This is a genomic window from Streptomyces sp. BBFR51 (assembly GCF_044591655.1).
GTDB lineage: Bacteria > Actinomycetota > Actinomycetes > Streptomycetales > Streptomycetaceae > Streptomyces.
Window position 1 is genome coordinate 5213119 of sequence record NZ_CP172448.1, and the last position, 112423, is coordinate 5325541.

The 112423-nt window shown below is 72.3% G+C and carries 107 protein-coding genes and 1 riboswitch (2 of these 108 running past the window's edge); of the genes, 60 read left to right on the top strand and 47 right to left on the bottom strand.

The annotated features are described in order from the left end of the window. From ACGH7X_RS23955 to sucD, 5 genes are all read left to right on the top strand, one after another. Positions 1 to 98 carry the 3' portion of a DUF5682 family protein gene (locus ACGH7X_RS23955; RefSeq protein ID WP_399887754.1) on the top strand. The gene continues 2362 nt to the left of window position 1, outside the view, so only the last 98 of its 2460 coding nucleotides appear in the window; the start codon falls outside the window, past its left edge; the stop codon is at positions 96 to 98. Further along, complete coding sequence (locus tag ACGH7X_RS23960; RefSeq protein WP_399887755.1) at positions 95 to 1264, top strand: VWA domain-containing protein; 1170 nt, start codon at positions 95 to 97, stop codon at positions 1262 to 1264. The genes ACGH7X_RS23955 and ACGH7X_RS23960 overlap by 4 nt, the downstream gene beginning before the upstream one ends. Before the next feature lie 170 nt (positions 1265 to 1434). Beyond that, positions 1435 to 2367 carry a hypothetical protein gene (locus tag ACGH7X_RS23965; RefSeq protein ID WP_399887757.1) on the top strand — a complete coding sequence of 311 codons (933 nt, stop codon included), beginning with the start codon at positions 1435 to 1437 and terminating at the stop codon, positions 2365 to 2367. A 707-nt stretch (positions 2368 to 3074) separates the two neighbouring features. Continuing rightward, positions 3075 to 4259: an ADP-forming succinate--CoA ligase subunit beta gene (sucC, locus tag ACGH7X_RS23970; protein ID WP_399887758.1), complete on the top strand. Its 1185-nt coding sequence runs from the start codon at positions 3075 to 3077 to the stop codon at positions 4257 to 4259. Positions 4260 to 4287: 28 nt separating this feature from the next. After that, the gene (gene sucD / locus ACGH7X_RS23975) at positions 4288 to 5172 is read left to right on the top strand and encodes a succinate--CoA ligase subunit alpha (RefSeq protein WP_399887760.1); all 885 of its coding nucleotides are present in this window, start codon (positions 4288 to 4290) and stop codon (positions 5170 to 5172) included. 106 nt (positions 5173 to 5278) lie between these two features. On the opposite strand, the gene ACGH7X_RS23980 is transcribed toward sucD, so the two are convergent. Further along, positions 5279 to 6394, bottom strand: a complete 1116-nt coding sequence (locus tag ACGH7X_RS23980; RefSeq protein ID WP_399887762.1) for a helix-turn-helix domain-containing protein — start codon at positions 6392 to 6394, stop codon at positions 5279 to 5281. A 96-nt stretch (positions 6395 to 6490) separates the two neighbouring features. Here ACGH7X_RS23980 and ACGH7X_RS23985 point away from each other — a divergent pair, with 96 nt between their 5' ends. Further along, positions 6491 to 8215, top strand: a complete 1725-nt coding sequence (locus ACGH7X_RS23985; protein WP_399887764.1) for a DUF6350 family protein — start codon at positions 6491 to 6493, stop codon at positions 8213 to 8215. 178 nt (positions 8216 to 8393) lie between these two features. Here ACGH7X_RS23985 and ACGH7X_RS23990 read toward each other — a convergent pair whose 3' ends face one another. Beyond that, complete coding sequence (locus ACGH7X_RS23990; protein ID WP_399887766.1) at positions 8394 to 9194, bottom strand: hypothetical protein; 801 nt, start codon at positions 9192 to 9194, stop codon at positions 8394 to 8396. Between the two features lie 341 nt (positions 9195 to 9535). Between ACGH7X_RS23990 and purN the strand changes: the two genes are divergently transcribed. Together purN and purH are read left to right on the top strand one after the other, a co-directional pair. After that, positions 9536 to 10174, top strand: a complete 639-nt coding sequence (gene purN, locus ACGH7X_RS23995; protein WP_399887768.1) for a phosphoribosylglycinamide formyltransferase — start codon at positions 9536 to 9538, stop codon at positions 10172 to 10174. Next, positions 10171 to 11745 (top strand): bifunctional phosphoribosylaminoimidazolecarboxamide formyltransferase/IMP cyclohydrolase, encoded by a 1575-nt coding sequence (purH, locus tag ACGH7X_RS24000; RefSeq protein WP_399887770.1) that lies wholly within the window; start codon positions 10171 to 10173, stop codon positions 11743 to 11745. Before purN ends, purH begins: the two co-directional genes overlap by 4 nt. Positions 11746 to 11854: 109 nt before the next feature. Here purH and ACGH7X_RS24005 read toward each other — a convergent pair whose 3' ends face one another. From ACGH7X_RS24005 to ACGH7X_RS24040, 8 genes are all read right to left on the bottom strand, one after another. Continuing rightward, positions 11855 to 12301, bottom strand: a complete 447-nt coding sequence (locus tag ACGH7X_RS24005; RefSeq protein ID WP_399887772.1) for a hypothetical protein — start codon at positions 12299 to 12301, stop codon at positions 11855 to 11857. A gap of 34 nt (positions 12302 to 12335) precedes the next feature. Further along, complete coding sequence (locus ACGH7X_RS24010; protein WP_399887774.1) at positions 12336 to 12800, bottom strand: hypothetical protein; 465 nt, start codon at positions 12798 to 12800, stop codon at positions 12336 to 12338. A gap of 96 nt (positions 12801 to 12896) precedes the next feature. Beyond that, positions 12897 to 13820, bottom strand: coding sequence for a hypothetical protein (locus ACGH7X_RS24015; protein WP_399897302.1), 924 nt, complete (start codon positions 13818 to 13820; stop codon positions 12897 to 12899). A gap of 375 nt (positions 13821 to 14195) precedes the next feature. After that, positions 14196 to 15560 (bottom strand): protein kinase, encoded by a 1365-nt coding sequence (locus ACGH7X_RS24020; protein ID WP_399887776.1) that lies wholly within the window; start codon positions 15558 to 15560, stop codon positions 14196 to 14198. After that, the gene (locus tag ACGH7X_RS24025; protein ID WP_399887778.1) at positions 15557 to 16300 is read right to left on the bottom strand and encodes an FHA domain-containing protein; all 744 of its coding nucleotides are present in this window, start codon (positions 16298 to 16300) and stop codon (positions 15557 to 15559) included. Before ACGH7X_RS24025 ends, ACGH7X_RS24020 begins: the two co-directional genes overlap by 4 nt. Before the next feature lie 137 nt (positions 16301 to 16437). After that, positions 16438 to 18012, bottom strand: a complete 1575-nt coding sequence (locus tag ACGH7X_RS24030; protein ID WP_399887780.1) for a protein kinase — start codon at positions 18010 to 18012, stop codon at positions 16438 to 16440. Then, positions 18009 to 18755 carry an FHA domain-containing protein gene (locus tag ACGH7X_RS24035; RefSeq protein WP_399887782.1) on the bottom strand — a complete coding sequence of 249 codons (747 nt, stop codon included), beginning with the start codon at positions 18753 to 18755 and terminating at the stop codon, positions 18009 to 18011. The genes ACGH7X_RS24030 and ACGH7X_RS24035 overlap by 4 nt, the downstream gene beginning before the upstream one ends. A 132-nt stretch (positions 18756 to 18887) precedes the next feature. After that, the gene (locus tag ACGH7X_RS24040) at positions 18888 to 19493 is read right to left on the bottom strand and encodes a hypothetical protein (protein ID WP_399887784.1); all 606 of its coding nucleotides are present in this window, start codon (positions 19491 to 19493) and stop codon (positions 18888 to 18890) included. Positions 19494 to 19788: 295 nt separating this feature from the next. Here ACGH7X_RS24040 and ACGH7X_RS24045 point away from each other — a divergent pair, with 295 nt between their 5' ends. The 9 genes from ACGH7X_RS24045 to ACGH7X_RS24085 all read left to right on the top strand — a co-directional run bounded on the left by ACGH7X_RS24045 (position 19789) and on the right by ACGH7X_RS24085 (position 31819). Further along, the gene (locus tag ACGH7X_RS24045) at positions 19789 to 20643 is read left to right on the top strand and encodes a bifunctional methylenetetrahydrofolate dehydrogenase/methenyltetrahydrofolate cyclohydrolase (protein WP_399887786.1); all 855 of its coding nucleotides are present in this window, start codon (positions 19789 to 19791) and stop codon (positions 20641 to 20643) included. Then, positions 20633 to 21196, top strand: a complete 564-nt coding sequence (locus ACGH7X_RS24050) for a DUF3017 domain-containing protein (protein WP_399887788.1) — start codon at positions 20633 to 20635, stop codon at positions 21194 to 21196. The genes ACGH7X_RS24045 and ACGH7X_RS24050 overlap by 11 nt, the downstream gene beginning before the upstream one ends. Before the next feature lie 387 nt (positions 21197 to 21583). Further along, positions 21584 to 22909, top strand: coding sequence for a DUF2690 domain-containing protein (locus ACGH7X_RS24055; protein WP_399887790.1), 1326 nt, complete (start codon positions 21584 to 21586; stop codon positions 22907 to 22909). A gap of 408 nt (positions 22910 to 23317) precedes the next feature. After that, on the top strand, positions 23318 to 24307 hold the full coding sequence (locus ACGH7X_RS24060) for a malate dehydrogenase (RefSeq protein ID WP_399887792.1): 990 nt from the start codon (positions 23318 to 23320) through the stop codon (positions 24305 to 24307). Positions 24308 to 24559: 252 nt separating this feature from the next. Beyond that, complete coding sequence (locus ACGH7X_RS24065) at positions 24560 to 26089, top strand: aldehyde dehydrogenase family protein (protein ID WP_399887794.1); 1530 nt, start codon at positions 24560 to 24562, stop codon at positions 26087 to 26089. Between the two features lie 91 nt (positions 26090 to 26180). Continuing rightward, complete coding sequence (locus ACGH7X_RS24070; RefSeq protein ID WP_399887796.1) at positions 26181 to 27713, top strand: GMC family oxidoreductase; 1533 nt, start codon at positions 26181 to 26183, stop codon at positions 27711 to 27713. Continuing rightward, positions 27710 to 28918, top strand: coding sequence for a glycine betaine/L-proline ABC transporter ATP-binding protein (locus tag ACGH7X_RS24075; RefSeq protein ID WP_399887797.1), 1209 nt, complete (start codon positions 27710 to 27712; stop codon positions 28916 to 28918). Before ACGH7X_RS24070 ends, ACGH7X_RS24075 begins: the two co-directional genes overlap by 4 nt. Then, positions 28918 to 30861, top strand: coding sequence for an ABC transporter permease (locus ACGH7X_RS24080; protein ID WP_399887799.1), 1944 nt, complete (start codon positions 28918 to 28920; stop codon positions 30859 to 30861). Before ACGH7X_RS24075 ends, ACGH7X_RS24080 begins: the two co-directional genes overlap by 1 nt. A 1-nt stretch (position 30862) precedes the next feature. Continuing rightward, on the top strand, positions 30863 to 31819 hold the full coding sequence (locus ACGH7X_RS24085) for an ABC transporter substrate-binding protein (protein WP_399887801.1): 957 nt from the start codon (positions 30863 to 30865) through the stop codon (positions 31817 to 31819). Positions 31820 to 31822: 3 nt separating this feature from the next. On the opposite strand, the gene ACGH7X_RS24090 is transcribed toward ACGH7X_RS24085, so the two are convergent. Genes ACGH7X_RS24090 through ACGH7X_RS24100 form a run of 3 tightly spaced genes read right to left on the bottom strand, consistent with a single transcriptional unit; the run spans position 31823 to position 33533 of the window. Continuing rightward, positions 31823 to 32554 carry an isocitrate lyase/phosphoenolpyruvate mutase family protein gene (locus tag ACGH7X_RS24090; RefSeq protein ID WP_399887803.1) on the bottom strand — a complete coding sequence of 244 codons (732 nt, stop codon included), beginning with the start codon at positions 32552 to 32554 and terminating at the stop codon, positions 31823 to 31825. Beyond that, positions 32551 to 32997, bottom strand: coding sequence for a carboxymuconolactone decarboxylase family protein (locus ACGH7X_RS24095; RefSeq protein ID WP_399887805.1), 447 nt, complete (start codon positions 32995 to 32997; stop codon positions 32551 to 32553). The genes ACGH7X_RS24090 and ACGH7X_RS24095 overlap by 4 nt, the downstream gene beginning before the upstream one ends. Further along, complete coding sequence (locus ACGH7X_RS24100) at positions 32994 to 33533, bottom strand: carboxymuconolactone decarboxylase family protein (RefSeq protein WP_399887807.1); 540 nt, start codon at positions 33531 to 33533, stop codon at positions 32994 to 32996. The genes ACGH7X_RS24095 and ACGH7X_RS24100 overlap by 4 nt, the downstream gene beginning before the upstream one ends. Positions 33534 to 33579: 46 nt before the next feature. Between ACGH7X_RS24100 and ACGH7X_RS24105 the strand changes: the two genes are divergently transcribed. From ACGH7X_RS24105 to ACGH7X_RS24120, 4 genes are all read left to right on the top strand, one after another. Further along, positions 33580 to 34965, top strand: coding sequence for a PLP-dependent aminotransferase family protein (locus ACGH7X_RS24105; RefSeq protein WP_399887809.1), 1386 nt, complete (start codon positions 33580 to 33582; stop codon positions 34963 to 34965). An 89-nt stretch (positions 34966 to 35054) separates the two neighbouring features. Further along, positions 35055 to 35432 carry a hypothetical protein gene (locus tag ACGH7X_RS24110; protein ID WP_399887810.1) on the top strand — a complete coding sequence of 126 codons (378 nt, stop codon included), beginning with the start codon at positions 35055 to 35057 and terminating at the stop codon, positions 35430 to 35432. A 14-nt stretch (positions 35433 to 35446) separates the two neighbouring features. After that, complete coding sequence (locus ACGH7X_RS24115; RefSeq protein WP_399887812.1) at positions 35447 to 36631, top strand: glutathionylspermidine synthase family protein; 1185 nt, start codon at positions 35447 to 35449, stop codon at positions 36629 to 36631. A gap of 64 nt (positions 36632 to 36695) precedes the next feature. Then, a riboswitch (ZMP/ZTP riboswitch) is annotated at positions 36696 to 36783 on the top strand. A 31-nt stretch (positions 36784 to 36814) separates the two neighbouring features. Next, entirely contained in the window at positions 36815 to 38260 is a 1446-nt protein-coding gene (locus ACGH7X_RS24120) for a glycine hydroxymethyltransferase (RefSeq protein ID WP_399887814.1), read from the top strand. 18 nt (positions 38261 to 38278) lie between these two features. Here the strand turns inward: ACGH7X_RS24120 and ACGH7X_RS24125 are convergent, their stop codons facing one another. After that, positions 38279 to 38941: a hypothetical protein gene (locus ACGH7X_RS24125; protein ID WP_399887816.1), complete on the bottom strand. Its 663-nt coding sequence runs from the start codon at positions 38939 to 38941 to the stop codon at positions 38279 to 38281. 103 nt (positions 38942 to 39044) lie between these two features. On the opposite strand from ACGH7X_RS24125, the gene trpS reads away from it, so the two are divergent. Then, a complete protein-coding gene (trpS, locus tag ACGH7X_RS24130) occupies positions 39045 to 40064 on the top strand; it encodes a tryptophan--tRNA ligase (RefSeq protein ID WP_399897305.1) in 1020 nt (339 codons plus the stop codon). Positions 40065 to 40243: 179 nt separating this feature from the next. Next, complete coding sequence (locus ACGH7X_RS24135) at positions 40244 to 40822, top strand: 2'-5' RNA ligase family protein (protein ID WP_399887818.1); 579 nt, start codon at positions 40244 to 40246, stop codon at positions 40820 to 40822. A 9-nt stretch (positions 40823 to 40831) separates the two neighbouring features. Here the strand turns inward: ACGH7X_RS24135 and ACGH7X_RS24140 are convergent, their stop codons facing one another. Then, a complete protein-coding gene (locus ACGH7X_RS24140; RefSeq protein ID WP_399887820.1) occupies positions 40832 to 41587 on the bottom strand; it encodes a decaprenylphospho-beta-D-erythro-pentofuranosid-2-ulose 2-reductase in 756 nt (251 codons plus the stop codon). A 27-nt stretch (positions 41588 to 41614) separates the two neighbouring features. Further along, positions 41615 to 43006 carry an FAD-binding protein gene (locus ACGH7X_RS24145; protein ID WP_399887822.1) on the bottom strand — a complete coding sequence of 464 codons (1392 nt, stop codon included), beginning with the start codon at positions 43004 to 43006 and terminating at the stop codon, positions 41615 to 41617. 133 nt (positions 43007 to 43139) lie between these two features. On the opposite strand from ACGH7X_RS24145, the gene ACGH7X_RS24150 reads away from it, so the two are divergent. Genes ACGH7X_RS24150 through ACGH7X_RS24165 form a run of 4 tightly spaced genes read left to right on the top strand, consistent with a single transcriptional unit; the run spans position 43140 to position 46036 of the window. Next, a complete protein-coding gene (locus tag ACGH7X_RS24150; protein ID WP_399887824.1) occupies positions 43140 to 43649 on the top strand; it encodes a phosphatase PAP2 family protein in 510 nt (169 codons plus the stop codon). Next, entirely contained in the window at positions 43642 to 44589 is a 948-nt protein-coding gene (locus ACGH7X_RS24155; protein ID WP_399887826.1) for a decaprenyl-phosphate phosphoribosyltransferase, read from the top strand. Before ACGH7X_RS24150 ends, ACGH7X_RS24155 begins: the two co-directional genes overlap by 8 nt. After that, complete coding sequence (locus ACGH7X_RS24160) at positions 44583 to 45077, top strand: GtrA family protein (RefSeq protein ID WP_399887827.1); 495 nt, start codon at positions 44583 to 44585, stop codon at positions 45075 to 45077. The genes ACGH7X_RS24155 and ACGH7X_RS24160 overlap by 7 nt, the downstream gene beginning before the upstream one ends. After that, positions 45065 to 46036 (top strand): YihY/virulence factor BrkB family protein, encoded by a 972-nt coding sequence (locus ACGH7X_RS24165; protein ID WP_399887829.1) that lies wholly within the window; start codon positions 45065 to 45067, stop codon positions 46034 to 46036. Before ACGH7X_RS24160 ends, ACGH7X_RS24165 begins: the two co-directional genes overlap by 13 nt. Here ACGH7X_RS24165 and ACGH7X_RS24170 read toward each other — a convergent pair. Next, a complete protein-coding gene (locus tag ACGH7X_RS24170) occupies positions 45984 to 47258 on the bottom strand; it encodes a D-alanyl-D-alanine carboxypeptidase family protein (RefSeq protein ID WP_399887831.1) in 1275 nt (424 codons plus the stop codon). The two genes, ACGH7X_RS24165 and ACGH7X_RS24170, sit on opposite strands and share 53 nt — an antisense overlap. A gap of 91 nt (positions 47259 to 47349) precedes the next feature. Between ACGH7X_RS24170 and ACGH7X_RS24175 the strand changes: the two genes are divergently transcribed. Together ACGH7X_RS24175 and ACGH7X_RS24180 are read left to right on the top strand one after the other, a co-directional pair. Next, entirely contained in the window at positions 47350 to 47589 is a 240-nt protein-coding gene (locus ACGH7X_RS24175; protein ID WP_053135976.1) for an SCO4848 family membrane protein, read from the top strand. Positions 47590 to 47634: 45 nt separating this feature from the next. Beyond that, on the top strand, positions 47635 to 48945 hold the full coding sequence (locus ACGH7X_RS24180; protein ID WP_399887834.1) for a metallophosphoesterase: 1311 nt from the start codon (positions 47635 to 47637) through the stop codon (positions 48943 to 48945). Here ACGH7X_RS24180 and ACGH7X_RS24185 read toward each other — a convergent pair. From ACGH7X_RS24185 to ACGH7X_RS24225, 9 genes are all read right to left on the bottom strand, one after another. Then, positions 48936 to 49700, bottom strand: coding sequence for a TetR family transcriptional regulator (locus ACGH7X_RS24185; RefSeq protein ID WP_399887836.1), 765 nt, complete (start codon positions 49698 to 49700; stop codon positions 48936 to 48938). The two genes, ACGH7X_RS24180 and ACGH7X_RS24185, sit on opposite strands and share 10 nt — an antisense overlap. Before the next feature lie 11 nt (positions 49701 to 49711). Beyond that, positions 49712 to 50200, bottom strand: coding sequence for a thiol-disulfide oxidoreductase DCC family protein (locus ACGH7X_RS24190; protein ID WP_399887838.1), 489 nt, complete (start codon positions 50198 to 50200; stop codon positions 49712 to 49714). 4 nt (positions 50201 to 50204) lie between these two features. Then, a complete protein-coding gene (locus ACGH7X_RS24195) occupies positions 50205 to 50612 on the bottom strand; it encodes a hypothetical protein (RefSeq protein ID WP_399887840.1) in 408 nt (135 codons plus the stop codon). Between the two features lie 96 nt (positions 50613 to 50708). Further along, positions 50709 to 51119 (bottom strand): VOC family protein, encoded by a 411-nt coding sequence (locus ACGH7X_RS24200; protein WP_399887842.1) that lies wholly within the window; start codon positions 51117 to 51119, stop codon positions 50709 to 50711. A 146-nt stretch (positions 51120 to 51265) separates the two neighbouring features. Then, positions 51266 to 52039, bottom strand: coding sequence for a succinate dehydrogenase iron-sulfur subunit (locus ACGH7X_RS24205; RefSeq protein ID WP_399887844.1), 774 nt, complete (start codon positions 52037 to 52039; stop codon positions 51266 to 51268). Continuing rightward, entirely contained in the window at positions 52039 to 53793 is a 1755-nt protein-coding gene (gene sdhA / locus ACGH7X_RS24210) for a succinate dehydrogenase flavoprotein subunit (protein ID WP_399887846.1), read from the bottom strand. The genes ACGH7X_RS24205 and sdhA overlap by 1 nt, the downstream gene beginning before the upstream one ends. A gap of 19 nt (positions 53794 to 53812) precedes the next feature. Beyond that, complete coding sequence (locus ACGH7X_RS24215; RefSeq protein ID WP_399887848.1) at positions 53813 to 54295, bottom strand: succinate dehydrogenase hydrophobic membrane anchor subunit; 483 nt, start codon at positions 54293 to 54295, stop codon at positions 53813 to 53815. 5 nt (positions 54296 to 54300) lie between these two features. Continuing rightward, on the bottom strand, positions 54301 to 54681 hold the full coding sequence (sdhC, locus tag ACGH7X_RS24220) for a succinate dehydrogenase, cytochrome b556 subunit (protein WP_003974113.1): 381 nt from the start codon (positions 54679 to 54681) through the stop codon (positions 54301 to 54303). A 223-nt stretch (positions 54682 to 54904) separates the two neighbouring features. Beyond that, positions 54905 to 55414: a 2-oxo-4-hydroxy-4-carboxy-5-ureidoimidazoline decarboxylase gene (locus ACGH7X_RS24225; RefSeq protein ID WP_399887850.1), complete on the bottom strand. Its 510-nt coding sequence runs from the start codon at positions 55412 to 55414 to the stop codon at positions 54905 to 54907. A 230-nt stretch (positions 55415 to 55644) separates the two neighbouring features. On the opposite strand from ACGH7X_RS24225, the gene ACGH7X_RS24230 reads away from it, so the two are divergent. The 6 genes from ACGH7X_RS24230 (at position 55645) to ACGH7X_RS24255 (ending at position 61479) form a co-directional block, all read left to right on the top strand. Continuing rightward, entirely contained in the window at positions 55645 to 57261 is a 1617-nt protein-coding gene (locus ACGH7X_RS24230; protein WP_399887852.1) for a glycoside hydrolase family 20 protein, read from the top strand. Positions 57262 to 57383: 122 nt separating this feature from the next. Further along, entirely contained in the window at positions 57384 to 57977 is a 594-nt protein-coding gene (locus ACGH7X_RS24235; protein WP_399887854.1) for a hypothetical protein, read from the top strand. A gap of 87 nt (positions 57978 to 58064) precedes the next feature. After that, the gene (locus ACGH7X_RS24240) at positions 58065 to 58646 is read left to right on the top strand and encodes a hypothetical protein (protein ID WP_399887856.1); all 582 of its coding nucleotides are present in this window, start codon (positions 58065 to 58067) and stop codon (positions 58644 to 58646) included. Between the two features lie 155 nt (positions 58647 to 58801). Further along, a complete protein-coding gene (locus tag ACGH7X_RS24245) occupies positions 58802 to 59236 on the top strand; it encodes a hypothetical protein (RefSeq protein ID WP_399887858.1) in 435 nt (144 codons plus the stop codon). Between the two features lie 387 nt (positions 59237 to 59623). Next, positions 59624 to 60286 (top strand): RNA polymerase sigma factor, encoded by a 663-nt coding sequence (locus ACGH7X_RS24250; RefSeq protein ID WP_399887859.1) that lies wholly within the window; start codon positions 59624 to 59626, stop codon positions 60284 to 60286. Next, on the top strand, positions 60286 to 61479 hold the full coding sequence (locus tag ACGH7X_RS24255) for a hypothetical protein (protein ID WP_399887861.1): 1194 nt from the start codon (positions 60286 to 60288) through the stop codon (positions 61477 to 61479). The genes ACGH7X_RS24250 and ACGH7X_RS24255 overlap by 1 nt, the downstream gene beginning before the upstream one ends. A 218-nt stretch (positions 61480 to 61697) precedes the next feature. Here ACGH7X_RS24255 and ACGH7X_RS24260 read toward each other — a convergent pair whose 3' ends face one another. After that, positions 61698 to 62543 (bottom strand): L,D-transpeptidase family protein, encoded by an 846-nt coding sequence (locus ACGH7X_RS24260; protein WP_399887863.1) that lies wholly within the window; start codon positions 62541 to 62543, stop codon positions 61698 to 61700. 250 nt (positions 62544 to 62793) lie between these two features. Here ACGH7X_RS24260 and ACGH7X_RS24265 point away from each other — a divergent pair, with 250 nt between their 5' ends. Further along, a complete protein-coding gene (locus ACGH7X_RS24265) occupies positions 62794 to 64374 on the top strand; it encodes a methylmalonyl-CoA mutase (RefSeq protein WP_399887865.1) in 1581 nt (526 codons plus the stop codon). Between the two features lie 109 nt (positions 64375 to 64483). Next, a complete protein-coding gene (locus ACGH7X_RS24270) occupies positions 64484 to 65056 on the top strand; it encodes a Uma2 family endonuclease (RefSeq protein ID WP_399897308.1) in 573 nt (190 codons plus the stop codon). 24 nt (positions 65057 to 65080) lie between these two features. Here the strand turns inward: ACGH7X_RS24270 and ACGH7X_RS24275 are convergent, their stop codons facing one another. Beyond that, a complete protein-coding gene (locus tag ACGH7X_RS24275) occupies positions 65081 to 66505 on the bottom strand; it encodes an FAD-dependent oxidoreductase (RefSeq protein ID WP_399887867.1) in 1425 nt (474 codons plus the stop codon). A 72-nt stretch (positions 66506 to 66577) separates the two neighbouring features. Between ACGH7X_RS24275 and ACGH7X_RS24280 the strand changes: the two genes are divergently transcribed. Continuing rightward, the gene (locus ACGH7X_RS24280; RefSeq protein WP_399887869.1) at positions 66578 to 67228 is read left to right on the top strand and encodes a TetR/AcrR family transcriptional regulator C-terminal domain-containing protein; all 651 of its coding nucleotides are present in this window, start codon (positions 66578 to 66580) and stop codon (positions 67226 to 67228) included. Here the strand turns inward: ACGH7X_RS24280 and ACGH7X_RS24285 are convergent. Both ACGH7X_RS24285 and ACGH7X_RS24290 read right to left on the bottom strand, forming a co-directional pair. Beyond that, entirely contained in the window at positions 67213 to 68223 is a 1011-nt protein-coding gene (locus ACGH7X_RS24285) for a class I SAM-dependent methyltransferase (protein ID WP_399887871.1), read from the bottom strand. The genes ACGH7X_RS24280 and ACGH7X_RS24285 overlap by 16 nt on opposite strands. A 126-nt stretch (positions 68224 to 68349) precedes the next feature. Beyond that, positions 68350 to 69234, bottom strand: a complete 885-nt coding sequence (locus ACGH7X_RS24290) for a class I SAM-dependent methyltransferase (RefSeq protein ID WP_399887873.1) — start codon at positions 69232 to 69234, stop codon at positions 68350 to 68352. A gap of 376 nt (positions 69235 to 69610) precedes the next feature. Between ACGH7X_RS24290 and ACGH7X_RS24295 the strand changes: the two genes are divergently transcribed. Beyond that, positions 69611 to 70714 carry an acyltransferase gene (locus tag ACGH7X_RS24295; protein ID WP_399887875.1) on the top strand — a complete coding sequence of 368 codons (1104 nt, stop codon included), beginning with the start codon at positions 69611 to 69613 and terminating at the stop codon, positions 70712 to 70714. Between the two features lie 101 nt (positions 70715 to 70815). Here the strand turns inward: ACGH7X_RS24295 and ACGH7X_RS24300 are convergent, their stop codons facing one another. The 6 genes from ACGH7X_RS24300 to ACGH7X_RS24325 form a co-directional block, all read right to left on the bottom strand. Further along, complete coding sequence (locus tag ACGH7X_RS24300) at positions 70816 to 72171, bottom strand: polysialyltransferase family glycosyltransferase (RefSeq protein ID WP_399887877.1); 1356 nt, start codon at positions 72169 to 72171, stop codon at positions 70816 to 70818. Positions 72172 to 72174: 3 nt separating this feature from the next. Further along, the gene (locus ACGH7X_RS24305; RefSeq protein WP_399887879.1) at positions 72175 to 73140 is read right to left on the bottom strand and encodes a glycosyltransferase family 2 protein; all 966 of its coding nucleotides are present in this window, start codon (positions 73138 to 73140) and stop codon (positions 72175 to 72177) included. A gap of 175 nt (positions 73141 to 73315) precedes the next feature. Continuing rightward, positions 73316 to 75598 (bottom strand): polysaccharide pyruvyl transferase family protein, encoded by a 2283-nt coding sequence (locus tag ACGH7X_RS24310; protein ID WP_399887881.1) that lies wholly within the window; start codon positions 75596 to 75598, stop codon positions 73316 to 73318. Further along, complete coding sequence (locus ACGH7X_RS24315) at positions 75595 to 76932, bottom strand: hypothetical protein (RefSeq protein ID WP_399887883.1); 1338 nt, start codon at positions 76930 to 76932, stop codon at positions 75595 to 75597. Before ACGH7X_RS24315 ends, ACGH7X_RS24310 begins: the two co-directional genes overlap by 4 nt. A gap of 115 nt (positions 76933 to 77047) precedes the next feature. Then, positions 77048 to 78382, bottom strand: a complete 1335-nt coding sequence (locus tag ACGH7X_RS24320; protein WP_399887885.1) for a polysialyltransferase family glycosyltransferase — start codon at positions 78380 to 78382, stop codon at positions 77048 to 77050. After that, positions 78379 to 79377, bottom strand: coding sequence for a glycosyltransferase family 2 protein (locus ACGH7X_RS24325; RefSeq protein WP_399887887.1), 999 nt, complete (start codon positions 79375 to 79377; stop codon positions 78379 to 78381). The genes ACGH7X_RS24320 and ACGH7X_RS24325 overlap by 4 nt, the downstream gene beginning before the upstream one ends. Before the next feature lie 198 nt (positions 79378 to 79575). Between ACGH7X_RS24325 and ACGH7X_RS24330 the strand changes: the two genes are divergently transcribed. The 13 genes from ACGH7X_RS24330 to ACGH7X_RS24390 all read left to right on the top strand — a co-directional run bounded on the left by ACGH7X_RS24330 (position 79576) and on the right by ACGH7X_RS24390 (position 95546). Further along, the gene (locus ACGH7X_RS24330; protein ID WP_399887889.1) at positions 79576 to 80931 is read left to right on the top strand and encodes a DUF6716 putative glycosyltransferase; all 1356 of its coding nucleotides are present in this window, start codon (positions 79576 to 79578) and stop codon (positions 80929 to 80931) included. A gap of 341 nt (positions 80932 to 81272) precedes the next feature. Next, positions 81273 to 82562, top strand: a complete 1290-nt coding sequence (locus ACGH7X_RS24335; protein WP_399887891.1) for a cytidylyltransferase domain-containing protein — start codon at positions 81273 to 81275, stop codon at positions 82560 to 82562. A gap of 13 nt (positions 82563 to 82575) precedes the next feature. After that, positions 82576 to 83514: an N-acetylneuraminate synthase family protein gene (locus ACGH7X_RS24340; protein ID WP_399887893.1), complete on the top strand. Its 939-nt coding sequence runs from the start codon at positions 82576 to 82578 to the stop codon at positions 83512 to 83514. Between the two features lie 43 nt (positions 83515 to 83557). Then, positions 83558 to 84625 (top strand): hypothetical protein, encoded by a 1068-nt coding sequence (locus tag ACGH7X_RS24345; protein ID WP_399887895.1) that lies wholly within the window; start codon positions 83558 to 83560, stop codon positions 84623 to 84625. Positions 84626 to 85087: 462 nt separating this feature from the next. Continuing rightward, positions 85088 to 86326: a M20 family metallopeptidase gene (locus tag ACGH7X_RS24350; RefSeq protein WP_399887897.1), complete on the top strand. Its 1239-nt coding sequence runs from the start codon at positions 85088 to 85090 to the stop codon at positions 86324 to 86326. 173 nt (positions 86327 to 86499) lie between these two features. Next, positions 86500 to 87546 (top strand): BMP family protein, encoded by a 1047-nt coding sequence (locus tag ACGH7X_RS24355; RefSeq protein ID WP_399887899.1) that lies wholly within the window; start codon positions 86500 to 86502, stop codon positions 87544 to 87546. A 284-nt stretch (positions 87547 to 87830) separates the two neighbouring features. Further along, positions 87831 to 88877 carry a BMP family protein gene (locus tag ACGH7X_RS24360; protein ID WP_399887900.1) on the top strand — a complete coding sequence of 349 codons (1047 nt, stop codon included), beginning with the start codon at positions 87831 to 87833 and terminating at the stop codon, positions 88875 to 88877. A 228-nt stretch (positions 88878 to 89105) separates the two neighbouring features. Continuing rightward, a complete protein-coding gene (locus ACGH7X_RS24365; protein ID WP_399887903.1) occupies positions 89106 to 90764 on the top strand; it encodes an ATP-binding cassette domain-containing protein in 1659 nt (552 codons plus the stop codon). Next, the gene (locus tag ACGH7X_RS24370; protein ID WP_399887905.1) at positions 90764 to 91888 is read left to right on the top strand and encodes an ABC transporter permease; all 1125 of its coding nucleotides are present in this window, start codon (positions 90764 to 90766) and stop codon (positions 91886 to 91888) included. The genes ACGH7X_RS24365 and ACGH7X_RS24370 overlap by 1 nt, the downstream gene beginning before the upstream one ends. Continuing rightward, entirely contained in the window at positions 91885 to 93159 is a 1275-nt protein-coding gene (locus tag ACGH7X_RS24375; protein WP_399887907.1) for an ABC transporter permease, read from the top strand. The genes ACGH7X_RS24370 and ACGH7X_RS24375 overlap by 4 nt, the downstream gene beginning before the upstream one ends. Then, positions 93156 to 93548, top strand: coding sequence for a cytidine deaminase (locus ACGH7X_RS24380; protein WP_399887909.1), 393 nt, complete (start codon positions 93156 to 93158; stop codon positions 93546 to 93548). Before ACGH7X_RS24375 ends, ACGH7X_RS24380 begins: the two co-directional genes overlap by 4 nt. A 38-nt stretch (positions 93549 to 93586) precedes the next feature. Continuing rightward, a complete protein-coding gene (locus ACGH7X_RS24385) occupies positions 93587 to 94864 on the top strand; it encodes a thymidine phosphorylase (protein WP_399897311.1) in 1278 nt (425 codons plus the stop codon). Between the two features lie 97 nt (positions 94865 to 94961). Beyond that, entirely contained in the window at positions 94962 to 95546 is a 585-nt protein-coding gene (locus tag ACGH7X_RS24390; RefSeq protein ID WP_399887911.1) for a Uma2 family endonuclease, read from the top strand. Between the two features lie 6 nt (positions 95547 to 95552). Here the strand turns inward: ACGH7X_RS24390 and ACGH7X_RS24395 are convergent, their stop codons facing one another. Beyond that, positions 95553 to 96473, bottom strand: coding sequence for an AEC family transporter (locus ACGH7X_RS24395; RefSeq protein ID WP_399887913.1), 921 nt, complete (start codon positions 96471 to 96473; stop codon positions 95553 to 95555). Between the two features lie 134 nt (positions 96474 to 96607). Between ACGH7X_RS24395 and ACGH7X_RS24400 the strand changes: the two genes are divergently transcribed. Continuing rightward, complete coding sequence (locus tag ACGH7X_RS24400) at positions 96608 to 96994, top strand: STAS domain-containing protein (protein ID WP_399887915.1); 387 nt, start codon at positions 96608 to 96610, stop codon at positions 96992 to 96994. Here ACGH7X_RS24400 and ACGH7X_RS24405 read toward each other — a convergent pair. Both ACGH7X_RS24405 and ACGH7X_RS24410 read right to left on the bottom strand, forming a co-directional pair. Next, on the bottom strand, positions 96887 to 97891 hold the full coding sequence (locus ACGH7X_RS24405) for a sigma-70 family RNA polymerase sigma factor (RefSeq protein WP_399887917.1): 1005 nt from the start codon (positions 97889 to 97891) through the stop codon (positions 96887 to 96889). The genes ACGH7X_RS24400 and ACGH7X_RS24405 overlap by 108 nt on opposite strands. Positions 97892 to 97998: 107 nt before the next feature. Further along, positions 97999 to 99309: an MFS transporter gene (locus ACGH7X_RS24410; protein ID WP_399887919.1), complete on the bottom strand. Its 1311-nt coding sequence runs from the start codon at positions 99307 to 99309 to the stop codon at positions 97999 to 98001. 63 nt (positions 99310 to 99372) lie between these two features. Here ACGH7X_RS24410 and ACGH7X_RS24415 point away from each other — a divergent pair, with 63 nt between their 5' ends. Continuing rightward, on the top strand, positions 99373 to 100326 hold the full coding sequence (locus ACGH7X_RS24415; protein WP_399887921.1) for a LysR substrate-binding domain-containing protein: 954 nt from the start codon (positions 99373 to 99375) through the stop codon (positions 100324 to 100326). Positions 100327 to 100590: 264 nt separating this feature from the next. Further along, positions 100591 to 100821, top strand: coding sequence for a DUF5360 family protein (locus ACGH7X_RS24420; RefSeq protein ID WP_399887923.1), 231 nt, complete (start codon positions 100591 to 100593; stop codon positions 100819 to 100821). Between the two features lie 11 nt (positions 100822 to 100832). Here ACGH7X_RS24420 and ACGH7X_RS24425 read toward each other — a convergent pair whose 3' ends face one another. Continuing rightward, positions 100833 to 101594 (bottom strand): alpha/beta hydrolase, encoded by a 762-nt coding sequence (locus tag ACGH7X_RS24425; protein WP_399887925.1) that lies wholly within the window; start codon positions 101592 to 101594, stop codon positions 100833 to 100835. A gap of 158 nt (positions 101595 to 101752) precedes the next feature. Here ACGH7X_RS24425 and ACGH7X_RS24430 point away from each other — a divergent pair, with 158 nt between their 5' ends. Further along, the gene (locus ACGH7X_RS24430) at positions 101753 to 102943 is read left to right on the top strand and encodes an adenosine deaminase (RefSeq protein WP_399887926.1); all 1191 of its coding nucleotides are present in this window, start codon (positions 101753 to 101755) and stop codon (positions 102941 to 102943) included. A gap of 139 nt (positions 102944 to 103082) precedes the next feature. Beyond that, positions 103083 to 103451, top strand: a complete 369-nt coding sequence (locus ACGH7X_RS24435) for an ATP-binding protein (RefSeq protein WP_399887928.1) — start codon at positions 103083 to 103085, stop codon at positions 103449 to 103451. Positions 103452 to 103547: 96 nt separating this feature from the next. On the opposite strand, the gene ACGH7X_RS24440 is transcribed toward ACGH7X_RS24435, so the two are convergent. The 5 genes from ACGH7X_RS24440 to afsQ1 all read right to left on the bottom strand — a co-directional run bounded on the left by ACGH7X_RS24440 (position 103548) and on the right by afsQ1 (position 107436). After that, on the bottom strand, positions 103548 to 103751 hold the full coding sequence (locus ACGH7X_RS24440) for a PspC domain-containing protein (RefSeq protein WP_217253253.1): 204 nt from the start codon (positions 103749 to 103751) through the stop codon (positions 103548 to 103550). A gap of 95 nt (positions 103752 to 103846) precedes the next feature. After that, the gene (locus ACGH7X_RS24445) at positions 103847 to 104398 is read right to left on the bottom strand and encodes a VanZ family protein (RefSeq protein WP_399887930.1); all 552 of its coding nucleotides are present in this window, start codon (positions 104396 to 104398) and stop codon (positions 103847 to 103849) included. Between the two features lie 124 nt (positions 104399 to 104522). Next, positions 104523 to 105134: a hypothetical protein gene (locus tag ACGH7X_RS24450; protein ID WP_399887932.1), complete on the bottom strand. Its 612-nt coding sequence runs from the start codon at positions 105132 to 105134 to the stop codon at positions 104523 to 104525. After that, positions 105134 to 106762, bottom strand: a complete 1629-nt coding sequence (locus ACGH7X_RS24455; protein ID WP_399887934.1) for an ATP-binding protein — start codon at positions 106760 to 106762, stop codon at positions 105134 to 105136. The genes ACGH7X_RS24450 and ACGH7X_RS24455 overlap by 1 nt, the downstream gene beginning before the upstream one ends. After that, entirely contained in the window at positions 106759 to 107436 is a 678-nt protein-coding gene (afsQ1, locus tag ACGH7X_RS24460; protein WP_399887936.1) for a two-component system response regulator AfsQ1, read from the bottom strand. Before afsQ1 ends, ACGH7X_RS24455 begins: the two co-directional genes overlap by 4 nt. Positions 107437 to 107690: 254 nt before the next feature. Here afsQ1 and ACGH7X_RS24465 point away from each other — a divergent pair, with 254 nt between their 5' ends. Continuing rightward, positions 107691 to 108440 carry a SigE family RNA polymerase sigma factor gene (locus ACGH7X_RS24465; protein WP_399887938.1) on the top strand — a complete coding sequence of 250 codons (750 nt, stop codon included), beginning with the start codon at positions 107691 to 107693 and terminating at the stop codon, positions 108438 to 108440. Positions 108441 to 108673: 233 nt separating this feature from the next. Here ACGH7X_RS24465 and ACGH7X_RS24470 read toward each other — a convergent pair whose 3' ends face one another. Beyond that, on the bottom strand, positions 108674 to 109309 hold the full coding sequence (locus ACGH7X_RS24470; RefSeq protein ID WP_399887940.1) for a uridine kinase: 636 nt from the start codon (positions 109307 to 109309) through the stop codon (positions 108674 to 108676). A gap of 159 nt (positions 109310 to 109468) precedes the next feature. Between ACGH7X_RS24470 and ACGH7X_RS24475 the strand changes: the two genes are divergently transcribed. Together ACGH7X_RS24475 and ACGH7X_RS24480 are read left to right on the top strand one after the other, a co-directional pair. Then, entirely contained in the window at positions 109469 to 109873 is a 405-nt protein-coding gene (locus ACGH7X_RS24475) for a hypothetical protein (RefSeq protein WP_399887942.1), read from the top strand. Positions 109874 to 110119: 246 nt separating this feature from the next. Beyond that, positions 110120 to 112138, top strand: a complete 2019-nt coding sequence (locus ACGH7X_RS24480; protein WP_399887944.1) for a bifunctional serine/threonine-protein kinase/glutamate ABC transporter substrate-binding protein — start codon at positions 110120 to 110122, stop codon at positions 112136 to 112138. A gap of 134 nt (positions 112139 to 112272) precedes the next feature. On the opposite strand, the gene ACGH7X_RS24485 is transcribed toward ACGH7X_RS24480, so the two are convergent. After that, positions 112273 to 112423, bottom strand: partial view of an aldehyde dehydrogenase family protein gene (locus ACGH7X_RS24485; RefSeq protein ID WP_399887946.1) — the 3' portion only. Its footprint extends 749 nt past the window's final position; only the last 151 of its 900 coding nucleotides appear in the window; its start codon lies beyond the right edge, outside the window — the gene reads right to left on this strand; the stop codon is at positions 112273 to 112275.

Sequence of the window (112423 nt, forward strand, 5' to 3'; positions counted from 1 at the left end):
GGCGGGCCGACGCGGTACTGCCCGTGGTCCGGCTGCTGCTGGGCCGCGACGCGAGGCAGGGGCCGGACGACAACGACCGTGTGGGGGTGGACGCATGACGACCGATCCGGTGGAGGCCGGGGCGGCACAGGAGCGGCTGCGGCGGTGGCGCCTCGTGCTCGGCGGGGACCCGGCCGACGGCACCGGCCGCGCGCTCTCGGGACGGGACGCGGCGATGGACGGCGCGCTCACCGCGCTCTACGGGAAGGGGGACGCACCACGGGCGGGGCGGGACCGTTCTGCGGGGCTCGGGGCCTCCGCACCGGCCGTGGCGCGCTGGCTGGGGGACATAAGGACCTACTTTCCCTCCTCCGTCGTGCAGGTCATGCAGCGGGACGCGATCGACCGGCTCGGGCTCGCCACGCTCCTGCTGGAGCCGGAGATGCTCGAGGCCGTGGAGGCCGACGTGCACCTCGTCGGCACCCTGCTGTCCCTGAACAAGGCGATGCCGGAGACGACGAAGGAGACGGCGCGGGCCGTCGTGCGCAAGGTCGTCGAAGACCTGGAGAAGCGGCTCGCCACCCGCACCCGGGCCACCCTGACCGGCGCGCTGGACCGCAGCGCGGGCGTCAGCCGGCCCCGCCACCACGACATCGACTGGAACCGCACGATCGCGGCCAACCTCAAGCACTACCTGCCCGAGCGGCGGACGGTCGTGCCGGAGCGGCTCGTCGGATACGGGCGGGCGTCCCGCTCGGTGAAGAAGGAGGTCGTCCTCTGCGTCGACCAGTCCGGTTCGATGGCGTCGTCCGTCGTGTACGCGTCCGTGTTCGGCGCGGTGCTGGCGTCGATGCGCTCGATCGACACCCGGCTCGTCGTCTTCGACACGGCGGTCGCCGATCTCACCGACCAGCTCGACGACCCGGTCGACGTGCTCTTCGGCACGCAACTCGGCGGCGGCACGGACATCAACCGCGCGTTGGCGTACTGCCAGTCGCGGATCACCCGGCCCGCGGAGACGGTGGTCGTGCTGATCAGCGACCTGTTCGAGGGCGGCATACGGAACGAGATGCTCAAACGGGTCGCGGCGATGCAGGCGGCCGGGACGCGGTTCGTGACACTGCTGGCCCTGTCCGACGAGGGGACGCCCGCCTACGACCGCGACCATGCGGCGGCGCTCGCCGCACTGGGCGCACCGGCCTTCGCCTGCACCCCCGATCTCTTCCCGGAGGTGATGGCGGCGGCGATCGAGGGGCGGCCCCTGCCGATACCGGATGCCGGGTGACGATTTGTCGATCCAAGGTAGCCCGATTCCCACGGGCAAAACGGATATGACTGCCCATCGGCAGGACGGGGCTTGCGCAACCTCCGGACTCCCGTGCGAGTATCGCGCGGCGTGTCGATGCCCTGTTCGACGCGCGGCCCGTTCCGCCGCACGGGAGGAACCTCCCCCTCTTGCTCTGGTCAGCAGTCCTGCCCGGTGCCGCTCTGCGCGCGATGCGCACGGCGGCCCGGCGGCGTGCGCTGCACGTGGCGCTGCTGGTGGGCGGGTTGTTCGTACTGGGGGTGCTCTGCGGAGAGCGGGCGCAGGCGGCCGACGAAGCGCCGTCCCTCAAGGACACGGTCGGCCAGGTCCTCGACGTCCCCGCGGAAGGCCCCCGGGAAGCACGGGGGGTACGGGAAGCACGGGAAGCGCCCGTCACGCGTGGTTCCGGACCCGGGCACGACGCCGAGAAGGGCCTCCGCCCCCTGACCGGGAACGTCGTCCGGTCCGTGGAGGACCGGGTCGTGCGGCCGGTCGGTGACGTGATGGAGACGGTGACCGAGGAACTCGGGGCCGTCGCGCGGGCGGAGGTGCCGCCGCTGGAGGCGTTGCCGGTGCTGCCGGACCTGTCCGGGTCGGTCGGCCTCGACCTCGACCTCCCCGGCCGATCGCAGCCTGCCGACCAGGATCCGCGGCCGGCACCCACGAGCCCGAGTACGAGCCCGAGTCGGAGTACGGCACCGGACACCACCCCCGACGCCGCTGACGCGTCCGACGCCACCGGTCCGCGTGACTCCGACGGAGCGGGAGACGCGGCACACGACACGTACGGGCCGGTGCCCGGCGGCCACGGCGGGGCGTCCGTCGCGGAGCACGTCGACAGCCACCGGGCCGTGCCCGCCCCCACCGAGTACGCCCCCGCCCACCGGGCACCCGGCGGCGATCCCGACGGCACGCTCGGCACCACGTCCGGCGCCGACCAGGGGACGCCGCGGCAGGGTGACGCCCACGCGGTCACCCCGCACCACCGGATCGCGTTCCGGCTCGTGCGCGGCGCCCTTGAGCCCGCCGACACGGTCGAGACGTGGGACCGGTACCGGGACATTCCCGTCTCTCCCGCCTAGGGCGCCGGAGCACGGAGCACGGAGCACGGAGCACGGGAGCACTGGAGGGCGGGAGCAGGGGCACCTCCGCCGGTCGGTCGCGCGATGACCGGCGTCGAGGACATCGCCGGGTGTCACCCGGACTGCGCCCCGTCCAGCCTCCGACCGCCCCCGCCTCCGCGCCCGCCCCGCCCCGGTCCGCCCTCGCCCACAGCGGTCCGGCGCATCTCCGGCGCATCTCCGGCGTCACCACCCGCAGTGGGCGCAGACTCCGCGGGGCGGCAGGCCCCGGACGGCCGAAAGCCGTCGGCCTCCGTCCGGCCGAAACCCCGCGGTCCGGGCCGCGTGGTCCCCATTGGGGTGGGGATCAGGCGGCTCGCTGCCCGGAGGACCGCACCTGTGCGGTCCTCCGGGCAGCCCGACGGGCCTCACCGGGTCAACCCCAGCCCGGTGAGGCCCTGCCTTCCGTCGGCCCTCCCGCACGCCCCCCGGCCCCTCACTCCCGGCACCGCGTGCCAGTGAGCGCGGCATCATGTGACAGGCATCACCGCTCAGGTGTGACCCACGATTTAGAGACCCTCCGCATGCGGCGATAACCTGCGAGACGGACATGCCGCGCGCTCGGTCACCGTGTGCGCTCCCCTTGTGACACAGCGGACGTCACGTTGCCCTCGCGGCACGCCCACGCATCCAACGAACCGCGAGATCACTGATAGGGACGGAAGCGCGTGGACCTGTTCGAGTACCAGGCGAGGGACCTCTTCGCCAAGCACGATGTACCGGTGCTGGCCGGTGAAGTCATCGACACGCCTGAGGCGGCGCGCGCGATCACCGAGGGTCTGGGCGGCAAGAGCGTCGTCAAGGCCCAGGTGAAGGTCGGTGGCCGCGGCAAGGCCGGTGGCGTGAAGCTGGCCGCCTCCGCGGACGAGGCCGTCGCCCGGGCGACGGACATCCTCGGCATGGACATCAAGGGCCACACGGTCCACAAGGTGATGATCGCCGAGACCGCCCCGGAGATCGTCGAGGAGTACTACGTCTCCTTCCTCCTCGACCGTGCCAACCGCACGTTCCTCTCCATCGCCTCCGTCGAGGGCGGCGTGGAGATCGAGGAGGTGGCGGCCACCCGTCCGGAGGCCGTCGCCAAGACGCCGATCGACGCGATCGACGGCGTGACGCCCGAGAAGGCGCGCGAGATCGTCGAGGCCGCGAAGTTCCCGGCCGAGGTCGCCGGCAAGGTCGCCGACATCCTGGTCACGCTGTGGGACACCTTCATCAAGGAGGACGCCCTCCTGGTCGAGGTCAACCCGCTGGCCAAGGTCGTCTCCGGCGACGTCATCGCCCTCGACGGCAAGGTGTCGCTGGACGACAACGCCGAGTTCCGTCACCCCGACTTCGAGGAACTCCACGACAAGGCCGCCGCCAACCCGCTCGAGGCGGCCGCCAAGGAGAAGAACCTCAACTACGTCAAGCTCGACGGCGAGGTCGGCATCATCGGCAACGGCGCGGGTCTCGTCATGAGCACCCTGGACGTCGTCGCGTACGCCGGTGAGGCGCACGGCAACGTGAAGCCCGCCAACTTCCTGGACATCGGTGGCGGCGCCTCCGCCCAGGTCATGGCGAACGGCCTGGAGATCATCCTCGGCGACCCGGACGTCCGCTCCGTGTTCGTCAACGTCTTCGGCGGCATCACCGCCTGCGACGAGGTCGCCAACGGCATCGTCCAGGCGCTGAAGCTCCTGGAGGACCGCGGCGAGAAGGTCGAGAAGCCGCTCGTCGTCCGTCTCGACGGCAACAACGCCGAGCTGGGCCGCAAGATCCTCACCGACGCCAACCACCCGCTGGTCCAGCGCGTCGACACCATGGACGGCGCGGCCGACAAGGCCGCCGAGCTGGCTCACGCCGCCGCCAAGTAAGCACTCAGGACGAGGACACCAACACACCATGGCTATCTGGCTCAACAAGGACAGCAAGGTCATCGTCCAGGGCATGACCGGTGCCACCGGCATGAAGCACACCAAGCTCATGCTCGGTGACGGCACCGAGGTCGTGGGCGGCGTGAACCCGCGCAAGGCGGGCACCTCCGTGGACTTCGACGGCAACGAGGTACCGGTCTTCGGCACCGTCAAGGAGGCCATCGAGAAGACCGGCGCCAACGTCTCCGTCATCTTCGTGCCGGAGAAGTTCACCAAGGACGCCGTCGTCGAGGCCATCGACGCCGAGATCCCGCTGGCCGTCGTCATCACCGAGGGCATCGCCGTGCACGACTCGGCGTCCTTCTGGTCGTACGCCGGCAAGAAGGGCAACAAGACCCGGATCATCGGCCCGAACTGCCCCGGCATCATCACCCCGGGCCAGTCCAACGTCGGCATCATCCCGGGCGACATCACGAAGCCGGGCCGTATCGGCCTGGTCTCGAAGTCCGGCACGCTGACGTACCAGATGATGTACGAGCTGCGTGACATCGGCTTCTCGACCGCCGTCGGCATCGGTGGCGACCCGATCATCGGCACCACGCACATCGACGCGCTCGCCGCGTTCGAGGCCGACCCCGAGACCGACCTGATCGTGATGATCGGCGAGATCGGCGGCGACGCCGAGGAGCGGGCCGCGGACTTCATCGCGAAGAACGTGAGCAAGCCGGTCGTCGGCTACGTCGCGGGCTTCACCGCGCCCGAGGGCAAGACCATGGGCCACGCCGGCGCCATCGTCTCCGGTTCGTCCGGCACCGCCCAGGCGAAGAAGGAGGCCCTGGAGGCCGCCGGCGTCAAGGTCGGCAAGACGCCGACCGAGACGGCGAAGCTCGCCCGCGCCATCCTGGCCGGCTGACACGGCACCGAGCACACCGAGTGGCCCGTCCCCTGTTCGCAGGGGACGGGCCACTCGGCGTTCCGGGCGTCGTGCGAGTTCCGGACCCGGCCTCGTCGTGCGCGTGTCATTCGAGTCCGGGCGTCAGCCGTTCCGGACCTGCCTGCAACTGGTCCCGCAGCTTCTGCCGCAGTTCCAGTTCCTCGTCCGACAGCGAACCGGGCGCCACCCGGGGCGGCACCCCGCGCACCGCCTCCCCGCGGGACACGGGCGGCTCGTAGTGCGTGGGCGCGGTGCGCACGGTCAGGGCCGTGGTCCCGATGAGCGCGACCGTGAAGGCGATCGCGGCCCGGGTCCAGAACCGCGCCCGGCGTTCGCCGACCAACCGCACCGCCGGCGGCTTCGCCGACCAGAGCCGCTCGGCCGACGCCAGTTCCGCCAGCCGCCGGTGCAGCACCTGCGGGTCGGCCAGCGCGGGCAGCCGGTCGGCGACGGTTACGCGGGCGCGCAGCAGCCGGTTCGCCGCCGCCGGGGTGCTCGCCTCCGTCTCGGCAGCCGTCTCGGGCAGGCCCAGGCCCACACCGTCGTACAGCACGAGCGTGCGGCGGTGCCGCGGAGGGAGCCGCAGCAGGGTGTTCAGCAGGGTGCGGTCGCCCGGGTCGGCGGGCGGTGGCTCCGGGTGCCGGTGCCGCGGGCGGAACCGCTGCCAGGGGGAGAGGGCGTACTCGTACGCCGTCGCCCGTACCCAGCCCACCGGATCGCGGTCGCGGGCCACCTCGGGCCACTGCTCCCAGGCGGCCTGGAAAGCCCGTTCCACCGACTCGCGCGCCGCCTCGCGACGGCCGGTCAGCAGGAACGTCTGCCGTACGAGGGCGGGGGCGCTGAACTCGTACAACGCGTCGAAAGCCTGAGCGGGCGTCAGCGCGACCGGCTCGGGCTTGGGCATGACGGACTCGGACTCGGGCTTGGGCTTGGGCTCGGGCTGCGCAGCCGGTTCCGGCTCCGGTTGCGGTGTCGGCTTCGCCCGCTGTGCCGCCTCCTGTTCGGCCAGGGTCTTCAGCAGCTTCGCGTACACCTCCCGTTTCCGCCCTCGTGGAGTGGTGCGGCCGCTCTCCCACGCACGGACCGTCTGGCGGGTGACACCCACCCGTGTCGCGAGCTGATCCTGAGTCAGTGCGGTGGCCTCACGCAGGCGTCGGCGTTCCTTGGGGGGTGGGAGTGGGGTTGAAGGGCTCCGTGTCACAGGACGCCCCTTAGTACGAAAAAGTACATAAACATATATTGAGCGACACAACGGAGCTTCGCCCGTTACATCGGAAAAGCGCGTGTCGTTGGGAGCATGGCGGTCGTGATCCAGACGACCGCTCGTCCAGCCGTGTTCTCCCTGCTGCGCACCCGGTGGCGCGACCGGTCGCCCGGGCTGGCCGCCGGTCTCCTGGGCGGCGCGGTCGCGGCGGCACTGGGGCTGGCGGCGTGCGCGGCCCTCGTGGCGGTGCTGTGGATCAGTTCGCCGTACCCCGACAGCGGCCCCGGCGGTGCCCTCCACGTCGGCGCGGCGCTGTGGGTGCTGGCGCACGGGGCCGAACTGGTGCGTGCCGACACGCTCTCCGGCACCCCCGCACCCGTCGGCGTCACCCCGTTGCTGCTCCTCCTGCTGCCGGTGTGGCTGCTGCACCGGGCGGCCCGCGACGCCACGGACCCCGGGGACGGCGTGGGCGTGGCCGTGGGAGTGGGCGCGAAGGCGGGGGCCGGGGCGCGTCCGCCGGGGCGGCTGAGCATCCCGGACGCCGGGCCGCCGCCCGTCTCCGCGCGCCTCGCCTGGGCGGGGGTCGTCGTCGGCTACCTCGCCGTCGCCGCTCCCGTCGTGCTGTACGCGCAGGGCGGTGCGCTGCGGCCCTCGTGGTGGTGGGTGGCGTTGTGCATGCCGTTGGTCACCATGGGCGCCGCGGGCGCGGGCGTGTGGACCGCGTTCGGCCGGCCGGGCGGGCCGGTGGGACGGGCGCTGCGCGTGCTGCCCCGCAAGCTGCGGGAGCTGATGGTGGAACCGGACGCGCGCCTGGGCGCCGCGACGCGCGCCGCGGGCGCCGGTGCGGCGGTCCTCGTCGGGGGCGGCGCGCTGCTGCTCGCGGTGTCGCTCGTGTGGCACGGAGCAGCCGCGGGGGAGGCGTTCCCGCGGCTGACCGAGGGGTGGTCCGGGCGGTTCGCCGTGCTGCTGCTCTGTCTGACGCTGGTGCCGAACGCGGCGGTGTGGGCGGCGGTGTACGCGCTCGGTCCCGGCTTCGTGCTCGGCACCGGGCATGTCGTGGACCCCTCCGCCTCCGCTCCCGCCCCGCTGCTGCCGCCGTTCCCGCTGCTGGCGGCGGTGCCGGACGCCGGTCCGGGTACGGCGCTGCACTGGGCGGCCGCAGCGGTGCCGCTGGTGGCGGGGGTGGTGGTGGGGTGGTTCACGGCGCGGGCGGCCACGGCGGGGGCGGTCACGGCGGTCCCGGCGGCCCCCTCGGTTCCGGTGGTTTTGGTGGTCCCGGCGGGCGTGTCGGGAGCCGATCCGGACGCGGCCCCGTGCCGTGGCGGTGCCACCGAGGCCTGGTCGTGGCGGCGCACCGCTGCCGCCGCCGTCGTGGCCGCCGGGCTGTGCGCGGGCCTCGTCGCGCTGCTGGCCTCGCTCGCGGGCGGGCCGCTCGGAAGTGCCGGGCTCGCCCGGTTCGGGCCGGTGTGGTGGCAGGCCGGGGGCGCGACGCTGGCGTGGATCGGGGCGGTGGCGGTGCCGGTGGCGGTGGCGGCGCGGGCTTGGCGGTGCCGGGCGGCTGCCGGGACGGAGCCTGTGGTGGAGCGGGTGGTGGAGTCTGTGCCTGAGCCTGTAGTGGGGGATGGCCAGGCGGCCGACGGAGGGGGGCGTGGTGGGCGTCGGTGGGGGCGGGTGGCGGTGGCCGTGCCCTCCGTGGGGCGGTGGTGGAAGCGCGGGGCCGGGGCCTCGGGTGAGGTGGGGGAGGGGGAGGGGGATGAGGCGCCGTACGATCTGCTGCCGGTGGACTCCCCTGTCGAGTCGCCTCGCGGCGGGGGGTGACGGCGGGGCTCACGGGGTGCCCGTGCAGTGTTTCGCCCCGCCGCCCCTTCCCATTCCCGTCCCTGGGGGCTGCGCCCCCAGACCCCCCTTCGGCCTGGACGGCCTCGTCCTCAAACTCCCCCAGAGGGGGCACCCCCGACGGGCTGAAATGATGCCGGCCGGCGTCGAAGAAGGGCCGTCAGTCCTCCGTGCCCAGTACGCCCCGTAGCTGCTCCGGCAGGTGGGTCTCGCAGGACTGTTTCGCGGCGTTGGTCAGGGCGTCGTCGCGGCAGGTGTAGTAGTCGCTGTAGATCAGCTGGGCGCTGAAGGACGCGGCGACCAGGACGATGGCCAGGGACGACGTGACCAGGCCGCTGATCGCGGCGGTGCGCTGCGGGCGGCCGGTCTGCTCGGCGGGCGGGGCCGGGGTGTCCGGGTCGGAGGCGGCGCGGGGCTTGGCGCGCAGGGCGCTGATCCCCCAGTACAGGGCGAGGGCGCCGAGCAGCAGGGCCACGTACGGCCAGGTGAACAGGGCGAAGAAGAGGGCCCACATGCCGCTCAGCAGGGCGTAGCGGGCGCGCCGCTGGGCGGGGTCCTTCGGGTCCCAGCGCGGCGCCGGGCCGTCGCCCTGACTCTCGGGGCCGGGACCGCTGCCGGGCCGCTCGCCGAAACCGCCGGGGGACCGGCCGGGCTGCCGGTCGCTCCACCGGCCGCCCCACGGGGAACGACCGCCACCGCCCTGGGAATCGGAGGAGTCCTGGGAGTCGCCGTCGCCCGACGGGTGCCGCGGCTGCCAAGGGCTGTCCGGTGTGCCTTCCGGCGGCGGCGCGAACGGATTGTCCTTGTCGGTGGCGTCGCCGTCCCGCTCGCCGCCCTCCCTCCGGTCCGAGGGCGTGTCGGGCGGTGACGAGGGGCGCTCCCGCAGCAACACGGTGCTGCGCTCCCCTGGCTGCGCCGACTGCTGGGGGAGCGTGAGCAGTCGCAGGCTGCGGTCCGGCATCAAGTGAGCGTCTTCCCCTTGGCGACAGTGATCGAACGAACTGGGCGAACTGGGCGAACTGGTGGAACGTGCGAACTGGTCGGCACGACTGGTGAACGCGTGACGGGCAGGTCGCGTTCCCGGTCCGCCTCCACGCAGACGCTACCTTCCGGCCACGCCCCCGTCCCGAGGGGGCCGTCCGGTGTGCCGGTATCGTTGCTGACGGTCGGCCGCTTCGTAGACTTCCCCGTATCCCGGGGCACGAAGCATTCGTACGACTGTACAAACGGACGCACGTACAGAACCGGCAGCCGTGCGAGGCCGACCCGCACAGACCCGCTCCCCCGAGAAAGGCCCCCACCGTGGCCGCCAAGCCCGTGGCCCAGCGAGCCAAGCGCCTCGTCGTGCTGGTCTCCGGATCCGGCACCAACCTCCAGGCGCTGCTCGACGAGATCGCCGCCACCGGCGTCGAGGCCTACGGAGCCGAGATCGTGGCCGTCGGCGCCGACCGCGACGGCATCGAGGGACTCGCGCGCGCCGAGCGTGCCGGGCTGACGACCTTCGTACGAAAGGTCAAGGACTACGGGACCCGCGAGGAGTGGGACGCGGCGCTCGCCGAAGCCGTCGCCGCCCACGAAGCGGACCTCGTCGTCTCGGCGGGCTTCATGAAGATCGTGGGCAAGGAGTTCCTGGCCCGCTTCGGAGGGCGGTTCGTGAACACGCACCCCGCTCTCCTCCCCAGCTTCCCGGGGGCCCACGGTGTGCGCGACGCGCTCGCGTACGGCGCCAGGGTCACCGGTTGCACCGTCCACTTCGTCGACGACGGCGTCGACACCGGGCCGATCATCGCGCAGGGCGTGGTGGAGGTCCGGGACGAGGACGACGAAGGTGCTCTGCACGAGCGCATCAAGGAAGTCGAGCGAAGGCTGCTCGTCGATGTCGTGGGGCGGCTCGCCCGCAACGGCTATCGCATTGAGGGACGAAAGGTAGTTATCCAGTGACCGCCACCGCCACCGCCGAGAGCAACAAGCGGGCCATCCGTCGCGCGCTCGTCAGCGTCTACGACAAGACCGGGCTCGAGGACCTCGCCCGCGGGCTGCACGAGGCGGGCGTCGAACTCGTCTCCACCGGGTCGACCGCCGGCCGTATCTCCGCCGCCGGCGTCCCCGTCACCAAGGTCGAGGAGCTGACCGGCTTCCCCGAGTGCCTGGACGGCCGCGTCAAGACGCTGCACCCCAAGGTGCACGCCGGCATCCTCGCCGACCTGCGTCTGGAGACGCACCGGCAGCAGCTCGACGAACTGGGCGTGGCGCCGTTCGACCTGGTCGTGGTCAACCTCTACCCCTTCCGCGAGACCGTCGCCTCGGGCGCCACCCCCGACGAGTGCGTCGAGCAGATCGACATCGGCGGCCCCTCGATGGTGCGCGCCGCCGCCAAGAACCACCCCTCCGTCGCCGTGGTCACCAGCCCGGCCCGGTACGGCGACGTGCTCTCCGCGGTCAAGGACGGCGGCTTCGACCTGGCCGCCCGCAAGCGGCTGGCCGCCGAGGCCTTCCGGCACACCGCCGAGTACGACATCGCCGTCTCCTCCTGGTTCGCCTCGTCCTACGCGCCCGCCGACGACTCGCAGTTCCCGGAGTTCCTCGCCACCAGCCTGGAGCGCGCGCACACCCTGCGCTACGGCGAGAACCCGCACCAGCCCGCCGCCCTCTACACCGCGGGCACCGGTGGCCTGGCCGAGGCGGAGCAGCTGCACGGCAAGGAGATGTCGTACAACAACTACACGGACACGGACGCCGCCCGCCGTGCCGCGTACGACCACGACGCGCCCTGCGTCGCGATCATCAAGCACGCCAACCCGTGCGGCATCGCGGTCGGCGCGGACGTCGCCGAGGCGCACCGCAAGGCGCACGCCTGCGACCCGCTGTCCGCGTACGGCGGCGTGATCGCGGTCAACCGCCCGGTCAGCAAGGAGATGGCCGAGCAGGTCGCCGAGATCTTCACCGAGGTCATCGTCGCGCCCGGCTACGAGGACGGCGCGCTCGAGGCGCTCACCAAGAAGAAGAACATCCGCGTCCTGCGCTGCCCCGACGGCCCCTCGCACCCCGTCGAGGTCAAGCCCATCGACGGCGGCGCCCTCCTCCAGGTCACCGACCGCCTCCAGGCCGACGGCGACGACCCCGCCACCTGGACGCCCGCCACCGGCGAGCCCCTCTCCGAGGCCGAGCTCGCCGAGCTGGCCTTCGCCTGGAAGGCGTGCCGGGCCGTCAAGTCCAACGCGATCCTCCTCGCCAAGGACGGCGCCTCCGTCGGCGTCGGCATGGGCCAGGTCAACCGGGTCGACTCCGCGAAGCTGGCGGTGGAGCGGGCCGGCACCGAGCGCGCGCAGGGGGCGTACGCCGCCTCCGACGCCTTCTTCCCCTTCCCGGACGGTCTTGAGATCCTCACCGCGGCCGGCGTGAAGGCCGTGGTCCAGCCCGGCGGTTCGGTCCGCGACGAACTGGTCGTCGAGGCCGCGAAGAAGGCCGGCGTGACCATGTACTTCACGGGGACGCGGCACTTCTTCCACTGAGCCGTACGACGAAGTGGCCCGCCGGCGCTGCCCGGCGGGCCACTTCGTCCCGGTCTCGGTGTCTCAATCCCCGTCGTCGGCGTCCGGTCCTCGGACGTCCGCCGACGGGTCAGCTCAGGAACCGGTCGCAGTCCGAGGCCCGCGTCCACCGGTGGGAACGGGCGGCATCCAGCGGAGTGCCGTCGGGGAACGCCGATTCCCTGAGGTCGGGCACGTAGGCCTCCGCACGCGTCAGGCACACGTGGGCGCCGGTGTAACCAATTCCCCGGTAGAGCCTGACGGCCAGTCCGGAGGTGCCCTTGTGGAGCAGGGACCCCGCCTCGCCCACCTCTACGCCCCGGACGGAACCGGAGGCGTCACCCCAGTCCGGGTCGTTGGCCGAGGTCCGGCCGAGGAGGCCGCCGCAGTCGGTGCCGGAGTAGATGTGAAGGTAGCCCGGGGAAGCGTTGCGCCAGGCCGTCTCACACGACGTGGCAGCCTGGGCGCCGGTCGCCGGGACGACGGCTCCGAGCGCCGCGAGGGCGCACGTTGCGAACGCGGCGGGAATCCTGCGCATGGTCGCTCCTTGTCTCGTGCCGGTGACCGCCGGGTCAGGAGTCCAGGAACCTGTCGCACTTGTCCTCCGGCACCCACCGGTGCGAGCTGATGCCGTTGTTCACGAGGTACTTCTTGCCACTGGTGAACGAGTCCCCGACCAGGTCGGACATGTAGTACTCGGACTTCTTGATGCAGGTGTGGCCGCCGCTCCAGTCCTGCCCCGTGCCGTTGAAGACCTGGACGGCCAGGCCCGAGGTGCCCTTGTGCAGGATGGACGACGCCCTGTTGGTGTCACTGCCCTGGAAGGGCCCGCTGCTGTTGCCGTAGTCCGAGTCCCAGCTGTCGGTGCTGCCGATGTTGCCGATGCAGTTCTGGCCGTCGTACGCGTAGAAGTAGCCGGAACGCGCGTTGTTCCACGCCTTGTCGCACGTCGTGGCGGCCTGGGCGCCGGTCGCCGGGACGATCACTCCGAGGCCCGCGAGGCCGAGGGTCGCGGTCGCGGCGAGGATCTTGCGCATGATGCATCACTCCTTGTGACTGGGTGCTGTGTGGATGCCCCGCGGCCGAGTGCCGCGGAAGACCGGATCGCCCGGTGCCGGGCGTGAGATGACGGATCAGGCCGTTGAGCCGGTGATCTCCTCGGCTCGGGCGAGGGCGGTGAGACCCATGCGCTCGTAGGCGGCGACGTCCTCGCCGTAGCGCTTGAGTTCCTTCGCCCGGTACTCGTTCTCGAGCTCGTGTGCCGTGTCGGCCAGGCTCGTCCCGACGGCGCAGGTGGCTTCGGCCACCGCCAGGTCGACCTCGGTCGCGTACGCCTCCTCAGGGCTCAGCCCCTGGGTGAGGTCCGGCAGCCCGGCACGGATCTTCTGCGGGTTCGCGTAGGAGTGGCCCGCCTCGCGCATGCACGCCGCCCACTCCCTGAGGGCGCTCGTGAAACGCTCGTCCTTGAGCAGGGCCGGCACGTACAGGGAAGACAGGCCCGTGGCCGTCTTCTCCGCCCGGAACCAGGTCTCGAAGTCGCCGTAGAGCTGCTCCTTGGCATCGACCTGACAGCTGTCGGCGGGAGTCTGGACGGTGCCGCCCCCGGGCAGTTCGGCCGTCAGCATGCCGCTCGACGGTCCGCCTTCGAGAGTCTTGCTGTAGCGGACGCGTTCCGCTTGCGGGAGTGCGTTGGCGTACGCGTTGTTGGGGTCGTCGCGCTGGGTGTCCTGGAGTCTCTCCTGGAGCCGGCTGCCGTAGCCGTGCCGCTTCGCCCAGTTTGGGTCGGTCAGCACATAGCCGCCGCCCTTGAGGTCGTCGACGGTCGGCAGCGGTCCCGCCCAGTACTCGAAGCCCGCCTCCTCCATGCACTCCTTGACCAGCTCCTGCTCGGCGCGCCGGACCAGGATCCGCTCGGCGTCGGACAGTTCACGGCCCTGGCCCGCGACCGGGCCCGCCGTGCCCCCGGACGGTCCGGCGGTGGCCGCGGTGCTGCACCCCGTCGCGGTGGCGCCGACGAGCAACGCCGCAGCGCACTTCATGGCGAGAGACCGCCCCATGATCACGCCCCCAGTCTGCGCTTCGCCGTCCCCCGTGGCGGCGAAGCGATGACCACACTGGCAGCGGTGGGCGAGGTGCGGTACCTGAAGAGTTTCAGGGTGTGTTTTCGGAGAGCTCGCACCACACTGTCTTCCGGCCGGCGCCCTCCACCCGTACGACGCCGTTCGGACCGGGGCCACACGGACGGGCACCGGTGTGCCCTCGCCGACGTGGACGATCACGGCGCTCAACAGCTCACTCACGCGGAGCCGCGCCTCGGGGCACGGCGCCCCACGTACTCGCGTACCGCGCGGCGGACCTCGGGGACGGCCTTCGGGAGCGCGAGCAGTTCCGGGGGTGGCGTGCCGCGCCTGGGCCCTCTTCCTCGAGTCCCTCTAGGGCTCCGCGCGCAGCGCCCGCCACGTCGCCGGCCCCACCATTCCGTCCGCGTCCAGGCCCGCGCGCTTCTGGAAGGTGACGACCGCTCCGTGGGTCATCGGGCCGAAGTCGCCGTCCACCTCGCCGACCTCCGTGATGCCGTGCAGGTGGCGGAGCAGGCACTGCAGCTCCCGGACCTGGCTTCCGCCGTCGCCCCGCTTGATGGTGAAGTCCCAGGTGCCGCTGTGGCCCGCCATGTAGCCGCGGCCGTCGGCGTTCTCGTACACCACGGGTTTCTCGCAGGTCGGCGGGGCCGCGGCCGCCGGTTCCGACTCCCACGGGGTGGCGTACACGAGGGCGGCCGCTCCCACCACGGCCGCCGCGAGCGCCGCCGACAGGGCCGGGCGCCGCCAGCGCCGGGGGCGCAGCCTTGGCAGCCGGGGTGTCCGGGAGGTGCCCGCCGCCTCCTCCACCCGGCGCAGCAACGCGGCGGTGTCGGTGGCGCGTTCCGCGTGGGTCGGGGCGAGGCAGTCGCGCAGGATGTCCCGCCAGGCGTCGGACAGGCCGGGGGACAGGCGCAGTTCCTCACGGCCGCGGGCGTAGCGCATCGCGGCGTCGGAGCGTGCCTCCGAGGAGCCGCCGGGCAGCGGGAAGGCGCCGGTGAGGACCACGTGCGCGAGGACGCCGAAGGCCCACACGTCGGCCGACGGGCGGATGCGCGTGCCCCGTTCGTCCACCTCGGGCCACAGGAGTTCGGGCGGGGTGTAGTCGGGGGTGGCGAAGCCGGGGGCGTAGGCGTGGGTGCCCTCCAGCTCCGAGGCCATGTTGAAGTCGGCGAGGCGGGCCGAACCGTCCGCCATCAGCAGCACGTTGGCCGGTTTCAGGTCGCCGTGCACCCAGCCCGCGTGGTGCAGCTGGTGCAGGCCCTCGCAGATCTGCGCCAGCAGGGCCGGCCCGGACTCCGGGGCCGGGGTCCGGGCCAGTACGGCGTCCAGGGAGCCCTCGGCCCGCTCCAGCACGAGGACGCTCGCGCCGTCCAGCTCCGGGTGGTCCGGGTCGTCGACGGTCAGCGCGTCGTACATCCGGATCAGCCGGGGCGAGCGCAGCCGCCGCAGCAACTGCACCTCGCGTTCGGCCAGGTCGCGCAGGTGGTGCAGCTGGCGCGGGGTGCGGGTGCCGGTGGGCAGGAACTTCAGCGCCGCCCGCTGCGGCAGCTCGCCCGCGTCCGAGGTGCGGCGAGGCGCGTCCGTGGACGTGCCGGAGGTGTGGCCGACCGCCTCGTAGACGGTGGCGAAGGCACCGGAGGCGACCGGGTCGCGCACCTCCCACGGCCCGATCCGGTAGCCCTTGGGCACCGGGACCGCGTACGGCCGCCCGGTCACCGCTTCGCCCCGCTCGGGACCGGCGCGAGCACCACGAGGTCGTCCTCGCGCACCAGGTCGAAGCGGAGGGCGAGGGAGGCCAGGGACTCCTTCTTGCCGTGCGTGCGCCGGCCCGGCTCGGCCGTCTCCGGGCCGGGTCTCAGCCGCAGTTTGACGGCGAGGTAGTCGATGTTCCAGTAGACGGCGGAGCGGCTGACCTTGGGCCAGCTGGGCCGCAGCCGCTCCACGATCTCCTCGACCGCGGGCAGCGGCGCCCGGGGTTCACCGCGCAGGCGCCGCTCGCACAGCGCGGCCAGGACCGCGAAGTACCGTTTGGTGCGGTCCAGGGCGAACGCCGGGACGGTGCCGGCCCCCTCGAGACCCCGGCGCTCGACGCTGCGGAAGGCGTGCCGCGGGGCCCACACGTCGAAGCTGAGCAGGTCACCCGCCGCGGGCAGGGTCACGCGCGACAGCTCGAACGGCACCGGCGCGTCCACCCGGCCCGGCGCGACCTTGATGTGCTCTCCGGCGCCCTCCGGGTTCTCCACCACGTAGGTCTGGTCCTCGCTGAGATTGCTCAGCAGCCAGAACGTCCGGTGTGCCGCGATCTCCCCGGCGACCCGGGGCACCCCCGCGTGCGCGATGGCGAGCCCCCCGGCCTTCGATTCCGATCTGCCGAACTCGATGCGGTCGCCCGTGCCGATCCTCAGCTGTTCGGTGACGCTGCCGCACGACGGCGGCACGACGATGACGCTGTACATGGAGTCGTCCCCCTCCCCCGACCACTCGGGGTCAACTTTCCCCAGTCCAACAACGGGCAGGCTACGGGAAGCGCTTGTGCGTGGCCGAGGCATTCGGACGGCTCGGCGGGTCGCCGTCCACCTCTGAGGTCACAGGGTCACTTCCGCTCCCGCGGCGTGTACTCCTTGAGGTGGTGAGCGACGCGGTCGGCGTAGTCGTGGTACTTCGGGGGAACCCCGCCCGCGTCGTTCACCTTGCGGTACGACGTGCGGTAGGCGACGGCGACCAGCACCCGGCGGTCGCCCGGCAGGCCGGCGTCGAGGCGGGGCGTGATCCAGCACAGGTAGCGGCCCATCGCCGGGATGGACTCGGCGGGCGGGAACGGAGGCTCCGGGACGGTCTCGCCCGGTGTGCCGTCCTCGTTCATCCACCAGCGCAGCACGCTCGGGGTCCAGCGGGCGATGCCGTACTCGTCCTTGGCCGGATCGGCGAGGTCCGCGTCGAAGCCGCTCTCGACCTTCAGCATGGCCGCGATCAGGGCCGGGCTGACCTCCTCGCGGTCGCAGTCGTGCGCCGTCTCCACGATGAGCAGCCGGTAGGCGGGCGGCACGTCCCGGTCGGTGCGCAGTTCGGCCGCGCCGTAGGAGGCGGCGGAGACGCTCGCGCCGCCGCCGCGGTGCGGGCCCGCGGCGGGTGCGTGACCGTCGCCGCCCCGGGTGGCGACGCCGTACGCGAGCCCGGCGAGGGCGACGAGCCCCGCGGCCGAGGCGGCGAGGACCGCGCGCCGGGGGCGTGCGCGGGGCCGGAGCGAGAACCTCGCCAGGCCGCTCGCGCCGCCCGCCACGCCCGTCACCCGCCGCAGCAGGGCGTCGGTGCCGATGCGCCCGGCGTGCGTACGGGTCAGACACGCCCGCACGATCTCCCGCCACGCCGACGGCAGTTCGGGCGACAGGCGCAGCTCGTGGGTGCCGTGCGCGTAGGCGACCGCGGCGTCGCGGCGGGCCGTCGGGGTGCCGCCGGGCAGCGGGAAGGACCCCGTCAGCACCAGGTGGGCCAGGACGCCGAAGGCCCACACGTCGGCGGACGGGCGGATCCGGCGGCCCCGTTCGCCGATCTCGGACCACAGCAGCTCGGGCGGTGTGTAGTCCGGGGTGGAGAAGGCGGGCGTGTAGGCGTGCGTGCCCTCCAGCTCGGCGGCCATGTTGAAGTCGGCGAGCCGCACCGAACCGTCCGCCATCAGCAGCACGTTGGCCGGTTTCAGGTCCCCGTGCACCCAGCCCGCCCGGTGCAGCTGGGCCAGCCCGGCGCAGACCTGCGCGAGCAGCGCGGGCCCGGCCCGCGGGCGGGGCGTGGCGCCGAGCAGCGCGGACAGGGAGCCCTCGGCCCGCTCCAGGACCAGGACGGTGGCGCCGTCGAGCCCGCTGTCGGCGGGGTCGTCGACGGTGAGGGTCTCGTACATCCGGATCAGCCGGGGCTGCCGCAGCCGGCGCAGCAGCTCCACCTCGCGCCCGACCAGGTCCCGCAGGTGGGCCAGTTGACGCGGGGTGCCGGTGCCGGTGGGCAGGAACTTCAGCGCGGCCGTGTCCGGCAGGTCGCCTCCCGCGTCGCGGGCGCCGTCCGTGCGGCGGGCGGCGTACACGCTGCCGAAGGCGCCGGTCGCGATGGGCTCGCGCACCTCCCAGACACCGACCCGGTACCCCTTGGGCACCGGGACGGCGTACGGCTCCGTCATCGCAGTGCCTGTCCGGACGGCTCCGTGAGGACCACCAGGTCGTCCTCGCGGACCAGGTCGAAGCGGAGCGCCAGCGAGACCAGCGACTCCTTCTTGCCGTTCAGCCGCGGACCCGGCTCGGCGGTCTCCGGGCCCGGCTTCAGCCGCAGCTTCACGGCGAGATAGTCGATGTTCCACTGCACCGACGTACGGGACGCGGCCGGCCAGGTCGGGCGGAGCCGCTCGACGACCTGGTCCATGGTGGGCAGCGGCGCGTGCGGCACCCCGCGCAGCCGCGGCTCGCACAGCGCGGCCAGCACCGCGAAGTACCGCTTGGTGCGGTCGACGGAGAAGGCCGGGGCGGTCGGCTCCCCGTCGGTGCCGTCCTCCGCGCGCAGGTAGTCGTGGCGCGGCGCCCACACCTCGACCGGCAGCAGGTCGCCGGCCGCGGGCAGCACGATCCGCGAGAACTCGAAGGGCACCGGGGCGTCCAGCCGGCCCGGCGCGACCTTGATGTGCTCTCCGGCGCCCTCCGGGTTCTCCACCACGTAGGTCTGGTGGGCGGAGAGGTTGCTCACGGTCCAGAAGGTGCCGTGCGCGGTGATCTCACCCGCTCTGCGGGACACTCCGTCGTGCCCGATCAGCAGCCCGCCCTCGGGCACGGACCGCCCGAAGACGAGCCGTTCGCCGGGTGCGAGCCGGAACTGGGTGGTGGTGTCCTGGTCCTCCGGGGTCGGCGGAGGTACCACGATGATGCTGTACAAGGTGCGTCTCCCCGTGCCTGACGGCTGCCCTCGCCAGAGTAGGGCGACGCACCAGGGCCGTGCCCCCCTCGTACGGGTGAGACACGGCCCTGTGACGTGATTGGCGAGAAGTACGCCGTGGCGGACGCCGGTTCAGTACCGCGGGCGGGTGAACCAGGCGCTGCCGTTCCTGTTGGCGCAGAACACGATGATCAGGATGCCGAGGATCAGACTGATCAGGGCGAAGACGTTCGCGGCGAACAGGCTGATGACGCTGAACAGGAGGACCACCGAGGCGTACACGATGGCGGACACGCGCGCGCCGCCCCGTCCCGAGGCGAACTTGACGGCCGTGAATATCGCCCAGAACGCAAACGCCAGCACGATGACACCCAGGACGATCATGACGCCGGCGCCGATGTCGGCGATGGTGTCCGCGTCGTCCGAGGAGATGCTCGCGTCGGAGGACGCGGCGTCCTCGAACTGGTCCGCGAACCAGGCGCTGGCGATCATCATCATCAGGCCGCCGATGACCTGGAAGCCGCCCAGCACGAACAGCATCACGCGCGCGGCCTTCACCGAGCCGGGCATCACCGCCGGGCCCGGCGCGTAGCCGCCGCCGTAGGGCTGCTGCACCGGAGGGGCGGCGGGGTAGCCGTAGCCGGGCTGGCCCTGGGGCTGCTGCTGGGGGTAGCCGTAGTTCGGCTGCTGGCCGCCCTGGGGCGGGCCGTAGGGGTTGTTCGGATCGCCGAAACTCATGGCGGGTCTTCCTCCGTCGCTGTCAAGTGCGGGGACGACGCGTGGCTCGACTCGGAGGAGATTCTTCGTAGCGGTTCGTCCCCCCGGTACGGCCCCGCGGCACTGTGCTGCCCAATCGTTCTTGACCGAACTCTTACTTGTCCACCCCGCCCGCAAGGTGTTGTGCAAGTGCAACAACGTCGATCATGAACGGATACGGCGGGAAGCGTCCCGCGGCGCCCGGAAGGTTCCCGCGCGGTGACCGCATGCCGGCCGGATTGGAACCGGGGGTCGGTCATCCGCGAAGATGGGGGGCATGACCGCCCAGATTCTCGATGGCAAGGCCACCGCAGCCGCGATCAAGTCCGAACTGGCCGCCCGCGTGGCGGCGCTGAAGGAGAGGGGTGTCACACCCGGCCTCGGCACCGTCCTGGTGGGCGACGATCCCGGCAGCCAGAAGTACGTCGCCGGCAAGCACCGCGACTGCGCCCAGGTCGGCATCGCCTCCATCCAGCGCGAGCTGCCGGCCACGGCCACGCAGGAGGAGATCGAGGCGGTCGTCCGCGAGCTGAACGAGGACCCGGCCTGCACCGGGTACATCGTCCAGCTGCCGCTGCCCAGGGGCATCGACGAGAACCGCATCCTGGAACTGATGGACCCGGACAAGGACGCGGACGGCCTGCACCCGATGAACCTCGGCCGCCTCGTGCTGAACGAGCCGGCGCCGCTGCCCTGCACCCCCAACGGCATCCTCACCCTCCTGCGCCGCTTCGGCGTGGAGATCAAGGGCGCCGAGGTCGTGGTCGTCGGCCGCGGTGTCACCATCGGCCGTCCGATGCCGCTGCTGCTCACCCGGCGCAGCGAGAACGCCACCGTGACCCAGTGCCACACCGGCACCCGGGACCTGGCCGCCCACCTCAAGCGCGCGGACATCGTCATCGCCGCGGCCGGCTCCCCGCACCTGGTCCGTCCCGAGGACGTCAAGCCGGGCGCCGCCGTCCTCGACGTCGGCGTCTCCCGCAACGCCGAGGGCAAGATCATGGGCGACGTGCACCCCGGCGTCGCCGAGGTGGCCGCCTGGATCTCCCCGAACCCCGGCGGTGTCGGCCCCATGACCCGGGCCCAGCTGCTGGTCAACGTGGTGGAGGCGGCGGAGCGCAGTGCCGCCTGAGGACACCGACGCAGAGCGCCCCGTGGACCCGGGGAAGACCGACGCCGAGCGCCCCGTGGCCCCGGGGAAGACCGACGCCGAGCGCCCCGTGGACCCGGGGGAGCAGGAGGACCTCACCGTCCGCGACCCCGTCAGCGCGCCCGACGCCAAGGGGCGGCCGCGACGCGTCACGCGCCGGTTCCCGCTCTTCACCCGCGACACCGCGCGCCCCGAGGGCGGCGGCCGGGCCGCGGCCGGGGACGCCCCGGCGCCCGCCCGGCAGTGGCCGGTGCTCACCGTGGTCGGCCTGGTCGGAGTCGGCCTGCTGATCACCGGGCTCGACGTGTTCCGGTGGGGCCTGGTGATCATCGGCGCCGCGCTGCTGATCGGCGCCGCGCTGCGCTGGTTCGTGCTGGACGTCGGCATGCTCGCCGTGCGGTCGCGGTTCACGGACATCGTCACCTACGGCGTGCTGGGCACCGCGATCGTCGTGCTGGCGCTGATGGCGCAGCCGGATTCGCGACTCCAGCTCCCGTTCCTCAAGGACCTGCTGCACTTCACCGTGAGCGGTTAGAGCCGACGGCGGCCCGTCCTCACCCCCGTGGAAGGACGGGCCGCCGCCGGGACCCACACTCCTGTACGTCGAACGCACTGTTCAACGCCTGGCAGGGCGCTGTGGCACGGAAGTGACCGTTCCGCTACGCGTTCAGGGGTTCCGTCACGAGCACGGGAACGCCGGTGGGACACTGGACCACGGGTCGGTGGGCGTGCGCCGGTGCGTGCTCGCGGCCTCGGTGCTCCTGTGCGCCCCCACCCCGGGAACTGAGATCCTGATCGGGCGCATCCCTGTGGGTAGCCAGAACGGGTACTGCGCGCGGGACGCCGCGCACGGTGCCGAGCGGGGGAACGACCAGCACGTCACCGGGGGGAAGAGGGGGAAGCAGTGCCTCGTTGGAAGGCCTTGCCGGATGAACTCGATCCGCAGATCAGAGAGTTCACCAGTCAGCTGCGCCGACTCGTGGACCGCAGCGAGCTGAGCGTCGCGTCGGTGGCCGACGCCACGGGCTACAGCAAGACGTCCTGGGAGCGCTATCTGAACGGCCGGCTGCTCGCGCCCAAGGGCGCCATCGTGGCCCTGGCCGAGGTGACGGGGACCAACCCCCTCCACCTGACCACCATGTGGGAGCTGGCCGAGCGCGCCTGGAGCCGCTCGGAGATGCGCCACGACATGACCATGGAGGCCATCCGGATCTCCCAGGCGCGCGCCGCGCTCGGCGAACTGGGCACACCGGCCGCCAAGTCGGGCAAACCCGCGGCGAAGTCGGGCAACGGCGACAGGAACGGCAAGGGGAGCCGGACCGGTCGCCACGGCGGCGGCGCCCCGGCGGCGACCGGGATCGCCGGGCCGGCCGGTGTGGCGCCCACGCTGCCGCCGACGGTCCCGGCGCAGCCGACGGCCGCCGACAGCCCCGACTCGGCCCTCGGCGCCGTCCGCGGCGGCACCGGGCCCGGCGGCGCTGGGCGCGGCGGTCCCTCGGACCCGTCCGCCGGCGGAGCGACCGACGGCAACTCGTGGGGCCTCGCCGGCTACCGGGGGCCCGCGCCGACCGGTGACCGCGCGGTGCGCCCCGGGACCCGGACCGGCCCCGGCGAGGCGCCGGGACCGAGCGGACCCGCAGTGACGCCCGGCCCCGCCGCGCCGAACGGCCTCGGCCCCGGTGCCGGCCCCGCGGGCGCCTACGGCGAGCCCCCGCACGGCGGCCACCGTGCGCACAACCGGTCCTCCGGGGGCGGCAACAAGCGGATGACGACGTTCGTCGCGGGCGTCGTCGGCGTGCTCGTCGTGATCGCGGGCGCCTTCTTCCTCCTGAACGACGGGGGCGAAAAGAAGAACGAGGGCGCCAAACCCTCCCCGTCACCCACCGTGAGCAGCGACCCTCAGCTGCCGCCCGGCGTGAAGTGCAGCGGCGACGCCTGCACCGGCAAGGACCCCGAGGTCATGGGCTGCGGCGGCGACCTGGTGACCACCGCCGCGACCGCCACCGTCGGCACGGCCGCCGTCGAGGTCCGGTACAGCAAGACCTGCGGCGCGGCGTGGGCCCGGGTCACGCAGGCGGCCCAGGGCGACGAGGTCCAGGTGACCGCCGGCGGCAAGAACCAGCAGACGGGCACGGTCGCCGGGGCCGGTGACACCGTCGCGTACACCCCGATGGTGGCGGTGAAGTCCGCGGCCGACGCCAAGGCGTGCGTGACGGCGGCGGCGGGCCCGCAGGGCTGCACAAAGTAGGAGTAACGGAGCAGGGGCGCGGGGACGCGACGGGGAGCCCGGGGACGCGGCGGGGAATGGGCCGCGGCGGGGGAACCGAGAAAAGTTCGCCCGCGGCAGGCATGTCCCGCCGCGTCACGGGCACGCGAGGAGTACCCCCACGGGAGTCCGGCAACGGTCCCCGAACGGCGGTCGCCTTCGTCCACCCTCTCCCGGACAGGCGGCCGCCTCTTTTTCACGTTTCTTATGCCCGGTCCGAGCGCGCGGGCGACCCGGTGGGGGCCTTGTGGGCCGGGCCACACCGACCCGGACGTGCCGGACACCACGGGCGCGATAGCCTGACCGCTGGATGGATCTCTTGACGCCAAGAGATCGATCAAACGCCCGGGGCAGGGACGCCCCACCGCCAGCTGTCATACGGAGAACGCCATGACCCGCACTCCCGTGAACGTCACCGTCACCGGCGCGGCCGGCCAGATCGGTTACGCCCTGCTCTTCCGCATCGCCTCCGGCCAGCTGCTCGGCGCGGACGTGCCGGTCAAGCTCCGCCTCCTGGAGATCACCCCGGCGCTCAAGGCCGCCGCGGGCACCGCGATGGAGCTGGACGACTGCGCGTTCCCGCTCCTCCAGGGCATCGAGATCACCGACGACCCGAACGTCGCCTTCGACGGCGCCAACGTCGGCCTTCTCGTCGGCGCCCGCCCCCGCACCAAGGGCATGGAGCGCGGTGACCTCCTCGAGGCCAACGGCGGCATCTTCAAGCCGCAGGGCAAGGCCATCAACGACCACGCCGCGGACGACATCAAGGTCCTCGTCGTCGGCAACCCGGCCAACACCAACGCCCTGATCGCCCAGGCCGCCGCCCCGGACGTACCGGCCGAGCGCTTCACCGCGATGACCCGCCTGGACCACAACCGCGCGCTGACCCAGCTGGCGAAGAAGACGGGCTCGACGGTCGCCGACATCAAGCGCCTGACCATCTGGGGCAACCACTCCGCCACCCAGTACCCGGACATCTTCCACGCCACGGTCGCCGGCAAGAACGCCGCCGAGACCGTGAACGACGAGAAGTGGCTGGCCGACGAGTTCATCCCGACCGTCGCCAAGCGCGGTGCCGCCATCATCGAGGCCCGCGGCGCCTCGTCGGCCGCCTCCGCCGCCAACGCCGCCATCGACCACGTGTACACCTGGGTCAACGGCACCGCCGAGGGCGACTGGACCTCCATGGGCATCCCGTCGGACGGCTCCTACGGCGTCCCGGAGGGCATCATCTCCTCCTTCCCGGTCACCACCAAGGACGGGACGTACGAGATCGTCCAGGGCCTGGACATCAACGAGTTCTCCCGCGCCCGCATCGACGCCTCCGTCAAGGAGCTGTCGGAGGAGCGCGAGGCGGTCCGCGGTCTCGGCCTCATCTGAGCCCACCCGGGCGCCCACCCAGGCGCCCGCACGGGCCCCGTTCCGGTTCACGCCGGGCCGGGGCCCGTTCCCGTTGCCGGACATTGCCGGACACCCATACGCCCCGTTCCTCCCTTTCCTCCGTGATCCGCCCCACTTCCAGCCACCGATTCGGCATGCAAACGGGGCCGCGGGGCAGGGGCTCACGGTCCCCGAGAGTGACACGCAGGTGACAACAGGGGGGTCGATCAGGAACGGAAGGCAACAGGGAACATGGCGAACAGCACGGAAACTCCGGCGGAGCGCGCGCACCGGACCATTCACGCGGGAGGTGAGTGGCTCGCGGCGTCCTCCGGCGCCACGCGCGAGATCCTCGACCCCGCGGACGCCCTGCCGTTCGCCGTGGTCGCGGAGGGCGACGAGAAGGACGTCGACCTCGCCGTCGCCGCCGCCCGCCGCGCCTTCGACGCGGGCGACTGGCCGCACACCCCGGTCACCGAGCGCGCCGCCCTGCTGCGCCGCGTCGCCGACCTCCTCGTACGCGACCGCGAGCCGCTCGGGCTGCTGGAGAGCCGCGACGCGGGCAAGACCGTCGAGGAGGGGCGCGTCGACATCGACTGCGTCGCCGACGCCTTCCGCTACTTCGCCGACCTGGTCGCCGGTGAGGCGCCCGGCCGGGTCGTCGACGCGGGCTCGCCCGACATCCACAGCGTCGTCGTGCACGAGCCGGTCGGCGTCTGCGCGATGATCACGCCCTGGAACTACCCCCTCCTCCAGGCCAGCTGGAAGATCGCCCCGGCGCTCGCCGCCGGCAACACCTTCGTGATCAAGCCCAGCGAGATCACCCCCCTCACCACCGTCGCCCTGATCGACCTGCTGACCGAGGCCGGCCTCCCCACCGGCGTCGCGAACATCGTCACCGGCCCCGGCCACACCGTCGGCGCCCGGCTCGCCGAGCACCCCGGCGTCGACCTGGTCTCCTTCACCGGCGGCCTGATCAGCGGCACCAAGGTGGCCCAGGCCGCCGCCGTCACCGTCAAGAAGGTCGCCCTCGAACTCGGCGGCAAGAACCCCAACGTCGTCTTCGCCGACGCCTGCGACACCGAGGAGGGCTTCGACACCGCCGTCGACCAGGCCCTGAACGCCGCCTTCATCCACAGCGGGCAGGTCTGCTCCGCCGGCGGCCGCCTCATCGTCGAGGAGTCGGTCCGCGAACGCTTCGTCGCCGAACTCGCCCGCCGCGCCGGCCGGATCCGCCTCGGCCGCGGCACCGAGGAGGGCGTCGAGTGCGGCCCGCTCGTCTCCGAGCAGCAGCGCGCCAAGACCGAGGACTTCGTCGCCTCCGCGCTGGCCGAGGGCGCCGAGCTGCGCTGCGGCGGCAAGCGCCCCGAGCCGTCGCCCCAGCGGCCCGAGGGCGGCTACTTCTACGAGCCGACCGTCCTCGACCACTGCCACCGCGAGATGAAGGTGGTGCGGGAGGAGGTCTTCGGGCCGGTGCTCACCGTCGAGACCTTCCGCACCGAGGACGAAGCCGTAGCCCTCGCCAACGACACCGAGTACGGTCTGGCCGGTGCCGTATGGACCGCCGACGCGGGACGGGCCCGCCGGGTCGCGGGCCGGCTGCGGCACGGCACCGTGTGGATCAACGACTTCCACCCCTACCTGCCGCAGGCGGAGTGGGGCGGCTTCGGCAAGAGCGGCGTCGGCCGCGAACTCGGCCCCGCGGGCCTGGCCGAGTACCGCGAGAGCAAGCACGTCTACCAGAACCTCGCGCCGAAGCCCGTGCGCCGGTTCACCGGCTGACCCCGGCCGCCCGACCGCCCAAGCCCCCGCACCCGCTCCCGCCCCCGCGCACATCCCCGCACCATCCGCTCGCCCCCCCTGGAGTACCTCCATGCCAGAGACCACCCACGTCTACGACTACGTCGTCATCGGCGGCGGCACCGCGGGATCGGTGATCGCCTCCCGCCTCACCGAGAACCCCGACGTCACGGTCGCCGTCATCGAGGGCGGCCCCAGCGACGTCGGCCGCGACGACGTGCTGACCCTGCGCCGCTGGATGGGCCTGCTCGGCGGCGAGCTGGACTACGACTACCCCACCACCGAGCAGCCACGCGGCAATTCGCACATCCGGCACAGCCGCGCCCGCGTCCTCGGCGGCTGCTCCTCGCACAACACCCTCATCGCCTTCAAGCCGCTGCCCTCCGACTGGGACGAGTGGGAGGCTGCCGGTGCCAAGGGCTGGGGCGCGGTGCAGATGGAGGCGTACTTCGCCCGGCTGAAGAACAACATCGTCCCGGTCGACGAGAAGGACCGGAACGCCATCGCCCGCGACTTCGTGGACTCGGCCCACAAGGCCCTGGACGTCCCCCGGATCGAGGGCTTCAACCAGAAGCCGTTCACCGAGGGCGTCGGATTCTTCGACCTCGCCTACCACCCCGAGAGCAACAAGCGGTCCTCGGCGTCGGTGGCGTACCTGCACCCCGTGATGGACGACCGCCCGAACCTCACGCTGATGCTGGAGACCTGGGCGTACAAGCTCCAGCTGGACGGCACCCGCGTCGAGGGCGTCCACGTCCGCACCAAGGACGGCGAGGAGATCCTGGTCAAGGCCCGGGGCGAGGTCGCCCTGTGCGCCGGCGCCGTCGACTCGCCGCGGCTGCTGCTGCACTCGGGCATCGGCCCGAAGGACCAGCTGGAGGCCCTCGGCATACCCGTGGCGCTCGACCTGCCCGGCGTCGGCGAGAACCTGCTCGACCACCCCGAGTCGGTCATCGTGTGGGAGACCGAGGGACCCATTCCGGACAACTCCGCGATGGACTCCGACGCAGGCCTGTTCGTGCGCCGCGACCCCGAACACGCGGGCCCCGACCTGATGTTCCACTTCTACCAGATCCCGTTCACGGACAATCCGGAACGACTGGGCTACGAGCGCCCGGAGTTCGGTGTCTCCATGACCCCGAACATCCCCAAGCCGAAGTCCCGCGGCCGTCTCTACCTCACCAGCGCCGACCCGTCCGTGAAGCCCGCCCTGGACTTCCGCTACTTCACCGACGAGGACGACCACGACGGCCGCACCCTCGTCGACGGCATCAAGATCGCCCGCGAGATCGCCGGGTCCCAGCCGCTGGCCGGCTGGCTCAAGCGCGAGGTGTGCCCCGGCCCGGACGTCACCGGCGACGAGGAGCTGAGCGAGTACGCCCGCAAGGTCGCCCACACCGTCTACCACCCGGCGGGCACCTGCCGCATGGGCGCCGCCACCGACGAGCAGGCCGTCGTCGACCCCGAGCTGCGTGTCCGCGGCCTGGCGGGCATCCGCGTCGCCGACGCCTCGGTCTTCCCGACCATGCCCGCCGTGAACCCCATGATCGGCGTCCTCATGGTCGGCGAGCGCGCCGTCGAGCTGATCGGCGGTGACGCCCGATGAGCACCACCACCAGCGCCGGTACGCCCAGTACGCCGCCGGGTACGGACGAGAGCACCACCCCCGTCTTCTCCGTGGACGGTCTGTGGAAGGTCTTCGGCCCCAAGGCCGACCGCGTCCCCGCCGACCCGGAACTCACCGCCCTGAGCCCGGCCGAGCTGCGTTCGCGCACCGGCTGCACCGCCGCCGTCGCGGACGTCTCCTTCGACGTGCACAAGGGCGAGGTCTTCGTCGTCATGGGCCTGTCCGGCTCCGGCAAGTCCACCCTCGTACGCTGCCTGACCCGCCTCATCGAGCCGACCGCCGGGTCCATCGCCATCGACGGCGAGGACGTCCGCGCGATGGACAGGTCCCGGCTGCGCGAACTGCGCCGCCACCGCGCCGCGATGGTCTTCCAGCACTTCGGCCTGCTCCCGCACCGCACGGTGCTGGACAACGTGGCCTACGGCCTGGAGGTCCAGGGCATGGGCCGCGCCGAGCGCCGCGAGCACGCCGCCGCCATCGTCGCCAAGGTCGGCCTCGATGGCCTGGAACAGCGCCGCCCCGGCCAGCTCTCCGGCGGCCAGCGCCAGCGCGTCGGCCTCGCCCGCGCCCTTGCCGTCGACCCCGAGGTCCTGCTCTTCGACGAGCCGTTCAGCGCGCTCGACCCGCTGATCCGGCGCGACATGCAGGAGGAGGTCGTCCGGCTGCACCAGGAGGAGGGCCGCACGATGGTCTTCATCACCCACGACCTCCAGGAAGCCCTGAAGCTCGGCGACCGCATCGCCCTGATGCGCGACGGACGCGTCGTGCAGCTCGGCACCCCGGAGGAGATCGTCGGCTCGCCCGCCGACGACTACGTCCGCGAGTTCGTCCGCGACGTCCCGCGCGAGCAGGTCCTCACCGTCCGTACGGCCATGCGCCCCGCGTCCTCGGCCGACGAGGCGGGCAGTGGCCCGGCGATCCGCCCCAGAGCCACGGTCTCGGAGGCCATCGAGGCGGTGGCGCGAGCGGGCTCCCCGGCCCGCGTCATGGACGAGGGCCGCTGCCTGGGCGTGGTCGACGCGACCGACCTGCTGTCGGTGGTAGCGGGCACAGCTGCGGGCAGCTCCGACCCGGCTGCGGGCAGTCGTGCCGCTGGGGCGGCTCCCGTCCCACAGAAAGCGGCAACCGGCAAGCGCCGTGAGCCGACCGACCCCGGCCCCGCCACCACCGAGGAGCCGGTCTGATGGCAACGATCACGGCCACGGCCCGAAAGCCCGCCCCGCCGGGCATCCTCACCAACAGAGCCGTCCGCAAGCTCCTGACCCTCGCGGCGCTCGCGGCCATCCTCGTCCCCCTCGCCGTCTCCCAGTGGGGCGGCACCACCTGGCCGGACGCGCTGACCGTCGACGTCTCCGAGCCGCTCGGCAAGGCCAGCGACTGGATCATCGACAACCGCGACAGCCACCCGCTGTTCCTCTACTTCTTCGGCCACGTCAGCAACGTCGTCGTCATCGCCGTACGCGTCGTCTACCTCGCCCTCCTCGCCGTCGGCTGGGCCGGGGTCACCGCGATCGGCGCCCTGGTCGCCTGGCGGGTGGCCGGCGTGAAGCTGGCGCTGGGCACCGCGGCCGCGTTCCTGGCCTGCGGCCTGCTCGGCATGTGGGTGCCGACGATGCAGACCCTCGCGCTCATGGTCGTCGCCGTCCTCGCGTCCGTCGCCGTGGGCGCCCTGCTGGGCCTGGCCGCCGGTCTCTCCGACCGGATGGACCGCGTCCTGCGCCCGGTGCTCGACACCATGCAGGTGCTGCCCGCCTTCGCCTACCTCCTCCCCGTCGTCCTGGTCTTCGGCATCGGTGTCCCCGCCGCCGTCCTGGCCACCGTCGTCTACGCCGCCCCGCCGATGGCCCGGCTCACCTCGCTGGGCCTGCGCGGCGCCGACAAGGAGGTCCTGGAGGCCGTCGAGTCCCTCGGCACCACCGCCCGCCAGCGACTGCTGACCGCCCGCATCCCGCTGGCCCGCAAGGAACTCCTCCTCGGCGTCAACCAGACGATCATGATGGCGCTGTCCATGGCCGTCATCGCCTCCGTCATCGGCGCCGGCGGCCTCGGCGACCGCGTCTACCAGGCGCTCGCCTCGGTCGACGTCGGCGCGGCCCTCGCGGCCGGCATCCCGATCGTGCTGCTCGCCGTCGTCCTGGACCGGGTGACCGGCGCGGCGGGGGAGCGGCTCGGGGAGTCCGGCAAGTCCCCGGTGACCTGGCTGTACGCCCTCGTCGTCGCCGCGGCCGTCGCGCTCGCGGGACGACTGGCGGGCTTCCTCGACTGGCCCGACGGGTGGGAGGTGAACATCGCCGAGCCCGTGAACCGGGCCGTCGACTGGATGACCGCCCACCTGTACTCCGGCGTCCCGGTCGTCGGCGGCACCGCGGACTGGGCCGCCCACTTCACCAGCTGGGTCCTCAACCCGCTGCGTGAGGGCCTCCAGTGGCTGCCCTGGTGGTCCGTACTCCTCGTCGTCGCCGCGCTGGCCTGGCTGATCGGCACCTGGCGCACCGCGCTCACCGCCGTCCTCGCGATGGCCGCGATCGGCGTGCTCGGCGTGTGGAACCCGTCCCTGGACACGCTCTCGCAGGTGCTCGCCGCCGTCGCCGTCACCCTGGTCATCGGCTTCGCGACCGGCATCGCCGCCGCCCGCAGCGACCGCTTCGAACGTGCGCTCCGGCCGGTCCTCGACGTCTTCCAGACCATGCCGCAGTTCGTGTACCTGATCCCGGTCGTCGCCCTCTTCGGCGTCGGCCGCGCGCCCGCCGCGGCAGCGGCCGTCGTCTACGCCCTCCCGGCCGTCGTCCGCATCACCACCCAGGGCCTGCGCCAGGTCGACCCGGCCGCGCTGGAGTCGGCGCGCTCGCTCGGCGCGAGCACCGGGCAGCAACTGCGGCAGGTCCAGCTTCCGCTGGCCCGCCGGTCCCTGCTGCTCGCCGTCAACCAGGGCGTCGTCCTCGTCCTCGCCGTCGTCATCATCGGCGGCCTGGTCGGCGGTGGCGCGCTCGGCTACCAGGTCGTCTTCGGCCTGGCCCAGGGCGACCTGGCGACCGGCCTGGTGGCGGGCGCCGCGATCGTCTGCCTCGGCCTGATGCTCGACCGGGTCACCCAGCCGACCGAACGCCGTCCGAGGAAGGGAGCCTGACATGCGGATGCGTACGACCACCGCCGTCGCGTCGGCGGCCGCGCTGACGCTGCTGACCGGCTGTGGCGCCGCCGACATGACCAAGCAGGCGTCCCCGTTCGCCAACGCCCAGGGCGCCAAGACCGTCACCCTGTCCGTGCAGTCCTGGGTCGGCGCCCAGGCCAACGTGGCCGTCGCCCAGTACCTGCTCGAACACGAGCTGGGCTACCGCGTCGACACCGTCCAGGTCGACGAGGTCCCCGCCTGGGACGCGCTCAGCCAGGGCCGCGTCGACGCCATCCTGGAGGACTGGGGCCACCCCGAGCAGGAACAGCGCTACGTCGAGGACAAGAAGACCATCGCCCCCGGCGGCGACCTCGGCGTCACCGGGCACATCGGCTGGTTCGTCCCGACGTACTTCGCGAAGAAGCACCCGGACGTGACGAACTGGAAGAACCTCGACAAGTACGCCGACCTGCTGCGCACCGCCGAGAGCGGCGGCAAGGGCCAGCTGCTGGACGGCTCCCCGTCCTACGTCACCAACGACAAGGCGCTGGTGAAGAACCTCGACCTGGACTACCAGGTCGTCTTCGCGGGCTCCGAGGCCGCCCAGATCACCCAGATGCAGCAGTTCGCCAAGGAGAAGAAGCCCTTCCTGAGCTACTGGTACACCCCCCAGTGGCTGTTCGAGAAGGTCCCGATGACCGAGGTGAAGCTGCCGCCGTACAAGGAGGGCTGCGACGCCGACCCGGCGAAGGTCGACTGCGCCTACCCGGTCACCCCGCTGCAGAAGTACCTCAACGCCGGCTTCGCGAAGGACGGCGGCAAGGCGGCAAAGTTCCTGAAGAAGTTCAAGTGGACGACCGAGGACCAGAACCAGGTCTCCCTGATGATTGCCGAGCAGAAGCTGCGGCCCGAGGAGGCGGCGAAGAAGTGGGTGGACGGCCACGAGTCCGTCTGGAAGAAGTGGCTGTCCTGACCGTCACTTTGCGAGCCGTGCCGCGAGCCGTTCCGCGATCTCCCGCACCGCACCTTCCGCGTGCCGCTGGAGACCCGGGCCGAACGTGATCCGGGTGGCCCCGAGTCCGCCGAGTTCGGTGGGCGAGGGGCCCTGCCCGGGCCGGGCGGCCACGTTCAGCGGCCCCTGGATGCCGGCCCGCAGCAGCGGCAGTACGGCGGTCGGGGCGCCGATCGGATACACGCAGTCGGCGCCCGCGGCGACGTAGGCCGCCGCCCGCTCGATCGCCGCCCCAGGATCGTCGACGCCCCTGATGAACGTGTCGATCCGGGCGTTGAGGAAGAGCCGGTCGCCGGCCGCGTCCCGCACCTCGGCCAGCCACCCGGCTTGCTCCACCGGGTCCTTGAGCACCCCGTCCGCGGAGTCCTCGAGGTTGCAGCCCACGGCCCCCGCCTCGAGCAGCCGCTCCACCAGCTCCTTGGGCGCGAGTCCGTACCCGCCCTCGACGTCCGCCGACACGGGCACGTCCACGGCGCGCACGATCCGCGCGAGGGCCGCGAACATCTCGTCGGCCGGCGTCGCCCCGTCCTCGTACCCGAGCGAGGCCGCCACCCCGGCGCTCGGTGTCGCCAGCGCCGGGAACCCGGCCTCCGCGAACACCCGGGCGCTCGCCGCGTCCCAGGGGCCGGGCAGTACGAGGGGATCGTCCGGGACCCGGCCGTGGTGCAGGGCGCGAAAGGCGGCGGCGTGACTCACGGTGTGTAACCCCCCGGTGGGACGCGGCGGCTGACCATCAGCCGGTTCCAGCTGTTGATGACGGTGATCACCCCGATGAGGTGGGCCAGTTCACCGTCGGTGAAGTGTACGGCGGCCCGCTCGTACACCTCGTCCGGCACGAAGCCCTCGGTGAGGACCGTCATCGCCTCGGTCAGCGCGAGCGCGGCCCGCTCCCGCCCGTCGTACAGGTCCCCGGCCTCCTCCCAGGCGGCGAGCAGGCCGAGCCGCTCCTCGCTCTCCCCGTTCTTGCGGGCCAGGGTGAGGTGCATGTCGAGGCAGAAGGCGCAGTGGTTGAGCTGCGAGGCGCGGATCATCACCAGCTCGGCGAGCGCGGGCTCGCCGAGCCCCTTCTTGGCCGCCGCGCTCAGCGCCGACAGGGCCTGCCCGACCTCCCGGTCCAGGCGCTGGGTGCGGGCCGTCACGCGTGCTGCCCGGGCGTGTAGTGGCCCGGCGTCATCCGGCAGGTCACGCCGAACCGGTTCCAGGCGTTGATCGCCGTGATCGCGGCGATCAGCTGCGCCAGCTCCGGCTCGTCGAAGTGCCTGGCGGCCTTCTCGTACACCTCGTCCGGCACGAAGCCGTCGGTCAGCACGGTGACCGCCTCGGTCAGCTCGATCGCCGCCAGTTCCTTGTCCGTGTAGAAGTGCCGCGACTCCTCCCAGGCGGCCAGCTGCACGATCCGCTCCACGCTCTCCCCGGCCGCGAGGGCGTCCTTGGTGTGCATGTCGAGGCAGAACGCGCAGTGGTTGATCTGCGAGGCGCGGATCTTCACCAGCTCGTACAGCGTCGGGTCCACGCCCCGCTTGGCGGCGGTCTCGAGCCGGAGCATCGCCTTGTAGACCTCGGGCGCGTGCTGGGACCAGTTCAGCCGGACGGGCAGCTCGGAGGCGTAGCCCGTGCCCTTCGTGGCATCGGACTTCGTGTCATCGGTGTGCGTGTCATCGGTGTGCGTGGTCATGTCTCGACCCTAGGAAGGAAGCAGCCCAGGAGTATGGTCCATTTCCATGGGTAGATCATGGGCCACTCTGGGCGTCGACCTGCATCTGGAACCCACCGGAGGGGGCCTGCGCCGCGGCCTCACCGACGCCCTGCGCGAGGCCGTCCGCACCGGCCGCCTCGCCCCCGGCACCCGGCTGCCCTCCTCCCGTACCCTCGCCGCCGACCTCGGCATCGCCCGCAACACCGTCGCCGACGCCTACGCCGGCCTCGTCGCCGAGGGCTGGCTCACCGCACGCCAGGGCTCGGGCACCCGTGTCGCCGAGCGCGTCGTCGACCCGCCGGCCGGCGCCTCGGTCCGGCGCCCCCGGGTGCAGACCCGCCCCGCCCACGACCTGCGCCCCGGCACCCCCGACCTCGCCTCCTTCCCGCGCGCCGAGTGGCTCAGGGCCGCCCGCCGCGCCGTCACCGCCGCCCCCAACGACGCCCTCGGCTACGGCGACCCCCGCGGCAGGACCGAGCTGCGCACCGCGCTGGCCGGCTACCTCGCCCGGGCCCGCGGGGTGCGCGCCGACCCCGAGAGCCTGCTGGCCTGCGGCGGGGTCGCGCACGGCCTTGTGCTGCTGGCCGCCGTACTGCGGGCGCGCGGAGTGCACACCGTGGCCGTCGAGTCGTACGGCCTCCACGTCCACCGCGACCTGCTCACGAAGGCCGGGCTGCGCACCGTCGCGCTGCCCGTCGACGACCGGGGAGCGGCTCCCGGGGCGCTCGCGGACGCGGGTGCCGTGCTCCTCACCCCCGCCCACCAGTTCCCGATGGGCGTCCCCCTGCACCCCGACCGCAGGGCGGCCGTCGTGGACTGGGCCCGGCGCACCGGCGCCCTGGTCCTGGAGGACGACTACGACGGCGAGTTCCGCTACGACCGCCAGCCCGTCGGCGCCCTCCAGGGACTGGACCCCGACCGCGTCGTGTACCTGGGCACCGCCAGCAAGTCCCTCGCGCCCGCGCTGCGGCTGGGCTGGCTGGTGCTGCCGCCGTCGCTGGCCGAAGACGTCATGGACGGCATCGGGGGCCGCACCCCGGGCGTGCTCGACCAGCTGACCCTCGCGGAGTTCATCGACTCCGGCGACTACGACCGGCACGTCAGGTCCGCCCGGCTGCGCTACCGGCGCCGCCGCGACGCGCTGGTCGCCGCCCTCGCCGAGCGCGCGCCCCGGGTCCGCGTCACCGGCATCGCCGCCGGACTGCACGCCGTCCTCCGACTGCCGCCCGGCACCGAGCAGCAGGCCGTACGGGCCGCCGCCTGGCACGGGCTCGCGGTGCACGGCCTGTCCATGTTCCGGCACCCGCACGCGGCCGGCCCCCCGCAGGACGCCCTCGTCGTCGGCTACGGCACTCCCGCCGACCACGCCTGGGCGGGGGCACTCGACGCGCTGTGCCGGGCGCTGCCGTAAAGTCCACCCGCGACGGGGGCCGTACACGCGATCGGCCCAACTGTCGTACAACCGCACCGAACACGCGCGGACAACGGGGAGACAGGGACATGGCGGAGACCCGGCGACGGCTGCGGTCGAGCACGGTGGTGCTCGGCGGCATGGGAATGCTCGCGGCGGCGCTGAGCGCATGCGGTTCGGACCCCGACCGCCGCTGCGTGGACCGCGACAGCTACGACTACCTCAACGGCTACAAGGTCGTCGCCGACAAGAACTGCAAGTCGGGCTCCTCCGGCAGTTCCTCGGGCGGTTCGTACGGCAAGGGCGGCAAGAAGAAGACCGGCTCGTCGAGGTCCGTGGACGACGCCGACTGGTACTACGACGGCGACGTCGGCAACGGCTGGGCCGACTCCGGCACCTTCAGCCGGTCCGAGGCCGTCGACCGGGGCGGCTTCGGCTGCTCGGGCTCCGGCAGCGGCGGCGGCTGAGGCTGAGGAAGGCCATGGAACGCCGCACCACCGACCCCCGCCCCGGCTGGCAGCAGACCGTCGAGGAACAGGGCCTGATCTACCCCCTGACCCGCTACCCCGACGGCTCCCTGCGCCCCTACTGGGACGAGAGCGCCTACTACGTCTTCTCGCTGCCGGAGGTCGAGGCGCTGGAGGAGGTCGTCGAGGAGCTCCACCGCATGTGCCTGGCGGCCGCCGGGCACATCGTCACGCACGACCGCTTCACCGACCTCGGCATCACCGACCCGCGCGTCGTTCACGCCGTCACCGAGGCCTGGCACCGCCGTGCCGAACTTCCCTCCGTCTACGCCCGCTTCGACCTGCGCTACGACGGCACCGGACCCGCCAAGCTCCTGGAGTACAACGCGGACACCCCGACCTCGCTCGTCGAGGCGGCGTCCCCGCAGTGGTTCTGGATGGAGGACCGCTTCCCCGGCGCCGACCAGTGGAACAGCCTCCACGAGCGCCTCGTCGAGGCCTGGAAGAAGCAGGCCGCCCTCCTCCCGCCCGGCAACCCCCTGTACTTCGCGCACTCCTCGGACGACGAACTCGGCGAGGACCTCATGACGGTCGCCTACCTCAAGGAGACCGCCGAGCAGGCCGGTCTGGAGACCGACTGGATCTCCATGGAGGAGATCGGCTGGGACCGCCTGTCCGGCCGCTTCGTCGACAACAGGCTCCGCTTCATCCGCAGCCTCTTCAAGCTCTACCCCTGGGAGTGGCTCACCACCGACCGCTTCGCAGGCAACGTCCTGGACACCCTCGACAACGGCGGCGGCACCGGCACCACCCTGTGGATCGAGCCCGCCTGGAAGATGCTGCTCAGCAACAAGGCCCTGCTGGCGATCCTCTGGGAGCTGTACCCGGACCACCCGAACCTGCTGCCGGCCTATCTGGACGGCCCCCGCGAGCTGCCCCACAGCACCGGCTGGGTCGCCAAGCCCCTCCTGGGCCGCGAGGGCGCGGGCGTCACGATCCACGAGCCCGGCACCGACCCGACCCCACGCCCCGAACCCTGCTGCTACCAGGAGCTGGCCCCCCTCCCCGACTTCGACGGCAACCGGGTCGTCCTGGGTGCCTGGGTCGTGGAGAACGAGTCGGCGGGCCTGGGCATCCGGGAGTCGGCGGGCCTGGTGACGGACGAGTACGCGAGGTTCCTGCCCCACGTGATCCTTTAGGTGTCACCCGGGCCCTCCCGCATCCCGGACGCCCCGGCGCCGGCCCAACGCACCCGGTACGCTGACCACGGGCCGTGACTGGCGCGCTGGGATGGACGAACCATCGGGGAGCGGCCCTGGAAGAACACGTGCCGTGCGCCTGGGCCATACCGTGAACGCTGAACACAACGTCCGGAGGTCCCCGTGCCAGCAGAGCTTTCCCCCGAGTCCACCGCCTACCGCGCCGCCCTCGACGTGATCCGCCGCGTCGAGCCCCGCGTGGCCGACGCCATCGGCCAGGAGGTCGCCGACCAGCGCGAGATGCTCAAGCTGATCGCCTCGGAGAACTACGCCTCCCCGGCCACGCTCCTGGCGATGGGCAACTGGTTCAGCGACAAGTACGCCGAGGGCACCATCGGCCGCCGCTTCTACGCCGGCTGCCGCAACGTCGACACCGTCGAGGCCCTCGCCGCCGAGCACGCGCGCGAGCTGTTCGGCGCCCGCCACGCCTACGTCCAGCCGCACTCCGGCATCGACGCCAACCTGGTCGCCTTCTGGGCCGTCCTCGGCGCCCGCGTCGAGGTGCCCTTCCTGGAGAAGACCGGCGTCCGCCAGGTCAACGACCTGACCGACGCCGACTGGGCCGAGCTGCGCCACGCCTTCGGCAACCAGCGGATGCTCGGCATGTCCCTGGACGCCGGCGGCCACCTCACCCACGGCTTCCGCCCGAACATCTCCGGCAAGATGTTCGACCAGCGCTCCTACGGCACCGACCCGGCCACCGGCCTCATCGACTACGAGGCCCTGCGCGCCTCCGCCCGCGAGTTCAAGCCGCTGATCATCGTCGCGGGCTACTCCGCGTACCCCCGGCTGGTGAACTTCCGGATCATGCGCGAGATCGCCGACGAGGCCGGCGCGACCCTCATGGTCGACATGGCGCACTTCGCCGGCCTGGTCGCGGGCAAGGTCCTCACCGGCGACTTCGATCCGGTCCCGCACGCCCAGATCGTGACGACGACCACCCACAAGTCGCTGCGCGGCCCGCGCGGCGGCATGGTCCTGTGCGACGACTCCCTCAAGGACCAGGTCGACCGCGGCTGCCCGATGGTCCTCGGCGGCCCGCTCCCGCACGTCATGGCCGCCAAGGCCGTCGCCCTCGCCGAGGCCCGGCAGCCCTCCTTCCAGGACTACGCCCAGCGCATCGTCGACAACGCCCGCGCGCTCGCCGAGGGCCTGACGCGCCGCGGCGCCACCCTGGTGACCGGCGGCACGGACAACCACCTGAACCTGATCGACGTGGCGTCCTCCTACGGCCTCACCGGCCGTCAGGCGGAGGCAGCCCTCCTCGACTCCGGCATCGTCACCAACCGCAACGCCATCCCGGCCGACCCCAACGGCGCCTGGTACACCTCGGGCATCCGCATCGGCACCCCGGCGCTGACCACCCGTGGTCTGGGCACCGCCGAGATGGACGAGGTCGCGGGCCTGATCGACCGCGTCCTGACCTCGACGGAGCCCGGCACCACCAAGTCCGGTGCCCCGTCCAAAGCCTCCCACGTCCTCGACGCCAAGATCGCCGACGAGATCTCCCACCGCGCGACCGACCTGGTGGCGGGCTTCCCGCTGTACCCGGACATCGACCTCGGCTGACGTTCCCGACAGGTCGCTCTACAGATCGATCAGCTCCTGACGAGGCTCCCCGCGCGGCGGTCCGGCACGGTACCGGTCCGCCGCGCGGCGCATCAGCAGCGTCCCCGCGACGCCCGCCCCGAGCCCCGCTGCGGCCCACCACACCCCGTCCCGCCCGCCGCCGTCCCCTTCGCCTTCGGCACCGGTCCCGTCCGCCGCGAGGAAGCCCGCGTCGGCCAGCCGCTCGTAGGTGTCCCGCGGCACCCGATGCCAGCGGATGTCGTCGTCCGCCACGTCCGGCGCCGGATCGGTGCGCACCCACGGCGTGCCGTCCTCGGCCAGGAACAGCTGGTCCTGACGCAGCATCGCCACGTCCCCGCCCGGCGCCCGCTCCGTCTGCGGCCACCCCCCGACGCCGGTCAGCCCCCACAGCACCGTCAACCGCACCGGGGGACGGCTCTCCCGCGTCCAGTCCTCCGGGACCGGCTCGGTCTCCGAGCGCGACGGGTCGAGCAGGCTCCGCAGCCGGTCGAAGTCCCGCTCGCCCGCGTGCCAGGACGTGGTGCGCCCCGTCCCGGCCCACACGATCACCGCCACGTCCGGGTCCACCAGGGGCGCCGTACCGTCCGCCACCGCGGCCCCCGGCACCCCCGCCCACAGCATCGCGGCCATCGCCGTCGCCGCTCTCGCCCACCACCGCACCCCGTACCCCCTCCGTCCCCGCCCTTGTTACACCGCCGGGCCCGGAATGGAGCCCCCCTGTGCCGAACCAGTGCCCGAGCGCCCCGCGGAGCCTGAGAGAATGGTGAACATGGCCAACGAACGTCCGCGCGTGCTCTCCGGTATCCAGCCGACCTCCGGCTCGTTCCACCTCGGCAACTACCTCGGCGCCGTCCGCCAGTGGGTCGACATGCAGGACACCCACGACGCGTTCTACACGGTCGTCGACCTGCACGCGATCACGGTCCCGCAGGACCCGAGGGAGCTGCGCGAGAACACCCGCGTCGCCGTCGCCCAGCTTCTCGCGGCCGGCCTCGACCCGGACCGCTGCACCCTGTTCGTGCAGAGCCACGTCCCCGAGCACGCCCAGCTCGGCTGGCTGATGAACTGCATCACCGGTTTCGGCGAGGCGTCCCGGATGACGCAGTTCAAGGACAAGTCCGCCAAGCAGGGCAACGACCGCACCACCGTCGGCCTGTTCACCTACCCGATGCTGATGGTCGCCGACATCCTGCTCTACCAGGGCGACCAGGTCCCCGTCGGCGAGGACCAGCGCCAGCACCTGGAGCTGACCCGCGACCTCGCGGACCGCTTCAACCAGACCTACGGCGACACCTTCACCGTCCCGAGCGCGTACATCCTCAAGGAGACGGCGAAGGTCTACGACCTTCAGGACCCGACCGCCAAGATGAGCAAGTCGGCGGCCACCCCGAAGGGCCTGATCAACCTCCTCGACGAGCCGAAGGTCACCGCGAAGAAGGTGAAGAGCGCGGTCACGGACACCGACACCGTGGTCCGCTTCGACCGCGAGCACAAGCCCGGCGTCAGCAACCTGCTCACGATCTACTCCACCCTCACCGGCGCGGAGATCGCGGAGCTCGAGCAGAAGTACGAGGGCAAGGGCTACGGCGCGCTGAAGACGGACCTCGCCGACGTCGTCGTGGAGTTCGTCACGCCCTTCCGCGAGCGCACCCAGCAGTACCTGGACGACCCGGAGACGCTGGACGCGATCCTCGCCAAGGGGGCCGACAAGGCCAGGGCCGTCGCCGCCGAGACACTCGCCCGGGCGTACGACGTGGTGGGCTTCCTGCCCGCCAAGCACTGAGCGCCGGCGGCACCGGGGCCGCCGCCCCCCGCCGCCGTCCGTGCGCCCCGGCACGCCGCCGTAGCGCTGCACATCACTCCGGTTGCGCCTGCCCCGGGCGCGGTGGTGGCCGTACAGTCGATAACCGGGTGTCCGACACAGCGACACACAACGAGTGACACGTAACGACAGGAGACGAAGTGGGGACCGTAACGATCGGCGTGTCGATCGCGGTCCCGGAGCCTCACGGCAGCAAGCTCCAGCAGCTGCGCGCGGGCTTCGGCGACGCCGCCGCTCACGGCATCCCCACGCACGTCACCCTGCTGCCGCCGACCGAGGTCGACGGCGCCGCGCTGCCCGCGATCGAGGCGCACCTGGCGGAGGTGGCGGCGCGCGGCCGGCCCTTCCCGATGCGGCTGTCCGGCACCGGGACCTTCCGTCCGCTCTCACCCGTCGTCTTCGTCCAGGTGGTCGAGGGCGCCGCGGCCTGCTCCTGGCTGCAGAAGCGGGTGCGCGACGCGTCCGGCCCGATGCCCCGCGAACTGCAGTTCCCGTACCACCCGCACGTCACCGTGGCACACGGCATCGAGGAAGCGGCGATGGACCGCGCCTACGAGGAGCTGTCCGACTACGAGGCGCAGTGGCCCTGCACCGGCTTCGCGCTGTACGAGCAGGGCCCCGACGCGGTGTGGCGCAAGCTGCGCGAGTTCCCCTTCGGCAGCGCCACGGTGCCCCCGCAGGCAGGGCGTGTCGAGAGCGGCACCCTGCCCACCCGGTAGGGGCTCACCTCACACCGGCAGCCGGCGGAACACCGTCCGGGGCAGGTGCCGCAGCGCCGACATCACCACCCGCAGCGCGCCCGGCACCCACACCGTCTCCGAGCGCCGCCGCAGCCCCAGCTCGATCGCCGTGGCGACCGCCTCGGGCGTCGTGGCGAGCGGCGCCTCCTCCATCCCCTCGGTCATCCGCGACCGCACGAACCCGGGGCGTACGACCATGACGTGCACGCCCGTGCCGTGCAGCGCGTCGCCCAGGCCCTGCGCGAAGGCGTCCAGGCCGGCCTTGCTGGAGCCGTAGATGAAGTTGGCGCGGCGCGCCCGCTCACCGGCCACCGAGGACAGCACCACCAGGGAGCCGTGGCCCTGCGCCTGGAGCGCACGCGCGCTGACCAGGCCCGTCGAGACCGCGCCGGTGTAGTTGGTCTGCGCGACCCGCACCGCGTTCAGCGGCTCGCGCTCGTCGTGCGCCTGGTCGCCCAGGATGCCGAAGGCGAGCAGCACCAGGTCGATGTCGCCCTCGGCGAACACCTTGCCGAGCGCCGCCTCGTGGGACTCGGGGTCCAGCGCGTCGAAGGCGACGGTGCGCACCTCGGCGCCGAGGCCGCGCAGCTGCTCGGCGGCCGCGTCCAGGGCGGGGGAGGGGCGGCCGGCCAGCCACACCGTGCGGGTGCGGCGGGCCACCAGCCGGCGCGCGGTGGCGAGCGCGATCTCGGACGTACCGCCGAGAACGAGAAGGGACTGAGGGATGCCGAAGGCGTCCTTCACGACAGCTCCAGAGGTCAGAGTCAGAGGTCAGAGGGCGAGGCGGCGGGCCAGGTCGGACACGAACACCCCGCGCGGGTCCAGTTCGGCGCGCAGTGCGCGGAAGTCGTCCAGGCGCGGGTACATCGCGGCGAGCAGCTCCGGCCGCAGCCGGGAGTCCTTGGCGAGGTAGACCCGGCCGCCGGCCCCGGCGACCTCCTCGTCCAGCTCGTCCAGGAAGGCCCCCAGGCCCGGCAGGCCCGCCGGGATGTCCAGCGCCAGGGTCCAGCCGGGCACGGGAAAGGAGAGCCAGCCGGGGTCGGCCTCGCCGAACCGTTTGAGGACGGCCAGGAAGGACGGGCAGCGGCGGGTGGAGATGCGCCGCACGATCCGCCGCAGGGCCTCCTCCCGGCCGTGACCGACGACGAACTGGTACTGGACGAAGCCGCCGCGGCCGTAGATCCGGTTCCAGTGCGGGACGCCGTCCAGGGGGTGGAAGAAGGTGGGGATCCGCTGGAGCCGACCCCGGCCGGCCCGGGGTGCCTTGCGGTACCAGAGTTCGTTGAAGAGCCCCACCGTCGTCCGGCTGAGCAGTCCGCCCGGAAGGAAGTCGGGGGCCGCCGGGAGGCGCGAGGTGCGGAAGGCCAGCGGCTCCCGCCGGGCGCGCGAGCCGGCGGGCAGCGCGTCCAGGGGCGCGTGGTCGCCGCGGGTGAGCACCGCGCGGCCCGTCGTCGCACCGCGCGCGAGCAGGTCGATCCAGGCGACCGAGTAGCGGTAGCGGTGGTCGCCGGCCGTCAGCCGGGCCATCAGGTCGTCGAGGTCGGCGGCGCGCTCGGTGTCGACCGACATCAGCGCCGTCTCGACCGGCTGGAGCCGCAGCGTCGCCGTGAGGATCACCCCGGTCAGCCCCATGCCGCCGGCGGTCGCGTCGAACAGCGGGGTGCCCGGGGTGACGGTGCGGACCGCGCCGTCGGCCGTGAGCAGCTCCAGGGAGAGCACGTGCCGGGCGAAGGAGCCCGAGACGTGGTGGTTCTTGCCGTGGATGTCCGCGCCGATCGCCCCGCCGACCGTCACATAGCGGGTGCCGGGCGTCACCGGCACGAACCAGCCGAGCGGCAGCAGGACCTCCATCAGCCGGTGCAGGGAGATCCCCGCGTCGCAGAGCACGGTGCCGCCGCCGACGTCGATGGCGTGGACCCGGTCCAGGGCCGTCATGTCCAGCACGGCACCCCCCGCGTTCTGCGCGGCGTCCCCGTACGCCCGCCCCAGGCCCCTCGCGATGCCGCCCCGGGCCCCGCAGTCGCGGACGGCGACGGCGGCCTCCTCATAGGTCCGCGGGCGGATCATGCGGGCCGCGGTGGGCGCGGTGCGGCCCCAGCCGGTGACGGGACCCCAGCCGGCGTCGGGATCCGGGTCGGCGTCGGGAACGGTGTCGGCAGACATGCCGGTGACCGTATCGCCCCTATGTGAATGATTAGTTCCAAAACATTCAGCCCGTCCCTGAAACGGGTGATTAATGGTATGTCGCTCCGGAGTGCCGGACTTCCCGTGCCGCGGGCGTGAACAGTGAGTCCACATGGACGACCTCGACGACATGGACCACCGGATCGTCACCGCGCTCCGGGCCTGCGGCACGGACCCGCGCGTCGCCGGCGCCGCGCGTGCCCTGTCCTGGGCCGGGGAACACGGAGCGCTGTGGCTCGCGGCGGGCCTCGCCTCGGCCGCCGTGGACACGCCCCGGCGCACGGCCTGGCTGCGCGGCACCGCGCTCACCGCGGGCGCCCACCTCGTCAGCATGGGCGTGAAGCGCGTCGTGCGCCGCCCCCGCCCCGCGCACGTCGAACCCCTGGTGCGCACCGCGGGCCGGCACTCCTTCCCCAGCTCCCACGCCACCTCGGCCGCCGCGGCCGCCGTCGTCTTCGGCGCGCTCGGGGTGCGGGCCGCCTGGCCGCTCGCCGCCGCGGTGTGCGCCTCCCGGCTGGTCGTCGGCGTCCACTACCCCTCCGACGTCGCGGCGGGCGCCGCCCTGGGCGCGCTGACGGCCCGGCTCGGCACCGACTGGATGCGCGGAGGCACCCGTGACTGACACGGCCGTCCTGCGGCAACGCGCCCCGGAACAGCGGCGGGAGCCCGCGCCGCCGCGCCGGCGCATCCCGGCCGGCCTGCTCAGGACCGCACGCCCCCGCCAGTGGGTCAAGAACGTCCTGGTCGTCGCCGCCCCGGCCGCCGCGGGCGAGCTGTTCTCCACCCACGCCCTCGGCCGGCTCGCCCTGGTCTTCGTCCTCTTCACCGCCTGCGCCGCCGCCGTCTACCTCGTCAACGACGCCCGCGACGCCGAGGCCGACCGCGCCCACCCCGTCAAGCGGCACCGCCCGGTGGCCGCCGGGCAGGTCCCGGTGCCGCTCGCGTACGCCGTCGGGGGCGTCCTCGGCATCCTGGCGCCCGCCCTCGCGGCCTGGCTGTGCCCGCCGCCCGTCGCGGCCCTGCTGACCGCCTACCTCGTGATGCAACTGGCGTACTGCGTCAGCCTCAAGCACGTCCTGGTCGTCGACCTCGCCGTCGTCACCACCGGCTTCCTGATGCGGGCGATGATCGGCGGACTCGCGCTCGGCATCCCCCTGTCGCGCTGGTTCCTCATCACGACCGGCTTCGGCGCGCTGTTCATGGTCGCCGCCAAGCGCTACTCCGAAGCCGTGCAGATGGCCGAGAAGGCGGGTGCCACGCGCGCGTTGCTCACCGAGTACACCACCGGCTACCTCCGCTTCGTCTGGCAGCTCGCCGCCGGTGTCGCCGTCCTCGGCTACTGCCTGTGGGCCATGGAGGAGGGCGGCGTCCCGCACACCAGCGTGCTGCCCTGGCGCCAGCTGTCCATGGTCGCCTTCGTCCTCGCCGTCCTGCGCTACGCCGTCTTCGCCGACCGCGGCACCGCCGGCGAACCCGAGGACGTCGTCCTGCACGACCGCGCCCTCGCCCTGATCGGCGTGGTCTGGCTCGCGATGTACGGCCTGGCGGTGGCCAATTGGTAGCCGGCCGGCGCGAACTGCTGGGCTTCGCCTCCGTCGGCCTGCTCGCCTACGCCGTCGACCTCGCCCTCTTCACCTGCCTGCGCGGCCCGGCCGGCCTCGGACCACTCACCGCCAAGGCCCTGTCCTTCGTCGCCGGCTGCTCGGTCGCCTACGCGGGCAACGCGCTGGGCACCTACCGGCACACCCGCCCGCCCGGCCTGCGCCCCTACGTCGTGTTCTTCGCCGTGAACGCCGCCGGAGCCGCCGTACAGCTCCTGTGCCTGGCCGTCAGCCACTACGGCCTCGGCCTCACCTCGCAGCGCGCCGACACCGTCTCCGGCGCGGGGATCGGCATGGTCCTGGGCACGATCCTGCGCTTCTGGGGCACAAGAACACTGGTCTTCCGGCCCGTGGCCGAATCCGGTGACGGCACCGGCGGCGGATCCGGTGGCCGGACGGGATCATGGACCGGAACGAACGGGGGCAGGGTCGGATCATGGACTGGCTGAAGAAGCTCCCCGTCGTGGGGCCCTGGATCGCGCGCCTGATGACCACGCACGCGTGGCGCTCGTACGAGCGGCTCGACCGGGTGAAGTGGTCGCGGCTGGCCGCCGCCATGACCTTCACCAGCTTCGTCGCGCTCTTCCCGCTGCTCAGCCTGGCCGCCGCCGTCGCCGCCGCCACGCTCAGCGGGAAGCAGCAGGACCAGCTCCAGGACAAGCTCGCCGATCAGATCCCCGGCATCTCCGACCAGCTGAACATCCAGGGCCTGGTCGACAACGCCGGCACCGTCGGCCTCATCGCCGCCCTCCTGCTGCTGTTCACCGGCATGGGCTGGGTCGAGGCCACCCGGGGCTGTCTGCGCGCCGTGTGGGAGCTGCCCGACGAGGAGGAGAACCCGGTCCTGCACCGGGCCAAGGACGCGGGCGTCCTCGTCGGCCTCGGCGGCGCACTGCTGGTCACCGTCGCCATCTCCACCGTCGCCTCGGCGCTGGTCGGCTGGATCATCCGCTCGATCGGCCTCGCCGAGGGCGGCGTCGGCGGCATCCTGCTCTACGTCGCCGCCTTCGCGGTCGCCGTCCTCGCCGACTTCCTCCTGCTGCTCTACGTGCTGACCCTGCTCCCCGGCGTCCAGCCCGGGCGCCGCCGCCTGGTCGTCGCCGCGCTGATCGGCGCGGTCGGCTTCGAACTGCTGAAGCTGCTCCTCAGCGGCTACATGCAGGGCGTCGCCGCGAAGAGCATGTACGGCGCCTTCGGCGCCCCCGTCGCCCTGCTGCTGTGGATCAACTTCACCTCGAAGCTGGTGCTGTTCTGCGCCTCCTGGACGGCGACGGGCAGCAAGGAGCAGGAGCTGGGGGACGACGACGCGGGGGACGACGGCCCAGGGGACCACCGTGCCGGGGGCGGCCCGGACGTCAGGGACGGGTCCGGCGGCGGACCAGGTCCGGCAGCGGCCACTTCCGGTTGACCAGGAAGGCGCCGCCCGCGAGCAGCACCAGCACCCCGGCGGTGATGCCGGCCGCGACCCCGACCCCGCCACCGCCGTCCGTGGTCTGGGCGCCGGCCACCGGCTCGGTGCCCACAGCGCCCTTCCCGGTGCCGCCGGCCTCACCGGAGGCCTCGGGCGAGGGGCTCGCCTGCGCGGCGCTCTTCGGGCCCACCAGCTCGCCCACCGGCCGCGTCTTGCCGGCCGCCGCGAAGCCCCAGTCGAACAGGCGGGCGGTCTCCTTGTAGACCTCGTTGTGCTCGTCCTCCGCCGGGTTCATCACCGTGACGAGCAGCACCTTGCCGTCGCGCTCGGCGACGCCCGTGAAGGTGGCGCCCGCGTTGGTGGTGTTGCCGTTCTTCACACCCGCGATGCCCGGGTAGACCTCCACGTCCGAGTCGCCCGCCAGCAACCGGTTGGTGTTCTGGATCTCGAAGGGCTTGCGGGACGTCTTGCCCTTCTTGTCCTTCTTCGTCTCGCCCGGGAACTTGGCGCGGACCGTCGAGGCGTACTCGCGGAAGTCCTTCTTCTGCAGCCCCGAACGGGCGAACAGCGTGAGGTCGTACGCGGACGAGACCTGGTGCGGCGCGTCGTAGCCGTCCGGGCTGACCACGTTCGTGTCGAGGGCCTGCAACTCCTCGGCGTGCTCGTTCATGTCCTGGACGGTCTTCTCGACGCCGTCGTTCATCGCGGACAGCACGTGCACGGCGTCGTTGCCGGAGCGCAGGAAGACGCCGAGCCACAGGTCGTGGACGGTGTAGGTCTCCTCCTCCTTGATGCCCACCATGCTGGACCCGGCGCCGATGCCCGCGAGGTCGGAGACCTCGACCTTGTGCTTCGTGGTCTTCGGCCACTTCGGCAGCAGCGTGTCGGCGAACAGCATCTTCAGGGTGCTCGCCGGGGCCAGCCGCCAGTGCGCGTTGTGGGCGGCCAGCACGTCGCCCGACTCGGCGTCCGCCACGATCCACGAACGGGCGGTGAGGTCCTTCGGCAGCACGGGCGCCCCGCCCGCCAGGTCCACCTGCGTCCCGGGCTTCCCGAGCCGCGCACCGCCCACGATCGACATCGACGCCGGGGGAGTGGCCGACGGACTCCCCGACGGGCTGGGCGCGGCGAGCGCGGCGGGGGAGAGGAGGGCGAGAGCGGTCAGGGCGGCGGAGGTGACCGACAGGGATCGCCTGAGGGCCTTCTTGGGTGCGGGCACGAGCGGAAACGTACCCCCCGCAAGCGCCGCCTTCCCACCCCCCTCCCCACCCCGGGCACGAATCCGGACAGCCGCCGGAGATACTGAAACCATGAAGCTCAGCCGCCCCGTCTCCTGGTTCCTGCTCGCTTTCGGGGTGTGGAGCTGGATCATCTGGATCACTTTCGTTAAAAACCTGGTCAAGGACGGCAGCGGGCTCGCCTTCGAGGACGGCGACCCCACGGCGTACTTCTGGGTGCACCTGCTGCTCGCGGTCGTCTCCTTCGTATTGGGGACGGTCGTCGGGGTCATCGGGTTGCGCGGGCTGCGCGCACTGCGCCGAACGTCATAGGCGTCACGGACGTCACGGACGTCACAACCGAGGGGATACGACGGCATGGTGGTCGTCTTCGCGCTGGTCGCGTTGCTGGTGGTGGGCGTCCTCGTGGCGTCCAACTGGTACGTGTGGCGGCGCCTGTTCCGCGACACGACCAGCGCTCCGGGTCCCGTGCGCCGGATCGGCGCCGTGGTGATCGCCGGGGGCTGGCTGCTGGCGGTCGGGGCGCTGGTCGCCGAGCGTGCGGGCGCCCCGTTCTGGCTCCAGCGGGTGCTGGCCTGGCCGGGGTTCCTGTGGCTGGCCCTGTCGATCTACCTGCTGCTCGCGGTGCTCGCGGGCGAGGTCGTCCGGCCGCTGCTGCGGATGTTCCTGGAGCGCCGGGCCGCGCGGCGGACGCGGGCGCGGCCGTCCGTGTCCCCGGCCGCGGACACGGAGCGCATACCGGCCGGAACGGCCCCGCCGAAGACACCCGGGACGCCCGAGTCGTCCGCCTCCGACGGCGCCCCCGACGGTCCTGAGAGCGTGCCCCCGAGCCCCCTCGCCGTCCCCTCCCGCCGCCTGTTCGTCTCCCGCGTCGTCGCCGGTGCCGCGGCTGCGGCGGCCGTGGGAACGGTCGGCTACGGCACGTACGGCGTGCTGAGCGGCCCGAAGGTGAAGCGGGTGACCGTGCCGCTGGCCAAGCTCCCGCGCGCTGCGCACGGTTTCCGTATCGCCGTCGTCAGCGACATCCATCTCGGCCCGGTGCTCGGCCGCGGTTTCGCGCAGCAGGTCGTCGACACGATCAACTCCACGCAGCCCGACCTCGTCGCCGTCGTCGGCGACCTGGTCGACGGCAGCGTGAAGGACCTCGGCCCGGCCGCCGCCCCGCTGGCCCGGCTGAAGGCCCGGCACGGCGCGTACTTCGTCACCGGCAACCACGAGTACTTCTCCGGCGCCGAGGCGTGGGTCGCCGAGGTACGGCGGCTCGGCCTGCTCCCGCTGGAGAACGCCCGCACCGAGCTGCCCCACTTCGACCTCGCCGGCGTCAACGACGTGGCGGGCGAGGACGAGGGCCAGGGCCCCGACTACGCCAGGGCCCTCGGCGACCGGGACCGCTCCCGCGCGTGTGTGCTGCTCGCCCATCAGCCGGTGCAGATCCACGACGCCGTCGACCACGGCGTCGACCTCCAGCTCTCCGGACACACCCACGGCGGCCAGCTCTGGCCGGGCAACCTCATCGCGGGCGCCGCCAACCCGACGCTGGCGGGCCTGGAGCGCTACGGCGACACCCAGCTGTACGTCAGCCGCGGCGCGGGCGCCTGGGGCCCGCCCACGCGCGTGGGGGCGCCCTCGGACATCACGGTGATCGAGCTGGCGTCCCGTCAGGCCTGACCGGTGCTGTTCCCGGCCGCCCGGTCCCGCTTCCTCGCGGGGTCCGGGAAGGCGTTCGTCATCCCCGGCAGGAAGTCCGTGAACAGTTCGTGCACCTCGCGCACCAGCGGGCGCAGCACCCGGAAGCGGGCCAGCACGACGCCCCGCGCGGTGAGCCGGGCACCGCGTTCGGCGAGGCGGTAGCTGCGCTCGCGTCCCTCGGTGCGGTCGAAGATCCAGTACAGGACCAGGCCCATCTGGGAGAGCCACATCAGCTCGGGCAGGATGTCCCGCAGATCCTCGGGCACCTTGGTCTTCGCGCCGGCGAGCACCGCGCGGTGGATGCTGATGGCCTCCACGCGCGCGTGCTCGGACTCCGGGGAGAAGGGGCTGAGCGGGCTGTCGGGGTCGGCGGCGTTCTTGAAGAACTGCACCGCGAACTCGTGGTACGGCGTGGCGATGTCCAGCCACACCTTGAGCACGCCCGCCAGCCGTGCCTCCAGGTCGGTCTCCTTGGCCAGGACCTCGCGGACCGCCGCCTGGTGCTCGGCGGCGATCCGGTCGTAGAAGCCCTGGATCAGGTGCTCCTTGCCGGCGAAGTAGTAGTACGCGTTGCCGACGGAGACCCCGGCCTCCTGGGCGATGGCCCGCATCGTCGTCCGGTCGTAGCCGCGTTCCTGGAACAGCCGCATGGCCGTCTCCAGGATCAGTGCGCGGGTCTGTTCGGACTTGCTGAGGTGGGCGCCGTCGTCGGGGCCGTCGTTGGTCGCAGGCACGGGTCCAGAGCCTATCGAGTGGTGCAGGTGCCGTCGTCACACCCGGGTCCGGCGTACCTCCACCCGAGCCCCGGCTCGTAGACCCAGCCGTCGGCGCGGCGGTACCCCTTGCCGCCCCACTGCCGCTGCCCGCCCCGCCACTTGGCGGCGGCCAGGACGACCCCGCGGGCCATCACGGCACCGGCGGGGGTGCTGAGCCGGTGGGCGAGCGCACGGTGCTCGCGCAGCGCCCACAGGACGACGATCCAGGCGGCGGCGCCCCGGTAGACCTGGCCGGCGTCGCCCACGGCGGTGACCTCTTCGAGGGTGGCCCCGTGCTCGAGGCCGGGGAAGCGCCGGCGCGCCTCGTCGGACGCGGCCGGGACCAGCTCCAGCGGCACCAGCCGGGGCTGGCGTCGCAGCCAGTCCCGTACGTGGGTGCACAGGGAGCACTCGGCGTCGTAGAGGACGGTGAGCCGGCGCACGGGGGCGCCGGCCGTCGTCCCGGGAGCGGGAGCCATCGGCTCAGGCCCCGGCCGTCGGGGCCACCCAGCCCTGCGGCGGAACCGGCGGCACCTGCTCGCGCTCCATCATCCCGCGCCGCCGGATCTTGTTGAGCACGTACACGTTGCCCAGGTGCATCACGCCGAGCACCAGCAGCACCACACCGATCTTGGTCGAGAGCGCCTCGAAGATGCCCCGGGTGTCGGTGATGGTGTCGTCGCCGCTCAGGTAGAGGGCGACGAACCCGAGGTTCACGAGGTAGAAGCCGACCACCAGAAGGTGGTTGACGGCGTCGGCGAGCTTCTCGTTGCCGTGCAGTACGTCGGCCAGGAAGACCCGCCCGTTGCGGCTGAGCGTGCGGGCCACCCAGACGGTCAGGCCGATGCTGACGGCCAGGTAGATGACGTAGGCGATGACCGTGCGGTCCATGCCCCACCCCTCCTTGAACGTGTTCAAAACGCTGACAGGACTGACTGTAGCCCTGTTTTTGAACACGTTCAAGCCTGATCCGGGACCGTGGGTGGCTCAGGGGCGGCGGCCCAGCTCCGGGCGCTTGGAGTAGTCCGTCAGGCCGATGACGTTGCCCCACGGGTCGGCGAACTCGACGGTCCAGCCGGTGGCCACGGGGAACGGCTCGTCGAGCGGCGGCACCCCCGCCCCGCGCAGCGCACGCGCCGCCTCGCGGGCGTCGGTCACCTCCAGCCACACCCGCGCGGAGGGCCACATCGGCGGCTGCCGCCCGAACTCCTCCTCCACCCGCAGCAGGAGTCCCGGCGTCTCGACGCCCACCTTCAGCAGCGCGATCCCGGCCTCGTCGAGCCGGTAGGCGACCGGGAAGCCGGCCCGCTCGTAGAACCCGACGGCCTCACCGAGGTCCCCGACGGGCAGCAGTACGTTGTCGAACCCGAGCAGTTCGTACGACTCGTCATCTGACATGGCGTCAGGCTAGGACGATCGTCGCCCGGAACGGCTGATTGTCGGTCCGACCCCGCTGCGGGATTGGGCCGTCCGGCCGCAGGAACGCCGCAGGGCCCCGTCTCCATGGGAAACGGGGCCCTGCGGCGTGGTGCGACCGACGGACGTCAGAAGCGGCGCGTGATCAGCGCTCGCTTCACCTCCGCGATGGCCTTGGTGACCTCGATGCCGCGCGGGCAGGCGTCCGTGCAGTTGAAGGTCGTACGGCAGCGCCAGACGCCGTCGCGGTCGTTGAGGATCTCCAGCCGCTGCTCGCCGGCCTCGTCGCGCGAGTCGAAGATGAAGCGGTGGGCGTTGACGATCGCGGCCGGGCCGAAGTACTGGCCGTCGTTCCAGAACACCGGGCACGAGGACGTGCAGGCGGCGCACAGGATGCACTTCGTCGTGTCGTCGAAGCGCTCGCGGTCCTCGGCGGTCTGCAGGCGCTCACGCGTCGGCTCGTTGGTGTCCTTCGTGATCAGGAAGGGCATCACGTCCCGGTACGCCTGGAAGAACGGCTCCATGTCGACGACCAGGTCCTTGAGGACCGTCAGGCCCTTTATGGCCTCGACCGTGATCGGCTTCTCGGGGCTGAGGTCCTTGATCAGCGTCTTGCAGGCGAGGCGGTTCTTGCCGTTGATCCGCATGGCGTCCGAGCCGCAGATGCCGTGCGCGCAGGAACGGCGGAAGGTGAGGCTTCCGTCGAGCTCCCACTTGATCTTGTGCAGCGCGTCGAGGACACGCTCCTTCGGGTCGATCTCCAGCTGGAAGTCTTCCCAGGACGCCTCGGCCGCGACCTCCGGGTTGAACCGCCGGACGCGGAAGGTGACCGTGATGTAGGGAGAGTCGGCGAAGCCCGGCTCGGGGGCCGAGTCGTTCTTCTCCATGACAGGGGTAGCCATCAGTACTTACGCTCCATCGGCTGGTAGCGGGTCTGGACGACCGGCTTGTAGTCGAGCCGGATGGACTCGGCGCCGTCGTCGCCCACCTCGCGGTACGCCATGGTGTGGCGCATGAAGTTGACGTCGTCGCGGTTGGGGAAGTCCTCGCGGTAGTGACCGCCGCGCGACTCCTTGCGGGCGAGGGCGGACACCGCCATCACCTCGGCCAGGTCGAGCAGGTTGCCCAGCTCGACGGCCTCCAGCAGGTCGGTGTTGAAGCGCCGGCCCTTGTCCTGGATCGACACGTTCTTGTAGCGGGCGCGCAGCTCGGCGATCTTCTCGACGGCCGTCTTGATCGTCTGTTCGGTGCGGAACACCATGACGTTGGCGTCCATGCACTCCTGCAGCTCGCGGCGGATCGCCGCCACCCGCTCGGTGCCGGTGGACGAGCGCAGCCGCTCGATCTGCTCGACGACCTGGGACTCCGGGTCCTCGGGCAGCTCGACGAAGTCCGCCTTCTGCGCGTACTCCGCGGCGGCGATGCCCGCGCGGCGCCCGAAGACGTTGATGTCGAGCAGCGAGTTGGTGCCCAGGCGGTTGGCGCCGTGCACCGACACGCAGGCGACCTCGCCGGCCGCGTACAGGCCCGGGACGACGGTGGTGTTGTCGCGGAGGACCTCACCCTCGACGTTGGTCGGGATGCCGCCCATGGCGTAGTGCGCGGTCGGCTGGATCGGGATCGGGTCCGTGTAGGGCTCGATGCCGAGGTAGGTGCGCGCGAACTCCGTGATGTCGGGCAGCTTGGCGTCCAGCTGCTCCGGCGGGAGGTGCGTGAGGTCCAGGTAGACGTGGTCGCCCTCGGGACCGCAGCCGCGGCCCTCGCGGATCTCCGTGTAGATGGAGCGCGAGACGACGTCACGGGACGCGAGGTCCTTCATGACCGGCGCGTACTTCTCCATGAAGCGCTCGCCGTCCTTGTTGCGCAGGATGCCGCCCTCACCGCGGGCGCCCTCCGTCAGCAGGATGCCCATGCGCCAGATGCCGGTCGGGTGGAACTGGAAGAACTCCATGTCCTCCAGCGGCAGTCCGCGGCGGTACACGGCCGCCTGGCCGTCACCGGTGAGCGTGTGCGCGTTGGACGTCACCTTGAAGAACTTGCCGGTGCCGCCGGAGGCGTAGATCACGGACTTCGCCTGGAAGACGTGGATCTCGCCGGTCGCCAGCTCGTACGCCACCACACCGGCCGAGCGCTTGACGCCGTCGACCTCGGTGATCAGCTGGTCCAGGACGTAGAACTCGTTGAAGAACTCCACGCCCTCCTTGACACAGTTCTGATAGAGCGTCTGGAGGATCATGTGACCGGTGCGGTCGGCCGCGTAGCAGGAGCGGCGGACCGGGGCCTCGCCGTGGTTGCGGCTGTGCCCGCCGAAGCGGCGCTGGTCGATCGTGCCGTCGGGCGTCCGGTTGAACGGCAGGCCCATCTTCTCCAGGTCGAGGACCGAGTCGATGGCCTCCTTCGCCAGGATCTCGGCGGCGTCCTGGTCGACCAGGTAGTCACCGCCCTTGACCGTGTCGAAGGTGTGCCACTCCCAGTTGTCCTCCTCCACGTTGGCCAGCGCGGCGGCCATGCCGCCCTGCGCGGCGCCCGTGTGGGAGCGGGTGGGGTAGAGCTTCGTCAGCACGGCGGTGCGGCTGCGCTTGGTCGACTCGATGGCCGCGCGCATGCCGGCGCCACCGGCGCCGACGATGACGGTGTCGTACTTGTGTACCTTCATGATTTTCGCAGCCCCGTGCCTAGCGGATGTTCGGGTCGAAGGTGAAGATCACCAGCGTGCCCAGCAGGATGGTGAACACCGTGGCGGTGTAGAGCAGGCCCTTGAGCCACAGGCGGGTGTTCGGGCGCTCCGCGTAGTCGTTGATGACCGTGCGCAGGCCGTTCCCGCCGTGCAGCATGGCGAGCCAGAGCATCGCGAGGTCCCAGACCTGCCAGAACGGCGAGGCCCAGCGGCCCGCCACGAAGGCGAAGCCGATCTTCGAGACACCGCCGTCGAGCACCAGCTGGATCAGCAGGTGGCCGAGGACCAGGACGACCAGCACCACGCCGGACAGGCGCATGAACAGCCAGGCGACCATCTCGAAGTTGCCCCGGGTGGTCTTCGGGGTCTTCTTCGTGCGCGCGCGGGGTGCCTCGATGAGCGGCGCCGGGCTGTCGACCGTGTACAGGGAGGCGCCCTCGACGGGGCCGATCCCGGAAGCGGGGGATTCAGTCGTGGACATTGGCGTCAGCTCCCGAACAGTTCACGAGCGGCGTGGCCGAGGACGGGGTAGATCGCCCCGAGCATCAGCACGACCCACAGGGCGACGACGGTCCAGAGCATCTGCTTCTGGTAGCGGGCGCCCTTGACCCAGAAGTCGACGGCGATGACACGCAGGCCGTTGAGCGCGTGGAAGAGGATGGCGGCGACGAGGCCGTACTCCAGCAGCGCGACGATCGGCGTCTTGTACGTGGCCACGACGGTGTCGTAGGCCTCGGGGGACACCCGCACGAGGGCGGTGTCCAGCACGTGAACGAACAGGAAGAAGAAGATGAGGACGCCGGTGACTCGATGAGCCACCCAGGACCACATTCCTTCCCGGCCGCGGTACAGCGTTCCAGCCGGCACGGAAATTTCCTCCGGGAGCGGGGATTGGGGCCGCGCCGGCTTTCCTTGTCGGTCGGGCCCGGCCGGGTACGGTCCACCGGCCCCCAGCATGGTAGCGACGTGTACCTGCGGTGCTTACAGCGGGCCTGCCGGTGTGATCAAAGTTGCACTCAAAGGAGCAGTGGGTTTGGGCGGGGGCGGCTACGGGGGATGGGGGTTTGTCTTGTATGCCGGGTGCGCGTAGTCAGTGGCTGGTCGCGCAGTTCCCCGCGCCCCTGAGCGTGCTGATCAATCTGCCTCTTGCCAGTTGCCGGAGTTCTTCTGCCGCTACCAGGCGTTCTTCGTCCAGGTCGTTGTTCAAACGTGACCGGATGGCTGCCAGTAGGTGGTTCAGCGTCTCGTCCGGACTCAGGCCGGCCAGGCAGATGACGAACACGTGTCCGAAGCGGGACTCGTAGGCCGCGTGAGCCGCGTTCAGGGCCGTGTGGGCCGCTGCGTAGGTGTCCTCGGGGAGTGCGGGCAGTGTTTCGGCGGCCAGGGCCTCGGTCAGGTCGTCCGGGGAGAGGTCGTACGCCGCCTCGTCCGCCGCCGCGAGGAGGGCGGGGAGGTCCGGATAGGGGCGGTGGGCGGCGAGGCGGTGGGCCCAGGTGTGACTGTTCAGGCAGGTCAGCAGGGTCTGGGTGGCCTCTTCGGGGGAGGTGGTGTTGAAGCGCTCCAGCGAGGAGGGAGTTGCCGGATTGGCGCGTGTTTGCACCGGTACCGGTATGGCCACTCGGCGGGGGAGGTCTGGGAGACGGTGCGCAGGCAGCGTGGATCCTCGTGGGCTTCACGTACGGGTCGGCAGGTGATGGTGCGAGAGATGTGGCTTCACGTTATCGAGTGACGGCATCGCGCGTCCGACCGATGACCGAATTTCACCCGAACGGGAGAGTTTCAGAACATGTGGTGGACGCATGACGGCAGCGGCGGCCATAGGTTGGCGCCGTGAGCCAGCACGGACGCCGGATACCGGCGCACAAGGTGAGGCAGCGGGCGGTGATCGCCGGTGCGGTGGTCGCCGCGCTCGGCGTGGGGGTCGGCCTGTGGGCCACCGACACCGACGGTGACGGCGGCCAGGAGGGCTCGGCCGCGCGGACCTCCGGCGAGGCGGCCGCGCCCAGTCCCAGCCGCTCCTACCCGCTGTCGAAGGAGCCGCGGACCATACCCGCCGTACGGGAACACACCGCGGCCCGCGGACCCGGCTGGCAGCCGAAGAAGGACCACCGGGTCGTCGTCGCCGACTCCGGCCTCGCCGACGAGGGCAAGCAGATCGCCGGCGAGCTGGGGATGACGTACGCGGGGGAGAAGGACGACGAGCGCTCCGGGGACCTGCTCCTCGACGTCAAGGCCGACAAGGGCGCGAACCCCGAGTCGTACACCATGACCGTGCGCGACGGCCGGGTCACCGTCACCGGGCCCGCCGAGGCCGGCGTGTACTACGGCACCCGCACCCTGAAGCAGGCCGTGGACGGCGGCGGTACCGCGCCGGAGGGCGTGGTGAAGGACGAGCCGGCCAAGCCGAAGCGCGGCTTCTCGCTCGACATCGCCCGCAAGCACTACGACGCCGACTGGATCAAGGACCGGATACGCGAGCTGGGCGACCTCAAGTTCAACGAACTGGGCCTGCACTTCTCCGACGACCAGGCTTTCCGCATCGAGTCCGACTCGCACCCGGAGATCGTCTCGGACGAGCACCTGACCAAGGCCGAGATGAAGGAGATCATCGATCTCGCCGCCTCGCGCCACATCACCGTCGTCCCCGAGATCGACTCGCCCGGCCACCTCGGCGCCGTGATCGCCGCGCACCCCGACCTCCAGCTGCGCAACGCGCAGGGCACGGCCACGCGCGGCGCGATCGACATCTCCAAGCCGGAGGCCGCGAAGATCGTCGACGACCTGCTGAACGAGTACGCCGACCTGTTCCCCGGCACCCAGTTCCACCTGGGCGCCGACGAGTACCAGGCGCTGGTGGTCCCGGATCCCGAGGCGTCCTACCCGACGCTGGCCGCCGCCGCCCGCAAGGCGTACGGCTCCGGCGGCACCGTAGCCGACCTCACCACCGGCTGGCTCAACGGCCGGGCCAAGACCGTCATGGCCCACGACCGCGTCCCGCGCGCGTGGAACGACGGCTTCTTCAAGGACACGTCCGTCGAGCCCCTGAAGGACATCAAGGTCGCCTACTGGACCGGCAAGGAGATCGGCGCCCGCCCGCCGACGGAGTACCTGAGCGCGGGCCGCCAGGTCCTCAACTACAACGACGAGTTCCTCTACTACGTGCTCGGCCAGCCGCAGACCTTCGTCTACCCGACCGGCGAGCGCATCTACGAGCAGTGGACCCCGCGCGTCCTGCGCGGCACGCAGGCCGTCGACGCCAAGTACGACGACCAGATACTCGGCGGCAGCTTCGCGGTCTGGGGCGACATCCCGAGCGCGCAGACGCAGGCGCAGGTCGCCGAGGGCATCCGGCTGCCGCTGGCGGCGACGGTCCAGAAGCTGTGGGACCCCGACAAGCCCGAGCTGTCCTGGACGGACTTCAAGGCGCTGGCCAACCGCCTCGACTGACGCGGACACCCCGGGCAGGTCCCGGTGGCGGCATGCCGATTGACCGATCCGGCTGCGAACTCCCGTACGGCTGTGGTGGTCTTTTGACCGAGCCGAACCGACACGCCGGGGGGAACCGGGACATGGGCTACTGGGGGTACTTCGTCGTCGGCCGCGCCGAGCGGCCGCTCGCGGAGCTGGAGGCGCTGGCCGGCGCCGCGGACATGACCCTGCGCCAGTCCGCGCCGGACGGCTGGCAGGTGTGGGAGTTCCCGGGCGGCGACGGAGACGTCGGGAACATGAACGAACTGGCCGGACAGACCGGCGCGCCAGCGCTGTTCGGGTACGTGATGGACAGCGACTGCGTGGTCGTGGAGGCGGCGGCGCCCGAGAGCGGGGCGTGGACGACCTGCCTGGCGCGGTCCGCCATGGCCGGGTACCTGGGCGCCGAGCGGGACGGGCTCACCCTGGAGGACTACTTCCTCGAGCCCCGCGACGCCGCCGAACGCGCCGTCGCCTGGGCGGCCGAGGCGGGGCGCACCGCGAGCGCCGGCGATCTGGCCCGGGTGCTGTCGGACGACCCGGGCGCCGAAGCGGACGCGGACGTGGGCTCCGACGCGGACGCCGACGTGGACGAGGACGTGGACGTGGACGAGGGCGTGGGCTCCGACTCCGGTCCGGTGGCCGAAAACCTCTTCTTCCGCTTCCTCGACCGGCTGGGCGTCGTGCCGCTGTGACACTCCCGGGCCGTCGCACGCAGTAAGGGGCAGTGCGGGCTCCGTGGTGGTGGGCGGGGCGAAGCGGCGGGAACAGGGAGGCATCCGATGAGCCTGGTGGAACTGATCGCGCGGGCCGACGTACGCGGGCTCGCCGCGAGCGGGCTGGCTTGTTTGGATCGCTGCGTCCCACTGCTGGACGGCGACGACGAGGTCCTCAGACCCCTGTGGACCACCCTCGCCGACGACACCGGCGACGGCACCGGTGACGAGGCCGGCCGCGACTGGGCGCAGGGGCTGGCGCAGGTGCGGGACAAGCTCGCCGGCCCCGACGCCGCCGGCGAGGACGATGCGGTGCTCCTGGCCCGCCGCATGCTCGCGGCCGCGCCGGCCGAGTGCTCCGGCCCGGCGATGCGGACGTGGGCCGACGCCTGTTCCGTCGCCGCGCTCCGCATCCACCGGCTCCTCGACCCCGCGGCGGACCCGGCCCCGGACACCGACGTACCCCGCGAGGCCGGACCGGAGGAGCTGTCCCCCCTCGTCGCCGCCGAACTGCGCCGTCAGACCGGCGTCCTGGAACTGCTCGCCGCTCACGGCCCGGCCGGGCTGCGTCCGGCCCTGGACGTCTCCACGGAGGGGCGCCGGGTACTGCGCGCGGTGGTCTCCCGCCGGGCACGCGGGCGGGGCTGAAACCCCGGGCCCGCCTGTGACCGACGTGCGGGGAACGCGCGGCGGTGGTGCGGCGGACATGGCGGAGGTGGGTCGGTCCTGCGCCGGTTGCGGAACGACCGGCGTTCGTGTGTGACGCAACCGTGCCGCGCGGCGCTATAGCCCATGTGACGACTGTGACCAGCGGATTGACCAGCGGATCGAGCGGCGAATCGAGCAGTGGATCGACGGGCCGGCAGCAGACCCGGCCGTCGGCCGCCGCGAAGCCGGTGCGGTGGGCGGCGGACGCGGTGGCCACGCCGCGTGAGGGCGCCCGGCCGCACCTGGACTACTCGGCGCAGAGCTTGTGGCGCGTCGACCGGGTGATCGAGGGCATCCGGCGCGTGGGAGCGCCGTACGCCGCGGTGGAGACGGAGCTGCGCGGTCTCGGCGCGTACGCCGGTGAGGTGATCGTGCGTCAGGCGGGCGGCGAGTGGTGGGCGACCGGCGGCGACCACTGGGTCCGCACCCCCGACGGCCGACTGTGGGACCCGATCGACGAGGCCCGCCGCTGCTTCGCCGGTGACGGCTCGCTCCGCCTCCTGTGCCGGGACGCCACGGCGGCCCGGTGACGAGAGCACGAGGGGACGGGGTCGTCTTCGCGGAGGGCGAAGCGGGTGAACCGCAGGGACGGCCGGGGCCGCCACCCCCCACAGGAGAGGCCCCGGCCGTCGCGCGGCACGGGCCGCGCGGCGGCCCGTACTCCCTACAGCGTCGCGACTGCGTTTTCTGTCACACCGCGACGCGTCACGGGTTAGTTGCATCTTGTACGGCAATGAGGGCCGGACATGGACGAGTGGCGGTTTCAAGACGTAACGTGCCATTCGCGCCGACGCAGCGGGGGGCCCGCTCCCGCGACGGAGTTGCGGGAGACCACCGCGACCATCAATGGAGAAACCACGACGGCGAGGACCACGTCCGCGAGAGCGGCGCCGGTTTAGGCGCAGAAAGGCTTCTCGGTGCTGGGGGACGACGCGGAGCTGACCGCCGCGGTGCGTGCGGCGCAGGACGGGGACGAGACCGCGTTCCGGACTGTGTACCGCGCCGTGCATCCGCGGCTGCTGGGATACGTGCGCACGCTCGTCGGTGATCACGACGCCGAGGACGTGGCGTCCGAGGCCTGGCTCCAGATCGCCCGCGACCTCGAACGGTTCGACGGCGACGCCGACCGGTTCCGCGGCTGGGCCGCCCGCATCGCCCGCAACCGCGCCCTCGACCACATCCGCATGCGCGGCCGCCGGCCGGCCGTCGGCGGCGACGAGACGGAGCTGGCCGGCAGGCCCGCGGAGTCCGACACCGCGGGCGAGGCCATGGAGACGCTGGCCACCGACAACACCCTCTCCCTCATCGCCCGGCTGCCCCAGGACCAGGCCGAGGCGGTCGTCCTGCGCGTGGTGATGGGCCTCGACGCGAAGAGCGCCGCCGAGACGCTGGGCAAGCGGCCCGGCGCGGTCCGCACGGCGGCGCACCGCGGCCTGAAGCGGCTGGCCGAACTGCTCGGCGGCGATCCGGAATCGGGCGGGGGGCTCGACGCCCTGCCGCCGCAGCGAGAACCGCGTGGTCGCGCGGTGACGTCCGCGAGTGTGACGCATACGCGTCCGCGGACGCAGAAGGACATGTGATGGCCGACGAGCAGAACAAGTGGCTGGACCGCGAAACGGCGGAGCTCTTGCTGCGCGGAGAGCCACTGGAGGCTGCCCATCCGGCGGCCCGCGACCGTGCCGAGCGACTCGTCGTGGCCCTGGGCGCGCTCTCCGCCGCACCCGCGCCGACCGGCGGGGAACTCCCCGGCGAGGCAGCCGCGTTGGCCGCCTACCGCAAGGTGCGCGAAGAGCGGGCCGACGCGTCCGCGGGGGCGTCGGCCGCCCTCCGGAAGGGCGCCGCCAACCGGCCGGCCGACGCCGGTCTCGTCCGCATCGGCCGGCGCGCCGACAGCGCCGGGCGCCCCCGCTGGAGCCGCCCCCTGCGCCTCGGACTGGCCGCCGCGCTGACCGTCGGCATGGTCGGCTCGGTGGCGGTGGCGGCCGGAACCGGAGTGCTGCCGACACCGTTCGACCGCACCGAACCGGAACCCGCCGCCACCGTCTCGGCCGCGGCGTCCCCCGACCGCCCGCTGGTCTCGCCCTCGCCGCTGGACGGCACGCAGGGCGGGACGGCGCCCGGCGGCACCGCCCCCGGCGCGCCTGAAGACGGCACGACGCGGGACGGCGGCAAGGCCGGGGACGACCGCGACACGGGCGACCGGGACACCGGCGGCTCCGACGCACGCCGGTCGGGCCTCGCCGCCTCCTGCCGCAAGGTGCGCTCCGGCAGGGAACTCGACGGCGCCCACAACCGCGCGCTGAAGGAGGCGGCCGGGGGACCGTCCCGGGTCGGGAAATACTGCGGCGACCTCCTCGCCGGAAACGACACCGCCGCCCGGAAGGACACCGGCGGCCGGGACAGCAGGGAGCACGGCGACTTGGGAGAGACGGTCCGGGAGGGCCAACTCCGCAATGACACCGGCGACAGCGGCGGCAAGGGCGACGAGGACGGCAAGGGCAACGAGAACGGCAAGGGCGAGGGCAACGGCGGCAAGAAGGGCGACGACGGCGACGGCAAGGGAGGCGAAGGCGGCAAGGGCGGCAAGGGTGACAAGGACGATGACGACGACAGCCACATAGCCCCGCCCGACCGGAACCCCCACGGCCCCCACGGCCCTCACGGCCTCCACGCGCACCACGGTTCCCACGGCCTCCACGCGCACCACGGTCCGCGCACCCCGTCGGCCTACGCCCCCCACCCCTCGTCCTCCGCCTCTGCGGGAACCGTCTGACCTCTGCTTTCGCGGTCGAGAGGGATTCTCTCGCCGAGGGTGTGACACTTTCGGCCACCGTGACGCAGTAATGAGTGAGCCGACTGGTCATCGGCTTTTGCACCGAGCCGGGGTTCCCCCCGTACCTGCGGCTCGTGCACCTCGGCGCGGGCGGGACACGTTCCCCCGGTCCCGCCCGCGCCCCATCCGCCGTGGCGCCGCCTCGCGGCCCCGGCGCCTCACCAGTACACGACGACCTTGTCGCCGTTCCTCACCTGCGCGTACAGATCCGCGATCGCCGCCTCGTCGCGCACGTTGACGCAGCCGTGCGAGGCGCCCGCGTAGCCGCGGGCCGCGAAGTCGTAGGAGTAGTGCACGGCCTGGCCGCCGCTGAAGAACATGGCGTAGGGCATGGCCGAGTCGTAGAGCGTCGAGACGTGGTGGCGGGACTTCCAGTAGACCTGGAAGACGCCCTCCCGGGTCGGCGTGTACTGCGAGCCGAAGCGTACGGACATGGTCGACACGGTGCGTCCGTCGACCATCCAGCGCAGCGTCCGGCTCGACTTGCTGACACACAGCACCCGGCCGGTCAGACAGCGCGGGTCCGGCGCGGCGGCCGGCTGCCCGCCCATCAGGTACAGGTCCCACTTGTCCGGCTCGCGCGACATCCCGAGCAGCCGCTCCCAGGTGACGGTGTCCGTCCGGCCGGTCCTCGGCAGCCCGCGCTTGCCCTGGAAGCCGCTGACCGCGCGCTCGGTCAGATCGTCGTACGTCCCGGTCGGCCCGTCCACGAGCCACTCGACCTGGCGCAGCCGCGCCTGCAGTTCGCGGACGTCTCGGCCGGTGTCGCCCCGCTTCCACAGCACCCTGGCCGCCCCGGCCGCCCGGGCGGGCGGCGCGCTCGACGGCCGGTCGCGGGACGGCGTGCTCTTCGGCGCTGCCCCGGTGACCTCTATGCGCACCGGGGAGTGCGCCTTGCCGTCCGGGCCCGTGCGCTGCACGGTGCAGCCGCCCGCCACCAGTACGGCCCCCAGGGCGACGGCGACCGCCCTGCCCGTGTTTCCCCTGCCCGTCTTCATGCGCATCACGGCCCCCCGTCGTCTCACGGCCCCGCACGGACGTCCCCTGAGTTGTTCCCGCGGATGACGCGCCGTGAACGGCACGGCATCGTTGTGACCGGGACCGCACCGAGGTTGTGAGGAAGGTCCCAGCGTGCGCCTCTCCACCGGGTGCACGCGCGCGGATACAGTCCGTCGAGAAGTCGGTCTGTACTGGCGGGTTAGTGACGGGTAGTTCGACCAGTTCGAACATGTGCTCAGCGGGAGGCATCACACCATGACGCGCGAGTCCGAGTCCGGGCTGCCCATCGAACCGGTCTACGGGCCCGAGACCCAGGCGGGCTGGGATCCGGCCGAGAAGCTGGGCGAGCCGGGGAAGTACCCCTTCACCCGGGGCGTGTACCCGTCCATGTACACCGGCCGGCCGTGGACGATGCGCCAGTACGCCGGTTTCGGCACGGCGACCGAGTCGAACGCCCGCTACAAGCAGCTGATCGCCAACGGCACCATGGGACTGTCGGTCGCCTTCGACCTGCCCACCCAGATGGGCCACGACTCCGACGCCCCGATCTCCAGCGGCGAGGTCGGCAAGGTCGGCGTGGCCATCGACTCCCTCGATGACATGCGGGTGCTGTTCGGCGGGATCCCGCTGGACAAGGTCTCCACGTCGATGACGATCAACGCCCCGGCCTCGCTGCTGCTCCTGCTGTACCAACTGGTCGCCGAGGAGCAGGGCGTGAGCGCCGGCCAGCTCACCGGCACGATCCAGAACGACGTGCTGAAGGAGTACATCGCGCGCGGGACGTACATCTTCCCGCCCAAGCCCTCGCTGCGCCTGATCGCGGACATCTTCAAGTACTGCCGGGCCGAGATCCCGAAGTGGAACACGATCTCGATCTCCGGCTACCACATGGCCGAGGCGGGTGCGTCTCCCGCGCAGGAGATCGCGTTCACGCTCGCGGACGGCATCGAGTACGTGCGCACGGCGGTCGCGGCCGGCATGGACGTGGACGACTTCGCGCCCCGGCTGTCCTTCTTCTTCGTGGCCCGTACGACGATCCTGGAAGAGGTCGCCAAGTTCCGGGCGGCCCGCCGGATCTGGGCGCGGGTGATGCGCGAGGAGTTCGGCGCGAAGAACCCCAAGTCGCTGATGCTGCGCTTCCACACCCAGACCGCCGGCGTGCAGCTCACCGCCCAGCAGCCCGAGGTGAACCTGGTCCGCGTCGCCGTGCAGGGCCTGGGCGCGGTCCTCGGCGGCACGCAGTCGCTGCACACCAACTCCTTCGACGAGGCCATCGCGCTGCCCACCGACAAGTCCGCGCGGCTCGCCCTGCGCACCCAGCAGGTCCTTGCCTACGAGACCGACGTGACGGCGACCGTCGACCCCTTCGCCGGGTCCTACGTCGTCGAGAAGATGACCGACGACGTCGAGGCGGCGACGCTGGAGCTGATGCGGAAGGTCGAGGACCTCGGCGGCGCGGTCAACGCCATCGAGCACGGCTTCCAGAAAAGCGAGATCGAGCGCAGCGCCTACCGCATCGCCCAGGAGACCGACTCCGGCGAGCGCGTCGTGGTCGGCGTCAACCGCTACCAGCTCGACGCCGAGGAGCCCTACGAGCCCCTCCGCGTCGACCCGGCCATCGAGGCCCAGCAGGCCGAGCGGCTGGCCGCGCTCCGCGCGGAGCGCGACCAGCCCGCGGTCGACGCCGCGCTGGGGGCCCTGAAGAAGGCGGCCGAGGGCGAGGACAACGTCCTGTACCCGATGAAGGACGCGCTGCGGGCCCGGGCGACGGTGGGCGAGGTCTGCAACGCGCTGCGGGAGGTCTGGGGGACCTACGTGCCCTCGGACGCCTTCTGACGGGCGCTGAGCTGGGCCGGTACCTCGAATGGGTGGTCGGGAGCGAAAGGCGCACGTTCCTGGTTAGGCTCGTGGAGGGTGTTCCCGTAAGGAGGGTGCCGTGGCCGTCATGATGCACGAGTCGTCGCTTGCCGATGCTGCTGACCATCTCTGGGAGGAGCTGCCCGGCCACCGGGTAGAGATCCTCAACGGGAGCATCGTTGTGACACCGCCGCCGGATGGTCCGCACCAGGAGTCGCTGACCTGGCTCGTCGAGGAGTTCGCCCGGGTCGGGGCCAGGCAGGCGGGGCTCAGATACCTCGGTGGCATCGGGTTGTGGCTGCCGACGGGTCCCGACGACTATGCGGTGCCCGACTTCTCCGTGGTCGACGACGTCTACAGGGACGCGGTCGTGGAGAAGAACTGCTACTCGCCGCACGTCTTCCGGCTGGTCCTCGAGGTGACCTCCACCAACTGGTCCAATGACACGGCCATCAAGGTGGGGACCTACGCCAGGGCGGGCATCCCGGTCTACGTCATCGCCGACCGCCACCACGACGAGGTTCTGCTCTACACCGACCCGGCCGATGGCAAGTACCCCGACCCCCAGCGTTTCAGGCGGGGCCAGGACGTCCCCGTCCCCGAATCCGTCGGCGTCACCCTCGACCTCTCCGTCGACACCCTCCTCGACGGCGACGACTGAGACGGACGGGAACCGGTTCGGGACTCAGCCGCTCAGCCCGAACCGGCCCAGGTAGCTGCCGAGGCCCTCCGGAGTGTCCCCGGCCCACCCCACGTACCCGTCCGGCCGTACGAGGAACAGCCCCGTCCCGTACGCCCCGTGCGCGTCCCCGCGCACCACCCGCACCGCCGCCCCCACGCCACCGCCGGGCGCGTCGGTGCCCAGCGCCAGCAGCGTCCAGTGCGGCCCCCGGAAGGCGTCGAAGAGCCGTACGTCGCCGACCCGGCCGTCGGGCGCACGGTCCCCGGCCCGTACCGCGGCACCCTCCGCGACCGCCGCGCCCCGCGCCTCCGCCGTCAGGGACGACTCCCGGTACCCCAGGCCCAGTTGCCGCGTCGCTTCGCCGCGCCGCACCTCGCCGCGGTGGACGCCGGTCGACAGGTCGAGCATCTGCGCGGCGATCGGGCGCCGTTCCTCCTCGTAGCTGTCCAGGAGTGCGGCCGGGGCGCCGCCCGTGAGCACCGCGCCCAGCTTCCAGCCCAGGTTGTAGGCGTCCTGGACGCTGGTGTTCAGGCCCTGGCCGCCCGCCGGTGAGTGCACGTGCGCCGCGTCCCCGGCCAGGAAGACCCGGCCCGAGCGGAAGCGGTCGGCCAGAGCGGCCCGCGGCCGGAAGTCGGAGGCCCAGCGCACCTCGACGACGTCCTCGGCGGCGATGTGCGAGCGGTCCGCGACGACCTTGCGGATGCCGTCCGGGGTGAGGTCGACGTCCGCGCCCTCCGGGAACCGCGCCGTCACCTGGAAGTCCTCGGTGCCGGCCAGCGGGCAGACGGCGAGGAAGTCGGCGTCGTCGCGGGGCGGGAAGAGGTGCCAGTTGTCGCGGTCCAGGCCGGCGATCCGGACGTCCGCGACCAGCGTCGGGTTCGGGTCGACGGTCTCGCCGGTCATGCCGATGTCCAGCGCGCGGCGCACCGCCGAGCGGCCGCCGTCCGCGGCGACCAGGTAGCGGGCGCGCACCGCCCGGCCCGAGGAGAGGTGCGCGGTGACGCCGTCCGCGTCCTGGGTGAGCCCGGCGACCTCCCGGTCGAAGGCGACCTTGCCGCCCAGCTCCGCCAGCCGCTCCGCCAGGATCTCCTGCGTACGCCACTGCGGCACCATCCACGGTGCGTTGTACGGCGAGTCCTCGCTCGGCTCGGCCGGGTCGAACATGTGGTGCTCGCCGACCCGCTCGCCGTCGCGCCAGACCATGCCGACCGGGTAGGTCCCGCCCGCCGCGTGGATCGCGTCGAGGACGCCGAGGTCGTCGAAGACCTCCATCGTCCGGGGCTGCAGGCCCTTGCCCCGGGAGCCGGGGAACAGCTCCTGCGCGCGCTCCAGGACCAGCGCGTCCACGCCGCGCCGGGCCAGGTCCACCGCGAGGGCGAGACCGGTGGGGCCCGCGCCGACGATCAGGACATCCGTGTCCGTCTTCATGAACACTCTCCTTAACAACGTTAAGTGCCGTCTGGGTACGAGAATGGCCTTAACGCCGTTAAGCTGTCAAGTGTGAGTACGGAACGACGCGTCCCCCTCGACCGCCGACGGGTCGCGGACACGGCGCTGAAACTGCTGAACGAGGTCGGTCTGGACGGTCTGACCCTGCGCACCATCGCCAGGGAACTGGACGTCAAGGCGCCCGCCCTGTACTGGCACTTCAAGGACAAGCAGGCCCTGCTCGACGAGATGGCCACCGAGATGTACCGGCGCATGATCGCCGAGACCGCCCTCGACCCCGCCGACACCTGGCGGGAGCGGCTGCTCAAGGCGAGCCGCGGTCTGCGCTCGTCGTTGCTCCACTACCGCGACGGCGCCAAGGTGTTCAGCGGCTCACGCTTCACCGGCGCGGTCCACGCCGAGCAGATGGAGGACAGTCTGCGGCTGTTCACCGCCGCCGGACTCACCCTCGCGCAGGCGGTCCGCGCGAACACGACGGCGTACCTGTTCACCCTCGGCTTCGTCACCGAGGAACAGGGCGTCCATCCCGTGCCGGACGAGCGCCGGGAGGGTTTCGACGTGGACGAACGCGCCCGCCTGCTGGCCGCCTACCCCCTGACGGCCGCGGCGGGGGCGGAGATCTTCGGGGACTTCGAGCGGCAGTTCGAGGAGGCGCTGGCGCTGGTGATCGCGGGCATCGGGGTGACCTACCGCCTCGACTGAGCCGCCCGGCCCGCCTTCGCCCGCTGCTGCGCCCGGTACCGGCGCACCGCACGCGTGACGAGGGGCGGCAGCAGGTCCAGGGCCAGACGCCGGGTGCGGTCCCGCGGGGCCGCGGGCCGGGCCGTGCGCGCCGCACGCTCCGGCGGACGGGGCTGCGTGGTCTGCCCCGGCACGGGCGTGGCGTCCGGCGGGCCCGCGTCGGGCGCCGAAGCGGGCGCCGGAGCGGGCGCAGGGTGCCGCGAGGACGGCAGCGAGGGCGGCCGAAGCCGCTTGACCTTGGCACGGGTCCGCACCAGCCGGTGCCCCGCGGCACGCTCCACCGTCACGGCGATGTCGTCGCGCCCGCGCAGCGTCGCGAGCAGCTCCTCCTGTACGGGCTCCGGGTCGCCCCAGGTGCCGTACAGCTTCTGGCTGCTCAGGCAGACCGGGCGCAGGCCGCGGTTGAGCACCGCCTCCCAGGCGGCGACGGCGACGCCCGGGGTGTGCTCGCTGCGGAAGTCGTCCAGGACGACGATGCCGCCCGGCCCCAGCAGGTCCTTCGCCGCGCCGATGTCGCCCTCGACGTGCTCGTACAGGTGCGAGGCGTCGATGTGGACGAAGCGGCAGGTGCCGGGCCGGACCTCGTCGACGATCGCGGAGCTGGGCGCCTGGACGATCGTCGGCAGGCTCTCGTGGAAGGACAGGTAGTTCCGCTCGAAGGCCTGGCGGGTGAGCGAGGAGTACGACTTCGCCGCCTCCGCCCGGTTGGCCGCGTCCGGCGGCTCGGCCCCGAACAGGTCGCAGACCGTGAGCGTCTCGCCGTCCCGCAGCCGGTGCCCGAGCAGAATCGCGCTCTTGCCCAGGTAGGCGCCCAGTTCGAGCAGGTCGCCGCGGGTGTCGAGGCGCTCCTGCCGCTCCAGGAACCAGGAGAACAGCACCTGGTCGAGCGGCCAGAACCAGCCGGGGACGTCGTTCAGCTCACCGGGGTACTTGTGCGTCTCTTGCGCAGTGGCCATGAGGGGAGGATGCCCCCTCGGCGGCCGAAATGGAGTGAGCGCGCGCTATCCGATGGGCGGAAAATCGCACGAATTGCTCAATGTGTCCGGCCCGGCACCGTCCGCGACCCGTGCCGCACCCCGCGCTCAGGACGCCCGCAGATACGCCGAGTGGGCCGCCTTTCCCAGGTAGGTGAGGCGCGTGCCGTCCCGGAGGTGGTCGTCCATGGCTTCCTTGATGCCCGGCCAGGCCGGGTCGCCGTAGTCGTCCAGGACGACGATCGCGCCGGGCGCGGCGATCTCCTCCGCCCACTCGAGGTCCTGGCGGACGCCCTTCGCCGAGTGGTCGCCGTCGACGACGATCACGCCGTAGGCGCGGTCCGAGACGGCCGCCCGGGTCTCGGGGTCCTCGGAGAAGCCCCGCCGGATGCGGGCCGCCGCGCCCGCCGGACCGGCGAGGGCCAGGTTGGTGCGCACGGCGTGCTCGTCGACCGGGGTGCCCGTCGGATCGGGGCGCGGGTTGGTGCCCGGCTGGAGCTGTACGCCGGCGAAGGGGTCGACGATGGTCAGGCTCGGGCTGCGGCCGTCGCGCTCCAGCATCCGGACCAGGCCGGTGGAGAACATGCCGTACAGCGTCCCTATCTCCAGGATCTCGTCGTTCGGCGGATCCAGCAGCGGGATCGTGCCGAGCTTGCCGCAGATGTTCATGGTGCCGCCCGCGATCCGGCCCACGCCCAGTGCCTCGAGACCCACCAGCAGCCGGTAGGCCGTCGCGACGTTGCGGGTCGCCGCGTCACGGTCGCCGGACAGCGCCGCGACCTCGGCGTGCAGACGCTCCAGCGGTCCCTGGGACACCACCCGGGACAGGCCGCGGCCGCGCTCGCCCAGGAGCAGCTCGCAGCTCAGCCGGTGGGTGGTCGCCTGCCGGACCGCCGCACTCACCTGCCGCTCGATGCGCCGGTCGATCAGATCGGCGACCGGTCGCAGCAGACGCCGGGAGACCGGACTGCGGAGCAGGGAACGGCTGTTCATGGGCCAACGACCTCAATCCGACACGGAGGTGAACGGGAGTACGCGCAACGCCAGTGGGGTGGATGGGGCCACACTAGGGAGGCCCCCGGCCGCGGGCGGAGCACCCCGGCGGGCCAGGAGAAGAACTTCCGCGGAACTCCCGACGACCGGGAGACGACGGCCCCCGCTGTTCACCGGAAGGCCACCCGTACGTGGCCGATGTTCATCCGGGAGCGGTTCCCGGCCCGTGCGGGGCCTCATAGCCTGCACCGACGTGCGCCGCGCGGCGCCGCGACCGCGGGCGCGCGACGCGAGCCATTCGATCCCCGGGCCCGGCCGGACGACCGGCGGGCCCGCGCGTCCTGTCCGGGAGTGACCACCCATCGCCGCCGAGCCCATGACCGCCGCCGAGTCCGCGCGGCCGTCCGCCACCGCGACCGCCCCCTCCGCCGTCGACACGCCGGCGCCGCGTGCCCGGGGCGAGCACCGGTACGACATCGACCTCGTCCGGGTCCTCGCCTCGGTCGGGGTCATCGTCTGCCACGCCGCGGGCGAACTCATGAAGGCCGTGGACCGTACCCCCTCCGGGGGCGGGCCCGTGTACTGGACCGCGCTCGCCGGGGACGCGCTGAGCCGGTGCGCCGTGCCGCTCTTCTTCGCGATCGCCGGCTGGGTCGTGCTGAGCGGGGCACCGCCGCGGGACGCCGGGCAGATCCGCAAGCGGCTGACCCGCATCGTGGTGCCCATGGCCGTGTGGACCGCCGCCTACCTGCTGTGGGACTGGGCGCGGGACGCCAACACCGACCCCACCCGAGACCTCGCGTGGGACGCGCTGTTCGGCTCCGTGCGGCCTGCCTTCCACCTCTGGTACCTGTACGCGTACGTCCCCGTGATCCTGCTGCTGTCGGTGGCGGTCCTGGTCAGGAACGGCAAGCGGCCCTGGGGCGCGGGCGCCGCGCTGCTCGGCCTCGCGCTCGCCCCGACCCTCCTCGGCGACCTCGGGCGCCTGTTCGACGTCCGCGTTCCGCCCTTCGCCTGGCAGTTCGGCGTCTACCAGATCGCGTACGCCGTCGCCGGGGCCGTCCTGCTGTCGCTGCCGGGGGCGGCGGTCGCCGGCCGGCGGCGGCGCCTGCTGTGGCTGGCCGGCGGGCTCTTCGCGTGGGCCGCGGTCGCCGTCTACGAACACCGGGTGCACTTCCCGAGCCCCTACGCCTCCGTCGTGGTGGCGCTGCTGGCGGGCACGCTGCTGATGGCCCTCAACCGGATCAGGGTGCCCGAGCGGTTCCGGCCGCTGCTGGGCCGGCTCGCCGGGGCCTCCTTCGGCGCCTACCTGGTCCACCTGCTCTTCCTGGAGGCGCTCGCCCCGCGCGTGGTGTCGGCGGACGCGGGGTGGCCGGCCGCCGTGGGCGGGCTCGCGGGGCTCACCGTGGCCACGGTCGTGCTGTCCTTCGCCGCCGCCCTGCTGTGGACACGGCTGCGGCTGGCCCGCTGGCTGGGCTGAGCCGGGCGGCGGCGAAAACGCCGGAGCCCCTTCGGCCGCTCGGCCGAAGGGGCTGCGTGACGGGCTGCGTGACGGGCTCCGTCACGGTCCCGCTCTCCCGGTCACTTCTTCCCGGCGCCGCGTCGCACCGCCCTGCGCACCACGCGCCGGGCCCGCCGCACCTGGAGCTTGGCGCGCAACTGCGGGCGGCTGCCGGGCAGGCCCAGCTCGGTCAGCCGCAGCTCGGGGAAGTAGTAGCCCGGGCCGGTGGCCAGATTGACCCGCAGCCAGGCCTCCGTCGGCTCCCGCAGCTCCGCGTACGTCTTGGGCTGCATGCAGAAACCGATCGCCCGGACCAGCGGCGACAACGACTCGGGAGCCGCGCCGACCAGCGCCGGGGTCTCACCGCGCTCCAGGTCGGGCACCAGATGGTCGACGACGGCCAGGGGCACGCGGTTGCTGTTCGGGTACGGCTTGAGCCGCTCCATCACCAGCGCCGTGCCCACCCGGGCGACGGGCACGTCGTAGTAGGCCGAGGCGGTCACCATCGCTGTCGAGAAACAGCCGACGACGAGCTCCGGCGCGCAGTGGTCGTACAGCGTCTCGGCCAGCAGCGGCGCGTCCAGCACGGTCAGCCGCACGCCCGCGTCCGCCGCCGCCTTGCTCAGCGCCGCCGTGTACCCGGCCGGGGCCGTCGGATGCGGCTTGAAGACCACGGAGCGGTGCCCGGCCCGCGCGGCCCCGGTGAGCATGCGGACGTGGAGGTCCTCCTCCTCCTGCGCGGTCAGGATGTTGATCGCCGCCAGGTACTGGCCGAGCAGCACGGCCGTGGGCTTCTCCCGCAGCACCGGCGCCAGTTCGGGATCGCCCGCCGCGTCCCGGGAGACCTCGTCGAGCACCGCGCGGAACGCGTCGTCGGGGACGATCACGGGCTCGACGCCGAACTCGGACAGCAGCATCGGCCGCAGCCCCGGTATCAGGTCCAGGTGGAGCAGCCGGCGGATGCGGCGCGCGATGGTCAGCGGCAGCTTCTCGCGCGTCGGGCCGTAGCTCATCAGGCCGTCGGCGTACACGTGCACGGAGCTCTCGGAGAAGATCGCCGCCAGCGCACGGGCCGGGTTGACCTGGATCGACTCGACGGCCAGCTCGACGCGGTCGCGTTCCCCGATGCCCCACGCCAGACGGAACGCCTTCTGCCACAGGGACACGTCGTTGCCCCGCGGGCCCCAGGAGCTGGGGTGGTGCGGGCGGATCGCCTCGTTCCAGCTGACCACGGAGTCGAACCGGCCGGATATTCGCTCGTAGCCGTGCATCTCGTCCAGGCGCAGCGCGGTCTCGGGTATCGCCGCGTTGTTGGACACCAGCAGGACGCGCCGGGCTTCGTCGCGCGGCCCGAACAGACCCGCGTCGAGCGCCGCGGCGAGGGTGGCCGCTCCGTACAGGGTGGAGACCTGGAAGATCTGGGTCGTGTGGGGCATGGGTCAGGCAGCCTTCCGGCCGTCACGCAGGCGGCTGAGCAGCCTGCTGCGGGTGCTGTCGATGGTGCGGAGGGTCTCCTCCAGCACGTGCTGGGGCATACGGTGCAGCGCGTCCCGCGCCTCCCGCCGCAGCCGCTGGGCCGCCGAGGACTCGTACTCGTTCACCTTGCCGAGGTGGAAGGCGATCATGGCGCAGTAGGTCCGCACCGCCTTGGGGAGGAAACGGTCCGCCTCCCGGTCCTTCAGCAGGTCCTGGATGAGCATGTCGTAGGCCGGGATGAAGTCCAGCTGCCGCGAGTCCTTGATCTGGGTGAGCGAGGTGGCGACGCCCCGCCGGTAGAACACCCCGTGCAGCCCCACGGACGCGTACGTCTCGGCCTTCAGATGCAGCCGCCAGATCCACAACCGGTCCTCGGCCGTGCGGAGTTCGGTCGCGAAACGCATCCCGCCGTCGGCGAAGAGATACCGGCGGTAGATCCCCGCCCAGACGAAGGGGTAGTCGACCATCGTCTCCATGTGGGGCGGGGCTATGCCGTCGCGCGGGTCCATCACGGTGTCGCGCAGCTGGGCCGGGGGCCGCCGGATCACCCGCTCGGTGCCGGTGGCCTGGACATGGTCGGTACGGGCGAAGTCGCATCCCAACTCCTCCACCGAGCGCACCAGTTCGGTGAGGTAACCCGGCCCGTACCAGTCGTCGCCGTCCAGGAACGTGACGAACTCGCCCCGGGCCGCGTCGATACCGCTGTTGCGCGCCTGGGCTATGCCCCGGTTCGTCTCGTGCCGGATCACCCGCGCGTCGTCGCGTCGCTCCGCCCAGCGGTCGATCGCCCATGAGGTGGAATCCGTGGAGCAGTCGTCGACGAGGAGGAACTCGAAGTCGGGGTCCGCGTTGTTGGCGAGACTTCTCAGCGTGCTCTCGGCGAAGGCTTCCACATTGTGCATGGGAACGACGACGGACAGTTTCGGCACACGGGCCTCTCACGCTCGAAGGTGGAATGAAGGAAGGAAAGAAGAAAGGAAGGAAGGACTGGAGGAATGACCGGGATCGGAACAGGCTAACCACGCTCCCGACGCCGGCGGTGTTGTGCGGGGTGCGGGAAGGCGAACACCGTTCGCATCGGAAGTGAATTCTCGGTGTACCGCCCTATCGGTCCATACCGAAGGTGCTCCGCAGTTCCTCGATGTTCGACCGCGTGGTCTTCCACAGGAGCTCCTGCGCGGCGTGCACGTCCGCCACCGCCGCCGCGTGGTCGTCGAGCACCGCGCCCGCCCGCTCCGCCAGCCGGGGGCCCAGCTCCCGGTCGTGCACGGACAGCCCCCACTCCGGGCGGCCGATGTCCGACAGGAAGTAGGCGAGCTTGGGGTGGGAGACGAGGCTGAGGATCGGGGTCCCGCAGCCGAACGGGATCATCCCCGCGTGCCCGCGCATCCCGATCACCAGCCGCGAGCGGCGGAACAGCTCGCGGATCGTGTCGTTCGGCATGTCGTAGAGCTGCTCCACCGGCAGCGCGATGCCGTGCTCACGGCGCAGGTCGTGCACGAACTTCTCGTCGGCCGGCATGTGCGCCGCGTACCGCACGTCCGCCCGGTCCCGCAGTTCGCGCAGCGCCACGGCCATCTGGGCGAGGAAGTGACCGTAGTCGTGCCCGAAGCGCAGACCGGCGCGGTCGTAGGCGCAGTTGACCAGCACGGTGTCGGACCGCTCCGCCGGGCCGGACAGCTCCGGGAGGAGATGCCGGGCCACCGTGGTCGGGCAGGGCTGGTAGCGCACCCGTTCGCGCAGGTGGGCGGGGAGCAGCTCGCGGACCCGGTCGATCGAGCCGTGGTTGCGCAGCCCGAAGAACGCCGAGCGCTCGACGAGGACCCGCAGGCTCTCGGCGAACCGTCCCCGGCGGTAGAGCTGCCCGTCGAACACGTTGTAGCCGACCGCGAACACCGCCAGCGGCGCGGTGACACGGGCCAGCAGGTCGTCCGGCACGTTCCACTGCCAGTGGCTGTTGCCGTTCGGGGATGTGTCCGGCAGGAAGAGACCGCCGCCGCCCACGATCACCCCGCGCCGCGCGTTCAGCCGCTCCAGCGCCGCCTCGTCGACCAGCCGGTGCACCGGCTGCTCGTACCAGCGGTGCGGGCCGGTGTCCGGGCCGAAGCACATCCGCACGGCCTCGGGCAGGACCTTGTCGCCCGCGTTCTCCTGGCCCTCGGCGAACAGCGCCACGTGCGCGAGCTGCTCCGCGGCGGGGGCGGCGACGTCGGACGGGTCCGGGCCGTCGGACGGTTCCGAGTCGTCCGCGTGCGGGCCGTCGGCGTCCGGGTCCTTCGCCCGGGTGCGGACGTACCAGCTGTGGCAGCCGGCGTCCGTGGGGTCGGCGTCCAGGCCCTCGCGGGCGTAGGCGTGCGCGTCCGCCTCCCGGCCGCACAGCCAGGCCAGCCGGGCGAGCTGCGCGAAGGCGCGCGGGGCGACCGCCGGGGACGCGGCCGCCAGCAGCAGATGCGCCTCGGCCTCGTCGTAGCGCGAGAGCGCCATCAGGCAGACGCCCAGCGTCTCCTGGCAGCGCGGCGCGTCCAGCCGGTCCGCCACCACCGGGGCGAGAACCGCGACCGCCTCGTCGTAGCGGCCCTGCCCGCGGTACACGTCGGCGACCGTACGGGCGAGGTCGAGGGAGGGGCGTGCCTCGAGCAGGGGCGGGGCGAGGTGCGCCAGCAGGTCGGGGTGCTTGCGGCCGGGCAGGGCGCGGTAGGCGGCCCGGAACGCGTCGTCGCTCAGCTCGAACCGGCGCCGTGCCTCGGCGGCCGGGCCGAACCCGGGCGTGCCGGGAGGTTCCGTGAAGCGCAGCACGGCGACCCTCGCGGGCACCGGCGTGTCGTCGTGCAGCCGGCGGGTGAGGAAGTCGTACCGCGCGTCCAGCGGGACCAGGGCGTCGCCGAGCGCGAGGCCCTCGCCCGGGGTGCCGGTGCCGAGCCGGCCCACCAGGGCGTCGTCCACGTCGGCGCGCTGGACGACGAGGAGGCCGTCCGGCAGCACCGCACGCCGCTCCCCGGGCTCCCCGGCGCTCAGCAACTGCGGTACCGCACCCACCCCGTGGCGCATCCGCAGCAGCTCACCGAGGTCGCCCAGGACGACCATGCCGGGAGCGAGGGCGACGACGGTGTCGTACCCCTCCAGCCGGAAGACGTCCGTACGGCCTCGCGCCTCGCGCGTGACGATGCGCGGGTGCAGCCGCCGCAGCGCGTCGAACGAGGAGTCGGGCAGGCCGGGATGGAGGACCACGACGTCCTCGCACACCCCCGGGTTGGTCAGCGCGAGGCTGCGTATCAGTACGGGCAGGCCGGACAGGCCGTCCCGGTCGGTGCGGACGGCGAAGGCGATCCGGCGTCTGCCGGTGACGGTGCTCCGGTCGTCCGCGGCGGAGGCGGGGGAGTGGGTCATCGCAGGGCGATCCTCATCTTGCTGTCGTCGACGTGCGTCGCGCGGTCCAGGACCCACTCGGCCTCCCGCGGCCGCAGCCGGCCCGGCAGGGTGAAGCCGACGAGGTCGAGGCGGGGGCTCGCGTCCAGGAAGTCCAGGAGCCTGAGCACGGTGAAGGCGGTGGTCGTCGCCGCCCCCCAGCCGTCCTCGCCCAGCAGGGCGGGGTCGCCGAGGGGACGGCGCAGGGAGGCGTCGCCGACGTGCTCCTGCGCTCCGGGCGCGAGCCGCTCACGGGTGGCCCGGCGCCATCCGGCGGCCGGGTCGCCGAACACGAGCCGGACACCGGCCCGCGCCGTCCAGGCGGGACCCTCCCACGGGCTGTCGCCCCGCAGCGTGACGGCGTGCAGGCCAGTGCGCTCGCCGGTGCCCTCGGCGCGGATGCGGAAGGCGTCGCAGCGCACCACCAGGTCGTAGCCGTCGATCTCGGCACCCAGGCCGCTTTCGGCGACGTCGCCCGCGTTCGAGACGACGCACACCGTCCGCCCCGCGACCAGGCCCCGCAGACCGGCCACGCCGACGGGAGTGCCGCCGCCGAGCAACGGGTCGGGCACGGCGGGCTGTTCGACCAGCCGTGAGTAGCGGCCGTGGAGGACCAGCAGACGGCGCACGGCGGCATCGCCCGGGCCGTGCTCGGCCACCCGCTCCCGCACGTACGCGGCGAGGCGCGGCGCGAGGACCGCGGTGGTCGCCGGGGTCGCGGTGGCCCCGGTGGCCCCGGTGGGCTCCTGAAGCAGGTCGCGCAGCGCGGAACCGGTCCCGGTCCCGGAGCCGGTCGAGGTCTCGGTTCCGGTCTCGGGGAAGAGGGCGACGGCCTCGTCGAGGCACGCGCGCCGGCGCCGCAGCGTGTCCATCCGGCGGGCGACCTCCGGCGCCGGGGCGCCGCCCTCCAGCAGCGTCACGTAACGCTCGTAGCACCGCAGTGCCTCGTCGCCGCGGCCGAGCCGGTCCAGGGCGAGACCGCGCAGCCGCCACGCGCCCTTGGACCGCTCCCGGATCCGCGTCGCGGACTCGGCGAGGCCCAGCGCGAGACCCGGTCCGCGGTCCCCACCGGCCTCCAGGGCGCGCTCGCCGACCTGGAGCAGGGCGTCGAAGGGGTCGGCCGACGGACTGTCCAGGGAGGCCGCGAAGGCACCGATCGCCCGGGTGAGCCGGACCTGCGGGGCGGCGGCCCCGGCGGCTCCGGTCTCCTGCGCGGCGAGGTGCTCACCGCACAGGCGCATGCTCCGGGCGTACAGCGCCGGCCTGGCGGCATCCTTCTGCCGTGCCTTGAACAATCCCGCCAGGGGCTTCGTCATGCGTTCCACCGTTCTCCGACCGGAGGCCGAATGTGCCCCAGAGCGACGGTCCGCGGGTGGCTTCCGGGCGGACGCCGGGTGAACTCTCGCCCTCCGGTGGGCGACCGGCCAGCCGTCACCCCCCGATCGACCGCCGGATCGCCCGTGCCCGCCGCACCACCCGGCGGGCGGTGGAGTTGTGCGGCAGGAATCCCAGCCGGGCCGGGATGCCGCCGGGCAGGCCCAGCGAGGTGAGGCGGCGCTTCTTGAAGTACCGCCAGGTACGGGCGTCCAGGTACGCGCGCAGGTACGCCTCCGCCGCCGGCCGCAGCTCCGGCAGGACCTTCGGCTGCATCGCGAACCCCACCGTCCGCACCAGCGCGGCGAGCGCGTCGGCGTCCATGCCCCGCCGCCCCTCGGCCACGGCGGCCGCGTCGGACAGGTCCGGCAGGAGCGCGTCCACCAGGGTGGCGGGGACGCGGTTGCTGTTCTCGTACGGCGTCAGCCGGTCAAGCAGCGTCTCGGTGCCGACGCGGGCGACCGGCAGGCCGTACAGCGCGGACGCGGTGAGCAGGGCTGTCGAGAAGCAGCCGACGACCAGCGCGGGACGCAGCCGCTGGAACAGCACCTCGGCGAGGACCGGAGTCTCCACCACCGTGAGGTCGACCCCGAGCCTCTCGGCCTCCTGCTCCAGGACCCGGGTGAAACGGGCCGGAGCCGTGGGGTGCGCCTTGAACACCACGCGCGTGTGCCCGAGGCCGGCGGCGCCGGTCAGCATCCGCACGTGCAGGTCTTCCTCCTCCTCGGCGGAGAGGATGCCCAGCGCCGACAGGTACTGGCCGAGCAGCACCGCGGGCCGCTCCACGTCCGGCAGACCGGCGCCGGTGTCCGCCAGCTCCGCCAGCACCTTGGTGAACGCCGCGGACGGCACGATCTCGGGCTCGACGCCGAACTCCGTCAGCAGCAGCGGCGCGAGCCCCGGCACCAGGTCCAGGTGGAGCAGCCGCTCCACGCGCGTGCCGACCAGCGGGGCGAGCTTCGTGCGGGTGGGCCCGTAGCTCATCAGGCCGTCCGCGTAGACGGTCAGCGGCGCGTCGGTGAAGATCTGCGCCACGCCCAGCGCCGGCTGCACCTGGATCGACTCCACGGCCAGCGCCACGTCGTCGTCGCCGAGCCCCCAGGCCAGCCGCAGATGCCGCTCCCACAGGGGTACGTCCTCCAGTCGCGGGGACCAGCCGCCGGGATGGAAGGGGAAGATCGCCTCGTTCCACGACACCACGTCGTCGAACCGGCCCCGCAGCCGCTCGAACCCCGGCATCGCGTCCGGGGAGGGCGTCGTCTCGGGCGTCGGCGCGTTGTTGGAGACCAGCAGGATCCGCCGGTCCGCCGCGTCGAAGCAGCCGGTGTCCAGGGCCGCGGCGAGCGTGGCCGTGCCGTACAGCGTCGACGCCAGGAAGATCTGTGTGGTCACGCCGCCGCCCCCTCGCCGCTGTCGGCCTGCTGTCCCGAGGCCGCACGGCGGCGCAGCCGGCGCAGCCGCACGGCACGCTCGGCGTCCATCGAGCCGAGCACCTCGTCGAGCGCGTCCTGCGGCATCCGCCGCAGCGCCGCCGCGCTCCTCGCCCGCAGTATCCGCGCCACGGCGGGCTCGAACCGCTCGATGGCACCGAGGTGGTGGGAGATGATCGCGCAGTACGTGCGCACCGCCTTCGGCACCAGCCGCGCGGCGTCCGCGTCCCCGGCCGCCCCCGCGAGCACCTCGTCGAAGGCGCGGATGAAGTCGAGTTGGCGCACGTCACCGATCTGGGTGAGCGAGGACGCCACCCCGCGCCGGTAGAAGACACCGAGCAGCCCGGTCACCGCGAAGGACTCCGCCTCCCGGTGCAGCTTCCAGATCCACGGCCGGTCCTCCGCCGTGCGCAGCCCGTCGGTGAAGTGCAGCAGGCCGCGCTCGGCCAGCCGGCGGTGGTAGACGCCCGCCCACGCGTAGGCGTAGTCGACGGAGGTGGTGCGGTGGGCGGGCAGGATCGCCTCGCGGGGACGCAGCGCCACGTTGCGGCGGCCGTGCGGGACCCGGTGCAGGGTGCGGTTGCGCCCCGTGCACTGCACGTGGTCGGTGCGCACGAAGTCGACGTCCAGCCGCTCGATCGCGGCCACCAGCCGGGCGCAGTGGCCCGGCGCCAGCCAGTCGTCGCCGTCCAGGAAGGTGACGTACTCGCCGCGCGCCCGGTCGATGCCGGTGTTGCGGGCGGTCGCCAGGCCACCGTTGCGTTCGTGTATGACCAGCACCGCCCCCGGCAGCTCGCGCTCCGCGCGCGCGAGGAGGTCGACGGTCCCGTCGGTGGAGCAGTCGTCGACGAGGATGAATTCGAAGTCGTCCCGCGCGTTGGCGTTGAGACTCCGCAGGGTGTCTGGTGCGTATTGCCGCACGTTGTAGAACGGCACGATGACGGAGAGCTTGGGCACGTGAGTGACGTTATGCGGCGGTCCGGCATTCGGCTTTACCTGCACCTTGATTCCGGGTGAACGCGGCGTGGCGAAGCGGTGAAGCGGACACTTTTCCGGGCCCCGGGCGGCCGGGTTCCCCATTCGTCGATGTGCTGTTCACCATTTGTTGGATTCCGGTTGGGCGGTTCCTAGGAATGGCTTCCTAGCGTCTACGACGTGCCAGCAAGTGCAACGAAGGCCCTGAGAGTCGCCGTCCTGGCGGACTCCGACACCCGGTGGAAATGGGGCGCGCTCACCGCGAGCCGCGTCTGCCCCGGGGCCCCCGACGACACGGACATCCACCTCGACGGCTACCTCCTGCGCGGCCGAGCCACCCCCACCGCCCGCCAGCTGCGGGAAGTCGGCGTCAGCGCGGACTCGCTCCGCGAGGTGACCGCCGTCGAGTTCCTGCGCGCCATGGAGGCGGCGACGGGCGAGGACTCGTACGACGTCCTGGTCCTCGCCCTGGTCGGTGGCGGGGTCCAGGCGATGCTGCACGGCCTCGGCCGGGTGTGGCAGGACCGCCCCGAGCGGCCCGTGGTCGTCACCGGCTACGTCGGCGTCGTCTACGAGAAGCTCGCCGACGGCCTCCTGCTGCGCCACGGCGCCGACCTCGTCCTCGCCAACTCCCGCCAGGACGCGGACCGTTTCCGGGACGTGTACGAGGGGGTGGGCGCCGAGGCCTCGGCGGTCACCGAGGTCGCCCTGCCCTTCCTGGGCGGAGCCGCCTACGCCGGTGAGCCGGGCGGCGACCGGGGCGCGGACCGGCCCTACACGGTGGTCTTCGCCGCCCAGCCGTCCGTGCCCGACAGCCGCAAGGACCGTACGTACCTCCTCGAACGGCTGATCCGGCACGCCCGCCTGCACCCCGAGCGCGAGGTGCTGCTCAAGCTGCGCTCCAGGCCCGGCGAGCACACCACGCACATCGAGGAGCTGCCCTACCAGAAGCTGGTGCAGCGGGCCGATCCGCCGTCCAACTTCCGCCTGGTCTACGGGCACATGGGCGAGGTCCTCGACCGCACCGACCTGCTGGTCACCATCAGCTCCACGGCGGCCCTGGAATCCCTGCACCGCCGCATCCCCACGGTCGTCCTGAGCGACCTGGGCGTGCGCGAGGCGCTCGGCAACCACCACTTCGTCGGCTCCGGGTGCCTCGCCTCCTGGGACCAGCTCGACGCGGGCCACCGCCCGTCGCCCGGCGCCGAGTGGGTCGCCCGGCAGGGCGTGGCGGCCGACGGCGGCTACGAGACCGCCTTCGACGAGGCCCGCGAGCGCATCGCCGCTCTGCTCGGCCGGCCCGGCGGCCTGCCGCCCCTCGCCCCGTACTACACCCCCGTCACCGCCCCCGGATACCTCCCCGGCATCCTCGCCCGCCACCACCTCGGCCCCGACGGCACACCGCTGCCCGGCGCGCCGGCCGCCGACAAGGAGCCCGGCCCGGTCCGGCAGGTGGTGCGCCGCGCGGCCCGCGGCGCGTACCGGCACGGCGTCCAGCGGGTCGCCCCGGTGATCCGACGGATGGGGGAGCTGTGACCGCCGCGATGCCCGGGTCCGCCGCGACGTCCGGGGCCGCCGCAATGTCCGGGGCCGCCGCGATGCTCGGGGCCGCCCCGACAGCCGGGACCGCCCCGACACCCGGGACCGCCGCGACACCCGGGACCGCCGCGGTTCCTGAGACCCCGGTTCCCGAGGCTCGCCGGGGTTCCCGAGGCCCCGCGCTTCCCGGGACCGCCGCGCTTCCCGGGACCGCCGCGCTTCCCGGGACCGCCGTGGTCCCCGGGACCGCCGCGGTCCCCGAGACCCCGGTTCCCGAAACCGCCCAGGGTTTCCGAGCCCCCGTGCTTCCCGAGAGTCCATCGCAAGGAGCAGATCCCATGTCCAACCCGGAAGCGGGCCAGGGTGCTTCGGTGCGCCGGGTGCTCGCGGTGATTCCCGCGCGCGGCGGCTCCAAGGGAGTGCCCGCGAAGAACCTCGCCCCCGTCGGCGGCGTCCCCCTGGTGGTCCGCGCGGTGCGCGAGTGCCGGGCCACCCGGCTGGTGACGGACGTCGTCGTCTCCACCGACGACCAGGCCATCGCCGCCGCGGCCCGCGAGGCCGGCGCCGAGGTCGTGCTGCGGCCCGCCGCCATCGCCGGGGACACGGCCACCTCCGAGGCCGCCGTGCTGCACGCCATGGACACCCACGAGGCCCTGCACGGCGCCGCCGTCGACGTGGTGCTGCTCGTGCAGTGCACCAGCCCCTTCCTGGTCCGCGAGGACATCGACGGCGTGGCCGGCGCGGTCGCCGAGGGCGGCGCGGACACCGCGGTGACGGTGGCCACCTTCCACGGGTTCGTGTGGCGCGACGGCGCGGACGGGACGGGCCGGGAGGAGGGCGGTCACGGCGTCAACCACGACAAGTCCTACCGCCCCCGCCGCCAGGACCGCCCCCAGGACCTGCTGGAGACCGGCGCCGCCTACGCCATGGCCGCGCCCGGCTTCCGCAAGCACCAGCACCGCTTCTTCGGCCGCACCGAACTGGTCCGCACCGACCCGGCGCGCGTCCTGGAGATCGACGACCCGCACGACCTGGCCCGCGCCCGGGCCCTGGCGCCGCACTTCGACGCCGCCCGGCCCGGCGCCCTGCCGACCGCCCAGGACATCGACGCGGTCGTCCTCGACTTCGACGGCACCCAGACCGACGACCGGGTGCTGATCGACTCCGACGGACGGGAGTTCGTCTCCGTCCACCGCGGCGACGGACTCGGCATCGCCGCCCTGCGCCGCAGCGGCCTGACGATGCTGATCCTGTCCACGGAGGTGAACCCGGTCGTCGCCGCCCGCGCCCGGAAGCTCAAGCTCCCGGTGCTGCACGGCATCGACCGCAAGGACCTCGCCCTCAAGCAGTGGTGCGAGGAACAGGGCATCGCGCCCGACCGCGTGCTCTACGTCGGCAACGACGTCAACGACCTCCCGTGCTTCGCCCTCGTCGGCTGGCCCGTGGCGGTCGCGAGCGCCCACGACGCCGTACGCGGCGCGGCCCGCGCGGTCACCACCGTCCCCGGCGGCGAAGGCGCCGTACGGGAGATCGCGACCTGGCTCCTGGGCCCGTCACTGGACGCCCTCGACCCCACCGGCACCCCCGAAACCACCCTCGAATCCCCCACGCTCACCCAGTCCAAGTAAGGAACCCCCTGTCATGAGCACCAACTCCCGCATCCGCACCTTCGGCACCCGCGAGGCCGGCCCCGGCCGCCCCGTCTACGTCACCGGCGAGATCGGCATCAACCACAACGGTGACCTCGAGAACGCCTTCAAGCTGATCGACGCCGCCGCCGAGGCCGGCTGCGACGCCGTCAAGTTCCAGAAGCGCACCCCGGAGATCTGCACCCCCCGCGACCAGTGGGACATCGAGCGGGACACCCCCTGGGGCCGGATGACGTACATCGACTACCGCCACCGCGTGGAGTTCGGCGAGGACGAGTACCGCCAGATCGACGACTACTGCAAGACGAAGAACATCGACTGGTTCGCCTCCCCGTGGGACACCGAGGCCGTCGCCTTCCTGGAGAAGTTCGACGTGCCGGCCCACAAGGTCGCCTCCGCCTCCCTGACCGACGACGAGCTGCTGCGCGCCCTGCGCGCCACCGGCCGCACGGTCATCCTCTCCACCGGCATGTCCACCCCGAAGCAGATCCGCCACGCGGTCGAGGTCCTCGGCAGCGACAACATCCTCATGTGCCACGCCACGTCGACGTACCCGGCGCAGGCCGAGGAGCTGAACCTCCGCGTCATCAACACCCTCCAGCAGGAGTTCCCGAACGTCCCGATCGGCTACTCCGGCCACGAGACGGGCCTGCAGACCACGCTGGCCGCCGTCGCCCTCGGCGCCACCTTCGTCGAGCGCCACATCACCCTCGACCGCGCCATGTGGGGCTCCGACCAGGCCGCCTCCGTGGAGCCGCAGGGCCTGACCCGCCTGGTGCGCGACATCCGCACCATCGAGGCCTCCCTCGGCGACGGCGTCAAGAAGGTCTACGACTCCGAGCTGGGCCCGATGAAGAAGCTGCGCCGCGTCAACGGCGTCGTCGCCGAGGCGGAGATCGCCGCCGCCGCGGGCGAGCCCGTCACCGTCTGATCCCCGGCCACCGAGTCACTCACCACGGGACGGTCCCACACCGATGAGCCCCCGCGCCGGGAACGCCGGCCCCCGCACTCTCGCCTTCGTCGAGAGCCCGGTACAACTGCTGAACGTGCTGGAGTGGGCGCACAGCCGCGCACCCGGCGCGGAGCTCACCCTCGTGGTCCTCTCGCCCGTCGACCCGATGACCCGCGGCCAGCTGCGCCGCATGGCGGAACTGGCCCGCAAGGAGGGCCACGAGATCCGCTGGGAGGAGGCGCGCGGCGGTGCCACGGCCCCCTTCCGCACGATCGGCGGTCTGACGACCCTGCTGCGTCAGGCGGACCGGATCGTGCTGGGCGACCCGTTCTCCCGCTACGTACAACTGCTCCTCACCATCACCCGCGCCCACGACCTGGTCGTCGTCGACGACGGCACGGCCACGATGGAGTTCGTCACCCAGCTCGCGCACGGCGAACGCCTGGTGCGCTGGCACCGCAAGGGCAGCCGGCCCGGCCCCCGCGACCTGCTCTTCGCCCCCGTCTCCAGATCCGCCCGCCACCGCCTCACCCCGACCCCGGACCGCCAGGTCTCGGTGTTCTCCTCCATGCCCATCGAGGACGTCCCGGACGGCGTCACGGTCACCGCGAACGACTTCGCCTGGACCCGCGCCCGCTTCGGCCCGCCCCGCATCACCAAGGGCGCCGACATGGTCGGCACCTCCCTGGTGGAGACCGGCGTCGTCGACGCGGACCGCTACGTGGACGCCGTACGCGGCCTGGCGAAGACCCACGGGGCGGCCCGCTACTTCGCCCACCGCCGCGAGAGCGCCGAGAAGCTGCACCGGCTGGCCGTGGAGACCGGCCTGGAGATCGTCCGCCCCGACCTCCCCCTGGAGCTGATCGCCCGCCGCGGCCCGATCGGCCGAACCGTCCTCAGCTTCCCGTCCACCGTCGTCCACACCCTCCCGCTGGCCCTCGCCGGCACCGAGGTCCGCGTCGCCGTCTGCGACATCGACCCCGCGTGGCTCACCGACTCCGCCTCACCCCGGGCCCGCGGCTTCCTGAGCGGGGTGACGGGCTCGGCACGGGACGTCCACCGGCTGTCGGCGGTGGCCGGCACGGGGTGAGGAGGGGCGCGCCGCGGGCGGCCGCCCTGCACGCGTGAATCCCTTGCCGCGGGCGGCTCCCTTCGTGAATGCCCGCCGACCGCGACCCATATCGAACACGCGTCCGCCGGTCCCGGCCCTGGCCCGGAGATCCGGGCCCTCCTGACGTCCCTGGACGGCCGGCGCCGGCTGGTCCTGCCCTGAGGCCGCGCGGTCCGGCAACCGGACGAGGGCGCGTGGGGCGGGCGTCGCGTGGTATCCGTGAGGAGAGCGCGGGTGCCGGAGAGTGGACGCCGGGAATCGACGGCGTCGCCCCGGTGAGTCTCACGAGCGGCTCGGCCGAGAAGGCGGGCGAGTTTACCCAAGCGAGTCGATGGCTATGCGTAGAGCGGCCGAATTTTCTTCCCCTAACGGGCTGATTTTTGTTGATCGTGGGTTCATCGGTCGCTCGAGCGCCCTACTCTGCAAAGGGTGAAAGCGTTGATGTCCCCAGAGTCCGAGGCCGACACTCCTGGTGAAGCCGCGCTGCCCGGCACCTTGCCGGACGCGCTGCGTGCGGAGCTCGTGGCCTTCCGCCGCGACCTGCACATGCATCCCGAGCTGGGCAACCAGGAGTTCCGCACCACCGCCGCGATCAAGGAACGGCTGGAGCGGGCCGGCCTCAAGCCGCGCGTGCTGCCCATCGGAACCGGGCTCGTCTGCGACATCGGCACCGGCACCGACTCGGGCCAGTGGGCCGGCGGACCGCGCATGCTCGCCCTGCGGGCCGACATCGACGCGCTGCCCATCCCGGACACCAAGAACGAGTGCCCGTACCGCTCGCGGGTGCCCGACCGCGCCCACGCCTGCGGGCACGACGTGCACACCACCGTCGTCCTCGGCACCGGCCTGGTGCTCGCCGCCCTGCACGAGCAGGGCCTGCTGCCCCGTCCCGTGCGGCTGGTCTTCCAGCCGGCCGAGGAGGTGCTGCCCGGCGGCGCCGCCGACGCCATCGAGGGCGGCGCGCTCGACGGGGTGCGCCGCATCCTCGCCGTGCACTGCGACCCCCGGGTGGACGCCGGGAGGATCGGCCTCAGGGTCGGCCCCATCACCTCCGCCTGCGACCGGCTGGAGATCGCCCTGAACGGCCCCGGCGGACACACCGCCCGCCCGCACCTCACCACCGACCTGGTCACCGCCGCCGCGCGCGTGGTCACCGACGTGCCCTCGCTCGTCGCCCGGCGCGTGGACAGCCGCAGCGGGCTCGCCCTGACCTGGGGGCGGGTCGAGTCCGGCCACGCCCCGAACGTCATCCCGCAGCACGCCGAACTCGCCGGAACGGTGCGCTGCCTCGACCTCGACGCCTGGCGGCAGGCGCCCGACCTCGTGGTCGGCGCCATCGACGAGATCGCCAACCTGTACCGGGCCAAGTCCGAGATCACCTACGTCCGCGGCGTGCCCCCGGTCGTCAACGAGGTCACCAGCACCGAGCTGCTCCAGGCCGCCATGGTCGCCCGGCGCGGCACCGAGGCCGTGGAGAGCACCGAGCAGAGCCTCGGCGGCGAGGACTTCTCCTGGTACCTGGAGCACGTGCCCGGCGCCATGGCCCGCCTCGGCGTCCGCCCGCCCGGCGAGCGCACGGTCCGCGACCTGCACCAGGGCGACTTCGACGTGGACGAGCACGCCATCACGGTCGGCGTGGAGATGTTCACCGCGGCGGCGCTCATCGACGCCGTGCAGTAGAGGCCCGATTCCGCGCGGGGCCCGTGCGATCCGGACGTTCACAAGGCCGTAACCGGCCAGCGGCACGAATGGGTAACGGCCCTGCGGAACCCCGTTCCCAGGAGTTTCTACGCGCGTTAATCTGCGCCGAACCGAGCGCCCGCTGCGGGGCTTTGGAGAATGGGGAACCTCAGATGCGTCGGATTTCGAGACTGACCCGCGTCGCGGTGGGGGTCGCGTCGCTCGCACTCGCCGCCACGGCCTGCGGCGGCACCAGCGGTGAAAGCGGCGACAGCGACGGCGGTGACGACAAGGGCCTCGCCATCGCCTACGACATCGGCGGCAAGGGCGACCAGTCCTTCAACGACGCCGCCTACGCCGGTCTGCAGCGGGCTCAGAAGGAGTTCGGCTACAAGACCGCCGACATCGAGCCCACCGACGGCGAGACGGACGCCGACAAGGAACAGCGCCTGACCTCGCTGGCCAAGCAGGGCTACAACCCCGTCATCGGCGTCGGCTTCGCCTACGGCCCGGCGATGAAGGCCGTCGCCGCCAAGTACCCGGACACCACCTTCGGCATCGTCGACTCCGTGGTCGAGGGCAAGAACGTGGCGTCCCTGGTCTTCGCCGAGAACGAGGCCTCCTACCTGGCCGGTGTCGCCGCGGCCAAGGCCACCAAGACCAAGACGGTCGGCTTCGTGGGCGGCGTGGACGTCCCGCTGATCCACAAGTTCGAGGCCGGCTACGAGCAGGGCGTCAAGGACACCGATCCCAAGGTCAAGGTGCTCTCGCAGTACCTGACGCAGACCGCGGAGGAGGGCGGCTTCTCCAGCCCCGACAAGGGCAAGGCCGCCGCCGAGGGCCAGATCGAGAAGAAGGCCGACGTCGTCTACCAGGCGGCGGGACTGTCCGGCCAGGGCGTGATCGAGGCCGCCGCCAAGGCGAAGGTCTGGGCGATCGGCGTCGACTCCGACCAGTACAAGCAGGAGGCCCTCGCGGCCTACAAGGACTACATCCTGACCTCCGCCCTCAAGGACATCAACGGCGCGGTCTTCGCGCTGGCCAAGTCCGTCGAGGACGACAAGCCGCTGACCGGCACCCACACCTTCGACCTGAAGTCCGACGGGGTGGGCCTGTCCGACAGCAACCCGAAGTTCGCCGAGGTCCCGGGCGCCACGGACGCCGTGGCCAAGGCCAAGGCGGGCATCATCGACGGCTCCATCAAGGTCGCGACCGAGTAGCCGGAGCAGCCGCGACGGCACGGCACGGAACCTGACGAAGCGGACGGGCGCCCCCGGGGGCCCGTCCGCTTCCGCGTGGGACGACCCGGCGCCCGGCGTCACACTCCGCCACCCCGCGTTTGCGTCCGGCAAGCCTCATACCGCCGTTCGCGTCACCTTGCTCACGGGCGGATAACAAGGTGGACAGAAGGGGTTTTCAGGCAGGTCTACGCGCGTTAATCTGCGGCAAAGCCAGCGCCGCAGCCCGAACCGTCCCCGGCGCTTGTACGACAGGAGCACCAGACATGCGCCGGATTTCCCGGATCACGGTCGCAGGCGCAGCGACCGCCTCCCTGGCCCTCGCACTCGCCGCCTGCGGTGGTACCTCGACCGACTCCGGTTCGGAGTCCAAGGGCGACAAGGGTCTCGCCATCGCGTACGACGTCGGCGGCAAGGGCGACCAGTCCTTCAACGACGCCGCGTACGCCGGTCTGGAGCAGGCCAAGAAGGAGTTCGGCTACGAGACGGCCGACGTCGAGCCCACCGACGGCGAGACGGACGCCGACAAGGAGCAGCGGCTGTCCTCGCTGGCCAAGCAGGGCCACAACCCCGTCATCGGCATCGGCTACGCGTACGCCTCCGCCATGAAGAACGTCGCGGAGAAGTACCCGGACACCACCTTCGGCATCGTGGACGACGCCACGATCGAGGCCGACAACGTCGCGGACCTGGTCTTCAACGAGCAGGAGGCGTCCTACCTCGCCGGTGTCGCCGCCGCCAAGAGCACCAAGACCAACACGGTCGGCTTCGTGGGCGGTGTGGACGTCCCGCTCATCCACAAGTTCCAGGCCGGCTACGAGCAGGGCGTCAAGGACACCGACCCCAAGGTCAAGGTCATCTCGCAGTACCTCACGCAGACCGCGGAGGAGGGCGGCTTCTCCAGCCCCGACAAGGGCAAGACCGCCGCCGAGGGCCAGATCGAGAAGAAGGCCGACGTCGTGTACGCGGCGGCCGGTCTCTCCGGTCAGGGCGTCATCGAGGCCGCGGCCGCCAACAAGGTCTGGGCGATCGGCGTCGACTCCGACCAGTACAAGCAGGAAGCCCTCGCGAAGTACAAGGACTCGATCCTGACTTCGGCCACCAAGGACGTCGCCAAGGCCGTATACAACCTGTCGAAGTCGGTCGAGGACGGCAAGCCCGAGACCGGTATCGTTCGGGGCGATCTGAAGTCCGGCGAGGTCGGTCTCTCGGACTCGAACCCGAAGTTCGCGGACGACGCCGAGCTCCAGGCAGCCATCAAGACGGCCAAGGAGAAGATCATCAGCGGCGAGATCAAGGTCAAGAGCAGCTGAGTAGCACCAGCAACACCTCGAACAGCGTGTAACCGCGTCGGTTGCGCCGCTCGGCGGGGTACGGGGAGAGCGTCTTGGGGGGCGCCCTCCTCGTACCCCGTCGTGTCGACGTGCCGCCGCTTTTAGATGCCGTAGGGGCGCTACGCGCGTAGACGGCCCCCGTCCTCAGGAGAGTGCGCCATCAACGCGTCCAGCAGCCCTCCGGCCGGAGCGGCGGTCACCGCATCGGTGACCGCCGTCGAACTCGCCGGGATCACCAAGCGTTTCCCCGGAGTCGTGGCCAACCACGACATCCACCTCACCGTCCGCAAGGGCACCGTCCACGCCCTCGTCGGCGAGAACGGCGCCGGCAAGTCGACGCTGATGAAGATCCTCTACGGCATGCAGAAGCCGGACGAGGGCACCATCGCGGTCGACGGCGAGAAGGTGGCCTTCTCCTCGCCCGCCGACGCCATCGCCCGCGGCATCGGCATGGTCCACCAGCACTTCATGCTCGCCGACAACCTCACGGTCCTGGAGAACGTGGTCCTCGGCAGCGAGAAGCTGTACGGCATCGGCGGCAGGGCCCGCCGCAAGATCAAGGAGATCTCCCAGCGGTACGGCCTCGGCGTGCGCCCCGACCTCCTGGTCGAGGAGCTCGGCGTCGCCGCCCGCCAGCGCGTGGAGATCCTCAAGGTCCTCTACCGCGGCGCCCGCACGCTGATCCTCGACGAGCCGACCGCCGTCCTGGTCCCGCAGGAGGTGGACGCCCTCTTCGACAACCTGCGCGAGTTGAAGGCCGAGGGCCTGTCCGTCATCTTCATCTCCCACAAGCTGGGCGAGGTCCTCTCGGTCGCCGACGAGATCACCGTCATCCGCCGCGGCACGACGGTCGGTACGGCCGTCCCCGCCGAGACGACGCCCCGTCAGCTCGCCGAGCTGATGGTCGGCAGCGAACTGCCCACGCCGGAGACCGCCGAGTCCACGGTCACCGACCGCGCGGTCCTCGCCGTCGACACGCTGCGCCTGGCGGCACCGGGCGGCAAGGCCCTGCTCGACGACATCTCCTTCACCATCCACGCCGGTGAGGTGCTGGGCATCGCCGGCGTCGAGGGCAACGGCCAGACCGAGCTGGTCGACGCGCTCATCGGGCTGCGCCACGCCGACTCCGGCACCATCCGCTTCCTCGACCAGGACATCACCGCGCTGCCCACCCGCAAGCGCCGCGAGCAGGGCGTCGGCTACATCCCCGAGGACCGCCACCGCCACGGCCTGCTCCTGGAGGCCCCCCTCTGGGAGAACCGCATCCTCGGCCACGTCACCGAGAAGCCCAACAGCAAGGGCGTCTGGCTGGACCTCAAGAGCGCCCAGGAGGACACCCGCCGCATCGTCGAGACGTACGACGTCCGCACCCCCGGCATCGACGTCACCGCGGCCTCGCTGTCCGGCGGCAACCAGCAGAAGCTGATCGTCGGCCGCGAGATGAGCCACAAGCCGCGCTTCCTCATCGCCGCCCACCCCACCCGCGGCGTGGACGTCGGCGCGCAGGCCGCCATCTGGGACCACATCCGCGAGGCCCGCCGCGAGGGACTCGCCGTGCTGCTGATCTCCGCCGACCTCGACGAGCTGATCGGCCTCTCCGACACCCTCCGGGTGATCTACGACGGCAAGCTGGTCGCCGACGCCGACCCCGCCACCATCACCCCCGAGGCGCTCGGCTCGGCGATGACCGGCGCCACCTCCGGCCACCTGGAGGACGAGGAGACCCCCAAGGCCCCGGCCGACGTGTCCAAGTCCCCGGAGTCCCCGGCGACTCCGAAGTCCCCCAAGTCCCCGGACACCCCCAAGTCACTCAAGTCCCCCGAGACTCCTGAGTCCCCCGAGTCTCCGGAAGACGAGGCCCGCTGATGAAGAAGTTCGACAAGGAGCGCGTGCTCCTCGCGGTGGCCGGACCGGTCATCGCGCTGGCCGTGGCCTTCGTGCTCAGTGCGATCGTCCTGATCGCCTCGGGCAAGAACCCGGTCGAACCGTTCGCCCTGATGTTCGAGCAGGCCGGGTTCTCCGACATCCAGGTCCTGATCATCAACCAGGCGTCGCTGTACTACATCGCGGCCCTCGCGGTGGCCATCGGCTTCCGGATGAACCTCTTCAACATCGGCGTGGACGGCCAGTACCAGCTCGCCGCCATGATGGCCGCGATCGTCGGCGCCCACGCCAACCTGCCGGCCGGCCTCCAGGTCCCGCTGCTGCTCCTGACCGCCGTCCTCACCGGCGCCTTCTGGTCCGGCATCGCCGGTGTCCTCAAGGTGACCCGCGGCGTCAGCGAGGTCGTCGCGACGATCATGCTCAACGCCATCGCCACCTCCGTCATCGGCTACCTATGGCTGCCGGACGTCTTCGGCGTCAAGATCGGCAACAACAACACCACCGGCGAGATGCACGAGTCCGGCTGGGTCCCCGGCATCGACATGGGCGCCTCCGGCGAGATCTACGGCCTGGTCGTCCTCGCCGTGCTCCTCGGCATCGGCTACTGGATCGTCCTCAACCGCACCCGCTTCGGCTTCGACCTGCGCGCCTCCGGCGCCTCCGAGTCCGCCGCCGCGGCCAGCGGTGTCGACCCCAAGCGCATGGTGCTCACCGCGATGCTCATCTCCGGCGGCCTCGCCGGACTCGCGGGCCTGCCCATCCTGCTCGGCGACACCCACACCTACAGCCTCAACTTCCCCACCGGCATCGGCTTCCTCGGCATCGGCATCGCCCTGCTCGGCCGCAACAGCCCGGTCGGCATCGCCTTCGCCGCCCTGCTGTGGGCCTGGCTCGACAAGGCCTCGCCCGAGCTGGACTTCCACGGCTACGACAAGGAGATCGCGGTCATCATGCAGGGCCTGATCGTCCTCTCGGTCGTCGTCTCCTACGAGGCCGTCCGCGAGTGGGGCCTGCGCCGCCAGCAGCGCCGGGTCGGCGCGGAGCTGGCCGCCGGTCACGTCCTGGGCGCCACCGACAACTCGAAGAAGGAGGTGGCCGGCCGATGACCGCTCCGACCACAGCGACCGACGTCAACCAGCCCTCGCTGCAGCCCGGGGCGCCGACCGGCCGCCGCCTGTCGCTGCCCGTCCTGATGCTGGTCATCGCCGGTGCCCTGGCGCTGACCTCCATCGTGCGGCTGATCACCGGCGCCAACGGCATCACCAACGTCAGTCAGATGTCCACCGCGCTCCAGCTCGCGGTGCCGATCGGCCTCGCCGGCCTCGGCGGCCTGTGGGCCGAGCGCGCGGGCGTCGTCAACATCGGCCTCGAGGGCATGATGATCCTCGGCACCTGGTTCGGCGCCTGGGCAGGCTTCCAGTGGGGCCCGTGGACCGGCATCCTCGTCGGCATCATCGGCGGCGCGCTCGGCGGCCTGCTGCACGCCATCGTCACGATCACCTTCAACGTCAACCACATCGTCTCCGGCGTGGCCATCAACATCCTCGCCCTCGGCGCCACCCGCTACCTCGCCCCGCTCGCCTTCGAGGGCCACCAGGGCGGCTCGGCCAAGCAGTCCCCGCCGGTCGACTCCCTCGGCCACTTCTCGATCCCGGGGCTGTCCAGCGGCCTCGACAGCCTCAACAACCAGCACTGGTTCTTCGTCTCGGACCTCGCGGGGCTGCTCGGCGGCCTCGTCACCGACGTCTCCTGGCTGACCCTGATCGCCGTCGCCCTGATCCCCGCCACCTGGTGGATCCTGTGGCGCACCCCGTTCGGCCTGCGGCTGCGCTCCTGCGGCGAGAACCCGATCGCCGCCGAGTCCCTCGGCGTCAACGTCTACAAGTACAAGTACATGGCCGTGCTCATCTCCGGCGGTCTGGCCGGCCTCGGCGGTGTCTTCCTCTCCATCGTGGCCAACCCCTTCTACCTGGAGGGCCAGACCAGCGGCCGCGGCTACATCGGCCTCGCGGCGATGATCTTCGGCAACTGGATGCCGGGCGGCCTCGCCATCGGCGCAGGGCTGTTCGGCTACACCGACAGCCTCAACCTGCGCGGCGGCTCCGCCAACGTGCACGCCCTGCTGCTGCTCGGCGCGCTGCTGCTGGTCGCCGGCGCCATCTGGCTGGCGATCCGCAAGAAGTACGTCAAGGCCGTCATCACGTTCGTCGTCGGCGCCCTGGTCTTCGCCTGGTACGCCGGCACCAACGAGGTGCCCAATCAGGTCGTCTCGGCCACGCCGTACGTCGTCACCCTCGTCGTCCTCGCCCTGTCCGCGCAACGGCTGCGGATGCCCAAGGCGGACGGCATGCAGTACCGCAAGGGACAGGGCAAGTGACCGGCGTCGACTGGGAGGCGCTGCGCACGGCGGCCCGGGACGCCATGTCCCGGGCGTACGCCCCGTACTCCGGGTACGCCGTGGGCGCCGCCGCCCTGGTCGACGACGGCCGCACCGTCACCGGCTGCAACGTGGAGAACGCCAGCTACGGCGTCGGCCTGTGCGCCGAGTGCGGTCTCGTCTCCCAGCTGCAGGTGACCGGCGGGGGCCGGCTGACGCACTTCGTCTGCGTCGACGGCGAGGGCGAGGTCCTCGTCCCCTGCGGCCGCTGCCGGCAGCTGCTGTACGAGTTCGGCGGCCCGCGGATGCTGCTGGAGACCCCGGCGGGGATCCTCCCCCTCTCGGAGATGCTCCCGCAGGCCTTCGGCCCCGACCACCTCACCAAGTAACTCCCGCGCAACTCCCGTAAGGAAAGCCAGACATGGCCATGGACGTCATCTCCGTCATCCGCACCAAGCGGGACCGCGGCGAACTCGGCGGCGAGCAGATCGACTGGGTCATCGACGCGTACACCCGGGGGGAGGTGGCCGACGAGCAGATGGCGTCGCTCGCGATGGCGATCCTGCTCAACGGCATGAACCGCGGCGAGATCGCCCGCTGGACCGCGGCGATGATCGCCTCGGGCGAGCGCATGGACTTCTCGTCCCTGTCCCGCCCCACCGCCGACAAGCACTCCACCGGCGGCGTCGGCGACAAGATCACCCTGCCGCTCGCCCCGCTGGTCGCGGCCTGCGGCGCGGCCGTCCCGCAGCTCTCCGGCCGGGGCCTCGGCCACACGGGTGGCACCCTGGACAAGCTGGAGTCGATCCCCGGCTGGCGCGCCCTCCTGTCCAACGAGGAGATGCTGAACGTCCTGGACACCACCGGCGCGGTCATCTGCGCGGCGGGCGACGGCCTGGCCCCGGCCGACAAGAAGCTGTACGCGCTGCGCGACGTCACCGGCACGGTCGAGGCGATCCCGCTGATCGCGTCCTCCATCATGTCCAAGAAGATCGCCGAGGGCACCGGCTCGCTGGTGCTGGACGTGAAGGTCGGCAGCGGGGCCTTCATGAAGACGATCGAGGACGCGCGGGAACTGGCGTCCACGATGGTCGGCCTCGGCACCGACCACGGCGTGAAGACGGTCGCCCTCCTCACGGACATGGCCACCCCGCTCGGCCTCACCGCGGGCAACGCCCTCGAGGTCCGCGAGTCGGTCGAGGTCCTGGCCGGCGGCGGCCCCTCCGACGTGGTCGAGCTGACGTTGGCCCTGGCCCGCGAGATGCTCGACGCGGCGGGCCTGAAGGACGCCGACCCGGCGAAGGCGCTGGCCGACGGCTCCGCGATGGACGTCTGGCGCCGCATGATCGCGGCCCAGGGCGGCGACCCGGACGCGACCCTGCCCACGTCGAAGGAGCAGCACGTGGTGAAGGCGGGTGCCTCCGGAGTCCTGACCCGCCTCGACGCCTACGACGTCGGCGTCGCCGCCTGGCGCCTGGGCGCGGGCCGCGCCCGCAAGGAGGACCCGGTGCAGGCCGCCGCGGGCGTCGAGCTGCACGCCAAGCCCGGCGACACCGTCACCGAGGGCCAGCCCCTCCTCACCCTCCACACGGACACCCCGGACCGCTTCGAGTACGCCCTCGCGGCGGTGGAGGGCTCGTACGACGTCGCTCCGGCGGGCACGGCCTTCACCGCCTCGCCAGTGGTGCGGGAACGTATCGCCTGACCTGCAGTTTCCTCATTCGGGTGAACGGGACCGGTAGACCTCTGCCGGTCCCGTTCGGCATGCTGGGATCGGTGACGTACCGATTGGAGACACCGCCATGAGCGCACTCAGTGCCGAGCCGACCCCTGGAGGGGCGGGCTGGGACGAGATCGTCCGTGTCCTGGAGGAGACGGACGCTCCGGAGGGCAGCAAGGTGGAGATCATTGAAGGGATCGTCACCGTGGCGCCTCCGCCGTCCGAAGCGCACAACGACACCGCCGAACTGCTTCAGATCAGCCTTTACACCGCTGTCCCCGAGGGTTGTGGCATCTACCAGACTCTGGGGCTGGGGGTCCCGGAGACTGCGGGCGTTTTCCAGCCCGATCTGTGCGTCGTGCCCAGGGTGGCGTTGCGGCAGGGCAGGAGAGTGCATGCGAGTGAGGCGGAGTTGGTCGTCGAAGTCACCTCGCGCAGCAATGCCAATCACGATCGGATCAAAAAGGTCAGGGGATATGCCCGGGCCGGTGTCCCCCTCTACCTTCTTCTGGACCCCTGGCACAGCGGATGCCCGACGGTCACGCTGTACGGAGACCCTGAGGACGGCACCTATCGCGTCCTGGCGTCGGTGGAGTACGGCGAGAAGTTGACTCTGCCGGACCCCTTTGGCCTGGAGATCGACACCGGCGCCTTCCCCACGAGCTGAGGCTCGTCACCCCAAAACCGCCGCCACCCCCACCAGCACCGGCACGGACACCACCGTCGACACCAGGATCGCGTCCCGCGCCAACCGCTCGCCCACCCCGTAGGTCGACGCGTACGTGTACAGGTTCTGCGCGGCAGGCAGCGCCGACGTCACCACCACGTCGAGCAGTTGGGGGCCCCGCAGACCGAAGACCCCCGAGGCCAGCGCCCAGGCCACCGCCGGCTGGCCCACCGCCTTGAGCGCGACCGCGAGCAGTACGGGCCGCCGTTCCACGCCCCGCAGCGGCATCGTGGAGCCGCACAGGCCGATGCCGAAGGCCATCAGCACCGCCGGGACCGACATGTTGCCGATCAGCGTCACCGGGTCCATGACCGCGTCCGGCACGCGCAGACCGCTCGCGGCGACCGCGACCCCGGCGAGTGAGCCCAGCGCGATCGGATTGCGCAGCGGCGTCAGCAGCCGACGCCACAGCGGGCCCTTCGTGCCCCCTCCCGACAGGTCCAGGATCGTCACCGCCACCGGCGTCACCAGCACCAGCTGGAACAGCAGCACCGGCGCCACCAGCGAGGCGTCGCCCAGGACGTACACGGCGATCGGGATGCCGAGGTTGCCGGAGTTGACGTACCCGGAGCAGAGCGCGCCGATCGTCGTACGGCCCACGCCCCAGCCGCGTACGACGCCCACCGCGACGAACGCACCGGCCACCGCGACCGTGGACAGGGCCGTCACCAGCAGCCGGGCGGAGAAGACCACCGACAGGTCGGCCGTCGCGAGGGTGGTGAACAGCAGGGCGGGGGAGGCCACGTGGAAGGCGAGCTTGGTGAGGACCTCGCGGCCCTGGGGGCCGAGGTGGCCGCGCAGGCCGAGGACGTACCCGACGGCGATGACCACCGCGATGACCGCGAACCCGGTCAGCACCCCCTGCACGGCGCCCCCTCTGGCACGGAGAGGCGGGTGCCGGGCGGCGCGACGCAGGCGGGACGGGGTATGTGGGGCATACGGCGAACCCTCTGTTGGAGGGCACGCGCAGGTCAATGTGATCCCCGACGGCCCCGGCACCGATGAGTTCCGCCGGTCCGCCCGGTCTACCGCTCGTGGACGCCGTGACACCCGCCGTACTCGTGCTGCCGGGGCCTGTCTCCCGAGGGGAGACGCCCCGGCTCTGCGGCGAGGTACGCGCGCTGCTGGAAGCCACCCGGGCCGGGGTGGTCGTCTGCGACGTCGGCGGTCTGGGGCCGCCGGGGCTCGCCGTAGTCGACCTGCTGGCCCGCCTGGAGCTGACCGCCCGGCGGGCCGGGGGCCGGATCCGGCTGCGCGACCCCGACCCGGCCCTGCACTCCCTACTGGACCTCGTCGGCCTCCGCTTCGAGACGGAGCGGCAGGTCGAACAGCGGGAACCACCGCTTGGTGTCCAGGAAGCAGTGGAACCCGGTGATGCGGCCGTCTGAGATCTCCAGCACCTGGACCGCCCACGGCGCGAAGCCGCCCGCCTCCGGGTCCGGCTTGTAGTGCGCGAAGGCCGGCAGCCCGTTGGCCTCCACCCGCACCAGCCGGGAACCGGCGCACGCGGCGCCGAGGGTCGTCATGAAACCGGTGATGTCCGCCGGACCGGCCAGCCACAGGTCGAACGGCGGCATCGTCATGACCGCGTCCTCGTGCAGCAGCGCCGTCAGCGCCGTCATGTCATAGCCCTCGAAGGCCGCGACATAGCGCTCCAGCAGCTGCTGCTGCTCCTCGTCCAGCGGGTCCGACACCGCGGCGCCGTCCCCGCGGTCCTCCCGCTCGGCGAGGGTCGCGCGGGCGCGTTGCAGGGCGCTGTTGACGGAGGCGACCGACGTGCCGAGCAGCTCGGCGACTTCGCTCGCCCGCCACGCCAGCACCTCGCGCAGGATCAGCACCGCCCGCTGCTTGGGCGGCAACTGCTGGAGGGCGGCCATGAAGGCGAGCCGCACCGACTCCTTGGCGATCGCGGCCTCGGCCGGGTCGGCGGACTGCGGCAGCACGCGGGCGTCCGGCATCGGCTCCAGCCAGGTGTTGTCCGGGCGGGGGGAGAGGGCAGCCTGGGCGAGCGGCGTCGACTCGCTCAGGTCCATCGGGCGCGCCCGCTTGTTGCCCGCGGTCAGCATGTCCAGGCAGACGTTGGTCGCGATCCGGTACAGCCAGGAGCGGAGGCTGGAGCGGCCCTCGAACTTGTCGTAGCTCCGCCAGGCGCGCACCAGGGTGTCCTGCACCGCGTCCTCGGCCTCGAAGGAGGAGCCGAGCATCCGGTAGCAGTACCCCGTCAGCTCGGTTCGGTGCTTCTCCAGCGCGGAGTCCAGCTCCGTCGTCACGGTGCCGTTGGTCATCGTCCACCCACCCCTGTGGCGTGCCGTCGTGCGCGTCTTCGCGCCTCGCACTTCGGAAGCTACCGCAGGGGACTGACAATGGCCTGTGCAGTCAAGAAAAGCGCAGGTCAGCGGGGCACGCTCAGAGCCCTCACCGGGGTGCCGGCGGCCTGGCGGCGGGCCGCCAGCGACCCGGAGACCGTGATGACGACGACACCCAGCACCGCGAGCACACCCACCCCGACCGTCCCGGCCCAGCCGCCGGAGTGGAAGGCCACCGCGCCCACCGTGCTGCCCGCGCTGGAGCCGACGTAGTAGGCGGACTGGTAGAGCGCCGAGGCCTGGGCGCGGCCGTGCTGGGCGGTCTTGCCGACCGCCGAGGACGCCACCGCGTGCCCGGCGAAGAAGCCCGCCGTGATCAGCACCAGGCCCAGCAGGACCAGCGGCAGGGACGGCGCCAGGGACAGCAGCAGCCCCGCCGCCGTCGTACCGCCGCCCAGGTAGAGCGCCCCGCGGCGGCCGAGGCGGCCCACCAGGCGGCCCGCGGTCGCCGACGAGACCGTGCCGACCAGGTAGACCAGGAAGATCGAGCCGATGAGACCCTGCGGCAGCGAGAACGGCGCCTGGGCCAGGCGGTAGCCGATCACCGTGTAGACGCCGCCGAACACCGTCATGAACAGCGCGCCGATCGCGTACAGGCGGCGCAGCAGCGGGTTGGCGAGGTGGTCGCGCACCGTGCGGACCAGCACGCGCGGGCGCAGCGAGCCCGGCGTGAAGTGCTTCGGCGCCGGCAGCAGCAGCCGGAAGGCCACCGCGCACGCCACCGCCACGAGGCCGATGACACCGACGGCGACCCGCCAGCCCCACTCCTGGGCGACCCACCCGGTGATGACCCGGCCGCTCATCCCGCCGACGCTGTTGCCCGCCACGAACAGGCCGATCGCGGTGACCAGCGCCCGCGGCCGCACCTCCTCCGCGAGGTACGCCGTCGCCGAGGCCGGCAGCCCCGCGAGCGCCGCGCCCTGCACCGCCCGCAGCGCGACCAACGCCGGCAGCGACGGGGCGAAGGGCACCAGCAGGCCTACGGTCACCGCGACCGCCAGCGACGCCGTCATGACCGTACGCCGGCCGAACCGCTCCGACAGCGCGCTCATCGGCAGCACGAACACCGCCAGGCCACCGGTCGCGGCGGCCACCGTCCAGCTCGCGTCGCTCGCCGAGACACCCATGTCGCCCGAGATCAGCGGCAGCAGGGCCTGCGTGGAGTAGAGGAGCGCGAAGGTCGCGACGCCCGCCAGGAACAGCGCGAAACTCATCCGGCGGTAGCCGGGGCCGCCCGGCGCCATGCGCGAGTCGGAGGGGCCGGAGGCGTTGGGGACCGCGGAGGCGGCGGATGCGGCGTCCACGACCGTGGACGCCCCGGTATCGGCGGGAGTCATGCCACGAAGGTACGAAGCCCCTTACTCATCCGTCCAATGCATGGAATGGCCATAATCGTTCCCATGGTGCATCAGTCAAGCTCAGGGCCCCGCCTGTCACCGTCCGGTGACACAGAAGACATCGTCGCGCTGCTCGCGCCCCGCCTCGCGCACTTCGCCGGCGTGGCCCGCACCGAGCACGTCACCCGGGCCGCCCAGGAGATGAACGTCCCCCAGTCGACCCTCTCGCGCGCCCTGGTCCGCCTCGAGGAGGACCTCGGCGTCGACCTGTTCGTCCGCCGCGGCCGCACCCTCGCCCTGACCGTCGCCGGGCGCACCTTCCTCGGCTCCGTCGAACGCGCCCTCGCCGAGGTCGAGCGCGCCGCCGACGAGGTCCGCGCCGACGCCGACCCGGCCACCGGCAAGGTCGCCTTCGGCTTCCTGCACACCATGGGCGCCGAAACCGTCCCCGGCCTCCTGCACGCCTTCCGCGCCGACCACCCCCGGGTCCGCTTCAGCCTCGTCCAGAACTACGGCGAGGCCATGCTTGAGCGCCTGCGCGCCGGTGAACTCGACCTCTGCCTGACCTCCCCGGTGCCCGACGCCCCCGACCTGGTCGCCCGCCGCCTCGACGAGCAGCGGCTGCGCCTGGTCGTCCCGGCCGACCACGTGCTGGCCGGACGCAGGCGTATCCGCCTCGCCGAGGCCGCCGACGAGATCTTCGTGACCCTGGAGCCCGGCTACGGCCTGCGCCGCATCACCGACGCCCTGTGCAAGGAGGCCGGCTTCCGGCCCAGGGTGGCCTTCGAGGGGGAGGAGGCGGAGACGCTGCGCGGCCTGGTCGCGGCCGGTCTCGGCGTCGCCCTGCTGCCGCCGCCCGCCGTGCCCCGCCCCGGCGTGGCCGAACTGACGGTCACGGCCCCGCGCGCCGCCCGCGAGATCGGCGTGGCCTGGCTCGCGGGCCGCACGGACACGCCACCCGTCGCCGCCTTCAAGCGGTTCCTGCTGTCGCGCAGGGGGAGCCTGCTGCCCAAGTAGGGGGAAGGGACGCCGGGTCGACCGTGTACTCCTGGGTCCCCGTGCAGCCCAGTGCCCGCGCGGCCAGGGCGCAGCCGAGGCGGACCGCCCCGGCTTCCGTTTTTGGTGCCGAGTTCAGCTGTCGCGAACTTTCCCTTTGTTGAATTCAAGTCACTAAAGGGCGTGCAGGAATGCCGAAGGGCGCGAATGGGTGCGCGCGGTCCGGGGCAGGAGGCCGTCTCGCCCGGAAGTGGTCACCGTTGACCGAGGGCGAGGGAAGGTGTGGTGGAGGGGGCGGGCGGCGCGGTGGACAGCCTGATGCTCGTCTCGCTCGCCCTCACCGGCACCGCGGGACTGCAGGCCGTCGTCTTCTGGGCACTGCGCGGCGACCGGCCCCCGACCTGGTGGATCCCGAACCCGGCCCTGCTGCTCTTCCCGGTCTACGCCATCACCGTCCTGCTGCGCCACGGCCGGATCACGACGCACGGGCCGGCCGCACGGCCCCCGCACCCCTGACAGCGCGGGACTCAGCGCCGCAGCGACTTCCCGAACCCCGCCGCCAGCGGCATCCGCAGCCCCAGCGGCGGCGGAGCGGCCAGGGCGTCCTCCACCGGACGCGAGAAGGACTGCCCGAACAGCACGCCCAGCACGAAGTCCTCGGCCAGTGCGGCGACTTCGGCCCGGTACTGCCGCAGTCCGTGGCCGTCGGAGTGCACCTCGAAACGGCACACGGCGCGGTTCGCCTTCTTCGCCCGGGAGGCCAGCCGGAACGACAACTCCGGGTCGCTGCGCTCGTCGTTCGTGCCGTGCACGATCAGCACCTGCCGCCCGGCGAGCTGCTTCACCGGCTCGGGTGGCGCGGCCACGTCCTCCTCCGGCAGCCAAGGAGCGATCGCCAGCACCGAGTTGACGGCCTCGTGTCCGGCCGCGCGCAACGCCGCCCGGCCGCCCATGTCGACGCCGACCAGGCAGACGGGAACGTCGCCGTAGCGCCGTACGGCCTCGTCGGCGGCCCATTCGGCGTCCCGGGCGAGGTGGGCCTCGGCACCGTTCCAGCCCCGGTAGCGGTAGTGCACGACGTGCGTGGCCAGACCCTCGTCCCGCCCCGCGCGCGCCAGCCGGCGCCCCAACGTCCGTACGGACGCGCTCGCGAGCAACGGAGAGGGCCTGCGCCCGGAGACCTCGTCGCCCCCGGGGAGCAGCAGCACCACCCCGCTCACCGCCGTCCCCTCCGGACCGAGCGTCCGCCCCAGCCGGGCCCGACGGACCGGCGTCGCTTGCTGTGCCATGGCAGAACATTCTCAGAAGACGGTGTGTACGCCACCCGTCCGCGCAGTCACCGTTACATATCGGCTCGTCCGTACACCCCGGCCCCGTCATGCGGCCCGCACGGCCGGGTCCGGGCGTTCGCCCGGTGTTCTACGCGCGTAGGAGTTAGAGTGCGGAAATGACGAGCCCGAACACCGCGAAGAGCGCCGCCACGCACACCGCGACGGCCGTGAAGACACCGACGCCGGACCGGATCCGCCGGGCGCCGAAGGTTCTGCTGCACGACCACCTCGACGGCGGACTGCGTCCCGGCACGGTCGTCGAACTCGCCCGCGAGACCGGCTACCGGGACCTCCCCGAGACCGACCCCGACCTGCTCGGCACCTGGTTCCGGCAGGCCGCCGACTCCGGTTCGCTGGAGCGGTACCTGGAGACCTTCTCCCACACCGTCGGCGTCATGCAGACCCGCGACGCCCTGGTCCGGGTCGCCGCCGAGTGCGCCGAGGACCTCGCCGAGGACGGCGTCGTCTACGCCGAGGTGCGCTACGCCCCCGAGCAGCACCTCGAGAAGGGGCTGACCCTCGAAGAGGTCGTCGAGGCCGTCAACGAGGGGTTCCGGGAGGGCGAGCGGCGCGCGCGGGGCAACGGCCACCGCATCCGCGTCGGCGCCCTGCTCACCGCGATGCGGCACGCCGCCCGCTCCCTGGAGATCGCCGAACTCGCCAACCGCTACCGCGACCTCGGCGTCGTCGGCTTCGACATCGCGGGCGCCGAGGCCGGGTACCCGCCCACCCGGCACCTGGACGCCTTCGAGTACCTCAAGCGGGAGAACAACCACTTCACCATCCACGCCGGCGAGGCCTTCGGGCTGCCGTCCATCTGGCAGGCCCTCCAGTGGTGCGGCGCCGACCGGCTCGGGCACGGGGTGCGCATCATCGACGACATCCAGGTCCACGAGGACGGCTCGGTCAAGCTCGGACGGCTCGCCTCCTACGTCCGGGACAAGCGGATCCCGCTGGAGCTGTGCCCCAGCTCCAACCTTCAGACCGGCGCCGCGGACTCCTACGCCGAGCACCCCATCGGGCTGCTGCGCCGGCTGCACTTCCGGGCCACCGTCAACACCGACAACCGGCTGATGTCCCACACCGGTATGAGCCGGGAATTCGAGCATCTGGTCGAGGCGTTCGGTTATACGCTCGACGACATGCAGTGGTTCTCCGTCAATGCGATGAAATCAGCGTTCATTCCTTTCGATGAACGACTGGCCATGATCAATGACGTGATCAAGCCCGGATATGCGGAGCTGAAGTCCGAATGGCTGTTCCAGCAGACCGCCTCGACCAGCGGTTCTTCGGAGGGTGACGGCTGAGCGGGAGTCGACGGCAATACGGAAACGCGGACGGGCATTCACCATCCGTCCGCATTTCGATGTTTGCCGCGAGGGGTGCCGCGTGTTTACGGTCGAGGACCGCTCACATCCCCGTCACCCCATTACGAGGACGCATTTCATGAAGCAGTCTGCTGCCAAGACCCTCGGTGTCGCCGCCCTCGGTGCCGCCTTCGCCGCCGCCGGCGCGGGCGCGGCCACCGCGGCCCCCGAGCTGCCGGACGCCGCGCAGACGGTGGACTCCGTCACCCGCACCCTCCCCGCGGAGACCGTCTCCCAGGTGGCGCCCGGCGCCGGAAACGCGCTGGAGACGGGCCGCAAGATCTCCCACACCGGTCTGACCGTCGCCCAGCCGGTCGTCGAGCAGGTCGTCGCCGAGCAGCTCGCCGAGGGCCCGACCGAGCCGGTCGCCAAGCTGCTCGGCGGAGTGCCGGTGCAGGGCCTGCCCACGCAGGGCCTGCCGGTCAACGGCCTCCCGCTCGGCGGCTGACCCGCGCCTTTGACCCGCGCCCTCCCCAGCGCGAACGGGGCGCACCCGGCGACACCGGGTGCGCCCCGTCGGCGTACCAGAGGGGAGGTACGTGCGTCACCAGGCCGTGCGGGCGGCCTTCTCCTCGGACGGGAGCAGGATCCACAGGGCCAGGTAGAGCAGGAACTGCGGGCCGGGCAGCAGGCAGGAGACCACGAAGATCACCCGCATCGTGGTGGTGGAGGTGCCGAAGCGCCGGGCCAGCGCGGCGCACACTCCGCCGATCATGCGGCCGTGGGTGGGGCGGGCGAGGCGGGACATCGCGGCTCCTTCGTGAGCGTGTGGGTGGGGCTGCCCTCCGGCTTCCCCTTCATCTGCCCTCCACGCTACGGAGACGAACGGAACAAAGCGTCGCTCTACGGTGCGATACCGACCCTGGGAATCGTCGGGGTCCGACCCTGACCGGGCTCCTCCCGCGGGACGCCCTCCAGCCCCTCCCGCCGGTACCTGCGGCGTAGCCGCGCCCGGCCCGCAGGGACGACGGCGAGGTGCACCAGGGCCACGCCCAGCGTGTTCAGCAGCACCGAGTCGACGTCGACGACCTGACCGGGCACCCCGGTCTGCAGCAGCTCGATGCCCAGCGACAGCAGGGCGCCCGCGGCCATGGTCCGCAGCAGGGAGGCCAGCGGCGAGACGGTCAGCCGCCCGCCTGCCATCGGCAGCAGGACGCCGAGCGGCGCCAGCAGGGCGAGCGCCCCGCCCAGCGACCGCAGCGCCTCGGGCCGGCCCAGCGCCAGATCGGCGCGGATCCCGGCGAAGGGCTGCAGGTTGGGAGGCAGCACCCAGGGAACGTCCAGTGGCCGCAGCGCGTACCAGGCGACGAACGCGAGATGTGCGACCAGGAGAACGCTTCCTGTCACACGGATGCGGAGCGCGGCGCTGCCGCCGAGGAACCCATGACGCTGCACGTCCCCCTAGACGCGGCCTTCGCCGCGCGCGGTTCCGGCCTCTCACACGCAAGGGTGAGGCTTGCGCCACATGGCCCCCGCACCGCACTCGGGACACGCCCCCGGACCCCGCCGCCTGGGCCCCTCAGCCGTCCCCGACCTCGGAGGCCGGCGGTTCGTTGCTGCCGGGCCGGGCCCGGACCTCGTCCGTGCAGGCGTAACGGCGGGCGGACCGGTCGGTGGGACCGGCCAGGACGACGGAGCCGTCGCCCTCGGCCGCGGCCGAGTCGGAGAAGGTGCACACGACCTGGGCGAGGGCGTACGAGGTGAGGTCGTCGGGATCGGTGCTCAGCCGCAGCGTGTCCTCGGGGTCGCCGGAGCGCGGGCCGGCCACGGTGATCCCGCGGCGCACGTCCGACGTGTACCCGGCCTCCTTCTCCGCGGCCGACGGCTGCTCGGCCAGCACGTTCAGCAGCCCCTGGGCCACCAGGGCCCGCCGCCCGGAGTCCGAGGCGCCGTCCGGCACCCGCACCGTGCGGTCCACGGCCACCAGCGACGAGCCGCACAGCAGGAACACCTGGGCCGGCAGCCCGGGCGCGGCCTGCGTCGACACGTCCGGCTCGGCGAGCGAGCAGCGCACCCGCGAGGGCGCGGGACCGTAGTCCGTGGGCACCTGCGTGGCGCGGATGCCGCACCCGGCCAGCAGCGCGGCCAGTACGACGAGCCCGGAGAGGGCCGGCAGCCGGCGTACGGTCATCAGACCTGTCCCTTCGCGTCCTTGCCCCTGCTCCCGTCCCCCGGGGCGCCCGCGGCGTTCTCGGCGGTCTCCGCGTCCGCGTCCTCGCCGTCCTCGTCGGCGGCCGGGGACGGGTCCTGCGGCAGCCGCAGCGTGAAGACCGCGCCGCCCTCCGGGGAGTTCGCGGCGGTGATCCCACCGCCGTGGATGTGCGCGTTCTCCAGCGCGATGGACAGGCCGAGCCCGCTGCCCTCGGAGCGCGGCCGGGAGGCACTCGCCTTGTAGAAACGGTCGAAGACGTGCGGCAGGACGTCCTCCGGGATGCCCGGCCCGTGGTCGCGCACCCGGATGAGGATCTCGTCGTCCGCCCGCGCCACCGACACCCTCACCGGCGATCCGCCGTGCTTGAGCGCGTTGCCGATCAGGTTGGCGAGGATGACGTCCAGGCGGCGCGGGTCCAGACGGGCGTGGATGCCCCGCTCGGCGTCCAGGTCGACGGCGTCCAGCCAGGCGCGGGCGTCGATGCAGGCGGTGATCTGGTCGGCGACGTCGACGTCGTCCAGGACCAGCCGGGCGGTGCCCGCGTCGAAGCGGGTGACCTCCATCAGGTTCTCCACGAGGTCGTTCAGCCGCCGGGTCTCGCTGACCACCAGCCGTACGGCGGGCTCGACCATCGGGTCAAAACTCCCGCCCTCGCCCTCGAACTCCAGCTCGTCCTCCAGCACCTCCGTCACGGCGGTGATCGCCGTCAGCGGTGTGCGCAGTTCATGGCTCATGTCCGCGACGAAGCGCCGGGACGCCTGCTCCCGTCCCGCCATGTCCGCGACCCGCTTCTCCAGCGCCTCGGCGGCGCTGTTGAACGTCCGCGACAGATCGGCCAGCTCGTCGGTGCCGGACACGCGCAGCCGGGTGTCCAGCTTCCCCTCGCCCAGGCGCCGCGCCGCGACCCCGAGCCGGTGCACTGGCTTCAGCACGGTCGTCGCCAGGGCCTGCGCGAGCAGTGCGGAACCGAGCAGGGCGAGTGCGGTGGCGATCCCCAGCGACCAGGCGAGCGAGTTCAGGTCCTTGGCCTCCGGTTCCAGTGACTTGAGCATGTAGCCCGTCGGCCCGCCGCCGATCACCTTCGTGCCGGCCACCAGGTACGGGGTGCCGTCGTCGGTGATCCGCTGCCAGTACAGGTGGTACGGGTGCTTGTTGGCCGAGGTGACCTTCTGCTCCTTGTTCACCGCGGTGCGCAGCGACTCGGGCACGTCGGACAGGGCGAAGCCGCCAAGCCCGCCGGAACTGCCGTACACGGAACCGCCGTCGGCGCTCTCGGCGACCAGCAGCACCCCGAACCGCTGGCTGCTGTTGGCCATCTGCCCTGCGGTGTGCTGCACCTCGTCCTGCGTGGGGTGTTCGGGCAGCGCGCCCGCCCGGTTCTGCATCTCCTGCTCGAAGTCGCGCAGCACGGCGTCCTGGGTGCGGGTGAGCACCGCCTCCCGGTTCAGCCAGTACGCGATGCCGGACGCGGACACGGCGGCGGTGAGCGCGACGAGGCCGAAGACGAGGACCAGCCTGAGGCGCAGGCTGGTGAAGCGCAGCCAGGACCAGACTCCCTTGCGAGCCGCGGCCCAGCCGCGTGTACCCCCCTGGTGTTCCTGTGTCACTGAGGCGGATCCAGCCGGTAGCCGACACCCCGCACGGTACGGATCAGGGTCGGGGACGACGGCACGTCCTCGACCTTGGCGCGCAGCCGCTGCACGCACGCGTCCACCAGCCGGGAGTCACCGAGGTAGTCGTGCTCCCACACCAGCCGCAGCAGCTGCTGCCGGGACAGCGCCTGCCCCGGCCGGCGGCTCAGTTCGAGCAGCAGCCGCAGCTCGGTAGGCGTGAGCTGGAGGTCCTCGCCGTTCTTCGTCACGGTCATCGCCGAACGGTCGATGACCAGGGGGCCGAAGCTCGCCGAGTCGGTGGACTCCCGCTCCCCGCGCCGCAGCACGGCCCGGATCCGGGCGTCCAGGACCCGGCCCTGGACGGGTTTGACGACGTAGTCGTCGGCGCCCGACTCGAGACCGACGACCACGTCGATGTCGTCGTTGCGCGCGGTCAGCAGGATGATCGGCAGCTGGTCGGTGCGCCGGATACGACGGCACACCTCGAAACCGTCGATGCCGGGCAGCATCACGTCCAGCACGATCAGGTCCGGCCGCTGCTCGCGCAACAGCTTCAGACCGTCCTCACCACTGGCAGCGGTGGCCACTCGGTGGCCCTGGCGGGTCAGGGAGAGCTCCAGGGCCGTACGGATGGCGTCGTCGTCCTCGATCAGCAACAGGGAAGGCACGCGCTCATTCTGGCCCATGGAGGGGGTGGTGTTCGACCTGTGGGTGCGGATGGGGCCGGACCGGGCCGCCAGACCCTGTGAAGGAACGGTGGTGCAGCCGTGACGGACCCCTGTGACAGCTCTGTGACAGTCGGCGGACACGGCCATGAAGTCGCCGGGGCAAGCTTTTCGTCACAAGCAACACAGCAAGTCGCAGTACGGCAAGACGCAGTACGACAGGCCGAACACCGGAAGTCCACGACGGGGGGCGCGAGATGAACACGCTGAAGGGCACCAGCACCAGCGCAGTGGTCACGCGCCTGCACGACGTGCACACACACCGGGGTTCCGAGAAGTCCGGTGCCGTGAGCGGGCGGGGGTGCGCTCGCGGCACCGGGCGTCAGCACACCGCGTACATGACGGTGGTTGACGCACAGACGGGGGTCACGGGGGATACGGGGGTCACGGGGGGCACGGAGGTTCAGGGGGAGCGTCCTTCCCTGTCGGAGGCGGAGTTCACCGCCTACGTCCAGGAGCGGCGCTCCGCCCTGTACGCGACCGCCTACCACCTCACCGGCGACCGCTTCGAGGCCGAGGACCTGCTGCAGAGCGCGCTGTTCTCGACCTACCGGGCGTGGGACCGGATCAGTGACAAGGCGGCGGTCGGCGGATACCTCCGCCGCACCATGACCAACCTGCACATCAGCGCCTGGCGGCGCCGCAAGCTCAACGAGTACCCGACCGAGGAACTGCCGGAGACGCCCGGCGACATGGACGCGATGCGCGGCACGGAACTGCGCACGGTCCTGTGGCAGGCGCTGGCCCGGCTGCCCGAGCTCCAGCGCACCATGCTGGTCCTGCGCTACTACGAGGGCCGCACGGACCCGGAGATCGCGGACATCCTCGACATCAGTGTCGGCACGGTGAAGTCCAGCATCTGGCGGTCGCTCCGCCGGCTGCGCGAGGACGAGGTCCTCAGCTTCGGCCGTGACCGGGAGGACGCCTTCGGCGAACTGGTCGCCTGAAGGCACGGGCCGAGAAGGCGGGCCCGAGGGGGCGGGGCCCCGTGAAAAAAGTTCGAGCCCGGGTGTATCACGGGGGCCGGGCCGGACTCTTACTCACGGGGAAGCACCACGGGGGAACAACGGGGGACACGGGGGAACGGGGATCACGGGGGATCCACGGGGGAGTGGAAAGGGAGCGGGACTGGAGGGCCGGGGGGTCCATCCAGTCCCGCTTCCGCGTGTACGGGTGGGCGTTACACAGCCGTACGGCTGGTGGCGCACCGGCCCGCCGCCGCGGCCGCCAGGCGGCCCATCGCCTCGTCCCGGTCGCAGGCGTGGGCGCCCAGGGCCGTCTGCCGGGCGATGACCGACCGCTCCTGGCGCATCAGCCGCCATCCCCTGCGCAGCAGGAACGGCACCGACTTGCGGCCCTCGCGCAGGTCCCGCAGGAACCGGCGGCGGAAGGTCGTCAGCGGGCCCCGGCTCAGGCAGAGCGCGTCGGCCAGCACGCCCAGTTCCCGGCAGCGGTCCACCAGTTCGGCGGCGAAGATGCCCTCCGCGAGGAACAGCGGCGTCCGCCCGATGTCGACCGTCTCCTCGCCGGTGCGGGCGCTGAGCGAGATGTCGTAGACGGGCACGCCGGTACGCCCCGTGCGGCACAGCTCCCCGATGGCGGCGACCGCCGCGTCCGCGTCCCAGGACGCCGGGTGGTCCCAGTCGATGTCGGAGCTCTGGGGAACCGTCGGCAGCGTCGGGTCGGTGCCCTCCTTGTAGAAGTCGTCGAGCCGCAGCACCGGGAGGCCGGAGCGGGCGGCGAGGAGGGACTTGCCGGAGCCGGAGGGGCCGCAGAGCAGCACGACTCGAGTCGGTATGGGCGGATGGGAGCTCACGGGACACCAGTCTGAGGCATCGAACGGTCGCCGCGGACCCCCCAGGGTCGACTTTGCACTGGGCGTCACATCTTGATTGCGCTGCGCGGTGACCTGATCACGGTGCGCACTGTTATCAGGGCAGTCCGTAGCAATCCACATCAAGAGGTGGCAGTAGCGATGGCCCGACACGCGTCCCCCCGCACACCGCACGCACAGCGCGCCCTGGTCGTCCTCGCGACCGCCGGTGCCGCCCTGGCCGCAGGAGCGGCGACGGCTTCCGCGGACGGCGGCGAAACCATCGCCGGCCTGGCCCACACCCGTCCCACCTCACTGGGCAACATCGACCCCCAGGCCGGCCTGGCGGCCCTGACCGGCACCGTCGGCTACGTCACCGGCCCGGTCGCCGACCTCAAGCCCAACCCGCTGGCCGGCACCGGCGTCGACCCGCTGGACAACGGCGTCGGCACCAAGGTCGCCGACTTCCAGCCGCTGACTTCGACGGCCCTGACGGGTCCGGTCGCGCAGGCCCAGTCGCTGGGCGCGGTGCCGGTGGTGGGGTCGGTGACGGGGCTGCTGCGCTGACCCACCCGGCGCACCTCGGGCCGCGATCTCCGAGCGGGAGGTCGCGGCCCTTGGTGGGTGACGACGATTCGGATCGCCTGGTCCTCCTACATCTGCACGGCCCGTATCCGTGGAACGGGGTTACAGCGAGTCGCCCTTGAGGCCGTTGGTGAACGGGAATGGTTCTCGGGCAGGGCCCTGGCGCGGCGCGGTGGCCGTCTAATCTGTGGTGATCCACGCTTCGCGCAAGAGGTGCCAGGGGGCCACGTGCACAACGACGACGGAATCAACGGGGCCGGCGGCGGCGCTGACGGGCATCCCGAGGATCGTCCTTCCGCCCCCCGCACGGTGATCGAGGGCCGCTACGAGTTGCTGGAGCCCGTCGGCAGCGGCGGGATGGGCGAGGTCTGGAAGGCCCACGACAGGCGGCTGCGCCGGTTCGTCGCCGTGAAGGGCCTCCTCGACCGCAGGGCCATGACCCCGGACACGCAGAAGGCGGCGATGCAGCGGGCCCGTCGCGAGGCGGAGGCCCTCGCCAAGATCGAGCACCAGAACGTGGTGACGGTCCACGACCAGATCGAGACCGCCGACCAGGTCTGGATCGTGATGAAGCTGCTGGAAGGGCGGTCGCTGGCCGACCTGTTGAGCCGCGACCGGGTCCTCGGAGTGCCCAGGGCCGCGGATATCGGCCTCCAGATGATCCAGGGCCTGCGTGCGGTCCACGAGGCGTCGGTCCTGCACCGTGACGTCAAGCCGGGCAACGTACTGGTGCGGGACGGCGGCCAGGTGGTGCTGGTGGACTTCGGCATCGCCACCTTCGAGGGTGCCGACCGGGTCACCCGGTACGGCGGCATCATCGGCACGCCCCCCTACCTGGCGCCCGAACTCTTCGCCCCGGCCTCCCCCGGCCCCACGCCCGCCTCCGACCTGTGGGCGCTGGGAGTCACCCTGTACGAGATGGTCGAGGGACGCCTGCCCTTCGGCGGCACCGAGGTCTGGGAGGTGCAGGCGAACATCCAGCAGTCGCCCGAACCCGTCCTCCGGTACGCGGGCCCCCTCGGCCCCGTCATCCAGGGATTGCTGGTCACGGACCCGTCCGGCCGCCTGGACGCGGCCTCGGCGGAGGAGATGCTCCAGGAGGTCCTCACGGAGTCGGACATGCCGACCCCCGTCAGGGCCGCCACCCCAGCCGCTACTCCAGCACCCGCACCCGCACCCGCGCCCACGGCCAGGCCCACGCCGCCCGCCTCGCGGCCCGCGCCGGAGGAGGCCATGCAGGCGCCCGGCCCGCCCTCGTCCGAAGCCGCTCCTCCCGAGTCGCCGCCGAAGGCGACGGGCACAGGCCGTGGCGGCTTCCGGGGCTGGAGGGTGGCGGCGGTCGTGGTGTGCGCCGCTCTGCTGGCCGGAGGAGGCTGGTACTTCTCGCAGAGCGGCTCGGGGGGCAAGCAGGACGACGTGGCGGCGGAGCAGGGCGGGGGAGCCGCCGGGGGTGACCCGGACAAGGCGTGGGAGCAGTGGAAGAGCGAGAACGAGCGGCTGGCGATCGGTGCCAAGACTGATCAGCCCGGACTGAGCTTCCGCAACAAGACCGGCGTGTGGAGCGGATTCGACATCGACATCGCCTATGCCCTCGCCGGAAAGCTGGGCTACGACAGGCATCACGTCGATTTCTATCCGGTGACCACGGGGAACCGGGCGAGTAAGTTGGCGAACGGGGACGTGGACCTGGTCATCGCCTCGTACAGCATGACGGCCGAACGTGAGAAGAAGGACAACATCAATTTCGTCGGCCCCTACTACAAGGCCGGCAGCAGCCTCCTCGTTCGCAAACAATCCGTGAACTACGACCTCGACAGCGCCGCCGACGTGAAGACGAAGCAAGTCCAGGTGTGCACCGCACGGGATTCCACGTACGCGAACAGGTTGCAGAAGGAGGGCTACACCACAGGGAAGTGGCAGCCCGACTCCTACAAGGAGTGCGTGGACAGGCTGCTGGACAAGCATTCAAAGGTGTACGCGGTCGCCTCGGACGACGTTCTTCTCGCCGGGTATGCCAACGACGATCCGACGAATCTGAAATTGCTGCCCAGCGGCGCGGGCACGGAACCCTACGGGGTGGCGCTGCCGAAGGACAAGCCTCTGCTGAAGAGCAAGGTGTGCTCGGGACTTCAGGAGGTTCTGGCCGGAAAAGAGTGGTCGGAAATGTATATGAAGGACCTGTCCGCGTTGACGGGAAGGAAGACGCCGCCGAGCAAGCCGGAACTGCAGCCGTGTTCCGGTCAGTGAGGTCCTCGGTGACGTGACGTGTGTTCGCGGAGGGGCTGGCGAGGTCGATCGTGGAGAAGGCCGCGGCTCCTCCGGACGGAGAGGAGCCGCGGCCCTGTCGGTGGGGTCGGCGTCGTGGGTGACGGCGGAGTCGCTCAGTACGACGAGCCGGACGCGCCCAGTGCTCCTGTCGGGTGCCAGACCGTCTTCGTCTCCAGGAACGCCGTCATGCGGTCGATGCCCGGGGTCGTGGTCCAGTCCGCGGGCGCGTTGTCCACAGGCTGTGGACGAAGGACGCGCTTCAGG

Excerpts from the sequence above, each read along its gene's own strand:
- ACGH7X_RS24255 (WP_399887861.1), top strand. The coding sequence starts at position 60,286 with ATGGCCGACGAGCAGAACAAGTGGCTGGACCGCGAAACGGCGGAGCTC.
- ACGH7X_RS24435 (WP_399887928.1), top strand. The coding sequence starts at position 103,083 with ATGAAGCAGTCTGCTGCCAAGACCCTCGGTGTCGCCGCCCTCGGTGCC.
- ACGH7X_RS24340 (WP_399887893.1), top strand. The coding sequence starts at position 82,576 with ATGAGCACCAACTCCCGCATCCGCACCTTCGGCACCCGCGAGGCCGGC.
- ACGH7X_RS24110 (WP_399887810.1), top strand. The coding sequence starts at position 35,055 with ATGGCGGAGACCCGGCGACGGCTGCGGTCGAGCACGGTGGTGCTCGGC.
- ACGH7X_RS24075 (WP_399887797.1), top strand. The coding sequence starts at position 27,710 with ATGAGCACCACCACCAGCGCCGGTACGCCCAGTACGCCGCCGGGTACG.
- ACGH7X_RS24235 (WP_399887854.1), top strand. The coding sequence starts at position 57,384 with ATGGGCTACTGGGGGTACTTCGTCGTCGGCCGCGCCGAGCGGCCGCTC.
- ACGH7X_RS24295 (WP_399887875.1), top strand. The coding sequence starts at position 69,611 with ATGACCGCCGCCGAGTCCGCGCGGCCGTCCGCCACCGCGACCGCCCCC.
- ACGH7X_RS24260 (WP_399887863.1), bottom strand. The coding sequence starts at position 62,543 with ATGCGCATGAAGACGGGCAGGGGAAACACGGGCAGGGCGGTCGCCGTC.
- ACGH7X_RS24370 (WP_399887905.1), top strand. The coding sequence starts at position 90,764 with ATGAAGAAGTTCGACAAGGAGCGCGTGCTCCTCGCGGTGGCCGGACCG.
- ACGH7X_RS24345 (WP_399887895.1), top strand. The coding sequence starts at position 83,558 with ATGAGCCCCCGCGCCGGGAACGCCGGCCCCCGCACTCTCGCCTTCGTC.
- ACGH7X_RS24425 (WP_399887925.1), bottom strand. The coding sequence starts at position 101,594 with ATGGCACAGCAAGCGACGCCGGTCCGTCGGGCCCGGCTGGGGCGGACG.
- ACGH7X_RS24450 (WP_399887932.1), bottom strand. The coding sequence starts at position 105,134 with ATGACCGTACGCCGGCTGCCGGCCCTCTCCGGGCTCGTCGTACTGGCC.
- ACGH7X_RS24085 (WP_399887801.1), top strand. The coding sequence starts at position 30,863 with ATGCGGATGCGTACGACCACCGCCGTCGCGTCGGCGGCCGCGCTGACG.
- ACGH7X_RS24070 (WP_399887796.1), top strand. The coding sequence starts at position 26,181 with ATGCCAGAGACCACCCACGTCTACGACTACGTCGTCATCGGCGGCGGC.
- ACGH7X_RS24275 (WP_399887867.1), bottom strand. The coding sequence starts at position 66,505 with ATGAAGACGGACACGGATGTCCTGATCGTCGGCGCGGGCCCCACCGGT.
- ACGH7X_RS24290 (WP_399887873.1), bottom strand. The coding sequence starts at position 69,234 with ATGAACAGCCGTTCCCTGCTCCGCAGTCCGGTCTCCCGGCGTCTGCTG.
- ACGH7X_RS24080 (WP_399887799.1), top strand. The coding sequence starts at position 28,918 with ATGGCAACGATCACGGCCACGGCCCGAAAGCCCGCCCCGCCGGGCATC.
- ACGH7X_RS24180 (WP_399887834.1), top strand. The coding sequence starts at position 47,635 with ATGGTGGTCGTCTTCGCGCTGGTCGCGTTGCTGGTGGTGGGCGTCCTC.
- ACGH7X_RS23960 (WP_399887755.1), top strand. The coding sequence starts at position 95 with ATGACGACCGATCCGGTGGAGGCCGGGGCGGCACAGGAGCGGCTGCGG.
- ACGH7X_RS24300 (WP_399887877.1), bottom strand. The coding sequence starts at position 72,171 with ATGCCCCACACGACCCAGATCTTCCAGGTCTCCACCCTGTACGGAGCG.
- ACGH7X_RS24240 (WP_399887856.1), top strand. The coding sequence starts at position 58,065 with ATGAGCCTGGTGGAACTGATCGCGCGGGCCGACGTACGCGGGCTCGCC.
- ACGH7X_RS24205 (WP_399887844.1), bottom strand. The coding sequence starts at position 52,039 with ATGGCTACCCCTGTCATGGAGAAGAACGACTCGGCCCCCGAGCCGGGC.
- ACGH7X_RS24310 (WP_399887881.1), bottom strand. The coding sequence starts at position 75,598 with ATGACCCACTCCCCCGCCTCCGCCGCGGACGACCGGAGCACCGTCACC.
- ACGH7X_RS24355 (WP_399887899.1), top strand. The coding sequence starts at position 86,500 with ATGCGTCGGATTTCGAGACTGACCCGCGTCGCGGTGGGGGTCGCGTCG.
- ACGH7X_RS24005 (WP_399887772.1), bottom strand. The coding sequence starts at position 12,301 with ATGCGCAGGATTCCCGCCGCGTTCGCAACGTGCGCCCTCGCGGCGCTC.
- ACGH7X_RS24270 (WP_399897308.1), top strand. The coding sequence starts at position 64,484 with ATGATGCACGAGTCGTCGCTTGCCGATGCTGCTGACCATCTCTGGGAG.
- ACGH7X_RS24430 (WP_399887926.1), top strand. The coding sequence starts at position 101,753 with ATGACGAGCCCGAACACCGCGAAGAGCGCCGCCACGCACACCGCGACG.
- ACGH7X_RS24145 (WP_399887822.1), bottom strand. The coding sequence starts at position 43,006 with ATGTCTGCCGACACCGTTCCCGACGCCGACCCGGATCCCGACGCCGGC.
- ACGH7X_RS24195 (WP_399887840.1), bottom strand. The coding sequence starts at position 50,612 with ATGGACCGCACGGTCATCGCCTACGTCATCTACCTGGCCGTCAGCATC.
- ACGH7X_RS24415 (WP_399887921.1), top strand. The coding sequence starts at position 99,373 with ATGGTGCATCAGTCAAGCTCAGGGCCCCGCCTGTCACCGTCCGGTGAC.
- ACGH7X_RS24010 (WP_399887774.1), bottom strand. The coding sequence starts at position 12,800 with ATGCGCAAGATCCTCGCCGCGACCGCGACCCTCGGCCTCGCGGGCCTC.
- ACGH7X_RS24115 (WP_399887812.1), top strand. The coding sequence starts at position 35,447 with ATGGAACGCCGCACCACCGACCCCCGCCCCGGCTGGCAGCAGACCGTC.
- ACGH7X_RS24360 (WP_399887900.1), top strand. The coding sequence starts at position 87,831 with ATGCGCCGGATTTCCCGGATCACGGTCGCAGGCGCAGCGACCGCCTCC.
- ACGH7X_RS24190 (WP_399887838.1), bottom strand. The coding sequence starts at position 50,200 with ATGGCTCCCGCTCCCGGGACGACGGCCGGCGCCCCCGTGCGCCGGCTC.
- ACGH7X_RS24040 (WP_399887784.1), bottom strand. The coding sequence starts at position 19,493 with ATGAGTTTCGGCGATCCGAACAACCCCTACGGCCCGCCCCAGGGCGGC.
- ACGH7X_RS24065 (WP_399887794.1), top strand. The coding sequence starts at position 24,560 with ATGGCGAACAGCACGGAAACTCCGGCGGAGCGCGCGCACCGGACCATT.
- ACGH7X_RS24385 (WP_399897311.1), top strand. The coding sequence starts at position 93,587 with ATGGACGTCATCTCCGTCATCCGCACCAAGCGGGACCGCGGCGAACTC.
- ACGH7X_RS24100 (WP_399887807.1), bottom strand. The coding sequence starts at position 33,533 with ATGACCACGCACACCGATGACACGCACACCGATGACACGAAGTCCGAT.
- sdhA (WP_399887846.1), bottom strand. The coding sequence starts at position 53,793 with ATGAAGGTACACAAGTACGACACCGTCATCGTCGGCGCCGGTGGCGCC.
- ACGH7X_RS24475 (WP_399887942.1), top strand. The coding sequence starts at position 109,469 with ATGGCCCGACACGCGTCCCCCCGCACACCGCACGCACAGCGCGCCCTG.
- ACGH7X_RS24285 (WP_399887871.1), bottom strand. The coding sequence starts at position 68,223 with ATGGCCACTGCGCAAGAGACGCACAAGTACCCCGGTGAGCTGAACGAC.
- ACGH7X_RS24025 (WP_399887778.1), bottom strand. The coding sequence starts at position 16,300 with ATGTACAGCGTCATCGTCGTGCCGCCGTCGTGCGGCAGCGTCACCGAA.
- ACGH7X_RS24165 (WP_399887829.1), top strand. The coding sequence starts at position 45,065 with ATGGACTGGCTGAAGAAGCTCCCCGTCGTGGGGCCCTGGATCGCGCGC.
- ACGH7X_RS24105 (WP_399887809.1), top strand. The coding sequence starts at position 33,580 with ATGGGTAGATCATGGGCCACTCTGGGCGTCGACCTGCATCTGGAACCC.
- ACGH7X_RS24175 (WP_053135976.1), top strand. The coding sequence starts at position 47,350 with ATGAAGCTCAGCCGCCCCGTCTCCTGGTTCCTGCTCGCTTTCGGGGTG.
- ACGH7X_RS24315 (WP_399887883.1), bottom strand. The coding sequence starts at position 76,932 with ATGACGAAGCCCCTGGCGGGATTGTTCAAGGCACGGCAGAAGGATGCC.
- ACGH7X_RS24150 (WP_399887824.1), top strand. The coding sequence starts at position 43,140 with ATGGACGACCTCGACGACATGGACCACCGGATCGTCACCGCGCTCCGG.
- ACGH7X_RS24015 (WP_399897302.1), bottom strand. The coding sequence starts at position 13,820 with ATGGGGCGGTCTCTCGCCATGAAGTGCGCTGCGGCGTTGCTCGTCGGC.
- ACGH7X_RS24215 (WP_399887848.1), bottom strand. The coding sequence starts at position 54,295 with ATGTCCACGACTGAATCCCCCGCTTCCGGGATCGGCCCCGTCGAGGGC.
- ACGH7X_RS24400 (WP_399887915.1), top strand. The coding sequence starts at position 96,608 with ATGAGTTCCGCCGGTCCGCCCGGTCTACCGCTCGTGGACGCCGTGACA.
- ACGH7X_RS24335 (WP_399887891.1), top strand. The coding sequence starts at position 81,273 with ATGTCCAACCCGGAAGCGGGCCAGGGTGCTTCGGTGCGCCGGGTGCTC.
- ACGH7X_RS24390 (WP_399887911.1), top strand. The coding sequence starts at position 94,962 with ATGAGCGCACTCAGTGCCGAGCCGACCCCTGGAGGGGCGGGCTGGGAC.
- ACGH7X_RS24060 (WP_399887792.1), top strand. The coding sequence starts at position 23,318 with ATGACCCGCACTCCCGTGAACGTCACCGTCACCGGCGCGGCCGGCCAG.
- ACGH7X_RS24375 (WP_399887907.1), top strand. The coding sequence starts at position 91,885 with ATGACCGCTCCGACCACAGCGACCGACGTCAACCAGCCCTCGCTGCAG.
- sucD (WP_399887760.1), top strand. The coding sequence starts at position 4,288 with ATGGCTATCTGGCTCAACAAGGACAGCAAGGTCATCGTCCAGGGCATG.
- ACGH7X_RS23990 (WP_399887766.1), bottom strand. The coding sequence starts at position 9,194 with ATGCCGGACCGCAGCCTGCGACTGCTCACGCTCCCCCAGCAGTCGGCG.
- ACGH7X_RS24030 (WP_399887780.1), bottom strand. The coding sequence starts at position 18,012 with ATGACGGAGCCGTACGCCGTCCCGGTGCCCAAGGGGTACCGGGTCGGT.
- ACGH7X_RS24200 (WP_399887842.1), bottom strand. The coding sequence starts at position 51,119 with ATGTCAGATGACGAGTCGTACGAACTGCTCGGGTTCGACAACGTACTG.
- ACGH7X_RS23985 (WP_399887764.1), top strand. The coding sequence starts at position 6,491 with ATGGCGGTCGTGATCCAGACGACCGCTCGTCCAGCCGTGTTCTCCCTG.
- ACGH7X_RS24265 (WP_399887865.1), top strand. The coding sequence starts at position 62,794 with ATGACGCGCGAGTCCGAGTCCGGGCTGCCCATCGAACCGGTCTACGGG.
- ACGH7X_RS24045 (WP_399887786.1), top strand. The coding sequence starts at position 19,789 with ATGACCGCCCAGATTCTCGATGGCAAGGCCACCGCAGCCGCGATCAAG.
- ACGH7X_RS24410 (WP_399887919.1), bottom strand. The coding sequence starts at position 99,309 with ATGACTCCCGCCGATACCGGGGCGTCCACGGTCGTGGACGCCGCATCC.
- ACGH7X_RS24440 (WP_217253253.1), bottom strand. The coding sequence starts at position 103,751 with ATGTCCCGCCTCGCCCGCCCCACCCACGGCCGCATGATCGGCGGAGTG.
- ACGH7X_RS24405 (WP_399887917.1), bottom strand. The coding sequence starts at position 97,891 with ATGACCAACGGCACCGTGACGACGGAGCTGGACTCCGCGCTGGAGAAG.
- ACGH7X_RS24465 (WP_399887938.1), top strand. The coding sequence starts at position 107,691 with ATGAACACGCTGAAGGGCACCAGCACCAGCGCAGTGGTCACGCGCCTG.
- ACGH7X_RS24350 (WP_399887897.1), top strand. The coding sequence starts at position 85,088 with ATGTCCCCAGAGTCCGAGGCCGACACTCCTGGTGAAGCCGCGCTGCCC.